This window comes from Kutzneria sp. NPDC051319 (genome assembly GCF_040682195.1).
Taxonomy (GTDB): Bacteria; Actinomycetota; Actinomycetes; order Mycobacteriales; family Pseudonocardiaceae; genus Kutzneria.
Window position 1 is genome coordinate 1 of record NZ_JBFBAM010000041.1, and the last position, 82,193, is coordinate 82,193.

At 69.4% G+C, this 82,193-nt stretch carries 87 protein-coding genes and 2 pseudogenes; 57 read left to right on the forward strand and 32 right to left on the reverse strand.

What is annotated here, in order from left to right:
• Nucleotides 1-112: 112 nt before the first annotated feature.
• The 3 genes from AB0M73_RS31440 to AB0M73_RS31450 form a co-directional block, all read right to left on the reverse strand.
• Nucleotides 113-4,351, reverse strand: a complete 4,239-nt coding sequence (locus AB0M73_RS31440; RefSeq protein WP_363898119.1) for a GH92 family glycosyl hydrolase — start codon at nt 4,349-4,351, stop codon at nt 113-115.
• Between the two features lie 94 nt (nt 4,352-4,445).
• The gene (locus AB0M73_RS31445) at nt 4,446-5,291 is read right to left on the reverse strand and encodes a hypothetical protein (protein ID WP_363898122.1); all 846 of its coding nucleotides are present in this window, start codon (nt 5,289-5,291) and stop codon (nt 4,446-4,448) included.
• A gap of 38 nt (nt 5,292-5,329) precedes the next feature.
• The gene (locus AB0M73_RS31450; protein ID WP_363898125.1) at nt 5,330-5,671 is read right to left on the reverse strand and encodes a metalloregulator ArsR/SmtB family transcription factor; all 342 of its coding nucleotides are present in this window, start codon (nt 5,669-5,671) and stop codon (nt 5,330-5,332) included.
• 307 nt (nt 5,672-5,978) lie between these two features.
• Here AB0M73_RS31450 and AB0M73_RS31455 point away from each other — a divergent pair, with 307 nt between their 5' ends.
• Entirely contained in the window at nt 5,979-7,598 is a 1,620-nt protein-coding gene (locus AB0M73_RS31455; protein WP_363898128.1) for a discoidin domain-containing protein, read from the forward strand.
• 112 nt (nt 7,599-7,710) lie between these two features.
• Nucleotides 7,711-9,438: a lipoxygenase family protein gene (locus AB0M73_RS31460; protein ID WP_363898131.1), complete on the forward strand. Its 1,728-nt coding sequence runs from the start codon at nt 7,711-7,713 to the stop codon at nt 9,436-9,438.
• A gap of 333 nt (nt 9,439-9,771) precedes the next feature.
• Here AB0M73_RS31460 and AB0M73_RS31465 read toward each other — a convergent pair whose 3' ends face one another.
• Complete coding sequence (locus tag AB0M73_RS31465; RefSeq protein WP_363898134.1) at nt 9,772-10,122, reverse strand: YchJ family metal-binding protein; 351 nt, start codon at nt 10,120-10,122, stop codon at nt 9,772-9,774.
• On the opposite strand from AB0M73_RS31465, the gene AB0M73_RS31470 reads away from it, so the two are divergent.
• Nucleotides 10,110-10,460, forward strand: coding sequence for an SRPBCC domain-containing protein (locus tag AB0M73_RS31470; RefSeq protein ID WP_363898137.1), 351 nt, complete (start codon nt 10,110-10,112; stop codon nt 10,458-10,460). The two genes, AB0M73_RS31465 and AB0M73_RS31470, sit on opposite strands and share 13 nt — an antisense overlap.
• Here the strand turns inward: AB0M73_RS31470 and sigI are convergent.
• Nucleotides 10,423-11,271, reverse strand: a complete 849-nt coding sequence (gene sigI / locus AB0M73_RS31475) for an RNA polymerase sigma factor SigI (RefSeq protein WP_363898140.1) — start codon at nt 11,269-11,271, stop codon at nt 10,423-10,425. The genes AB0M73_RS31470 and sigI overlap by 38 nt on opposite strands.
• An 85-nt stretch (nt 11,272-11,356) precedes the next feature.
• On the opposite strand from sigI, the gene AB0M73_RS31480 reads away from it, so the two are divergent.
• Nucleotides 11,357-12,181, forward strand: coding sequence for a nucleoside-diphosphate sugar epimerase (locus AB0M73_RS31480; protein ID WP_363898143.1), 825 nt, complete (start codon nt 11,357-11,359; stop codon nt 12,179-12,181).
• The gene (locus tag AB0M73_RS31485; RefSeq protein ID WP_363898146.1) at nt 12,178-12,843 is read left to right on the forward strand and encodes an NAD(P)H-binding protein; all 666 of its coding nucleotides are present in this window, start codon (nt 12,178-12,180) and stop codon (nt 12,841-12,843) included. Before AB0M73_RS31480 ends, AB0M73_RS31485 begins: the two co-directional genes overlap by 4 nt.
• A gap of 22 nt (nt 12,844-12,865) precedes the next feature.
• Here AB0M73_RS31485 and AB0M73_RS31490 read toward each other — a convergent pair whose 3' ends face one another.
• Both AB0M73_RS31490 and AB0M73_RS31495 read right to left on the reverse strand, forming a co-directional pair.
• Complete coding sequence (locus tag AB0M73_RS31490; RefSeq protein WP_363898149.1) at nt 12,866-15,118, reverse strand: glycoside hydrolase family 3 N-terminal domain-containing protein; 2,253 nt, start codon at nt 15,116-15,118, stop codon at nt 12,866-12,868.
• Entirely contained in the window at nt 15,103-16,110 is a 1,008-nt protein-coding gene (locus AB0M73_RS31495) for a LacI family DNA-binding transcriptional regulator (protein ID WP_363898152.1), read from the reverse strand. The genes AB0M73_RS31490 and AB0M73_RS31495 overlap by 16 nt, the downstream gene beginning before the upstream one ends.
• A 133-nt stretch (nt 16,111-16,243) precedes the next feature.
• Here AB0M73_RS31495 and AB0M73_RS31500 point away from each other — a divergent pair, with 133 nt between their 5' ends.
• From AB0M73_RS31500 to AB0M73_RS31525, 6 genes are all read left to right on the forward strand, one after another.
• On the forward strand, nt 16,244-17,506 hold the full coding sequence (locus tag AB0M73_RS31500) for an extracellular solute-binding protein (protein WP_363898361.1): 1,263 nt from the start codon (nt 16,244-16,246) through the stop codon (nt 17,504-17,506).
• A gap of 245 nt (nt 17,507-17,751) precedes the next feature.
• Complete coding sequence (locus tag AB0M73_RS31505; RefSeq protein WP_363898365.1) at nt 17,752-18,381, forward strand: sugar ABC transporter permease; 630 nt, start codon at nt 17,752-17,754, stop codon at nt 18,379-18,381.
• Complete coding sequence (locus tag AB0M73_RS31510; protein WP_363898155.1) at nt 18,378-19,226, forward strand: carbohydrate ABC transporter permease; 849 nt, start codon at nt 18,378-18,380, stop codon at nt 19,224-19,226. The genes AB0M73_RS31505 and AB0M73_RS31510 overlap by 4 nt, the downstream gene beginning before the upstream one ends.
• A 78-nt stretch (nt 19,227-19,304) precedes the next feature.
• A complete protein-coding gene (locus AB0M73_RS31515) occupies nt 19,305-19,700 on the forward strand; it encodes a hypothetical protein (protein WP_363898158.1) in 396 nt (131 codons plus the stop codon).
• 81 nt (nt 19,701-19,781) lie between these two features.
• On the forward strand, nt 19,782-20,462 hold the full coding sequence (locus tag AB0M73_RS31520) for an alpha/beta hydrolase (RefSeq protein ID WP_363898161.1): 681 nt from the start codon (nt 19,782-19,784) through the stop codon (nt 20,460-20,462).
• 88 nt (nt 20,463-20,550) lie between these two features.
• A complete protein-coding gene (locus tag AB0M73_RS31525) occupies nt 20,551-21,216 on the forward strand; it encodes an alpha/beta hydrolase (protein ID WP_363898165.1) in 666 nt (221 codons plus the stop codon).
• Here AB0M73_RS31525 and AB0M73_RS31530 read toward each other — a convergent pair.
• Together AB0M73_RS31530 and AB0M73_RS31535 are read right to left on the reverse strand one after the other, a co-directional pair.
• Nucleotides 21,196-21,840, reverse strand: coding sequence for a response regulator transcription factor (locus AB0M73_RS31530; RefSeq protein WP_363898167.1), 645 nt, complete (start codon nt 21,838-21,840; stop codon nt 21,196-21,198). The two genes, AB0M73_RS31525 and AB0M73_RS31530, sit on opposite strands and share 21 nt — an antisense overlap.
• Nucleotide 21,841: 1 nt before the next feature.
• Nucleotides 21,842-22,960, reverse strand: coding sequence for a histidine kinase (locus tag AB0M73_RS31535; RefSeq protein WP_363898169.1), 1,119 nt, complete (start codon nt 22,958-22,960; stop codon nt 21,842-21,844).
• A 108-nt stretch (nt 22,961-23,068) separates the two neighbouring features.
• Here AB0M73_RS31535 and AB0M73_RS31540 point away from each other — a divergent pair, with 108 nt between their 5' ends.
• Nucleotides 23,069-23,737 (forward strand): ABC transporter ATP-binding protein, encoded by a 669-nt coding sequence (locus AB0M73_RS31540; protein ID WP_363898172.1) that lies wholly within the window; start codon nt 23,069-23,071, stop codon nt 23,735-23,737.
• On the forward strand, nt 23,734-26,055 hold the full coding sequence (locus tag AB0M73_RS31545; protein WP_363898175.1) for an ABC transporter permease: 2,322 nt from the start codon (nt 23,734-23,736) through the stop codon (nt 26,053-26,055). The genes AB0M73_RS31540 and AB0M73_RS31545 overlap by 4 nt, the downstream gene beginning before the upstream one ends.
• Before the next feature lie 9 nt (nt 26,056-26,064).
• Here the strand turns inward: AB0M73_RS31545 and AB0M73_RS31550 are convergent, their stop codons facing one another.
• Both AB0M73_RS31550 and AB0M73_RS31555 read right to left on the reverse strand, forming a co-directional pair.
• A complete protein-coding gene (locus tag AB0M73_RS31550; RefSeq protein WP_363898178.1) occupies nt 26,065-26,742 on the reverse strand; it encodes a hypothetical protein in 678 nt (225 codons plus the stop codon).
• 507 nt (nt 26,743-27,249) lie between these two features.
• On the reverse strand, nt 27,250-27,615 hold the full coding sequence (locus AB0M73_RS31555; protein ID WP_363898181.1) for a hypothetical protein: 366 nt from the start codon (nt 27,613-27,615) through the stop codon (nt 27,250-27,252).
• Nucleotides 27,616-27,649: 34 nt separating this feature from the next.
• On the opposite strand from AB0M73_RS31555, the gene AB0M73_RS31560 reads away from it, so the two are divergent.
• Complete coding sequence (locus AB0M73_RS31560; protein WP_363898184.1) at nt 27,650-28,072, forward strand: VOC family protein; 423 nt, start codon at nt 27,650-27,652, stop codon at nt 28,070-28,072.
• 3 nt (nt 28,073-28,075) lie between these two features.
• On the opposite strand, the gene AB0M73_RS31565 is transcribed toward AB0M73_RS31560, so the two are convergent.
• The 5 genes from AB0M73_RS31565 to AB0M73_RS31585 form a co-directional block, all read right to left on the reverse strand.
• Nucleotides 28,076-29,626 carry a hypothetical protein gene (locus AB0M73_RS31565; RefSeq protein ID WP_363898186.1) on the reverse strand — a complete coding sequence of 517 codons (1,551 nt, stop codon included), beginning with the start codon at nt 29,624-29,626 and terminating at the stop codon, nt 28,076-28,078.
• A gap of 4 nt (nt 29,627-29,630) precedes the next feature.
• Entirely contained in the window at nt 29,631-29,903 is a 273-nt protein-coding gene (locus AB0M73_RS31570) for a hypothetical protein (protein WP_363898189.1), read from the reverse strand.
• A gap of 442 nt (nt 29,904-30,345) precedes the next feature.
• Complete coding sequence (locus AB0M73_RS31575) at nt 30,346-31,833, reverse strand: PLP-dependent aminotransferase family protein (RefSeq protein WP_363898192.1); 1,488 nt, start codon at nt 31,831-31,833, stop codon at nt 30,346-30,348.
• 25 nt (nt 31,834-31,858) lie between these two features.
• Complete coding sequence (locus AB0M73_RS31580) at nt 31,859-32,953, reverse strand: AMP-binding protein (protein ID WP_363898195.1); 1,095 nt, start codon at nt 32,951-32,953, stop codon at nt 31,859-31,861.
• A 277-nt stretch (nt 32,954-33,230) separates the two neighbouring features.
• Nucleotides 33,231-33,860 carry a helix-turn-helix domain-containing protein gene (locus AB0M73_RS31585; RefSeq protein ID WP_363898198.1) on the reverse strand — a complete coding sequence of 210 codons (630 nt, stop codon included), beginning with the start codon at nt 33,858-33,860 and terminating at the stop codon, nt 33,231-33,233.
• Between the two features lie 105 nt (nt 33,861-33,965).
• On the opposite strand from AB0M73_RS31585, the gene AB0M73_RS31590 reads away from it, so the two are divergent.
• From AB0M73_RS31590 to AB0M73_RS31645, 12 genes are all read left to right on the forward strand, one after another.
• Nucleotides 33,966-34,946 (forward strand): DMT family transporter, encoded by a 981-nt coding sequence (locus AB0M73_RS31590; protein WP_363898201.1) that lies wholly within the window; start codon nt 33,966-33,968, stop codon nt 34,944-34,946.
• Nucleotides 34,947-34,968: 22 nt separating this feature from the next.
• On the forward strand, nt 34,969-35,790 hold the full coding sequence (locus tag AB0M73_RS31595) for an MBL fold metallo-hydrolase (RefSeq protein WP_043723978.1): 822 nt from the start codon (nt 34,969-34,971) through the stop codon (nt 35,788-35,790).
• Between the two features lie 39 nt (nt 35,791-35,829).
• Nucleotides 35,830-36,504 (forward strand): DsbA family protein, encoded by a 675-nt coding sequence (locus AB0M73_RS31600; protein ID WP_043723980.1) that lies wholly within the window; start codon nt 35,830-35,832, stop codon nt 36,502-36,504.
• A 306-nt stretch (nt 36,505-36,810) separates the two neighbouring features.
• Entirely contained in the window at nt 36,811-38,013 is a 1,203-nt protein-coding gene (locus AB0M73_RS31605) for an aminotransferase class I/II-fold pyridoxal phosphate-dependent enzyme (protein WP_363898205.1), read from the forward strand.
• Nucleotides 38,006-38,500 (forward strand): DUF6190 family protein, encoded by a 495-nt coding sequence (locus AB0M73_RS31610; RefSeq protein ID WP_363898208.1) that lies wholly within the window; start codon nt 38,006-38,008, stop codon nt 38,498-38,500. The genes AB0M73_RS31605 and AB0M73_RS31610 overlap by 8 nt, the downstream gene beginning before the upstream one ends.
• The gene (locus tag AB0M73_RS31615) at nt 38,500-39,276 is read left to right on the forward strand and encodes a dihydrodipicolinate synthase family protein (RefSeq protein ID WP_363898211.1); all 777 of its coding nucleotides are present in this window, start codon (nt 38,500-38,502) and stop codon (nt 39,274-39,276) included. Before AB0M73_RS31610 ends, AB0M73_RS31615 begins: the two co-directional genes overlap by 1 nt.
• Nucleotides 39,273-40,085, forward strand: a complete 813-nt coding sequence (locus AB0M73_RS31620; RefSeq protein ID WP_363898213.1) for an iron-containing redox enzyme family protein — start codon at nt 39,273-39,275, stop codon at nt 40,083-40,085. The genes AB0M73_RS31615 and AB0M73_RS31620 overlap by 4 nt, the downstream gene beginning before the upstream one ends.
• A complete protein-coding gene (locus AB0M73_RS31625; protein ID WP_232241190.1) occupies nt 40,082-40,336 on the forward strand; it encodes a Rieske 2Fe-2S domain-containing protein in 255 nt (84 codons plus the stop codon). The genes AB0M73_RS31620 and AB0M73_RS31625 overlap by 4 nt, the downstream gene beginning before the upstream one ends.
• Complete coding sequence (locus AB0M73_RS31630) at nt 40,333-41,769, forward strand: cytosine permease (RefSeq protein ID WP_363898217.1); 1,437 nt, start codon at nt 40,333-40,335, stop codon at nt 41,767-41,769. The genes AB0M73_RS31625 and AB0M73_RS31630 overlap by 4 nt, the downstream gene beginning before the upstream one ends.
• 1 nt (nt 41,770) lies before the next feature.
• Entirely contained in the window at nt 41,771-42,469 is a 699-nt protein-coding gene (locus AB0M73_RS31635; protein WP_363898220.1) for a DsbA family protein, read from the forward strand.
• Nucleotides 42,470-42,534: 65 nt separating this feature from the next.
• Nucleotides 42,535-42,684 carry an FAD-dependent oxidoreductase gene (locus AB0M73_RS31640; RefSeq protein ID WP_363898224.1) on the forward strand — a complete coding sequence of 50 codons (150 nt, stop codon included), beginning with the start codon at nt 42,535-42,537 and terminating at the stop codon, nt 42,682-42,684.
• A 169-nt stretch (nt 42,685-42,853) separates the two neighbouring features.
• A complete protein-coding gene (locus tag AB0M73_RS31645) occupies nt 42,854-43,570 on the forward strand; it encodes a helix-turn-helix domain-containing protein (RefSeq protein WP_363898227.1) in 717 nt (238 codons plus the stop codon).
• A gap of 84 nt (nt 43,571-43,654) precedes the next feature.
• Here AB0M73_RS31645 and AB0M73_RS31650 read toward each other — a convergent pair whose 3' ends face one another.
• Nucleotides 43,655-44,479 carry an SGNH/GDSL hydrolase family protein gene (locus AB0M73_RS31650; protein ID WP_363898231.1) on the reverse strand — a complete coding sequence of 275 codons (825 nt, stop codon included), beginning with the start codon at nt 44,477-44,479 and terminating at the stop codon, nt 43,655-43,657.
• A gap of 183 nt (nt 44,480-44,662) precedes the next feature.
• Here AB0M73_RS31650 and AB0M73_RS31655 point away from each other — a divergent pair, with 183 nt between their 5' ends.
• Nucleotides 44,663-45,952, forward strand: a complete 1,290-nt coding sequence (locus AB0M73_RS31655; protein WP_363898234.1) for a carboxylesterase family protein — start codon at nt 44,663-44,665, stop codon at nt 45,950-45,952.
• Between the two features lie 130 nt (nt 45,953-46,082).
• Here AB0M73_RS31655 and AB0M73_RS31660 read toward each other — a convergent pair whose 3' ends face one another.
• Nucleotides 46,083-46,745, reverse strand: a complete 663-nt coding sequence (locus AB0M73_RS31660; protein WP_363898237.1) for a DUF998 domain-containing protein — start codon at nt 46,743-46,745, stop codon at nt 46,083-46,085.
• 79 nt (nt 46,746-46,824) lie between these two features.
• Here AB0M73_RS31660 and AB0M73_RS31665 point away from each other — a divergent pair, with 79 nt between their 5' ends.
• The gene (locus AB0M73_RS31665) at nt 46,825-47,046 is read left to right on the forward strand and encodes a serine hydrolase (RefSeq protein WP_363898240.1); all 222 of its coding nucleotides are present in this window, start codon (nt 46,825-46,827) and stop codon (nt 47,044-47,046) included.
• Nucleotides 47,047-47,158: 112 nt separating this feature from the next.
• On the forward strand, nt 47,159-48,625 hold the full coding sequence (locus AB0M73_RS31670) for a catalase (RefSeq protein WP_363898243.1): 1,467 nt from the start codon (nt 47,159-47,161) through the stop codon (nt 48,623-48,625).
• 111 nt (nt 48,626-48,736) lie between these two features.
• On the opposite strand, the gene AB0M73_RS31675 is transcribed toward AB0M73_RS31670, so the two are convergent.
• Both AB0M73_RS31675 and AB0M73_RS31680 read right to left on the reverse strand, forming a co-directional pair.
• Nucleotides 48,737-49,660, reverse strand: a complete 924-nt coding sequence (locus AB0M73_RS31675) for a 2-dehydropantoate 2-reductase (RefSeq protein ID WP_363898246.1) — start codon at nt 49,658-49,660, stop codon at nt 48,737-48,739.
• 17 nt (nt 49,661-49,677) lie between these two features.
• On the reverse strand, nt 49,678-50,277 hold the full coding sequence (locus AB0M73_RS31680) for a response regulator transcription factor (RefSeq protein WP_363898249.1): 600 nt from the start codon (nt 50,275-50,277) through the stop codon (nt 49,678-49,680).
• A gap of 74 nt (nt 50,278-50,351) precedes the next feature.
• Between AB0M73_RS31680 and AB0M73_RS31685 the strand changes: the two genes are divergently transcribed.
• The 3 genes from AB0M73_RS31685 (at nt 50,352) to AB0M73_RS31695 (ending at nt 52,694) form a co-directional block, all read left to right on the forward strand.
• Nucleotides 50,352-51,464 carry an MFS transporter gene (locus AB0M73_RS31685; RefSeq protein WP_363898252.1) on the forward strand — a complete coding sequence of 371 codons (1,113 nt, stop codon included), beginning with the start codon at nt 50,352-50,354 and terminating at the stop codon, nt 51,462-51,464.
• Nucleotides 51,465-51,479: 15 nt separating this feature from the next.
• Nucleotides 51,480-52,043 carry a CGNR zinc finger domain-containing protein gene (locus tag AB0M73_RS31690; protein WP_363898255.1) on the forward strand — a complete coding sequence of 188 codons (564 nt, stop codon included), beginning with the start codon at nt 51,480-51,482 and terminating at the stop codon, nt 52,041-52,043.
• Nucleotides 52,044-52,118: 75 nt separating this feature from the next.
• Nucleotides 52,119-52,694, forward strand: a complete 576-nt coding sequence (locus tag AB0M73_RS31695; protein ID WP_363898258.1) for a LuxR C-terminal-related transcriptional regulator — start codon at nt 52,119-52,121, stop codon at nt 52,692-52,694.
• Between the two features lies 1 nt (nt 52,695).
• Here AB0M73_RS31695 and AB0M73_RS31700 read toward each other — a convergent pair whose 3' ends face one another.
• Nucleotides 52,696-53,397, reverse strand: coding sequence for an SDR family oxidoreductase (locus AB0M73_RS31700; protein ID WP_363898261.1), 702 nt, complete (start codon nt 53,395-53,397; stop codon nt 52,696-52,698).
• Between the two features lie 49 nt (nt 53,398-53,446).
• On the opposite strand from AB0M73_RS31700, the gene AB0M73_RS31705 reads away from it, so the two are divergent.
• Nucleotides 53,447-54,475 carry a class II aldolase/adducin family protein gene (locus AB0M73_RS31705; protein WP_363898264.1) on the forward strand — a complete coding sequence of 343 codons (1,029 nt, stop codon included), beginning with the start codon at nt 53,447-53,449 and terminating at the stop codon, nt 54,473-54,475.
• Here the strand turns inward: AB0M73_RS31705 and AB0M73_RS31710 are convergent.
• Nucleotides 54,472-54,948, reverse strand: coding sequence for a DM13 domain-containing protein (locus tag AB0M73_RS31710; RefSeq protein WP_363898267.1), 477 nt, complete (start codon nt 54,946-54,948; stop codon nt 54,472-54,474). The genes AB0M73_RS31705 and AB0M73_RS31710 overlap by 4 nt on opposite strands.
• A 271-nt stretch (nt 54,949-55,219) precedes the next feature.
• Here AB0M73_RS31710 and AB0M73_RS31715 point away from each other — a divergent pair, with 271 nt between their 5' ends.
• The 7 genes from AB0M73_RS31715 to AB0M73_RS31745 all read left to right on the forward strand — a co-directional run bounded on the left by AB0M73_RS31715 (nt 55,220) and on the right by AB0M73_RS31745 (nt 60,274).
• Complete coding sequence (locus AB0M73_RS31715) at nt 55,220-56,092, forward strand: ABC transporter ATP-binding protein (protein ID WP_363898271.1); 873 nt, start codon at nt 55,220-55,222, stop codon at nt 56,090-56,092.
• Nucleotides 56,089-57,066 carry a hypothetical protein gene (locus AB0M73_RS31720; protein WP_363898274.1) on the forward strand — a complete coding sequence of 326 codons (978 nt, stop codon included), beginning with the start codon at nt 56,089-56,091 and terminating at the stop codon, nt 57,064-57,066. Before AB0M73_RS31715 ends, AB0M73_RS31720 begins: the two co-directional genes overlap by 4 nt.
• 36 nt (nt 57,067-57,102) lie before the next feature.
• Complete coding sequence (locus tag AB0M73_RS31725; RefSeq protein ID WP_043724037.1) at nt 57,103-57,501, forward strand: GntR family transcriptional regulator; 399 nt, start codon at nt 57,103-57,105, stop codon at nt 57,499-57,501.
• Nucleotides 57,498-58,364: an ABC transporter ATP-binding protein gene (locus tag AB0M73_RS31730; protein WP_363898278.1), complete on the forward strand. Its 867-nt coding sequence runs from the start codon at nt 57,498-57,500 to the stop codon at nt 58,362-58,364. The genes AB0M73_RS31725 and AB0M73_RS31730 overlap by 4 nt, the downstream gene beginning before the upstream one ends.
• Nucleotides 58,365-58,484: 120 nt before the next feature.
• Nucleotides 58,485-59,057: an HhH-GPD-type base excision DNA repair protein gene (locus AB0M73_RS31735; protein ID WP_363898281.1), complete on the forward strand. Its 573-nt coding sequence runs from the start codon at nt 58,485-58,487 to the stop codon at nt 59,055-59,057.
• A gap of 63 nt (nt 59,058-59,120) precedes the next feature.
• Nucleotides 59,121-59,258 carry a hypothetical protein gene (locus tag AB0M73_RS31740; RefSeq protein ID WP_363898284.1) on the forward strand — a complete coding sequence of 46 codons (138 nt, stop codon included), beginning with the start codon at nt 59,121-59,123 and terminating at the stop codon, nt 59,256-59,258.
• A 155-nt stretch (nt 59,259-59,413) separates the two neighbouring features.
• Complete coding sequence (locus AB0M73_RS31745) at nt 59,414-60,274, forward strand: DMT family transporter (RefSeq protein ID WP_363898287.1); 861 nt, start codon at nt 59,414-59,416, stop codon at nt 60,272-60,274.
• Nucleotides 60,275-60,325: 51 nt separating this feature from the next.
• On the opposite strand, the gene AB0M73_RS31750 is transcribed toward AB0M73_RS31745, so the two are convergent.
• Nucleotides 60,326-61,216, reverse strand: a complete 891-nt coding sequence (locus AB0M73_RS31750; protein ID WP_363898290.1) for a LysR family transcriptional regulator — start codon at nt 61,214-61,216, stop codon at nt 60,326-60,328.
• 89 nt (nt 61,217-61,305) lie between these two features.
• Here AB0M73_RS31750 and AB0M73_RS31755 point away from each other — a divergent pair, with 89 nt between their 5' ends.
• Nucleotides 61,306-62,064, forward strand: coding sequence for an alpha/beta hydrolase (locus AB0M73_RS31755; protein WP_363898293.1), 759 nt, complete (start codon nt 61,306-61,308; stop codon nt 62,062-62,064).
• A gap of 11 nt (nt 62,065-62,075) precedes the next feature.
• Nucleotides 62,076-62,876 carry an alpha/beta hydrolase gene (locus AB0M73_RS31760; protein WP_363898296.1) on the forward strand — a complete coding sequence of 267 codons (801 nt, stop codon included), beginning with the start codon at nt 62,076-62,078 and terminating at the stop codon, nt 62,874-62,876.
• On the opposite strand, the gene rnhA is transcribed toward AB0M73_RS31760, so the two are convergent.
• Nucleotides 62,873-63,337 (reverse strand): ribonuclease HI, encoded by a 465-nt coding sequence (gene rnhA, locus AB0M73_RS31765; protein WP_363898299.1) that lies wholly within the window; start codon nt 63,335-63,337, stop codon nt 62,873-62,875. The genes AB0M73_RS31760 and rnhA overlap by 4 nt on opposite strands.
• Nucleotides 63,338-63,370: 33 nt before the next feature.
• On the opposite strand from rnhA, the gene AB0M73_RS31770 reads away from it, so the two are divergent.
• Nucleotides 63,371-63,937 (forward strand): hypothetical protein, encoded by a 567-nt coding sequence (locus AB0M73_RS31770; RefSeq protein WP_363898302.1) that lies wholly within the window; start codon nt 63,371-63,373, stop codon nt 63,935-63,937.
• Nucleotides 63,938-64,024: 87 nt separating this feature from the next.
• Here the strand turns inward: AB0M73_RS31770 and AB0M73_RS31775 are convergent, their stop codons facing one another.
• Complete coding sequence (locus tag AB0M73_RS31775; RefSeq protein ID WP_363898305.1) at nt 64,025-64,648, reverse strand: helix-turn-helix domain-containing protein; 624 nt, start codon at nt 64,646-64,648, stop codon at nt 64,025-64,027.
• 92 nt (nt 64,649-64,740) lie between these two features.
• Between AB0M73_RS31775 and AB0M73_RS31780 the strand changes: the two genes are divergently transcribed.
• From AB0M73_RS31780 to AB0M73_RS31795, 4 genes are all read left to right on the forward strand, one after another.
• Entirely contained in the window at nt 64,741-65,667 is a 927-nt protein-coding gene (locus AB0M73_RS31780; protein ID WP_363898308.1) for an MBL fold metallo-hydrolase, read from the forward strand.
• Nucleotides 65,664-67,181: an MFS transporter gene (locus tag AB0M73_RS31785; RefSeq protein ID WP_363898311.1), complete on the forward strand. Its 1,518-nt coding sequence runs from the start codon at nt 65,664-65,666 to the stop codon at nt 67,179-67,181. The genes AB0M73_RS31780 and AB0M73_RS31785 overlap by 4 nt, the downstream gene beginning before the upstream one ends.
• Nucleotides 67,181-68,128, forward strand: coding sequence for a fumarylacetoacetate hydrolase family protein (locus tag AB0M73_RS31790; RefSeq protein ID WP_363898314.1), 948 nt, complete (start codon nt 67,181-67,183; stop codon nt 68,126-68,128). Before AB0M73_RS31785 ends, AB0M73_RS31790 begins: the two co-directional genes overlap by 1 nt.
• A gap of 114 nt (nt 68,129-68,242) precedes the next feature.
• The gene (locus AB0M73_RS31795) at nt 68,243-68,611 is read left to right on the forward strand and encodes a hypothetical protein (protein WP_363898317.1); all 369 of its coding nucleotides are present in this window, start codon (nt 68,243-68,245) and stop codon (nt 68,609-68,611) included.
• A gap of 441 nt (nt 68,612-69,052) precedes the next feature.
• Here the strand turns inward: AB0M73_RS31795 and AB0M73_RS31800 are convergent.
• Nucleotides 69,053-69,229, reverse strand: a pseudogene (locus AB0M73_RS31800) (MBL fold metallo-hydrolase); the annotation flags it as partial.
• Between the two features lie 70 nt (nt 69,230-69,299).
• Here AB0M73_RS31800 and AB0M73_RS31805 point away from each other — a divergent pair.
• Entirely contained in the window at nt 69,300-69,578 is a 279-nt protein-coding gene (locus tag AB0M73_RS31805; RefSeq protein WP_363898320.1) for a type II toxin-antitoxin system prevent-host-death family antitoxin, read from the forward strand.
• Nucleotides 69,579-69,594: 16 nt separating this feature from the next.
• Nucleotides 69,595-69,975 carry a type II toxin-antitoxin system VapC family toxin gene (locus AB0M73_RS31810; protein WP_363898323.1) on the forward strand — a complete coding sequence of 127 codons (381 nt, stop codon included), beginning with the start codon at nt 69,595-69,597 and terminating at the stop codon, nt 69,973-69,975.
• Between the two features lies 1 nt (nt 69,976).
• On the opposite strand, the gene AB0M73_RS31815 is transcribed toward AB0M73_RS31810, so the two are convergent.
• Complete coding sequence (locus tag AB0M73_RS31815) at nt 69,977-70,414, reverse strand: hypothetical protein (RefSeq protein WP_363898326.1); 438 nt, start codon at nt 70,412-70,414, stop codon at nt 69,977-69,979.
• Nucleotides 70,415-70,532: 118 nt separating this feature from the next.
• Nucleotides 70,533-70,711 (reverse strand): annotated as a pseudogene (locus AB0M73_RS31820) (MBL fold metallo-hydrolase); the annotation flags it as partial.
• A 131-nt stretch (nt 70,712-70,842) separates the two neighbouring features.
• Between AB0M73_RS31820 and AB0M73_RS31825 the strand changes: the two are divergent.
• The 4 genes from AB0M73_RS31825 (at nt 70,843) to AB0M73_RS31840 (ending at nt 72,962) form a co-directional block, all read left to right on the forward strand.
• Nucleotides 70,843-71,892 (forward strand): AAA family ATPase, encoded by a 1,050-nt coding sequence (locus tag AB0M73_RS31825; protein WP_363898329.1) that lies wholly within the window; start codon nt 70,843-70,845, stop codon nt 71,890-71,892.
• On the forward strand, nt 71,784-72,110 hold the full coding sequence (locus AB0M73_RS31830) for a DUF4143 domain-containing protein (RefSeq protein ID WP_363898332.1): 327 nt from the start codon (nt 71,784-71,786) through the stop codon (nt 72,108-72,110). The genes AB0M73_RS31825 and AB0M73_RS31830 overlap by 109 nt, the downstream gene beginning before the upstream one ends.
• A gap of 73 nt (nt 72,111-72,183) precedes the next feature.
• Nucleotides 72,184-72,378 carry a hypothetical protein gene (locus AB0M73_RS31835; protein ID WP_363898335.1) on the forward strand — a complete coding sequence of 65 codons (195 nt, stop codon included), beginning with the start codon at nt 72,184-72,186 and terminating at the stop codon, nt 72,376-72,378.
• A gap of 134 nt (nt 72,379-72,512) precedes the next feature.
• Nucleotides 72,513-72,962 carry a hypothetical protein gene (locus AB0M73_RS31840; protein WP_363898338.1) on the forward strand — a complete coding sequence of 150 codons (450 nt, stop codon included), beginning with the start codon at nt 72,513-72,515 and terminating at the stop codon, nt 72,960-72,962.
• A 241-nt stretch (nt 72,963-73,203) separates the two neighbouring features.
• On the opposite strand, the gene AB0M73_RS31845 is transcribed toward AB0M73_RS31840, so the two are convergent.
• Together AB0M73_RS31845 and AB0M73_RS31850 are read right to left on the reverse strand one after the other, a co-directional pair.
• Complete coding sequence (locus tag AB0M73_RS31845; protein WP_363898341.1) at nt 73,204-73,881, reverse strand: MBL fold metallo-hydrolase; 678 nt, start codon at nt 73,879-73,881, stop codon at nt 73,204-73,206.
• Between the two features lie 69 nt (nt 73,882-73,950).
• Nucleotides 73,951-74,730: a maleylpyruvate isomerase family mycothiol-dependent enzyme gene (locus AB0M73_RS31850; protein ID WP_363898344.1), complete on the reverse strand. Its 780-nt coding sequence runs from the start codon at nt 74,728-74,730 to the stop codon at nt 73,951-73,953.
• Nucleotides 74,731-74,918: 188 nt separating this feature from the next.
• Here AB0M73_RS31850 and uvrA point away from each other — a divergent pair, with 188 nt between their 5' ends.
• A complete protein-coding gene (gene uvrA / locus AB0M73_RS31855) occupies nt 74,919-77,780 on the forward strand; it encodes an excinuclease ABC subunit UvrA (RefSeq protein ID WP_363898347.1) in 2,862 nt (953 codons plus the stop codon).
• Between the two features lie 75 nt (nt 77,781-77,855).
• Here uvrA and AB0M73_RS31860 read toward each other — a convergent pair whose 3' ends face one another.
• Both AB0M73_RS31860 and AB0M73_RS31865 read right to left on the reverse strand, forming a co-directional pair.
• Nucleotides 77,856-78,701: a C1 family peptidase gene (locus AB0M73_RS31860; RefSeq protein ID WP_363898350.1), complete on the reverse strand. Its 846-nt coding sequence runs from the start codon at nt 78,699-78,701 to the stop codon at nt 77,856-77,858.
• A gap of 94 nt (nt 78,702-78,795) precedes the next feature.
• Entirely contained in the window at nt 78,796-79,992 is a 1,197-nt protein-coding gene (locus AB0M73_RS31865) for a hypothetical protein (RefSeq protein WP_363898353.1), read from the reverse strand.
• A gap of 108 nt (nt 79,993-80,100) precedes the next feature.
• Between AB0M73_RS31865 and AB0M73_RS31870 the strand changes: the two genes are divergently transcribed.
• From AB0M73_RS31870 to AB0M73_RS31880, 3 genes are all read left to right on the forward strand, one after another.
• Entirely contained in the window at nt 80,101-80,685 is a 585-nt protein-coding gene (locus AB0M73_RS31870; RefSeq protein WP_363898355.1) for a hypothetical protein, read from the forward strand.
• A gap of 164 nt (nt 80,686-80,849) precedes the next feature.
• Complete coding sequence (locus AB0M73_RS31875) at nt 80,850-81,395, forward strand: sigma-70 family RNA polymerase sigma factor (RefSeq protein WP_043732106.1); 546 nt, start codon at nt 80,850-80,852, stop codon at nt 81,393-81,395.
• Entirely contained in the window at nt 81,392-82,102 is a 711-nt protein-coding gene (locus AB0M73_RS31880; protein WP_363898358.1) for a zf-HC2 domain-containing protein, read from the forward strand. Before AB0M73_RS31875 ends, AB0M73_RS31880 begins: the two co-directional genes overlap by 4 nt.
• The last annotated feature ends 91 nt before the right edge of the window (nt 82,103-82,193 follow it).

Genomic DNA, 82,193 nt, shown 5'->3' on the forward strand with positions numbered 1-82,193 from the left:
TTTGTCTTCTATTTTTTTTTTATTAAATTAACCCTTCTTTGTGGACTCCCCCTAAAAAAACGGCGGCCCCCCCCCGGGCGCGGCGGCGCCCGCCACTCGTGGGGGAGAGCGGTCAGGTGGTCAGGGTGCCGCACTGGCCGGCGGCCGGGCCGCCGACCGTGTCGGGCAGGCCGTTGTTGGACGGCGCCGGGGTGTTCCCGGTGCACGCCAGCGGCCCGCCGACGGAGGTGGAGGTGACGACCGCGCCGGCGTTGTTGGTCAGCGACACGGGACCGTCGACGCGGGCGGTCTCGATGCTGGTCTCACCGGTGGTGCCGACGATGCTGACCGGACCCGACACGTGGGTGCCGAGCAGGACCACGGCCCCGGCGTTGGCCGCCGACACCGGACCGCCGATGGCGCCGCCGAAGGCGTACAGCGAAGCGCCGGGCGACACGGTGACGGGCCCGTTGACGGCGCCGGTCAGGCAGGTGACGCCCTTGACGGTCAGCGGCCCGTTCACCGTGCCGTCGATGGTGGTGGCGCACACCGGGTTCGGCTTGCCGAGAAGCTCCACTTCGGACAGTGTGCCGGTCAGCTCCAGCCGGTAGTAGTTGTACCGGCCGGCCCTAGGCACGCTGAACGCCTTGGTCTGGCGGGCGTCGGTGAACTTCACGCCGGACCGCTGGTCGACGGTGGTCCACGTCTTGCCATCGTACGAGCCCTTCAACGCCCAGCTCGTGGGTGCGGAAGCGGCCTGCGAGCCCGAGGTCAGCGTGTACATCTGCACCGGCTGCTTCGGGTCGGACGGCTGGACCTGAATCGGGGCATCCACAGTGGACTGTGTGTTCGAGGTGTTGTCGAACAGCGCGCCCTGCGTGGGGTCGGTCAGGTCGTGCAGCGGCTGCGCCACGGCGTCGCCCTTGGTGATGGACACCGGCGCGTCGCCGTTGCCGCTGCCCCACTTCGACGCGGTGGGGCCCATGTCGAAGTCGAGCGTGCCGCCGGCGGCCAGCAGGCTGCTGGGCAGGGCCGTCTTGCCGTACGCCTTGCCGTTGACCTTCAGGCCCTGCACGTAGACGTTCTTGGCGTTGTTCTTCGGGGCGTTGACCACCAGGGACTTGCCGTTCTCCAGGTGGACGGTCGCCTTGGTGAACAGCGGGGAGCCCACGGCGTAGTCGCCGCTGCCCATGGTCAGCGGGTAGAAGCCCAGCGCGCTGAAGATGTACCACGCGGACATCTCGCCGTTGTCCTCGTCGCCCGGGTAGCCTTGGCCGTCCTCGCTGCCGATGTAGAGCCGCGACAGCGCCTCGCGCGCCAACTGCTGGGTCTTGGACGGCTGGCCGGCGGCGTCGTACATGTAGATGATGCCGTGCGACGGCTGGTTGCTGCCGCCGTACTGGCCCATCCGCACGTCACGGGCCTCCAGCATCTCGTGGATGATGCCGCCGTAGCTGCCGACGAACTTGGCCGTCTCCGGCGTGGAGAAGAACGTGTCGAGCTTGGCGGCCAGCTTGTCCTTGCCGCCGTACAGGTTGGCGAGGCCCTGGGCGTCCTGCGGCACCGAGAACGCCATGTTCCAGCCGTCGGTCTCGGTGTAGTCGCCGCCCCACACCCGCGGGTCGTAGCTGGCGGTCGGGGTGTGCTCGCTGCCGTCGGGGTTGCGGCCCTGGAAGAAGCCCACCGACGGGTCGAACAGGTTCACGTAGTTCTGGGCCCGGTTCAGGAAGTACGTGTAGTTGTCCGAGTACTCCTGGCGGCGCGGGTCGTTCGGCTTGGCCTTGTCCAGCAACGCCTTGGACATCTGCGCGATGCCGTAGTCGTTGACGTAGCCCTCCATCGCCCACGAGAAGCCCTCGCCGGTGGCGGTCGAGGTGTAGCCGAGGAAGTTGGACGTGTCCAGGCCCTTGCGGCCGACACCGGAGCTGGTCGGCGCGACGGTGGCGTTCTTCACCGCGGCGTCGTAGGCCGCCTGCACGTCGAAGTTGTTGATGCCCTTGACGAACGCGTCGGCGAAGGCGACATCCGAGCTGGTGCCGGTCATCAGGTCGGCGTAGCCCGGGGAGGACCAGCGCGAGGTCCAGCCGCCGTCCTTGTACTGGTTCACGAAGCCGTCGATCATCTTGCCCTCCATGCTCTGCGAGAGCAGGGAGTAGGCGGGCCAGGTGGTGCGGGCGGTGTCCCAGAAGCCGTTGTTCACGTACATGGTGCCGTCGGAGATCTTCGCGCCGGTCTGCGTCGGCGTGTCCGCGGCCACGGGCGGCGCCACCGGGCTCGCGTACTGGTACTTCGGTGCGGCGACCGTGCCGGTGTTCTCGTGCGCCTCGTTGGGGTACAGGAACAGCCGGTACAGGTTGGAGTACAGCGTCACCAACTGGTCGTGGCTGGCGCCGTCGACGGTGATCACGCCGAGCTGCTTGTCCCACGCCTGCTGGGCCCGGGCCCGCACCGAGTCGAACGTGTCGGTGCCGGAGACCTCCTGCTCCAGGTTCTTCCTGGCCTGGTCGACCGACAGCAGCGAGGTGGCGATCCGCATGGTGACGGTCTTGTCCGAGCCGGTGTCGAACTGGAAGTAGCCGGTCACGTTGTCCCGGCCGGTGCCGGTGATCTTCGCGCCGGCGGTGACCGGCTTGTCGAACGTGGCGTAAACGAACATCCGGGTCGCCCCGGTGGACAGGCCGCTCTTGACGTCGGAGTAGCCGGTGGCGACGCCGCTGGCCGGGTCGAGGGTGAGCCCGCCGGAGTTGTTCACGTTGTCGAAGTCCACAACGGACTGGTTGCCGGTGAAGGTGAACCGGAACAGCGCGGCGTGGTCGGTCGGCGTGATCTCGGTGCGCATCCCGTTCTGGAACTTGACCGAGTAGTAGTCCGGCTGTGCGACCTCGTCGTCGTGGCTGAAGGGCAGTGCGCGGGCGTTGCGGTCGGCCGTCGGGGCGCCGTTCTCCGGCATCACCTGGAACGTCTGGCGGTCACCCATCCACGGGCTGGGCTCGTGGCTGACGGCAAAGGCCTGCAGCGTCGGCAGGTTCTGCGCGTTGTTGGCCTTCGCGTACTGGTACAGCCAGTCCTGGGAGCCGGCGTTGGTCATCGGCGTCCAGAAGTTGAAGCCGTGCGGCACCGCGGTGGCCGGGTAGTTGTTGCCCCGCGAGAAGGAGCCGCTGGCGTTGGTGCCGCGCACCGTGCTGACGTAGTCGCTCAGGTGCGCGTAGGTCGGCTGCGCCGGGTTGCCGGCGATCGCGATGTCGTCCACCCAGCCGCTGAACGAGCCCGGCCCGGTCGGCTTGTCGTAGCCGATCAGGATCCGCTTGATCGTCTTGCCGGCGGCGACCGTGCCGATGGTGGACGCGATGTGGTTCCACTGGTTGGTGTACAACGACTTCGACGTGCCCTGGCCCTGCGGCGACAGGGTGAAGCCGTGCTGGTCGAGCGCGCCGAGCTGGCTCAGGTAGGTGCCGTCGGAGAAGGCCAGGTCGACCGCCGCGTAGGTGCTGGTGTAGTCGGGGTCGTCGCCGATCAGCTCGGGGAAGATCTGGTACGACAACTGGGTGTTCTTCGTGACCGCGAGGTCGACGTCGAAGATCTTGTTGTACGAGTAGGCGTGCCCGGCGACGAGGTGGCTGCCGGCGTAGCGGAACGACTTCACGCCGGTGAAGCCCGCGTTGGCCTTGGAGTTGTAGCCGCCGCTGGGGCCCTTGCCCTCGAAGCTGCGCATGGAGGGCGGCGGCGGGTTGTCGCCGACCTGCTGGATCAGCTGCACCTCGGCCAGCTGCACGATCGGGTCGCCGTGGTTCTGCGTGATGTCCAGGCGGTAGTACAGGTACGCGGTGGTGTTGCCGGCCAGGTCGTAGGACTTGGTCTGCTGCCGGTTCTCGAAGCTCTGGCCGTTCTGGGTGTCCAGCGCCGTCCAGTGCTGGCCGTCCTGCGAGCCGGACAGCGTCCACTGCTGCGGGTCGCGGCCGGGCGCGTCATTGGCCGAGGTCAGCGCGTAGGAGATGACGGCGATCGGCTCGGACAGCTGGAACTGGGCCCAACCGGTGCTGGTGAAGGTCAGCCACTTCGTGTTGACGTTGCCGTCGACGAGGTTCTCCTTGACCTCGCCGCCGCCGTCGTTCTGCGAGTTGGCCTGGACGTCGACAACCTTGTCATCGACGTTGCCGGGAATGGTGGAGGCGTCGGCCCCGTTCACACCGGCCGACTTCGCCGCCCCGCTCGCGTCGGTCTCGACCGTGTCCGTCCAGGTCGGCTGGGGTTGGCCGGCCTCAAACGAGGAGGAGAAATCGGTGGCGCCCGCCGCGGACGCCACCGCCGGGACAGTTGCTGTGAGCCCTGCTATCAATGCCGTGCTGAGCAGCAGTAACCACAGTCGTCTCATGACGTCGAACCCTCCCGGAGCGCCGTTGCCTGGGCGTCAGCGAAACCGGGTGTGACATCGATGTCAAGAATCTGTCCTGTTTCCTGTCCGGACGTTACTTCTTCTTGAGATAGGGCAGCAGCCCGGCCTCGATCACCGCGTCCGACAACGGTTTGCCCACCTCGGCCAGCCGGTCGACGCCGTCCTCGCCGAGCGCCTCGTAGGCCGGCTCGGCCAGCCGGTCGGTCAGGTCCTCGACCCGTTGCCGCATCGCGCGGCCCTCTTCGGTCAGCGTGAGTTCCTCGCCCCGCTCCACGATCTTGCGCTCCTGCAGCCCGGCCACGGCCTCGGCCCACTGCTCCTCGCTCCACTTGCGGGAGCCGCGCAGCACCTTCGCCGCGAGGTAACCGGTCGCCGCGTGCACCACCAGCGCCTCAAGGCCGGTCAGCTCCGCTGTCACCAGCGCCGCGATGTGGCCGTCGCCGCGGAACTCCCGCAGCAGCGTCTGGGCGTGGAACAGCTGGAGATGCGGCTCCGTCGGCCAGGGCAGCGCGGCGTGTGCGGCGAACAGCGGCCGACCCTCCAGCCGTTCGCACGCCGCCTCGGCCGCCTTACGGGTCAGCGCCGCGGTGTCCTTCACCGCGTCGCTGTCGATCAGGTCGCCCAGGCCCCGCCGCAGCGCCGCGTCGGCCGCCTCCAGGCGGGCCTTGAGCACCTGCTCGGGCGTGACCTTGTCCCACACCCCGGTCATGCTCTCGCGCACGAAGGCCGGGTTGAAGTTGAAGAAGGTGGCGATGACGGTCTCGGCCGAGGCCGTCCCGAACGCCGCCGACCGGGAAGCGAAGTAGCCCGCGCCGTAGCCCAGCCCCAGGGCCTCGAAGCGCTCCTGCGCCTCCGGCACGAAGTAGATGAAGCCGTGCAACGGCTCGACCGCCTGCCACGCCCTGCGCCCCAGCGTCATTGATCAGGCCCCTTTGGGTAGATACCGACCGGTCGGTCTCACTGTATAGGAGGCTGATGTTTCTGTCGTTTGCCCCGGGCGATCTCGGTGGACAGGGCGTCCAGGGGTTGCCGCCAGAACCGGCGGTAGCGGTCCAGCCAGCCGTCGATCTCCTGGAGCGGGGTGGGGTCCACGGCGTAGAGGCGGCGGGCGCCGTCGGCCCGGACCGTGGTGAAGCCGTTCTCGCGCAGCACCCGCAGATGCTGCGAGACGCCGGGCTGCGAGATGCCGAACTCCTCCCGGATCACGGCCGTGACCTCGCCGGAGGCCAGCTCCCCGTCGGCCAGCAGCTCCAGGATGCGCCGGCGGACCGGATCGCCGAGTACGTCGAACGCGTGCACCCCTCGACCTTGCACCGGCGGCTTATATAACGCAACACCGATACTCGGCCCCACGTGAGTGGCTCACTTCGCATCAGGGGCCACCTAAGCCACTCACGTGGGGCGGCTGCTGTCACGTGAGTGGCTTAGGTGGCGTTGGGGGCGAAGTAAGCCACTCACGTGCAGGAGGGGCGGCAACCCGCTACTCCGTTCGAGTGATGCGGGGCTAATTGTTAGAGAACTTTCCTAACCATATTGACTCCGCGGGGCCGCCGGGCGGAATCTTCGTGCACCCCGCCGCCGCGTCCGCCCTGACCCCGGAGGCACCATGAGTCGGCGCAGGCTCGCCACGTCCGTGGCGACCGCCATCCTCGTCGTCTTGTCCGCACTGGCCGCGCTGTTCAGCAGCGCGGCGGCGGAGGCGGCGACGACCGATCAGACGTTCCTGACCTTCTACGGCTGGTGGGACAACACCCCGCCGGGCGGCGACATCTCGTACCCGCAGATCCACGACACCGCCGGCGGTGTCGGCAGCTTCGACGACCCGATCACCTTCGCCACCGACAACGGCGAGTACAAGGCCGGCACCAAGGTGTGGGTGCCGCGGGTGCGCAAGTACTTCATCATGGAGGACAGCTGCGAGGAGTGCAGCGCCGACTGGAACGGCAAGGGCCCCAACGGCGGCCCCAAGCTGCACCACATCGACCTGTGGCTGGGCGGCAAGGGCGGCAACGCGATGGACGCCATCGACTGTGAAGACGCCCTGACGCACTACAACTCCGACAACACGCCGACGTTGGAGCCGGTGGTGGTCAACCCGCCGTCGAACGAGGACTACGACGCGACGCCGGTCTTCGACATCAAGACCGGGGCCTGTTACGGCGGTGCGCAGCCCAACCAGACCATCGGCTCGTACAAGAACAACTCGACCGGCCTGTGCATCGACGACCCGGGCAACAGCTCCACGTCCGGCACGGCGCTGAAGATGGCCGCCTGCAACGGCTCGGCCGAGCAGACCTTCCTGTTCCACGGCGCGTTCCTGGTCATCAACAACCTGTGCGCGACGATCTCCGGCAGCACGGTGAAGCTGGGCAAGTGTGACGGCGGGCCGAACAGTCAGCTGTCGATCAACCCCGACCTCACCATCAACGACATCCAGACCGGCAAGAAATGCTTCCGCGACAGCGGCGGATCGCTGGGCACCGGCAGCTGCTCGGGCACGGTGAGCAAGTGGACCTTCAGTCCGGCCGGGCAGGCCGGCCTGAACGTCGCCGTGAACCCGGCTTCGGCCTCGGTCAAGCCCGGCGCCTCGACGACCGCCACGGTGGCGGTCAGCGGGGGCACGGGCGCCGTGGCGTTGACGGCGACCGGCGTCCCGGCCGGCGTCACCGTGACGTTTGACCCCGCCTCGGTTTCCGGCAGCGGCAACTCGACGGTGACGGTGGCGGCTTCGGACACCGCAAAGTCCGGCACGTTCACCGTCGTCGGCACGGACAGCTCGGGCAGCAAGTCGGCCTCGTTCGCGTTGACGGTGAGCACGGGTGGCGGCACGTCCACGTTGTTGTCGCAGGGAAAGACCGCAACGGCGTCCTCTGTGGAGTCCACGACGTACGCGGCGGCCAAGGCCTTCGACGGCAACCTGACCTCGACCCGCTGGGCCAGCAAGGAAGGCGCGGATCCGCAGTGGCTCCAGGTCGACCTGGGCGCCACGCACAGCGTCACCGAGGTGAAACTGGCCTGGGAGGCGGCGTACGGCAAGTCGTACACCATCCAGACCTCCGACGACGGCAAGGCGTGGACGACGATCTACACCACCACGACCGGCAACGGCGGATCCGACGATCTCACGGGTTTGGCGGGATCCGGCCGGTACGTGCGGATGAACGGCACGGCCCGTGGCACCAGCTACGGCTACTCGCTCTACGAGTTGCAGGTCTACGGTTCCTGACCGGAAGCTCCAAAGTGCACAGTTGAGTGCCTGTTGGTCCTGCTCAGGCTCGCGTACGCGGCTACCCTGATTTGGTGGGGGTAGCCGCTGCGCCAGCCTAGGAGTAACCGCGTTGCCCGAGTACCTCATCTCCCAGCACGACCCGCGCGGTGAGCGGGCCGACCAGCTCGCCGCCGTGCGCGGCGAGTACCGCTACACCATGGACCTCGGCTTCCCGGTGTCCTCGACGCTCGGCGCGGACCACGAGCCGGGCCCGGGCTGGCAGCTCAAGGCGCTGGCCAAGCAGGAGGAGCTGCGGCTGAACCTGCTGCGGCTCAAGCGCCAGGGCAAGTGGAACTTCGTCAACGACCTGCAGCCGCTGGCCCCGCACAAGCTGGCCACGATGGTGCGCGCGGGCGACATGGGCGGCATCGTCGAGTACTTCATGCCGCTGCCCGGCGGCGTCACCGGCGACCACGTCGACAAGACCGTCAAGGCGTTCCAGGACGTGTTCGCCCGCGTCGAGCAGCCGCCGGCGACCGCGGACTTCCGGTCCGACGAGTACTTCGCCGAGGTCATGGTGGCCGGCCCGGACCCGACGCGGCTGGTGCGGATGGACCGTGTGCCGGGCAAGTTCCCGCTCACGTCCACGCATCTGGGCGAGGACCTGGACCACGCCATCGCGGCCGGCCGGGTGTACTGGATCGACTACGAGGCCATGTCCGCTTTGGACAATGGCACCCACCCGCAGTCGCCGAAGTACATGTACTCGCCGATGGTCGCGTTCGTCGTGCCCCGCGGCGGCGGCCCGCTGAAGCCGTTCGCGATCCAATGTGGACAGGACCCGGCCGGCCGGGACATCTACACGCCACGGGACGGCTACTCGTGGATGCTGGCCCGCAACTGCGTGCTGACCGCGCACAATACGTACCACGAAGTGTTGACGCACCTGGGTTTCACGCACCTGATGAGCGAGCCGGTGCTGATCGCCGCCGTGCGCAACCTGGCGGTCAACCACCCGGTGGCGGTGCTGCTGCGGCGGCACTTCGAGGGCACCATGTCGATCAACAAGCTGGCCGTGGAGCTGCTGATCCAGCCCGGCCGGGCCGTGGAGTACCTGATCGGCTCCGACCTGAAGAGCACCTATCCGTGGCTGGCCGAGCACCGGGCCAAGCGCTCGTTCCGTGACAACTACCTGCCGACCAAGCTGGCGTCCTCACGCGTCGACAGCGTCTCGGCGCTGCCGCACCACCCGTACCGGGACGACGGCCTGCTGGTGTGGAACGCGATCTACCGCTGGGTCAGCGACTTCGTCGGCGCCTACTACAAGTCCGATGTGGACGTCGTCGGCGACCACGAGCTCCAGGCCTGGGCGGCCGAGGTCGCGTCGGCCGAGGGTGGGCAGGTGCGGGACTTCGGGGCCACGCCGGGGCAGATCCTCGACCGCAACGACCTGGTCGAGATCCTGACCATGGTGGTGTGGACGGCCGGGCCGCAGCACGCCGCCGTCAACTTCACGCAGGCGGACCACATGGCGTTCCTGCCGGCCAACCCGCTCGCCGGCTACACCGAGGAGCCGAAGGGGCTCGGGCACGGCGAGGCCGACTGGCTGGCCAACCTGCCGCCGCTGGACGTCGCCGTGCAGCAGTTCTGCGTGATGACCTTCCTCGGCTCGGTGCACCACGGCGTCCTCGGCGACTACGGCGCCGACTTCGCCGACAGCGCCGTTTCCTTGTCGCACAGGCGTTTCCGGGGAGAGCTGGCCGCCGTAGAGGACGAGATCGTCGCCCGCAACCGCCGTCGGTCCCGGGCCTACACCTACCTTCAGCCCTCGCTCATTCCCAACAGCACCAACATCTAGCTGTGTTTGTTTGCCGCGCGTTCCGCGCGGGGCTCGGCCCCCCTTAAGCCCCTGCCTCGCCCTTGCTGGATTTTTCGAGGCCCGCAGCGGCTTGGTGGTGGGGCGAGTTGAGTGGCGGACCTCGAAAAATCCAGCAACCGGGCGAAGCAGGGGCGGGGCCGAGCGCTCTCCGGTGTTGGAGGGGCAGAGCGTTATGTGCGGGCGGGGGCTGAGCGCTCTGTGGGGTTGGAGGGTCAGGGTTAGGTGTGGGCGGGGCGAGCGCTCTGTGGGGTTGGAGGGTCAGAGTTAGGTGTGGGTGGGGGCGAGCGGTCTCTGGGGTGGCGGCGGAGGGGGCTAGACGGCGTCCAGGTAGAACCACTTGCCGTTCTCGCGTACGAACCGGCTGCGCTCGTGCAGGGAGCCGCCGGTGTAGTGGGCGTCGAACTCCACGACGCCTTCCTTGTCGAACAAGCCGCCCTTGTCGCGGTCGACGATCGACAGCCCCGTCCACTCTGTGTCGTCCAGCGTGAGTCGACGGGGCTTCGTCGTGCTGTGCCACGTCCGCAGCAGATACGCCCGGTCGCCGACGGCGAAGGCCGCGTAGCGGGACCGCATCAGTAGCTCCGCCGTCGGGGCGTTCCCGCCCTGGTGGAAGCGCCCGCAGCAGTCCTCGTACCGGCCGCCCAGGCCACATGGACACGTCATGGGGTGATTCTCGCAGCCGCGACGCCGGAGGCGGCGCCAACAAGCACGACAAGTACGGCTTCCGCTGCGTCAGCGAGTACGAGCTCAAGGTCGGCGGCAAGTTCCGGGCCCTGGCCAGCAAGGAGATGGCCGCGCACGGCGCCCCCGAGGTCATCATCGACGGCGAGGTGCTGGAGTGCGACCCGCCCCGCCGCCTGGTCCAGACCTGGCACGCCATGTTCAGCCCCGAGATCGGCGCCGAGCCGGTGACCACGCTGACCTGGGAGCTGGAGGAGCAGTACGGCTCCACCCGCCTCACCGTCACCCACGAGACCACCGACGCCCCGATGGGTGGCTGAGGCCGTCGTCAGACCCCGGGCGGCCGAAGTCCTGACCCGGGGCGGCGACGATCTTGATCACCTGGTCGCCGCTGACGGTGAGGCGCAGCACGGCGAACTCGCGGCGGTTGATGAAGGCGATGAGCTGGGGCGGCGCCGAGACGAGGGTGGCGTGGCCGAGGAAGCGGAGCAGGCCGGCGGCGACGTCGGCGCTGCCGTGACGCTCACGGTCGGCGCCGGCGAAGGTGCCGGTGCCCCAGACCTCGGGGTGCAGGACCCGGAGCAGGGCGTCGAGGTCGCCGGTGGAGCAGGCGGTGATGAAGCGCTCGGTGACGAGCTGGTGCTCGGCGTCGTCGACCGGATAGCTGCGCTCCAGGGCGATGTGCTGGCGGGCGCGGCGGGCCAGCTGACGGCAGGTGGCGACCGGCCGGCCGAGGGATTCGGCGACGGACTCGAAAGGCGTGCCGAACACGTCGTGCAGGATGAAGGCGACCCGTTCGGCCGGGGGAAGCCGTTGCAGCACAACCAGAAGCGCCAGCCGGACCTCGTCGTCGAGCGTGACGCGGTCGGCCGGGTCGACGGTCGCCGGCTGCTCGGGCACGTCGCCGGGCAGCTCGCGCCGGGAATGCGCGGACTTCAGCTGGTCCAGGCACAGCCGGCTGGTCACGACGGTGAGCCAGCCCCGGTCGTCGTCCACGTCCACGGCGGCCGACCAGCGGACAAAGGCCTCCTGCACGACGTCCTCGGCCGCGCCGATGTCGCCGAGCATGCGGTACGCCAGGTTCACCAGGTACGGGCGGTTGGCCCGCCACACCTCACCGAAGCCAGTCACAAGGGTTACGACGATACGGCCCGCCGGAACGTGACATCACTTTCGGGACATGTCACTTTCTCGAAGGCCGCGTCGTCCTGAAGACATGATCCTGGTAACCGGGGCGTCCGGCACGGTCGGCCGCCCACTCGTGGAACTACTGGTGTCCGCCGGGCTGAAGGTGCGCGCGGTGGCACGGAACCCGTCGGCGCTGCCGCGCAGCGTGGAGGTGGTGGATCGGCCGGTGCTGGAGGGAGTCACCGGGCTGTTCGTCAACCCCCGGGCGGTCGGCGACGACATCGACGGGCTGCTGGCTGAGGGCGAAGGCGTGCTGAAGCGGGTCGTCGTGCTGTCGGCGGTGAATGTCGACGACGCCCTCGACACGCAGCCGTCACGGTGGCGAGGCGACCGCAACACCGAGGTGGAGCGGGCGGTCACGGCCAGCGGCCTGGACTGGGTGGCGCTGCGGCCGACGACTTTCGCGGCCAACTCCTTCGGGCTGTGGGCGGAGCAGATCCAGCACGGGGACACGGTGCGTGGCTCGTACGCGGAGGCCACCTGGTCGCCGATCCATGAGCTGGACCTGGCCGAGGTGGCGCTCCATGCGTTCCTGGACGACGGCCTGCTCGGCACCCGGCCGGTGCTGACCGGACCCGAGTCGCTCACGCAGAGGGAAATGGTCAGCGCCATCGGCCACGCCATGGGCCGCGAGCTCACCTACCTGGAGATGGCCCCAGAGGTGGCCCGGGCGGCGCTGGTCGGCCGCGGTTTCCCGGCCGGATTCGCGGCCGGCCTGCTGTCCTTGCAGGCACGTTCGGTCGGCGTGCCGGCGCTGATCACCAACGAGGTGCGCCGGGTGCTGGGCCGTCCGGCGCTGACCTTCGCCCGCTGGGCGTCGGACAATGCTCACGTCTTCGGGAGGGCGGCATGAGGATCACGGTTTTCGCGGCTACGGGCGGCATCGGCCGCTGCGTGGTGGACCAGGCCGTCGCGGCCGGTCACGAGGTCACCGCCGTGGTGCGGGACCCGAGCAAGGTGGCGCCGGGCATCCGCGCCGTGCGGGCCGATCTGTCCGATGTGGACACTGTGCAGCTGGAGAAGGCCGTTGATGGGGCCGATGCCGTGCTGTCGGGCCTGGGCCCGCGCAACGCCCGCGTGGCCGGCATCGCCTCCGCCGGCACGCAGGCGATCGCCGAGGCCATGAAGGCCACCGGAACACGGCGTTTGCTGGTGGTCAGCGCCGCGCCCGTGTCGACCACGCCGTCGCCCGACCGCCCCAATCCGCCGCGCCATGACCCCGCCGAGGGCATCATCATGCGTACCGTGCTGACGCCCATCGTGCGCAAGGTGTTGGAGGCGCACTATCGCGACCTGGCCATCATGGAGGACATGCTCCGGGCCAGCGGCCTGGACTGGACCTCGGTTCGGCCGCCGCGCCTTACCGACAAGCCCATGACCGGCCACTACCGCACTGCCATCGAGCAGAACATCCACCGCGGCGCTTTGATCCCACGGGCGGACGTCGCCCACTTCATGCTGGCCGCGATCACCGACCCGCGCACGTATGGTCACGCGATCGGTATCGCCACCTGACCCGCCGCCGCACTGCTCGCGGTCATGCCATCGGCGTCACGACATGACTCGGCTGCATCACCCGATCGAAGCCGACAAACCGGCGGGGGCCGGTCAGCTCCAACGTCAACGTCGACTCCATGTCCACACTGGACCGTCCGATGCGGAGCTCCACCGCGCCGGGATCAACCTGCCGCTGACCGGAAAGACCGGTGTAGCAGGTGAGATCGGCGTGCAGGGTGAAGTCAACCCGGGTGGTGCCGCCGGGCGGCAGGGTGATGCGGGAGAAGGCGATGAGCTGCTGCACGGGGCGAACGACCTCGGCGACGGGGTCGTGCAGGTACACCTGGACGATCTCGGTCGCCGGCACGGCGTTGTCATTGCGCAGGGTCACGGACAGGCGGCACTCGCCGTCGGTCGGCCAGTCCCGGTCGGAATCGGCGTCGAGCCAGGTCACGGGGGCGTAGCTGAGGCCGTGCCCGAAAGGGAACAGCGGCGTGGGGTCGACGCTGCTGAGCTCGGTCCGACGGCCCAAAATCGGGGCCAGATAAGTGGAAGGGTGGCCGGCGCCGGTCCGCGGGAAGCTGACCGGCAGCCGGCCGGAGGGATCGACCCGCCCGCTGAGCACGTCGGCGAGCGCGGTCGACCCCTCCTCCCCGGGCAGGAAACCACACAGGATGGCGGCCAGGCGGTCCACCTGCCGGGAGATCTCGTAGGGCCGGCCGACCAGCAGCACCAGCACGACCGGCGTGCCGGTGTCCAGCACGGCCTCCAGCAACTCCTCCTGCCGCCCGGGCAGCCGCAGGTCGGCGACGTCGCAGCCCTCGCCGGACGTGCCGGTGCCGAACATGCCGGTCCGGTCACCGAGCACGACCACGCAGAAGTCGGCTTCCCGGGCCACCGCAACGGCTTCGGCGATGCCGGCGTCGTCGCCGCCGAGCACGGGACAGCCCAGGGCGTAGCTGACGTCGTAGTCCTTGCGCAACGCGTCGAGCACGGTCGGCACCTCGATGCCAACAGGCACATCGGGATGGTGCACGCCGACATGCACGGGGAAGGAGTAGCAGCCCATGACCGCGTGCTGGTCATCGGCCCGGGGACCGATCACGGCCACGCGCGCGCCGGCCGGCAGCGGCAGCGTGTCCCTGTTGTGCAGCAACACAATGGACCGGCGGGCCAGGTCGAGAGCCAGCGTTCGGGACGACTCCGGATCGAGATCGAAGGGGCCGGCCGGTTCGGGGGAGTAGTCGTCGTCGAGCAGGCCCAGCTGCCACTTCTGTTCCAGCACGCGGGAAACAGCGCGATCGACCAGCGTCGGGTCGACGTCGCCGGCCGCCAAGGCCGCCAGCAGCGCGTCGCCGTAACAGGTCACGGTCGGCAGCTCGACGTCGATGCCCGCCCGCAGCGCGAGACCGGCTGCTTTCCCTGGTGTGTCGGCAAGTCCGTGCAGCGTCTGGAGGAAGGACACGGCGTGGTAATCGGCGACGACCGTGCCGGTGAAGCCGTACACCTCACGAAGGCGCTGCGTGAGAAGGGATTCGTCGGCGGCGGCCGGGATGCCGTCGTTGTCGGTGTAGGCGTTCATCACCGACCGGGCCCCGGCCCGCAACGCCATCTCGAACGGCGGCAACAACACATCGGCCAGCTCGCGCGGACCGATCGACACCGGCCCGAAGTTGCGGCCGGCGCGGGACGACGAGTAGCCGGCGAAGTGCTTCAGCGTGGCCACGACTCCGGCCGACTCCAGGCCACGCACGTACGCGCTGCCGATCAGCCCGACCAGGAACGGATCCTCGCCGATCGTCTCCTCGACCCGGCCCCACCGCAGGTCACGCGTCACGTCCAGCACCGGCGCGAGCCCTTGGTGCACGCCGAGCGCCCTCATGCTGCCGCCGATCGCGGCCCCCATCCGCGCCACGAGGTCCGGATCGAAGGCGGCGCCCCAGCACAGCGGCGACGGGAAGATCGTCGCCTGCCACACCGTCAGCCCGGTCAGGCACTCCTCGTGCGCGATCGCCGGAATGCCGAACCGGTTGGCCGCCATGATCCGGCGCTGGCTGCGCGCCAACCCCCGCGCGCCGAGCTCCGGATCCACCGGCAACGTGCCGAAAGTCCTGGTCAGCTGGCCGAGCCCGTGCCGGACGGCGGCGTCGAAGTCGACCGCGGCCAGGTCCGAGTCATCCTGCGTCGGCGCGACGACGCCGCCCTCGTCCTGGTTGAGCCAGACGCTCTGCAGCTGGGCGACCTTCTCCTCGACGGTCATCCGCGCCAGCAGGTCCGCTACCTCGGGGCGCATGTCGACCCCCGTACGACGAGGTGGGTGTCCAGGGTGACGTGCGTCTTCTCGATCTCCTCGCCCCGCATCAGCTGCACCAGCATCTCGACCGCCCGCCGGCCCATGACCTTGATCGGCTGGTCCACGGTGGTCAGCGGCGGCGAGTTCAGCGCCGACTCGGGGATGTTGTCGAAGCCGACCACGGACAGGTCCTCCGGCACCCGCAGCCCCAGCGACCGGGCCGTCTCGACGGTGGCGATGGCCGAGGCGTCGTTGGACGCGAAAACCGCAGTTGGTGGCGTCGGCGCAAGCAAGGCCCGTTCTGCCGCCGCGGCCGACACCACGGGGTCGTAGTCGCCGGGCAGCATCAGAGCCTCGTCCACCGGCATCCCCGCTTCGGCCATCGCCTCCCGGAAGCCCCGCTCGCGCAGCCGTGCCGACTGGAGGTCCTCGCGCCCGGTCAACATGGCGATTCGCCGGTGCCCCAAGGAAAGCAGGTGCTCCACGGCCAGTCGGGCGCCGCGCAGGTTGTCGGAGTCGATGGTCGGCAGCCCGGACGGGCCGGTGTGCGGGTCGACGGCCACCACCGGGGCGGCGAAGCGCACGTCGAGCACGCTGGGCGTGACCAGGACGGCCCCGTCGATGAGCGTGCCGGACAACCGGGACAGGTAGCGCCGCTCCCAGCCGAGCTTGGCCCCGGTGCGGCCGCCGGCCGAGTACACGACCAGCTCGTAGCCGGTGTCCCGGATGGCGTCGGCCGCGCCCCGCAGCAGCTCGGTGCTGAACGGCTCGATGTCGGCGACCAGGATGCCGATCACGTTGGTCTTGTGGTTGCGCAGGCTCTGCGCCACCAGGCTGGCCTCGTAGCCCAGGTCGGCGATGACCGCCCGGACCCGGGCCATGGTGTCGGCCGACACCCCGTAACGGTCGTTGATGACCTTGGAGACGGTCGCCACCGACACGCCGGCGACCGCCGCGACGTCCCGGATGGTCACCCGTGAGCTTGGCTGCACCCGCCCGACGGTACCCGTGTAAAACGTTATCGACAACGATTGACACGCGGTCCGGACGGCCCCAGACTCAGGCACCAATTCGGGCCGTGGAGCCCGGTCCAGCTCGGCCGACGTCGTCAGGAGTGGACCAGTGATGCGAAGCATCCGGCTGTGCGCCGCCGTGGTCGCGGCGCTGCTCGTCGCCGCGTGCGGCTCGTCGGGAACCACCGGTTCCGGCGCGCTCACCTGGTGGCACAACGGAACGTCAGACCCGCTCAAGAGCCTGTGGCAATCGGTCGCCGACGGCTACCACGCGGCACATCCGGACGTCACCGTCACCGTCGACCCGATCCAGAACGAGCAGTTCCAGACCAAGGTGCCGCTGGCCCTGCAGTCCGACTCGCCGCCCGGGGCCTACCAGCAGTGGGGCGGCGGCCAGCTGACCAGCCAGATCAAGTCCGGCAAGGTGCTGGACCTGACCTCGGCGGTGTCGGGCTGGATCGGCAAGCTCGGCAAGGCGGCCGAGGGCTGGCAGTCGGGTGGCAAGCAGTACGGCGTGCCCTACGACCGCCACGTGGTCGGCTTCTGGTACCGCAAGGACCTGTTCGCCAAGGCCGACATCACCACGCCGCCCGCCACCATGGCGGACTTCGACGCGGCCATCGACAAGCTGCGCGCCGCCGGCGTCACGCCGGTCGCGATCGGCAGCAAGGACCGCTGGCCGGACGCCTTCTACTGGGACTACTTCGCGGTCCGCGAGTGCTCGACGAACGTGGTCAAGCAGTCGATCGAGGCGCAGAAGCTGGACGACCCGTGCTGGCGCAAGGCCGGCGACGACCTCACCGCGCTACTGGCCAAGAAGCCGTTCCAGGAGGGCTTCCTCGGCACCCCGGCGCAGCAGGGCGCCGGCAGCTCGGCCGGCATGGTGGCCAACGGGCAGGCCGCGATGGAGCTGCAGGGCGACTGGGAGCCCGGCACCATGGCCGCGCTGACCGAGGACAAGGACTTCGCCAGCAAGCTCGGCTGGTTCCCGTTCCCGTCGGTCGACGGCGGCGCCGGCGACCCGGACGTCACGCTCGGCGGTGGGGACGGCTTCTCCTGCACCACCGCGGCCCCGCCGGCCTGCCCGGACTTCCTGAAGTACATCAGCAGCACCGAGGTGCAGAGCAAGCTGGCCGCCGCCGGCATCGGCCTGCCGGTCAACCCGGACGCCGCGAGTGCCCTGAAGGATGCGACGCTGCGACAGGTGTTCGACTTCAGCCAGAAGGCGACCTACATCCAGACCTACTTCGACGTCGCCCTGCCCACCGCCGTCGGTCAGGCGCTCGACGACGCCATCGCCAACTTCGTGGCGGGCAAGGGCACCTCGGCGAGCGTCGCGCAATCGGTCGGCCAGGCGGCGACGGGGGACCGGTGACCCGCAGGCTCGAACTGGCGCTGCTGCTCGGCCCGGCACTGGTGCTGTTCGTCGGCTTCGTGCTGGCGCCGATCGGCGTCGCCGCGTACTACAGCCTCTACGACTGGCAGGGTTTCGGCTCGCTGACCGACTTCGTCGGGCTCGGCAACTACTGGGACGTGTTGGGCGGCGCGGTGTTCCAGAGCGCCGTCCAGCACAACCTGGTGATCGTCGTGTTGTCGCTGGTCGTTCAGCTGCCGATCAGCGTGGGCATCGCGTTGCTGCTCAACCGAAAGCTCCGTGGCCGCTCCGCGCTGCGGTTGGTGGTGTTCGCGCCGTACGTGCTGTCCGAGGCCACCACCGCCGTGATCTGGCTGCTCATCCTGCAACCCGGCGGCTTCGTGGACCAGGCGCTGTCGTCCTTCGGCCTGCACGGCCTGATCCGCCAGTGGCTGGCCGACCCGAAGGTGGTGCTGCTGACCCTGTTCGTGGTGATCACGTGGAAGTACATCGGCTTCGGCATCATCCTGCTGCTGGCCGGCCTCCAGGGCATCCCCACCGAGCTCCGCGAGGCCGCCGCCCTCGACGGCGCCTCGGCCTGGCAGGCCACCCGGCGGGTCGTGCTTCCCCTGCTGGGCCCCACCATCCGCATCTGGATCTTCCTCAGCGTGATCGGCTCGCTCCAGGTCTTCGACGTCGTCTGGATCATGACGCTGGGCGGTCCGGCCAACGCCTCCACCACCATGGCCACCTACCTCATCGACCACGGCTTCAAACGCTACGAGTTCGGCTACGGCAGCGCGGTGGCGGTGGTGCTGTTCATCATCTGCTTCGCGTTCGCCTTGCTGTACCAGCGATTCGCGCTACGCAGGGACACGGAAGGCGCACTGAGGTGAGTACCACCGCCCCGGACATCATCAGGCGGCGCAACTCGCTGCGACCACTGGGCTATCTCGCCGCCCTGCTCGTCGTCGGCGTCACCGTCGTCCCCCTGCTGTTCGTCGTGATCGGCGGCTTCCGGACCACGGCCCAGGTCAACGCCGCCCCGGTCGGCTGGCCCAGCCCCTGGGTGGTCGACAACTACCTCGCCATCCTCGGCGCGTCGACGTTCTGGCGGTTTCTGTGGAACAGCGCCGTGATCGCGGTGATCGCCACGGCGCTGGCGGTCGGCTGCGGCGCGATGGCGGGATTTGCCTTGTCGCGCTACAGGTTCCGCGGCCGCGAGGCGTTGTACGGGCTGTTCACCGTGGGTCTGCTGTTCCCGCTGGCCGTGGCATCGTTGCCGCTCTACCTCCAGCTCAGGCAGATCGGCTTGTTGGAGAACCCGTTGGGGGTGGCGATTCCCGAGGCGGCGTTCTCGTTGCCGGTCACCATCCTCATCCTGCGGCCGTTCATGCTGGAGATACCGCAGGAGGTGGAGGACGCGGCCACTCTGGACGGAGCGTCGCGGCTCGGGTTCTTCTGGCGGATCCTGCTGCCGCTGTCGATGCCGGCGCTGAGCACCGTCACGGTGCTGGCCTTCGTGACCAGCTGGAACGCCTACCTGCTGCCGCTGCTGGTGTTCAACGACCAGTCGCACTTCACGCTGCCGCTGGGCGTGGCGACGTTCCAGTCGCAGTACTCCCAGGACACGGCCCGGATCCTGGCCTTCACCACGCTGTCCATGGTGCCGGCGCTGGGGGTGTTCGTGCTGGCCGAGCGGCGGATCGTCGGCGGGCTGAGCGGCTCGGTCAAGGGCTGAGCATCGGCCGAAAGTCAGAGCCCGGAATCCGTCCCCGGACAGAGGCGGCCCCACGTCCCGGCACGCGATGATACGGGCATGACGATGAGCCGCCTGATTCCGATGGTCACTCTGGTCGCGGTGGGCGGTGCCCTGCTGGCCGGATGCGGCACCAAGAGCTACACCTACGAGGTCAAGCTCCAGGTCACCGGCGAGGGCTCGGGCGAGGTCACGGTCGAATACCCGACCCAGCCCGGCACCACCGACAACAAGAGCCCCAAGAGCACGCCCAAGAAGAGCACCACCACCGAGACCCTGCCCTTCCACGAGACGCTGCTGGCCGCCGGCCTCGGCCACGTGTCCGTGTCGGTCAAGACCACCGACGGCAAGCCGGTCACGTGCGCCGTGACGCTGGAGAAGGACAGCCCGATTACCAAGGAGGGCAAGGGCACGGTGCAGTGCGACGCGGACATCACCGAGAGCACCGACAACTGACCGAGCCAGTTTTCGGTCGAATCCGGACACGTGTCCCCACGGAATTGGGACCGCGTGGCGGATTCGCCTAGCGTGAACGGCATGTCACAAGTGGAGATCGTGCTGGTGCACGGGGCCTGGCACGGTTCGTGGTGCTGGGAACCGCTGCGCGTCGAACTGGCCGCCCTCGGCCGACGGTCGCACGCCGTCGACCTGCCCAGCGCGTCCGGGCCCGCCTTCGGCGTGGACGCCGACGCCAAGGTCGTCCGTGAGGCGGTGGACTCGGTCAGCGGCTCGGTGCTGCTGCTGGGCCACTCCTACGGCGGGATTCCGGTGTCGCAGGCGGCGGCCGGCGCCCAGAACATCGCGCGCCTGGTCTACCTCGCCGCGTTCCAGCTCGACGAGGGCTCGAGCCTGCTGTCCTCGGTCGGTGCGGAACTGCCGGCCGACCAGGAGTCCGTGCCGCTCGGGGACGACACGATCGACCGGTTCTACGCGGACGTGCCGGCGGACCTGGCGCGGGACGCCGTGTCCCGGCTGCGCCCGCACAGCGCGCAGTCCTGGCGGGACAAGCAGTCCACCGCCGGCTGGCGCGACATCCCGTCCACGTACGTGCTGTGTGAGCAGGACAAGGCGATCAGGGCGGAGTTCCAGGCTGAGCTGGCGCGGAGGGCGGACGAGGTCCGGCGGCTCGACGCCAGCCACTCGCCGTTCCTGTCCATGCCCGCCGAGCTGGCCGCGATGCTGGACGAGATCGCGTCGGCGGCCGACGACGCTTCGTGAGGGATATCCCTGATCCGGGCCCGAGCCGTGGCTCGCGGGCCTAGCGTGATTGTCCTGTGTCGGCGGGTAGACCTGATGGGGGACACGCATGTCCGGAGCGGAGATCGTGCTGGTGCACGGCTCCTGGCACGGTTCGTGGTGCTGGGCGCTGCTGAGTGACGAGCTGGGCGCGCTGGGCCGGGTGACGCACGCGGTCGACCTGCCCAGCATGGACGGCCCGGGTTACGGCGTCGAGGCGGACACCAAGGTCGTGCGGGAGAAGGTGGACTCGATCGGCGCGCCGGTGGTGCTCCTCGGCCATTCCTACGGCGGCGTCGTGATCTCACAGGCTTCCGCCGGCGACCGGCTCGTCTACCTCGCCGCGTTCATGCTGGACGAGGGTCAGTCCCCGCTGTCCACGGTCGGCCAGGAACTGCCGCCCGGGTTGGACATGCTGCCGCCGCCCGCCGACCCGATCGACATGTCCTACGCGGACGTGCCGGCTGACCTGGCGCGGGACGCGGTGTCCCGGCTGCGGTCGCAGAGCGCGCAGGCGGCCCGGGACCGGCAGATCGGGGCCGGCTGGCGGGACATTCCGTCCACCTACGTCCTGTGCGAGCAGGACAGGGCGGTGCCGCCGGCATTGCAGGAGCAGATGTCCCAGCGGGCCAACGAGATCTGGCGGCTCGACGCCGGCCACTCGCCGTTCCTGTCCATGCCGAGGGAACTGGCCGTGCTGCTGGACGAGATCGCGTCAGCGGTCGACGACGCCTGACTGCCAGGCCCACATCGCGATCTCCACGCGGTTGCGGGCGGTCAGCTTGGCCTGCACGTTGCCGAGGTGGGTCTTCACCGTGCCGACCGAGATGAACAGCCGCTCGGCGATCTCGGTGTTGGTGAGTCCCTTGGCCACCAGGCGAACCACGTCCAGCTCGCGGGCGGACAGGTCGGCCGTGGGCGACAGGGTCGACGGGGAACTGAGCTGCCGCAACAGTTTCACGGTGATCGCCGGGCTGACCAGCGCCTCGCCGGCGGCGGCCGCTCGGACGGCCTCGACCAGCAGCGCGGAGCCGGAGTCCTTGAGCAGGAAGCCGTATGCCCCGCCGCGCAGGGCCTGGTAGACGTACTCGTCGTCGTCGAAGGTGGTCACCACGACCACCCGCGGCGCGGATATCCGTCCGGGCTTGGTCAGCTGCCGCAACGCCTGGAGACCGTCCATCTTGGGCATTCGGATGTCCATCAGCACCACGTCCGGCGCCAGCCGGTCGGCCAGCTCCACCGCCTGCAGGCCGTCGACGGCCTCGCCGACCACCTCGATGTCGTCCTCGGCGGCCAGGATCATGGCGAGGCCGGCCCGGATCATCGCCTGGTCGTCGGCGATCAGAACCTTGATCGGCACCTCAGTTCCCTCCCACGGGCAGGCTCGCCTCGACCACCCAGCCGCCGTCGGCGCCCGGTCCGGCCTTGATGCTGCCACCCACCGCCGACACGCGTTCGCCCAGCCCCCGCAACCCGAATCCGCCGCGGCCGGCGTGCTTGGCCCGGCCGTCGTCGGACACCAGCACCCGCACCCATTGCCCGGACCGGGAAATCCGCACCGTGGTCTCGTGTGCGCCGTCGGAATGCTTGCGCACGTTGGTCAACGCCTCCATCACGACTCTGTGCACAGTGGACTGGAGCTCGGCCGGCAGTCCCTCGAACTCGCCGTCCAGCTCCAGGGTCGCGGGCGGCCCGAACTCGTCCACCAGCCGTGAGACGTCGGCGACCGTCGCGGGTGGACTGAATTCGGCGCCGGCATCGGCCTCGCGCAGCAGCCCGACCATGCGCCGCATGGTGGCCATGGCCTCGGTGCCGGCCTGCTCGATCCGTTCCAGCGCGGGCAGCACCAGTTCCGGCTTCTTCTCGGCCATCGCCCGTGCGCCCTGGGCCAGCAGCACGATGCCGGTGACGTGATGACCAACGTAATCATGCAGGTCACGGGCGAATTCGGCGCGTTGGGCCAGCCTGATCGTGTCAGCCTGCCGCTCCCGGCTGATCCCCACCAACCGCGCCGCCAGCCCGACGCCGATCGACACCACCAGCAACAGGGCCAGCGCCAGCGCGGCGACGGCGGCGATGCCGCTGCTGTTCACCAGGATCGGCTGCGTCACGACCGCGGCCGAGATGATCGGCAGCGTGATGGCCGCCAGCACGGGCTTGCCGCGCCAGGCGATCAACGCGATCAGCCAGCACAACGCGACCGTGGCGGCGAACGTGAACGGGGCCCGCCGACCGGTCAGGGCGGCCGTCAGCAGCGTGCCGGCCATCGTGGACATGGCCGGCAGCAGGCTGACGAGCGGCAACGCGATCCGCCCCAACCCGGGGCCGGCCAGCGCGATCATGCAGGCCAGCAGGCCCGATCCGAGCTGGAACACGCCGAGCGGATCGTCGCGGATCGTGCCGGCCTCGTAGTCCACGGCGCCCAGCGTGAGCAGCAGCGCGGCGCCGGCCAGCCAGCACAGTGCCCACAGATAGCGCATGTGGGCAGCGTAGTCACTCCGGCCGGGGCCGCAGGTCGGCCGAAAGTCATAGCCGGACCGGTCCTTGGGCAGAGGCGTCGTCCGGGTGCCAGCGGCGAGGCTGTGGGCATGGCAGCAGCGATCACCGCGACGGACCTGGTCAAGGTCTACGGACGCGGAGTGGCGCAGGTGCGCGCGTTGGACGGGGTGAGCGTCGCGTTCGGACGGGCCCGGCTGACGGCGATCGTCGGCCCCTCCGGCTCCGGCAAGTCCACCCTGATGCAGTGCCTGGCCGGCCTCGACACGCCCACTTCGGGGCGAGTGCTGCTCGGCGACGTCGACGTCACGGCGCTGTCCGACCGCCGCCTGACCCGGTTGCGGCTGGACCGCGTCGGCTTCGTGTTCCAGTCGTTCAACCTGCTGCCGCAACTGACCGCGCGGGAGAACATTTTGCTGCCGGCCGCCCTGGCCGGCCGGTCGGTGGACAAGGCACGGTTCCGCGACCTGGTGGACATGCTCGGCATCGGGGACCGGCTGCGGCACCTGCCGTCCGAGCTGTCCGGCGGCCAGCAGCAGCGCGTCGCCATCGCGCGGGCCATGCTCGGCCGGCCCGAGGTGATCTTCGCCGACGAGCCGACCGGCAACCTGGACTCGGCCTCCAGCGACCAGGTTCTGGAGCTGCTGCGCACGGCGGTGCGGGACCTCGGGCAGACCACCGTCATGGTGACGCACGACCAGACCGCTGCGTCCTTCGCCGATCAGGTGATCACGATGGCCGATGGGCGGGTGGCCGCGTGAACTTCGTCGCCACTCACCTTCGGGGCGTGCTGCGCAAGCCGGCCCGGCTGGCCCTGACGGGCATCGCCATCACCGTCGCCGCCTTCTTCGCCACGGCGGCCATGCTGACGCACGACATTGCCAAGGCCACGGCACTGTCCACATTGACCACCATTCCGTCCGGTGTGGACCAGGTGCTGTACTCCGACGGCAGCGAGCCCTTGTCGCAGCTGGACAAGGTTCGGCACGCGCCCGGCGTCGTCGACGCGACCGGCCGCATGGTGGCGTCGTTGAACGTCAACGGCAAGCACTACCAGCTCACCGCCGATCCCGGCTCCGGCCCGCTGAGCCGGATCCATGTGATCGAGGGCGCCTATCCCCATGGCCCCAACGAGATCGCCGCTTCGGCGACGTCCGGACTGGCCATCGGGTCGGTGCTGAAGTCGTTGAAGGTGACGGCGATCGTCGACGCTCCCTCGGGCGACGGGGCGGCCGTCTACATGGCGGACACTGCGTTGTTGGCTGTGGCCCCGGCGCAGCTGAGCCGGATCGACATTGTCGGGTCCTCCTCGCTGCCTGGCGTCCAAAACGCCGACGAGGCACGGGACGAGGCCTTGGCGGCGGCCGACAGCAAGATCGAATCGCTGCTGGCGGTGCTGACGGCCTTCGTGATCGTCGCCGTCATCGCCGCGCTGCTGGTCGCCACCTCGACGTTCCGAATCGTGTTCGCGCAACGGATCCGGCAGACCGCGCTGTTGCGGGCGGTCGGTGCGCCGCGCCGGAAGCTGGTGCGGGCCTTCCTGGCCGAGGGCGCCCTAGTCGGTCTGGTCGCCGGTGTCATCGGCGCCGGGACGGCCATCGGCGTCGGTTACCTGGTGGCATTTCTGCTCGGCGTCAGCGGCCCGGGGCCGGCGTTGCCGTTCACTCCACTCGTGGTTGTCGTGTCGATTCTGGTCACGATGCTCGCCGCCCTCGCGCCGGCTCGCTCGGCCAGCCGGGTTTCGCCGTTGGAGGCGCTGCGGGTCACCGACGCCGACCGCGACTCGTCCACGGCGAGTTGGCTGCGCGTGGCCATCGGGGTCGTGCTGCTGGCCGCGGCGGGATTGGTGACGTACAAGGCATTCGGTGATGGCATCGTCGCCACCTCGCGGCCCGGCGGCGCGGTCCTGCACTTCCTGCTGCTGACCATCGCCAGCGGCACGCTGACGTTCTGCGCCCTGCTGGCCCTCGGGCCCGTGTTGTTGCGACCCGTGCTGCGTGGGATTGGTGCGGTGGTTGCCCCGCTCGGGCCGACGGTTCGCCTTGCCGTGCAAGGGGTTGGCGGTGCTCCTCGCCGTGCCGCCGCAGTGTCCGCCGTCGTCGCGCTGGGCACCGGTTTGCTGACCGGCGTGCTCGTCGGTGGCGAGAGCGTGCGTGCCTTCAACGACGCCGAGGTCGCCGCCGCGTTCCCGGCCGACGTCGAGGTGACCGCGGCCAAGGAAGATCAGCCCATCCCCGACGCAGTGCTGGCCAAGCTCGACGGCCTGAAGTTCCGGATCGCCCGTGAGGCCCTGATCGTCAACGGCGCGCCTGCCAGCCTGAATGTGTCCGATGTGGACATTGCCAAGCTGCCGCTGGTCGGCGACATCCGGACCACCGGTGGCTCGCTCGACGACCTCGGCCCCGGCCGCGCCGCGGTCTCCACCGGCTACGCCGAGATCCTTCACGTCAAGCTCGGTGACACCCTGTCGTTCGGCGAGCTGCACATCAAGGTCGCGGCGATCGTCGTCGGGGAGAGCATCGCCGGCGTCGGCGTGGCCATCAACCATGCCGACCTCAGCCACCTCGGCGTTCCCGAGCGGCCGACCAACGCCTTGCTCACCACCGATTCCCCGCCCAGCTTCGGCGACGCCGCCCAGGTCACCGTGCTCTCCCAGTACCGCGACGAACGCCGTGACCTCGTTGCCTCGTTGGAGATCCTGGCCCTGGCCGTGCTCGCGCTGACCCTCTTGATCGCCGTTGTCGGCGTCGGCACCACCGCCGCCCTCTCCGTGGTCGAGCGCCGTCGCGAATCCGGCATGCTCCGGGCCATCGGCCTCACCCGCCTGGCCCTCGGCGGCATCACCGTCTCCGAGGCCGCCCTGCACGGAGTCGTCGGTGTCCTTTTCGGACTGATCATCGGCATTCCCCACGCCTGGCTGGCTGTGCTGTCCCTCGGCCTCGGCGCCCCGCTCACCGTGCCCGTGCCCCTGCTCCTGGGCACCTCCGCCGGCCTCATCGTGCTGACCATGATCGCCGGCCTCCTCCCCGCGCGCCGCGCCGCCCGCGAAACCCCCGTAACCGCCATGCGCGTCGACTGACCCCGGGCGTCAGTTCTGCGCGATCGGCCAGGCCGCCGCCGGGTCGCAGTGCTCCGGGCAGGCCACGATGTAGACCTCGTTGCCCAGGAACAGGCCGTACTGATCGTCGTGGAAGGTGTACGGCTGGGACGGCCGTTCGGGCCGCTTGTCGAAGCCGAAGTCCTCCGGCACCTGGCAGACCTGGGCCAGCGCCGCTCCGCACCGGCAGATGTAGTGCTCCGGATCCTGCGCCCAGGCCGGGACTCCGCCGAGCTTGAACCCCGGACGCCCACGCCCGTGCTCGTCGATCCGCTCCTCCGCCCTCGTGAGAATCAGCCGATGCGGCTGGAGGTAGGCATCCGCCTCCGCCGCCCGGGTGTTTCCCTTGTGCAGCAGGATTTGCCAGAACCGCATGTCGTTGTCCGGCGGCGCATCCCAGAACCCCTCGGGAAGCCGCCGGCTCGACGGCGGGAAGCAGGCGTCGTTGTGCTTGGGGCACTGGAACACCAGCAGGTGGTCACCGCCGAACACCGCGATGTCCGCGGGCACGTCCACCTGGAAGAACAGCACCATCCGCTCGCCGCAGTCACACACCGGCCACGCCCGCCCCGCATCCAGGACCGGCCACCCGCCCACAGTGTTCCGCTCGCCCTCGCCCGCCTGCTCGGAGCCGACCTCGACCAGGTAGATGGTGTCCGCGCCACTCACCGGGCCAGGCTAGCGGGTCCCCGCCGCGTTCAATCGCGGAACGGTCAAGATCAACAAGGCGTGAGCAGCCCCCGTTTTCCATTGTACCCGGTGAAACTGGCAGATCCGGGCTACGCGATCACGGTCGGCCTCGGTGGGCCGGGCTTCCCATGTTGATCTGGTTGGGTTGATTCGGGGGCTGCTCGATCCGGCTCTGTCTGCTCCGGCCGGGCGGGGCTGGATGGCGGGTTCGGGTCGGTGGTCGGTTCTTTTCCCGGGGCGGGCTGTGTCCCGGCTGGTTAAGCGGGCAGGCCGGGGGTTTCAGAGCGATGGCCTGTTCCCCTCCCGGGCGGGCCGCGTCCCGGCCCGTCAAGCGGGCAGACCGAGTCCTGGATCCCGGTGGCCTAGTTCTGACCCAGCGACCAGGGGCCAGCGACCGAGGGCCTAACGACCGGAGTCCGGCGACCAGGGGCCAGCGACCGGGGGCCCGACGACCGTAGCCCGGCGACCAGGGCCGGCGACCGTGGTTCAGAGGTCGGGGAGGGGGTCCGGGGGGAGGAGGTCGCGGGCGCCGCGTTCGAGGTCGGCGGCGTTGACGACGGCGATGTACTCCTCGTCCAGCTCGAAGCTGAGGCCGCCGAGGGTGAAGCGGGCGCCGACGTGGTCCTCGACGGGGCCGAGGCGGGTCTGGCGGGGGAACTCGGCCTCCAGGGTCCTGGGCACGGTGCGGCTCCAGTGGCCGGTGGACAGGACCTTGACGGCCTTGTTGCTGACCACGATGAGGACACAGGGACGGGCGCTCATGAGCAGGACCGCGGGGAAGATGTAGCGGATCTCGTCGTCGGGGTCGAGGAACGTGCGGGCGGCGGCACGGGCCTTCTCGGAGACGGGCATGCCGGCAGCGTAAAGGCGTGCCAGGGTGGCTGGTGTGGAAACGACACCGAAGTTCCGACAGGTGGTACTGGACACGACGGACGCGCGGGGGCTGGCGGAGTTCTACCGGCAGCTGCTCGGGCTGGAGTATCGGAAGGGGGACGAGCGGCCGGCGGAGGGGGAGCCGGACCCGCTGGGCCAGGACTGGCTGGTGCTGCGCAACCCGGGCGGTTCACAGCTGGCGTTTCAGCACGTGGACGAGCTGCCGGAGGCCGCGTGGCCGGCGCCGGACCGGCCGCAGCAGCTGCACCTGGACCTGACGGTGCCGGACGTGGAGGCCCTGGACGCGGCGCACGACAAGGCGCTGGGCCTCGGGGCGCGGATGCTGCTCGACCGGTCGGCGGACCCGCAGGAGCCGCTGCGTGTGTACGCGGATCCGTCGGGTCATCCGTTCTGTGTCTTCGTGTCGCCGAACTAGCCGTCAGCCCTTCTGACCGCCGGAGCCGCCGGAGCCACGGGACTGGGTGGCACGGTTGAAGGTGCGGGCGACGGCGTTGGCGCCGACAGCCAGGCTGTTGGCGTCGATCTTGCCCTGCCCGGAGACGTAGATGCCGTTGTTCATGATCATGGTCGTGCGCTCGACCAGCTCGCTGGTGTCGACGCCGTGATCCTCCAGGAACCGGGTGAGGGCGTCCATCACGCGCCGCTCGGCCAGCTTGCCGTACATCTCCCGGTCCAACTGCTGGAAATAGCGGTGATAGCGGGTGTCGGCGGCCTGCTCGCGCAGGCTCTGCCGGGCACCGTAGTTGAACGACCGGTCCTCGGTGATCTCCCGCGCCTCCCGCCGCAGCTTGCTGGCCCGGCCGAGCGCGGCCAGCGGCACGGCCACGGTACGGAAGAAGCCACCGAACAGGCCCGGCACCGTCTTGGCCAGGCTGGCGGAGGCGACCCGGCTGATCTGCCGCCACGTGGGACGAGCACGTAACCGGTCCACCGCCAGGTATTCGTGCCGCATGGGCGGCAGCAGGCAGTAGTTGGCCTCCACGAACAGCATGTCCTTCTGCGGCAGCAGGGCGAAGCGCAGGAACTGGGTCACCACCAGCTGCCCGCTCCAGCCGCCGATACGCACCACCAGATACGGCCGGGCCCGGCTCTTGGGGTCGTCCTGGAGGCGATCGAACATGTCATCGTCCACACGGGACACTGGAGCCGCCAACTCGTTGGGCAGCACGGCCTTCTCCACCTCGGGTTCGAAGCCGTGCAACAGATCCAGCCCGTTGACGAACAGCCGGTCCTCGACCGCGACGCCGGGCAGGCCGAGGTTTCCCACGTCAGCGGCGACGAAGTCGTGCAACTCCTGCACCGTGAACGGCGTGACCTCCCGATCCTCGGCAGCCTTGGCCACATTGAGCGAGAACGACCACTGCTCGGCGGTGCGCCCGTAGCCGACGAACGGGGCGTAGTTGGCGAACACCGTGACATTGCCCCGATCCCGCGCCCCGATCTCGGCCAGCCGTTGCCGGTCACGCTGGTTGTCGGGCTGGGGTGCCTTGGCCGGATCGAAGGCGGCGTGTGTGAGCTGGATCGCGACCACGCTGTAGTGGGCGACCATCGACTCCACGAACACCGTTCCCCACGCGCAGATCCCCAGCGGTATGAGCCACGCGAACGCTTGCGGCGGCGACCCCAGGAACAGGATGATGAAGATGAACAGGATCAGGCCGAGCAGGCCGTCACGTAACAGTTGTCGTTGCCGCGCGGCCAATCCGTACTTGAGCACGGTGACGAGATCGACGCCCGGCGACGAGGCGACGGCCCGGTGCTCCTCGTGCAGGATGCCGCGCAGCGCCGAGTCGTTGAGCCCGGGATCGAGCTGCACCGCCGCGCACAGGTAGCGAGTGGCGTCCCGCGCGAAACCGACGGAGTCGGCGGCCCCGGTCGAAGAAGCCGGGTCGAGCACCCGCTTGGCGCCGCAGCGTTCGCAGTAGGCGTGCTCGCCCGGATCGTCCCAGCCGCACTGCTGGCACGTCATCTTGTCACCTCTTCCCGGTCGGCCGCGACATCCGTTCGTTCAACGGCGGCGGCGGTTCCGGGACCGGTGGGGGTTCCGGCACGGGGTCGGGGATCGGCGCCGGCTCCGGTTCCTCGCGCACGCTCCAGAGCACGATGCCGCCCAGGACCGCGGCGATCAGGCCGAAGACCCCGACCGTGAGTCGGGTCAGCGAGGCGGACGGGGGGAAGAACAGCTCGAGGACCGCCACCACGACGACCAGAGCGGCCCACCACACGCGGGCAGGTGCCAGGAACACGAATGCACGATAACCATCGAAAACGGATGTGGCGGCGAGGTTCAACCGATTGGGCGCAGGTGGTCCGGGCCGCCGTTAACACGGAAATCCGCCCGGTTCTCCCGGAAACCAGGGACAACACCGTGACCGTCGGCCGGCCGGACGTGGGGTTCAGCCGCTTCTTGTTTCGCGGGCGCGCGGCGGTCACGTGTTCGGCCGGCGACCGCCGCCGACCGCCATCGAGCGTGTTTCCCTCAGGTGAGCCGATCTCAAGGAGGAAAGACGAGGTTTCGGCGGATAGCCGCCGCCTTGGTCGTGGCCTGCGTGGCCGGCCGCAGGCGTCGAACGTGAACCGGTGAGGGCAGTTGTCTCCACCGGCACACGGGCCCGTGGCGTCCGCGTCGACGCACCGGTGATGACGGCCTACCGGGCAGCCGCCGGACAGGCCGTCATCCACAGTGGACTACGCGAGCGCCGGCTCCTTGATCTCGCCCAGCACCGAGCACAGGCGGTGCACGCCGGCGCGGAGCTCGTCCGGTGGCGTGGCGCCGTAGCCGAGGACCAGGCGCGGCGGCACGCCGTCGGGGTTGGCGTAGAACTGGGACAGGGCATAGGCCCGGACCCGGCTGCGGCGTCCGGCGGCGACGATCTCGTCGGCCGAGACGCCCGGGGGCAGGCCGAGGATGAGGTGCGTGCCGCGGGCGGAGGACTGGATGGGCAGGGAGTCGCCGAGGCACGAGCGCAGCTCCTGCGCGCAGACCTCGCGGCGTTCCCCGTAGGCGTCGGAAACCCGCCGCAGGTGGCGCATGAAGTGGCTGGTGGACATGAGATCGGCCAACGCCGCCTGTTCAAGCATGGGCAGCAGCCCGACGGCGGCCCGCTGCGCGGTGGTGACGACGTCGGCGAGCTCCTCGGGCACGACGGCGTAGGCGATGCGCAGGCCGGGGAACAGCACCTGGCCGAACTCGCCGATGTGGATGACCCGGCCGTTGTCGAACTGGCACGGCGTCGGCGCGGACGGCTCGGTCCAGCTGCCGGGATCGTCGTGGTCCTCGATCACCCAGCCGTCGACCCGCTCCGTCCAGGCCAGCAGTTCGGCCATCCGCTGCCGGGACATGGCGTGCCCCAGCGGGAACTGGCTGTGCGGGGTGACCAGGGCCATCCGGGCCCCGGGGAAGCGGGTCACGCCGGCGTCGACCACGAGCCCGTTCTCGTCGACGGGCGTGGGGCAGGCCGGAAAGCCGGCGGCCATGAAGGCCGCCCGGATCGACGGCCGGCACGGCTCCTCGACCAGCACGGGGGTTCCCGCGGCCAGCAACAACTTGGCCAGCAGGCCGGCGGTGGCGCAGGCGCTGGACGTGACGATCACCTGATCCGGCGCGCACCGGATCCGGTGCCGCAGGCCCAGGTACGCGGCGATCTCCTGCCGCAGCGGCCAGAACCCGGCCGGCGACTGCTGGGCCATCAGGGAATCCACCCGCCCGGCCCTGGCCGCCAGCAGCCGGCCCCACACCTTCGTCGGGAACAGGTCGACCGCCGGCACGTCCAGCGTGAACGGGCGGGTCGGGTCTCGGCGGGCCTCGGACAGGTCCCGGAACTCGTGCTCGGCCCGCAACACGGCGCGACCGGCGGCGGAAAGCCGTTGGACCAGCGGCTTTCGCCGCTCGACCCGCAACCGGGTGTGCTCGGCGTCCTCGCCGCGGGCGGCGACGCGGGTGCCGGAGCCGACCCGGCCCTCGGCGTAGCCGTCGGCCAGCAGGTGCTCGTAGGCGACGAGCACGGTGTTGCGGGACACGCCCAACCGCTCGGCCATGGCCCGCGAGGCCGGTAGTCGGCTGCCCACCGGCAGCTGTCCGGTCTCTATGTCCTTGCGCAGCCAGTCGTAGAGCTGGCGGTAGAGCGGTGTCTCGGAATCCTTGTTCAGAATTGCCTGCGATGGTAAGCCGGACATCTCTTCTCCCCCACGAGAAATGGTGTCACGCGATGTGGATGCGGCCCGTCGGATCGACGTCCCCCTGAATGCCGAGCCGGAGCCAACCGTCCTCGGCCGGCCGCCACGGAATGATCAGTTTCGACTTGCTCTTGACCATCAGCTCCCCGTTCTCGCCCACCTTCAACCAGATATGGCTCAGCGGTTCCCCGACGCCGGGCCCGGGTGCCCCTTGCGCCGCAAGGGTGAGCGGGTAGACGCCGTCCACGGCGAATCCCCGGTGCACGGGGACGCCGCGCGCGGCGAGCTCGGCGGTCGGCGCCAGCGGGTCGAAGCACACCAGGTACGGCGCGGTCGGCGCGCCGAACAGCACTTGGCACAGATCCTCGCCGTCCAGCTCGGGACGCCGCGTCAGCACCGCCTCCAGCGCCTCGGCCACCGGCGCGGTCAGCTGGGCGGCGGTCGCCTCGGCATTGGCCAGGTTCACGGTGGCGGACGAGTTCAGGCGCACGGTTCCCCGGTGCTGCAACGTCAGGTAGACGAAGACCTGCTCGGTGAGCGTGTGCAGCGGTGTCAGGCAGAGGTAGCGCCGCCAAACGCCGGTCGGGGCGCGCAGCCGGACGGCGCGCAGCACCTCGTCGATCGCCCCGCAGGGCAGGGCGAGCTCCCCCTCGGCGTTCGGGCAGACCACCAGCTTGCGGGCGTCGTCGGAATCCCCGGCCAGCTCGGGCGCGTCCCCGGCCGGCCGCCCGGCGCAGTCGACCGTCCTGATCGGACGGTCGAGGCCCAGCCGGTTCACCGTGACCATTCCGTCGGGGTCGCACAGCACGACGTCGACGCCGGCCGCCGTGTGCCGCATTTCTGCCTCGTCAGAGCCCGGCGACAGGGCCGTGGTGACGGCGCCGGCGATGGTCGTGGCGAGATCGGCGACGATGTGCTCGGGGCTGTTCGCGGCGACGATCAGGACCCGCAGCTGGTGGTGGGAAACGATTGCCGTCAGGTCGGCGGCCAGCCCGGCGGCGGCCGCCAGCAGGTCGGCGTAGCTCAGCGTGCGGGCGACCACGCCGGCCGCGGTGAGCACCTCGACGGCGGGCCGGTGGCTGTGCCAGCCCCGGCGCAGCACGTCCTCCAGCCACTGCATCAGCGCGCCCCGCTCGAAGGCTCGGTGAGCAGAGATAATCGCCCGCCGCCGTTCGGTCTTCGGGCGCGTGACGACCGGCGCTCACGGAATGTGTTCACGGTTTTCCTCATCCCCAGAAAAAGGTACCGCGAATAGCGGAAACGTGTTACGGCGATGCTAAGCAGCGTATCTGTGAGGTGTCAAGGACACGGGCATAACGTGCGAACTGCGTCATGTCAGTTCCCGATGGGGTGTGACCATTTGTCGATGTCCGCCGAAAGATGGCAGGGGCGATAGGTCAGTGCGCGGTGACGCGGGCGGCCAGCAGGCGCAATGCGGTCACGATTTCGTCGACCGAATGGCCCCGGGTGTGCCGCTGGAACCAGTAGACCTCCGGCGCCAGGCCGGCCAGCACGGTGTCGCACAGGACGTCCGCGTCGCGGACCTCGGCCGCGGTGAGCAGCAGCCGGACGTGCGAACGCCAGAACGCGTAGGCCCCCGTGGTGTACCGGGCGTGCCCGGTCTCCGCGCCCAGCGCCAAATGCAGGTGGGCCTCCAGCAGATGCACCATCGCCGTCAGGAACGCCGCCAGCCGATCGGCCGGGTGCGCCCCGGGGCCCAGCGGCGGCGCGCCCAGGATGATCTTCGCCTGCAGCGCCCGCTCGTGCTCGTCCAGCAGCGCGACCGCGATCGACCGGGTGTCCGGGTAGCGGCGGTAGAGCGTGGCCCGGCCGATGCCGGCGGCCTTGGCGATCTCGTCCATGGTGACGCTGTCGGTGCCGGCTTCCGCGAACAGCCGCTCGGCCGCGGCCAGCACCTTCGCGCGGTTGCGGGCCGCGTCCGCCCGCTCGACCGGACGGGCCGGCAACCCGCTGGAACCCACGATCGGCAGGTCGAACGGCTGACCGTCGTGAGTCCTGCTCGGCATGTCGCCACCTTAACCCAGTCGCCGGTAACTGGACATCGTGTCCGCTTCTAGTCTATCGTCCGAACCGTAACCGGTCACAGTGTCCACTTAGCGGTGAGGTAGGGGATGGACGCCATCTTCGTGATCTCGGCACTGCTCATCGGCGGCCTGCTAGCCATCCAGGCCTCGGTGAACGTGCAGCTCAACAAGGCGGTCGGCACGCCGTACGGCGCGTCGACGCTGCAACTGGGGGTCGCCGCCGGCGTCCTCGTGCTGGCCACCGCGGCGGTCGGCGGCTTCGGCGGGCTGGCCCAGATCTCGCACGCCCAGCCGTGGCAACTGCTCGGCGGCCTGGCCAGCCCGCTCTACATCACCAGCGGCATCCTGCTGTTCCCGAGACTGGGGGCACTGGCCGCCGGCGGCCTGTTCGTGACCGGCCAGATGATCTCGTCGCTGAGCATCGACCTGCTGGGGCTGTTCGACATCCCGCGCAAGCCGGTCAGCCTCGGCATCGCGCTGGGCGTGCTCGCCCTGCTGGCCGGCATCGTCGTGATCATCCGCGGCCAGGGCAAGGCGGCCAGGCCGGCGGCGCCCGTGCCGGCCAAGTCGGTCGGCGCGGCCGGGGCGCCGGCCGCCACCCGCACCGGCGCCGGCCAGATCCCGTGGATCCTGCTCGGCATCGTCGGCGGCGGCGTGCTGCCCATCCAGGCCGGCATCAACGCCTCGCTGCGCGAGGTCGTCGGCAACCCGGTGACCGTCGACATGATCAGCTTCCTGGTGGCCGTGCTGGCCATCTTCATCGTGCTGGTCGTGCTGCGCTCGCTCAACAAGACGCCCGCGCCGAAGTTCGCGCCGCTGCGGGAGATGCCGTGGTGGGGCTGGCTCGGCGGCATCTGCGCGTCGATCTACGTGTTGGTCACGTTCCTGGCCATTCCCGCCATCGGCGCCGCCGGCACCGTCGCGCTGACCGTCACCGGGCAGCAGATCGCCTCGGCCACCGTGGATAGCCGCGGGCTGTTCCGGATGGCCCAGCGCAAGCTCACCGCGCCCCGCATCACGGGCCTCGGCCTGCTGGTCGTCGGCTCGGTGCTGATCCAGTTCACCTGATCTCCAGTGGGGGAGACCACCCATGCGTGAGGCCTATGTCGCGGCCAAGGACGTGCACGTCCTGCCGTCGCAGTTACCCATTCCCGGCGCCGGCCTGCTCCCGGTCAACTGCTACCTGGTCAGGGGCAGCGAACCGGTGCTCGTCGACACCGGGATGCCCATCGACGCCGTCGACTTCGCCGAGACCCTGTGGTCGGTGGTGGACCCCGCCGACCTGAAGTGGCTGGTGCTCACCCACGACGACCGGGATCACTCCGGCAACATCGTGCAGATCATGGCGGAGGCGCCCAACGCCGTACTCGTCACCAGCCAGCTGTCGGTCGTGCGCCTGTCCGAGGAGTGGGACCTGCCGCGCGACCGCATGCTGCTGGTGAACCCCGGCAGCTCGTTCACGGCCGGCGACCGCGAGTTCAGCATCCTGCGCCCGCCCGCCTTCGACTCGCCGGCCACCCTGGCCGCCTTCGACCACGGCTCGCGCACGCTGTTCAGCGCCGACAGCTTCGGCTCCGTGCTGCCGACCGTCGCCAATGACGTCGACGACGTCAAGGAGTCGGACTTCTTCGAGGGTTTCTCCCTGTTCAACCGGTCCAACCACCCGTGGGTCGCGCTCACCGACCCGGCCAAGTTCGAGGTGGTGCTGCACCAGATCCGGGCCCTGGGGCCGGACCGCATCCTCAGTTCGCACGGGCCGGCGGTGGAGGGCCGGGTGGACCGGCTGCTCGACGCCATGGCCGAGATCCCGACCCTGCCCATGGTGCTGCCCCCGGACCAGCTCGACCCCGAGGCCGTGCTGGGCCGGCTCGAGTTCAACGACCAGCCGCCCGTCGTCGCCGCCGGCGACTGAGCCGCCCGTGTCTTCACGTTCTTCGCTGAGGAGTGACCCATGGACCTGACGCCGCCCAAGGGTGTCGTGATCGTCTTCTCCGACATCTGGTGCTCGTTCGCGCACATCACGATCCACCGCCTGCACGAGTCCAGGAAGCGGCTCGGGCTGGAGGAGCAGATCCGGTTCGACCACCGGGCCTTCCCGCTGGAGCTGCTGAACAACGCGCCGAGCCCGCGCACCGGCACGGACAGCGAGGTCGGGCGGATGGCCAGCGTCGAGCCGGGGGCGGGCTGGCAGCTGTGGCAGGACAAGGACTGGCTGTACCCGTCCTCGACGCTGCCCGCGCTGGAGGCGATCCAGGCGGCCAAGGAACAGAGCCTCGACGCCTCGGAGCGGCTGGATCTGGGGCTGCGCAAGGCTTTCTGGGCGCAGTCGCGGTGCATCACCAACCAGCGGGTGATCCTGGACGTCGCGGCCGAGGTCGGCATCGACGCCGCGCACATCGAGGCGTCGCTGAACGACGGCCGGGCCCGGTCGGAGCTGTCGGCGCAGGCGGCGGTGTCGGCGACCGAGGTCGTCAACTGCAGCCCGCACCTGTTCCTGCCGGACGGCAGCGACCATGCCAATCCCGGCATCAAGGTCGGCTGGGAGGGCGACTACGGCGTGGGCTGGCCGGTGATCGGCGGGGACGACCCGTCGGTGGTCGACGAGCTGCTCAAGCGCTCGCTGTGAGGTCGTAACCAGCGCGTTCGGACCTGGTCCGTTCGGCACAAGGGGCGCCACCGTGACCGGTGGCGCCCCTTTTCGCGTGCTCGGGGGATCGGCGAATTGGCCCCCATAAATCGTCGTGAATTGGCCCCGAAAGGGCCTGAATCCTGGGCATCGTTACCGTCCTGTTATCAAGACTGCGTGGTGTTCGGTCTAGGCTTTCGTTGTCTCCGGTGAACGCGATCGGAGTTCCATTTCACGAACTGTTGTCAGTTCGTTTCTCTCGGTGTTCGTCCGAATTATTTTGGGATACCCGATCGAGGGGGAGTAATGGCGGACAATGCGCTCACCGTTGTTGTCGACGAGGAATTCGCCGCCGCGTCCGGCCGGCTCGTCGACCTGACCCAGCACGAGATCCAGGCGCTCAAGACCCGGTTCAACCTGGCCGACGCGCACACCCACCAGCACCAGTCCGGCAGCCAGGAGGACATCGTCGCCCGGCTGCCCAAGCTGTGGTACGAGTCCGAGGACAACCAGCAGTCCTTCATGGAGCAGAAGTTCATCGACGCCTTCTTCCGGCTGCACAAGCAGCCGACGGCGGCCCGCCTCGGCAAGACGATGCTGTCCTACGCGGCCAGCGTGTCCACCATGGTGGCGGCGATGTTCCTGCGCCGGCGGGGCATGTCGGTGTCGCTGATCGAGCCGTGCTTCGACAACCTGGTGGACCTGCTCAAGAACATGGACGTGCCGCTGGCCGCGGTCGACGAGTCGGTGTTCGCCGAGCTGGACGGCATCTACGACGGCCTGCGCCGCACGGTCACCACCGACGCGCTGTTCATCGTGGACCCGAACAACCCCACCGGTTTCAGCCTGCTCAAGGACGGCAGCTCCGGCTTCGAGCAGGTGGTCCGCTACTGCGTCGACCACAACAAGACGCTGCTGATCGACCAGTGCTTCGCCTCCTTCGCGCTGGCCGACAAGAACGTGGACCGCTTCGACGTGTACCGGCTGCTGGAGGAGTCCGGCGTCACGTACCTGATCATCGAGGACACCGGCAAGACCTGGCCCATCCAGGACGCCAAGTGCGCCATGCTGACCACCAGCGACGACATCTACCCCGACGTCTACAACCTGCACACCAGTGTGCTGCTCAACGTGTCCCCGTTCGTGCTGAACTTCGTCAGCCACTACATCGAGGACTCCATCGACGACTCGCTGGCCTCGGTCGGCGACGTGATCGCCCGCAACCGCGAGGTGGTCCGCACGGGCCTGGCCGGCACGGTGCTGGAGTACATCGAGCCGGTGGTCAACGTCAGCGTCGCCTGGTTCCACATCACCGACCCGAACCTGACCGCCACGCGGCTCCAGCAGATCCTGCAGGAGGCCGAGGTGTACGTGCTGCCCGGCACCTACTTCTACTGGAACCGGCCCGAGCGCGGCGAGCGCTACGTGCGGCTGGCCCTGGCCCGCGACCCCGGCCTGTTCGCACAGGCGATCCGGGTCATGAGCGAGACGCTGCGTGCCCATGCGTGAAGTCATCGATGCCGCCACGTTCATGGGCATGCACTGTGCCGACGAGCGGATCCGGTTGGCGTGCAAGGCGTTCTTTGTTGAACGGCTCGACGGCTCGGTGCTGATGAGCCAGGAGCAGGTCGGCCGCTGCGACGCGCTGGTGTGGACCTACGGCCGCGCCGACCAGGACGCCTACTACCCGTTCATGGACAACCTGCACACGGTGGTCCGCATCGAGCGGCCGGCCTACACCGAGGAAGACGTGCGGACGGCGCTGGACGAGCCGGCGCTGAAGGAACTGCCGATGCACGAGCGCCTGCTGATGGGCATGGTGATCGCCACCGGCTCGGTGCTGCGGACCCCGAACCCGCGGCTGGCGGCCCGCGCCGACCTGCCGGTGCGGCCGCTACCGGCGGCCGTGAACACCGCGTTTCCCGGGCCGCTGGAACGGATGTATGCCGAGTCGCTCGCGCTGAGCGTGCCGACCGAATTCCTCGAGGAGCGTTGATGTACCAGGGAACCATCGTCCCGTTGATCACGCCGCTCGACGGCGGCGCGGTGGCGGAGAAGGGCGTGCAGCGGCTGATCGAGTCGGTGCGCGGCGAGGTCACCGGCCTGATGCCCACGCTCAGCTCGGGTGAGGGCTGGGCCCTGTCCGAGCAGCAGTGGCTGGACATGGTGTCGTACACCATTCGACACGCCAACGGGTTGCCGGTGCTGTCCGGCATCCAGCTGCCCGACACCAAGTCCGTGATCGAGCGGTCGCTGGTGGCCGAGGACCTCGGCGTGTCGGCGGTGGTCGTCACGACGCCGTTCGGGGCGGACGTCAGCCAGGACGCGATCCTGGCGCACTACCGGGAGCTGCGGGCCGCGGTGCAGGTGCCGATCTTCCTCTACAACGAGCAGGCCTTGTCCGGCAACCACATCGCCGTCGAGACGCTGTTGCGGATCTGCCAGCTGCCGGGCATCGCCGGTATCAAGGAGTCCAGCGGCGACGCGGCGCTGACCAGCCGGATCGCCGCCGAGCTGACCATCCCGGTGTTCGAGGGCTGGGAGAACCTGCTGTCCGAGGTGACCGGCGTCGCCGGCCTCATCGGGCCGCTGGCCAACCTGGAACCCGGGCTGTGCAACGCGATGCTGGCCGAGCCGTCGGCCGACCGGCAGGCGGCGATCAACGCGGCGTGCGAGAAGTTCGGCGTGTTCAAGGACGACTGGTACCGCTGGGTGAAGCAGGAGCTGCGGAGCCGGGGCGTGATCGACAGCGACGAGGTGGTCGCGACATGATGCGCCGGCTCTACCAGCTCAACCGGTCGGTGCCGACCGCGCAGGAGTACGCCGAGATCCTGGACATCGAGGAGAAGTGGCTGGGGCAGCGCATCTGCGAGCTCACCGCCTCGGCGCCGCACTTCGCCAGCCGCACCGCGCTGTTCACCGCGATGTCGGAGCGATTACGGGACGAGGAAGCGGCCGGATCCGAGGCCGATGCGTACATCGCGGAGCACGCGACCCTGGAGCAGTTCAAGGTGATCGTGGGCGAGTTCGCGGTAGACGGACTCGTGGAGTCGTTGTCCCACTTGCCGATCGTGCCGCGGCTGCCCCACCGCGCCGGCATGTCCGTGTTCCGGGTGCTGATCGACGAGCTCGGCTGCGGCAACGTCGAGCAGGCGCACTCCCAGCTGTACCGGGATCTGCTGACCGAGCTGGACATGAGCACCGAACTGGAGTCCTATCTGGACGACGGGAACGAGGAGAGCTACGCCTACGTCAACCTGTTCCACTGGTTGGCCCGGCGGGCCCCGGCCCCGGAGACGTTCCTCGGCGCCTACGCGTACTTCGAGTCCAGCGTGCTGTTCGCCTTCAAGTGCTACGCGGTCGCGGCCAAGCGGCTCGGCATCAGCCACGACAAGTACTACACCGAGCACCTGTACATCGACGACTTCCACAGCAAGCAGATGCGCACCGCGCTGATGGAGCTCGACGCCGAGCGGGGGCTCGACCTGGCCAAGGTGTGGGCCGGGGTGGAGCTGACCAGCGAGGTCGCCGCCGCCGCGACCGTGGCCGCCGTGGCCAAGGCCCGAGAGGTGGCCCCGTGATCGGCCGACGGACCGGGTCGGACGTCCTCAGACCCCTCGGTGAGCACGAGGTCCTGGTGACCGCGGGCGGCCGGCACATCGTGGTGCCGGCCGCCTGCCCCCACCGCGGCGGACGGCTGCGCTACGGCTACGTGGACGAGAAGCGGCTGCGCATCACCTGCCCGCTGCACTTCGCGACCTTCGACCTGTGCACGGGGGAACGGGTGGCGGGTCCGGACTGCGCCGCCCTGCCGGTGAGGGAGGCCGAATGAGCGACACCGAGAAGGCCGGCAGGCTGGAAGCCCATGGCATTGACGTGATCCCGGAGGGGGAGCGCGTCTCGCGGCCGTCGGACTTCCTGTGGATCTGGCACTCCGCGCAGTTCTCCTTCGGCACGGTCGTGCTCGGCGCGCTGCCGGTGGTGTTCGGGCTGGGCTGGTGGGCCAGCGTCACGGCGATCACCGCCGGCCTGGTGCTGGGCGTGGCCCTGGTGGCGCCGGTGGTGTTGTTCGGGCTGCGGACCGGCACCAACGACGCCATCGCCAGCGGGGCGCACTTCGGGGTCAGGGGCCGGGTCGTTACCAACGTGATCACCATCGGCGTGGGGCTGGGGTTCTTCGCCATCACGGTGTGGACCGGCGGCACCGCGGTGATGGTGGCCGGCCACCGGATGTTCGGCACCCCAACGGGTTCGGCGGCGCTGGCGGCCACGATGCCGGTCGTGGCGGTGGCGGTGATCCTGGTCGCGGTGTACGGCCACGCCACGCTGATCGCGATGTACAAGATCACGGCGGTGGTGGGCGGCCTGGTCGTGCTGGGCATGGTTGCGGTGCTGGCGCCGCAGTTCTCCGCCGACTACGCCGGCGGCGACTACGCGCTGGGCGGCTTCTGGGCGACCTGGCTGCTGTCGGCGCTGGTGGCGACCTCGGTTCCGTTGTCCTACGCCACTTTCCAGGGCGACTACAGCCGCTACTTCCCGGCGAACACCAAGGCGTCCAAGCTGATGGTGTGGAACGGCGGGTCGCTGCTGCTCAGCTGCCTGCTGGCGTTGCTGGCCGGCGCCTACGTCACCACCGTGTTCCAGGACAAGACCCAGCCGTGGGTGCAGTCGCTGACCGACTCGGTGCCGGTCTGGTTCGCCGTGGTGGTGATCCTGTTCGGCTTCGTCGGCTCGTTCCCGCAAGGCTCGCTGTGCGTGTACGCCGCCGGCCTGTCGGCCAACTCGATCTTCTGGCGCAAGTCGCGGGCGTTCGCCACGATCCTGGTGTCGGTGCTCGGCTTTGTGTTGCTGTACGTGGGAACCATGGTATTCGACACCGTCGACTCGATGGCCGCCTTCGTCACCATGCTGCTGGTCGCGGTGTCGCCGTGGGCGGCAGTGATGATCATCGGCTACCGGCACCACCAGGGTTCCTACCATGCCGCCGATCTCGGCACCTTTGCCACCGGCGGCGGCGGAAGGTACTGGTACCGCAACGGATACAACCCCAGGGCGATCGCCGCGATGGCGCTGGGCGTGGTGGTCGGCGTGCTCTCGGTCGGCAACGCCGTCTACACGGGACCGATCGCGGAGCTGCTGGGCGGGCTGGACCTGAGCTGCCTCACGTCGTTCGCGGCCACGGCCGTGGCCTACGCCCTGCTACTGCGGGCCTACCCGGAGAAAACGGCCGCACAGCGGGAAAATCCGGTTCTGGCTGGGGTGTGAGATGGACCAGACGCGTTATCCCACGAGTCCGGAGACCATCGTCGTCTTCACCGATCTGAACTGCTCCTTCGCGCACCTGGCCGTGCACAAGCTGCACGAGGCCCGCTGCCGGCTGGGCCTGGAGGGGCGGATCTCCTTCGACCACAGGGCGTTTCCGCTGGAGCTGTTCAACCTCACGGTGAACGAGCGGCCCGGCGTGGACTCCGAGGTGGCGGTCGTCGGCGGCATCGAGCCGAATGCCGGCTGGCGGTTGTGGCAGGGCCCGGACTGGACGTACCCGGTGACGATGTTGCCGGCGCTGGAGGCCGTGCAGGCGGCCAAGCGGCAGGGCTGGCAGGCCAGCGAGCGACTGGATCTGGCCCTGCGCCAGGCTTTCTGGGCGCAGGGCCGGTGCATCAGCATGCGGCACGTGATTCTGGACGTCGCCGAGGGCACGAAGGCCGTCGACGTCAAGGAGTTGGCCGCCGATCTGGACACCGGCCGGGCCCGCGCCGACGTGATGGCGCAGTTCGAGGCGGCCCGGGAGGGGCGGGTGAACTGCAGCCCGCACGTGTTCCTCGCCGACGGCACCGACGAGGCCAATCCGGGCGTGCGGGTGGACTGGGTGAACGGCGGTTTCGGCATCGGCTACCCCGTGATCGAGGCCTACGACCCCACGGTGTTCGACCGCCTGCTCTGTCACGCCGCGTCGCTGCTGTGACGTGGTGGCCCGAACCACCGGCTGAACGGTTCGCCACACCGTTCAGCCGGTCCTGTGGTTGACACATGACAATTCACGACCGACGCCGCGCCCTGGTCGTCGGCCTGGGCATCAGCGGCCTGGCCACCGCGGAGCAGCTTTCCGAATCGGGGTGGCGAACTGTCGTCGTGGAACGGGTTCCGGCCCGCCGCGGCGACAGTTACTTCCCGACCTGACCACGCACGACGGCGCGTTCGAGCCGCCGCCCGGACTCGCCCCGGAGGACGGCGAGTTCCGCCGGCCGCCGGCGGTCCACATGCGCAAAGCCCGCGGGCCCGAGCGCGGCTTCGCCATGAAGGACTACGGCATCGTCGCCGCCCGAGCGGCCACAGTGGACGGAGAAGGATGAGGCACGATCCCGCCAAGACCGAGCGGATTCTCGCGGTGTCACGGGAACTCGTGCTGAGTCGGGGCGTGCGCAACGTCAGCGTCTCCGACATCGCCGCCCGGGCCCACATCGGGCGGGGCACGCTGTACCTGTACTGGAAGACCAAGGAAGACCTGTTCATCGAGCTGGTCGCCCGCGACTACGTGACCGCCACCGACGAGTACATCGACGCGCTGGCCGAGGATCCCGGCATCGTCGGTCCACATCGGATGCTGCCCGCGATGGTCGAGTCCGGACTGCGGCACGCCTTCGTGCGGGCGGTGCAGACCGCCGACCTGGACACTTTGGGCCTGCTTGGACAGCACGAGAAAACCCGGGCGCTGCTCGGCGTGCTGGGTCCCGGCCGGATGTCCGCCGCCCTGCTGCCGATCTGGCGCCGGCACGGCTTCGCCCGCACGGACTGGACCGTGGCCGAACAGGAATACGTGATCCGGGCCGTGAACGCCGGGTTCTACTCCCTCGCCGTCAACACCGATGCCGTGCTGCACCCTGACGGTTTCGACACCGGAGCCGTGTTCGCCAGTTCGGTGCACGCCGTTCTCGACGCGCCGGGTGTGACGCCGGCTGTCGAATCGGCCGCCGCCGAGGCCCGGGAACTGCTGATCGGGCACCGCAACGCCGTCGTCGAATCGCTTTCGCTCGCCCACCACGCGAGCCGATCCCTGGAGCGGTGAAACGCGGCGCCCCGATGGACCACGACCTCGACGGCCGATCAGGCGCCACAGGATCCGTGGTGCTCGCGATGGTCGACGGCGAGATCACCAGCGGGTGACGAGCTTGTCCAGGACCGCCCCGGCCATCAGGCAGTAGCCGGCCGGGTCGGGGTGGATGTTCGGGCCGACCGGGGGCGGCTGGCACATGAACGTGTCCTGGCAGATGGTGGCCACGTTCAAGGGAATCCCGTCCGCGCCGGGCGTGAAGTCCGTGGTGTGGAAAGCGGATTCCACGTCGGCCACCGGCACGTTGTGCTGGCCGTAGGCGGCGGCGAGAATGCCGTTGACCTGCTGCGTCAGCGGCACCGACTGCCGGGCCAGTTGCTGTCCGGCGTCACCCTGGAGGAACGCGGCGAGGAACGGGTCGTACAGGTTGAGGCCGACGAACTTGGCGTAGGGGGCGGCGGCCTTGAGCCGGTCGAGGATAACCGGCAGGTTGGCCTGGATCGCGCCGACGCCCTGGGCGAGGCAGGCCATGTCGATCCCGGTCGCCGTCGCGCAGTTCTCCACGTCGGTGGCGCCGATGACGATGGTGATCAATGCGACCCGATTGCGGTGCGCGGTCAGGAAGTTGACGGCGGCGTCGAGTTGAGACTTCGCGCCGGGATAGGCGCAGACGCCGCCGCCGATCATGCTGGTGGTGGTCTCGGCCGGACAGCCGAGCTCGGTCAGCCGCAGCCCGCGGGCGAGGTCGTGGTCGAAGCCCTGGGCGGTGGGGTGGCCGACCCCCTGGGCGTCGGGCTGGAAGCCGACCGACAGAGAATCGCCCAGCGACAGGTAGACCGGGGCGGGGGAGGCCGACGCGGCCGTCCCGGTGGCGAGCACCAGCGCGGCGGCCGTCGCCGTCGCCAGCAGCCATTTCTTGAGCATGGAATCTCCGTTCAGGACAGGTGACGGCGACGCTATGTGCGGCTCGGACGGCCGGCAAGGGAACGGACGCGGATGCCGGTCGTGACTGCACGGGCGGCCGGACTGTGTTCGTACGGGTAGTTTTGACTGATCGGAGGACGGGGAAATGGTTCCCGTCCGGTCACGGCTGATAGAAAAGCGGCCATGCGCGATGCTGTGGTCCATACCTTGGCCGGCGACGTCCGAGGCCGGTGGACGGACGAGGTGGCGAGCTTTCTCGGCATTCCCTACGCCGCCGCGCCCTTCGGACCTCACCGCTTCCGCGCCCCTGCTGCGGTCACGCCGTGGACCGGCGTCCGCGACGCGCTGGAGTTCGGGCCGACCCCGCCCGGCGCGGGCCTGATCCCGGGCGGCGACCCGTTCCCGGATCCCAAGATTCCCGGTGAGGACTGCCTCAACCTCAACGTGTGGACGCCGGCGCTGACCGGCAAGCGACCGGTGCTGGTGTGGATTCCCGGCGGCGGCAACGTGATGGGATCGGCCGCGCAGTCCGTGTACGGCGGGGCCGCGTTCGCCCGTGACGGCGTGGTGCTGGTGTCGATCAACCACCGGCTCGGCGCGGAGGGTTTCGCCCACCTGCCGGACGCCCCGGCCAACCGGGGCCTGCGCGACCAGATCGCCGCCCTGGAATGGGTGCGGGACAACATCTCGGCCTTCGGTGGCGACCCGGCCAACGTCACAGTGGCTGGGCTGTCGGCCGGGGCCGGATCCGTGATGTCCTTGCTGTCGTTGGACACCGGGCTGTTCCGGCGGGCGATCATCCAAAGTGGCCTGTTGCGTGGTGCGCACGCTCCCGAGGACGCCGCCCTGGTCACCGCGCGGATCGCCCAGCACGCCGGGGTCGAGGCGACGGCCCAGGCGTTGAGCGCCATTGAGCCGGAGACTCTGGCCGGTATCGCCCTTGCCGTGTACGGAGAGTTGCAAGCCGACCCGGATCCGGCGGTGTGGGGCACCACGACGACGGGCTCCGCCCTGGCCTTCAGCACGGTCGTCGATGGCTCGTTGGTGACAGTTGACCCGTGGCAACGCGTTCTCGACGGATCGGGCCAGGAGACGGACCTGATGGTCGGCTGCGCCTCGGACGAGCTGCTCCGCATGCTGCCCGGCGCCGCCGATGTCGCCACCACGTTGACCCAGGCCCTGTTCCGCGGGCCCATCAACGAGCTGGCCGAGCACCGTCCCGGTCGGACCTTCGTCTACGAGTTCGCCTGGCGCTCACCGCTTCCCGGCGTCGGCGCGGCCCACGGCCTGGACATCGGCTTCGTCTTCGACACCCTCGGCCACTCCGCGCTGGAGGGTGACGCGCCGCCGCAGGATCTCGCCGACACCATGCACCAGGCCTGGATCTCGTTCGCCCGCGACGGGGCGCCGGGTTGGTCGGAGTACCCGTCGGTGATGCGCTTCGACACCCCCGCCGAAATCGTGGCCCGGTAAGGAAACGGAAACATCCGTGGTGCCCTCGCGTTGTTGGGCTCGCAACGAGAGGCGAAGGGAGTGCACCGGGTGGCCGCTGGCGTTGGCCGTCACCGTCGGGCGGGAGCCATCAGCCCCGACCTACGTTCCATCACCCCGTGACTGCCAGCTCCGGTGTCCGGGTCACCACCCGAGTCACGGGCACCGCCAGCGCCACCAGGGCGATCACCTCCGTGAACGCCATGCCCCGTTCCATCAGCCCCAGCGGGATGATCTCCCACCACGCCACGACACCCATCGCCGCCCCGACCGGCAACGCCGCCAAGATCGCCACGAACCAGCCCAGCGAGGCGTAGCCCAGCAACCGGGCCAACGCCCGCCGCCTCGGCGCGTCCGGAAAGGCCTGCGCCGCGGCCAGCAGCACGGCGATCGGCAGGGCCACGAAGGCCACCACGCTGGCGTACCGGTGCAGGAGGCCGCCGAGAGTGCCGGCCGCGTTCACGGCCCAGTTGTTCTTGGGGAACGCCACGATCACCAGCAGCCCCACCACCCACAGCCCGCCCAACACCACCGACGCCGTCGGCAGCCGACGCTGTGACCGCAGCACGCCGACGATCGCCGCGGACCCGGCCGCGACCAGCAGGACGGCGAGGTTGAAGATCCAGCTGTTGTCGGTGAGGCCGTACTGGCTGATGGTCTGCCGCAGCACGCTGACCGGCTCGGACGACGGCAGCACGGACAGCAGAACGATCAATGCGGCGCCCACGGCCAGGGCCGCGATGCCGAGCCGGGTGAAGGCGGTCGAAACGGTCATGCCTCCACCATCGCCACCGATCATCGGCGTTTGCTCGGCGCAACCTGTCGGAAGGCTGTCGGCGTGGGGATCACACCCAATGCCGCTGACCGCCGAGGACCTGCTGGACCGGCCGAAGATGGTCGAACTGCTGGCGGCGCAGGGTCCGCTGTTCGAGCCGGGCTCGAACAGCGGCTACCAGGCCATCTCGCACGGCTACCTGGTCGGCGAGGTGATCCGCCGTGTCACGGGCCAGACCTCGGGCAGTTCTTCCTGGCCAACGTGGCCGGCCTGCGGGACGACCCGCGCAAGATGGCGCTGATCGAGGCCCTGGACGAGGCCACCGATCCGGACACGATGATGTCTGGATCAGATCGTTTTCTTGACTGACTCCAGACAGGGTGGTGGGCTGGCCGAGACCCCGAGGAGGCGTGATGGCTTTCGAAGAGAACACCAAGCCGCTGACCACTGCGGCCGGCGCTCCCGTCGCCGACAACCAGAACAGCCTGACGGCCGGCCCGCGCGGGCCGATGCTGCTGCAGGACCTGTGGTTCCTGGAGAAACTCGCGCACTTCGACCGCGAGGTGATCCCCGAGCGGCGCATGCACGCCAAGGGCTCCGGCGCGTTCGGCACGTTCCGGGTCACCGGCGACATCAGCCGCTACACCCGCGCCGCGCTGTTCAACAGGATCGGCAACGAGTGCGAGGTGTTCCAGCGCTTCTCCACGGTGGCCGGCGAGCGCGGCGCCGCCGACGCCGAACGGGACATCCGCGGCTTCGCGCTGCGCTTCTACACCGAGGAAGGCAACTGGGACGTCGTCGGCAACAACACGCCGGTGTTCTTCTTCCGCGACCCGCTGAAGTTCCCGGACCTCAACCGGGCCGTGAAGCGGGACCCGCGCACCAATCTCCGCGACCCCGAGAACAACTGGGGCTTCTGGGTCAACCTGCCCGAGGCGCTGCACCAGGTCACCATCGTGATGAGCGAGCGGGGCATCCCGCGCTCCTACCGGCACATGCACGGCTTCGGCTCGCACACCTTCAGCCTCATCAACGCCGAGGGCGAGCGGCACTGGGTGAAGTTCCACTTCCGTACCCAGCAGGGCATCGAGAACCTCACCGACGCCGAGGCCGCGCAGGTCGTCGCCGGCGACCGCGAGTCGCACCAGCGTGACCTGTACGAGTCGATCGAGCGTGGTGACCATCCCAAGTGGACGCTGTGCGTGCAGGTCATGCCCGAGGCCGACGCCGCCGACTACCGCTTCCACCCGTTCGACCTGACCAAGGTGTGGAGCAAGAAGGACTATCCGCTGATCGAGGTGGGCGAGGTGACCCTCAACCGCAACCCCGACAACTACTTCGCCGACGTCGAGCAGGCCGCGTTCACCCCGGCCAACCTGGTGCCGGGCATCTCGTTCAGCCCCGACCGGATGCTGCAGGGCCGGTTGTTCTCCTACGGCGACGCCGCGCGGTACCGGCTGGGCGTGAACCACCACCAGATCCCGGTCAACCACCCGCGGGCCGCCGCGCTGGTCAACACGTACCACCGTGACGGCGGCATGCGGGTCGACGGCAACCAGGGCGGCGTGCCCGGCATCGAGCCCAACAACTTCGGGCGCTGGGCCGAGCAGCCCGCCTACGCCGACCCGGCCCAGGCCGTCGGCGCCACCGCCGACCGCTTCGACTTCCGGGCCGACGACGACAACTACTTCCAGCAGCCCGGCGACCTGTTCCGCCTGATGACCGGCGAGCAGCAGCAGGTCCTGTTCGACAACACCGCCCGGGCCATCAAGGGCGCCCGCCGGGAGACGATCGAGAAGCACATCGCGAACTGCGCCCAGGCCGACCCGGCCTACGGCGACGGCGTCCGCAAAGCCTGCGAAGCCCACTCCGCCCTCTGACCCCTCCACCCCCGCGAGTCCCGCTCAGCGTCACACCGAAAGTACAAAACGGATTCATACAGTTCGGTGTGACTGTGGGCGGGACTCGCGGGGGTGTGAAGTCGGCCCAAGTCAGGGCTGCGCACCGTCGGCGTGCACGGACAGGACGTCGGCGATTGCCCGGTTCGCCGGCGTCGGCACCCCGAGGGCCCGGGCCCGGTCGACGACGTCGCCGCTGAGCCAGGCCACTTCCAGCCGGTTTCCGCGCTCCAGGTCGTGGTGCATCGAGGAGGCCATGGCCTGGTCGACAGTGTCCACAAAGGCCATTCGGTCGTCGGCGTAGTCGGCCGGCAGTTCGACGCCCGAGGCCCGTGCGACCTCGACGACCTCGTCCATGACGTCGTGCAGGAACGCCCGGGAACGCGGGTTGGCCCGGATCGGGCCGATCGCCGTGCGGGCCAGGCTGGTGACGCCGGACAGGCCGACCAGGAACACGAACTTCTCCCAGATCGTGCGCGCGATGTCCGGGCTCACCTCGGCGTCGAGCCCGCTTTCCCGACAGGCCTGGAGAAACGCCTCGACCCTCGGCGTGGACACGCCGTCGTACTCGCCGAAGACCAAGCGCTGCAACGTGTTCGCGTGGTTGATGACGCACGGTTCGGCGATCGTCGCCGCGATGTAGCAGACGCCGCCCAGCACGTGCTCGGGGCCGAGGATGCGGCGCAGGATGTCGTCCTTCACCACGCCGTTCTGGAACGACACCACCGCCGTGTCAGGCCGCAACAACGGTCGGATCTGGGCGGCGGCGGACTCGGTGTCCCACAGCTTCACGCCGAACAGCACCAGGTCGACGGGCTCCAGCTCGGCCGGATCGTCGGTGGCCACGAGCTCGGTCAGGTGCAGGTCGCCCAGCGGGCTCCGCACCTGGAGTCCGTTCTCCTGCAAGGCTTTCAGGTGGGTGCCGCGAGCGACGAACGCCACCTCGTGACCACCCGCGGCCAGCCTGGCCCCGAAGTAGCCACCGACCCCGCCCGTGCCCATCACCGCGATCCGCATGTGTCCTCCCGGGTTGTTCATAGCACGCCGGCCCGGATGGCGAAGGCGACCGCCTGGGTGCGGTTGCGCAGCCGGAACCGGGTGATCAGCTCGTGCAGGTCCTTCTTCACCGTGCTCTCGGAGTACGACAGCGCGTCGGCGATCTCCTTGGTCTCGCGGCCTTCGGCCAGCAGCCGCAGGATCTCCACCTCGCGCGTCGAGAGACCGACGCCGGTGTAGCCGAGCGGGTGCAGGATCGTGCGCTGAAGGTCGCGGACCTGTCGCAGCAGCGGGCCCATCAGCTCCGGCGACACGATCCCCGCGCCCCGGGCGGCCGCGTCGATCGCCTCGACGAGCTGGGCGCCGCTGGTCGAGGCGCTGTCCAACACCGCGACGACGCCGTGGCCGATCAGCGTCAACAGCGAGCCGGCCTGGAGTTGGCGGGTCAGCAGCACGATCGGGACGCCCAGTGCGGCGGTGTCCTGGACCCGACCCATGGTCGAGGGCAGGAAGACGTCGTCCACCACCAGGGCCACGTCGATCGGCGGCGTGCAGGCCAGGGTGAACTGGCCGTCCAGCAGCGCGGCGACGGCCTTGCCGGTGATCACGTCCGGGGCCACCACGTGGACTCTGCGCACGCGCCTTCCCTTCTCCTGTTGCCTTCGCCAGGTTACCCGAGTAACCATAGTTTCGGTTATTAAGGAGGTCTCACGTGAAGCCTTGGCTGCGGGCCGCCTCGGCCGTGCTGGCCGTCGGCTGGGGCGCCAACCAGTTCTCGCCGCTGCTGATCGTCTACCGCGACCTCGACCACCTCTCGTCCTCGCTGGTCGCGGCCGTGTTCGGGGCGTACGTGATCGGCCTGATCCCGGCCCTGCTGGTCGGGGCCCCGCTGTCGGCCCGGCTCGGCCGGCGGGGCGTGATGCGGCCGGTGTTGGTCCTGTCGGCCCTGGCTTCGGTGATCTTGATCTTCGGCGCGGACAACCTCTGGCTGTTGGGCCTCGGACGGCTGGTCGCCGGCGTGGCCTCCGGCGCCGCTTTCGGCCCGGGCAGCGCGTGGATCAAGGAGTTGTCTCCGAGCGGGGGAGCGCGGCGGTCCGCCGGCGCCCTGTCGGCCGGCTTCGGTGGCGGCCCGCTCGTCGCCGGCATTTTGGCTCAGTGGCTGCCCATGCCGGCGGTCGTGCCGTATCTGGCGCATCTGGTTGTCGTGGCTGTGGCCGCCGCGTTGTGTTGGCACGCCCCGGAGACCAGTCCCGTCTCTGGCCGCCGGGTCCGGCTGCGCAACGCCTTGCGGCACCCCGAGTTCCTGCGCCGGGTCGTGCCCAGCGCCCCGCTGGTCTTCGGCGCCGCCACCACGAGTTTCGCCGTGCTGCCGACGATCCTGCCCGTGCCCGGCGTGCCCATCGCCAGCAGCGGCGCGATCGCCGGCCTCACGCTCGGCAGCGGGCTCCTCGTCCAGCCATTGGCTCGTCGCCTGGAGGCTCGCCGCGCCGGTTCCGTACTGACCTTCGGACTCGCTTCGGCCGTTCTGGGCTTTCTGCTCGCCGCCCTGTCCGTCGGCCTGGGCCAGGTGTTTCTCCTGGTTCCGACCGCCATCGTGTTGGGTTGCGGCTACGGCATGCTCCTGGTCGGCGGCCTCAGCCGGGTCGAGGCGCTGGCCTCGGCCGAGGAGCTCGCCGGCGTCACCGCGGTGTTCTATTGCCTGGCCTACGTCGGCTTCGTCGCGCCCTACCTGTTCACCGCCGTCAACACCATCGCCCCGGCCGCCCTGGTGTTCGTGGCGGCGGCGGTCGTGGTCGCGCTTCTCGTCCCAGTAACCGTCAAATAGGTTACTATTGGTGATGTGGACGACACGCTGCCCAAGGTTCGGGTGACCGCCCAGCTGCGGGAGCTCCGGTACGACGCGGGCTCGCCGTCGCTGAACCTGTTGGCCACCATCGGCCGCCGCCCCAGCGCCGGCATCGAGCGTCTCACCGACGTGACGCGGCTCCGGACCTGGGCCGACGGCATCGGCTTCCCGTTGGCCGAGGGAGAGGCCGGCGCCGACACCTTGGCCGGTCTGCGCCGCCTACGGGAGGAGATCTTCGCCGTCGTCACCGACGCCATGGCCGGCCGCCCGGTTTCTCCCGCCGCGGTCAATGCCGCCGCGTCGATCTCCCCGCCCCGCCTTGTGCCGGCCCTCCACGACCTCCGTTGGTCCGCCGACGATCTGACCGCTGTGTTGGCCCGGGACGCCATCGACGTGCTCCTCGATCCCAACCGCCGCTCCCGGCTACGGGCGTGCGATTCCCCGGTCTGCCGCATGATCTTTCTCGACTCTCCCGGCGGCCGCCCGCGCCGGTGGTGCTCCATGAGCCGTTGCGGCAACACCAGCAAGGCCGCCGCGTACCGGGACCGCGCCCACTAGTTCACGCTCCGTGGTCAAGAATCCGCCAATGATCGCCGGTCATGCTCGCGTTCCGCCACGAGCAAGGGGAGTGTCATGGATCAGGTCGCCGTGCATGTCGTCGCTCCGGACGTCATCGCCTCGGCCGGGCTCGGCTCGCTCCTGCGCCGCCATCCCCGCATCGTCGAGTCGTCACCGCCCGACGTCGTCGTCTTTTCCGTCCCCCGCCTCGACTTCGCCGCCGTCACCCGCCTCCGCCAGCTTCCGCCCGTGCCCCTCGTCCTGCTCGCCGGCTCCGTCGACGAGGGCGTCCCGTTGACCGAGTGCCGTGTCGTCGCTGTCGTCGATCGCTCCCGGGCCAGCGGCCCCGAGCTCACCGACGCCGTCCTCGCCGCTTTCTCAGCCCCACAGCCATTGTCGCCCCGGGACCTGGCCGCGCAGCTTGTTCCCTTGACCTCGCCCCGCCGGCCTTCGCCGCCCACCGGCTTCACCACCCGTGAGGTCGAGGTGCTCCGGCTCCTGGCCGACGGCGCCGAGACCGCCGAGATCGCCAGGCGGCTCACCTATTCCGAGAGCACCATCAAACACGTCCTGCACACGCTCTCCACCCGCCACAAGTTCCGCAACCGCGTCCAGGCCGTCGCCTTCGCCCTGCGCTCCGGCGTCCTCTGACTCACGTCAGCGGCTCCCCGCCATCCACCCGCAGCGTCACACCCGTCAAGAACCGGTTGGTCATGGCGAAAACCACCGCCTGCGCGATGTCCTCCACCGTCCCGATCCGCCGCGCCGGGTTGTGCGTGCGGAAGTGCTCGAAGTACTCCGCCTTTCCCGGTTCCCCCAACGCATCCCAGATGCCCGTGTCGATGACGCCGGGGGAGATGGCGTTGACCCGCACCGGCGCCATCTCCAACGACAGCGAGCGGGTCAGGAAGTCCGCCGCCCCGTTGGTGATCGCCACGCCGAGGTAGCCGACCGCGGGCTTGAACGCCGCCACGCCGCTGAACAGCGTGAAGGACTCGGTGATGCTGAGGTGCTTGGCCAGCATCGCCGGCCCGATCACCTTGGTGTTGAAGGACTGCAGCAACGACTCGCGGTCCAGGTCGCCGAGCAGACCGCGGGCGCGGGCGGAGGCAGTGGTGACGACGTGGTCCACGGGCCCGAGCCGGGCGGCCAAGGCCTGGATGGAGGCGTCGTCCGTGACGTCGACGGTCTCGGCTCGAACGGCGTCGCCGTAGCCGTCGCGCAGCTTCTGAGCGTCACGGCCGGCGGCGACGACCTCCGCGCCCTCGGCGAGGGCGGCCTCGACGACGGCGCGGGCGATACCGCTGGGGCGGCCGATGACCAGCGCGGACTTGTCCTGAAACGAAGTTCCCATGCCTTGAAGTTTGCCACGTAGGCGCTACAGTTGCCTAGGAGGCAAAACCTTGCGAGGAGGTTGTCGTGACCACTTCGGACATGCAGCTCGATCTGGACGAGCTGCCGACGACACGGGGAACGGTCGAGGCCCGGACCGGTTCTGGGTCAGCCCGTACGCGGTGCACTTCTCCCGGATCAAGGTCAGCGACCTGCTGTTGATCGACGAGCAGGGCCGAGTGGCGGAAGGCAGCCGCCGCACGAACAAGGCGGCGTTCTGGATCCACTCGTCTGTCCACAGTGCACGGCCGGACGTGGTCGCCGTCGCCCATGCGCACAGCATCCACGGGCGAGCGTTCGCGGCGCTGGGCAAGACCCTGGACCCGATCATCCAGGAGTCATGCGCCTTCTACAGCGATCACGTGCTGTTTGACGAGTACAAGGGCCCGGCACAGCTTCCAGATCCTGGCCGACCTGGTCCTGGCCACCGAGCCGGACGTGCTGGACTAGTAGGGTTTTGCCTCATGGGCGAGGACATCGACCGGCTGGTGGCCGACCGGCTGCGGCAGGTGCGGCTGGACCGCGGGCTCACGCTGACCCAGCTCGGGCAGCTAACCGGCATCTCCATCACGCACCTTTCCCGCATCGAGAAGGGTGAGCGGCAGCCGTCCATCGGCAGCCTGCTCCAGCTCGCCCGGGCCTACGGCGTGTCGATCGGGACCCTGGTCGAGGACCTGCCCGAGCAGGAGTACCACCTCGTCCGGGCAGGCGAGGCCACCGTGCACGAGAGCGGCGACGCCCGCTACGAGGTCCTCAGCGGCCCCCATGCCGGCGTCGCCGTCGTCACGGTCGAGCTCCCCGCCGGCGCCAGCACCGCGGAGGCCAACCACACCGGCGAAGAATGGCTGCACGCCCTCGCCGGCTCCGTGCTGGTTCGCTTGGGGGACAACGAGATCGTCCTCAAGCCCGGCGATTCCCTCCAGTTCGACTCGGCCGTCGCGCACTCGCTGCACAACACGTCGAAGCGGGCCGTGCGGGCGCTGATCGCTTCTTCCTCAACGCCCGCACGGCATCCCGTCAGCGGAATTCCCCGGCACTAGGCCCCGAGGCCGGCCACCCCGAAGCCCACCGAGAACCGTTCGCACCACACCAGCACGCTCTTGTACTGCGCGATGTCCGTGCCCGCCGGCACCGCGTAGACCTCGTTGCCGTTGGTGGCCTTCAGATTCCCCAGATCCAGGTGGCCGTCCCCGCCGAAGGCGGCGTCGCCGGCATCCTGCGCCTTGTCGGTCAGCCACACGTGCACCGCGGGGCCGTCGCTCGTGCTGAAGTCCCGCAGCTGCACCGTGTACGAGCCGTCCGCGCCCTTCACGATCTCCGCCTGGCCGCTCGTCGGGTGGGCCAGCGTTCGGAACGTCCCCTTCTGCACGGCCCCGTCCGTCAGCTTCTCGTTCACCGTGCTGCTGGTGAACAGCTTCCACGGCTGGAACGCCCACAGCCCCACGCCGACCAGGACGATCACCGCCACCGCCACCGGAACCACGATCTTGCGCCGTGCCAGGAGCGCCCGCATCGAACCACCTCGTCCATCGGCGGCCGACCCTGCCGGTCGGCCCTACTGCTGTCTGTAACGAGGCCTGCACGCGCCGATGATCCCGTTGCGTCCTTACGGAGCGGTGACGTCCGTTGTGGACGATGCCTTGACCGCCGGCGGTCGTCGGCCCGTGTCACGTCACGCTCCGTAGCCGGATTGGGTCATTGCAGGCTTTCACTACTTAAGTAGTTAAAGGTGGTAGGGTCGGATCAACACGGCGTTGAGCTGGGAGAACGTGGGGAGAACGGGCATGGTGGACGGGCAGGCCCCGGTACTGACCGAGGGGCTGGGCAAGAAGTACCGGCGGGGATGGGCGCTGCGTGACTGCACGCTGCGTGTCCCGGAGAACCGGGTGGTGGCCCTGGTGGGGCCGAACGGGGCGGGCAAGAGCACGCTGATGGGCCTGGTCACGGGCCTGGTGAAGCCGACGGCGGGGGAGATCGCGGTGTTCGGGGACGTGCCGAACGGGCGGGGCCTGCACCCGGCGGTGGCTTTCCTGGCGCAGCAGAAGCCGCTGTACCCGCAGTTCACGGTGGCGGAGACGCTGCGGTTCGGGCAGCGGACCAATCCGACGTGGGACCAGGAATACGCGGAGGGCCTGGTTCGACGGGCGCAGGTGCCGCTGACGGCGAAGGTCGGGACGCTGTCCGGTGGCCAGCGGACGCGGGTGGCGCTGGCGTTGGCCCTGGGCAAGCGGCCGAGGTTGCTGCTGCTGGACGAGCCGCTGGCCGACCTGGACCCACTGGCCCGCGAGTCGGTGCTGCGCAACCTGGTCGAGGAGAGCCGCCGGCAGGGGATCACGGTTTTGCTGTCCTCGCACGTGCTGGCCGAGCTGGAAGGCGTGTGCGATCACCTGGTGCTGCTGGCCAACGGCCAGGTCCGGGTCGCCGGCGACGTCGACACCCTGTTGGATGGGCACGTGCTGCTCGTAGGACCGCCCGAAGGCCCGTTGCCGTTGCCGGCGAGCTCCGTGATCGACGCCCGCCGCACGGCCGAGGGGCAGGAGGTGCTGGTGCCCGCGTCTCTGGCCGGTGGAGTGCGGGGTTGGCGGCAACTGCGCCCCAGGCTGGGGCACCTGGCCCTGGGCTACATGCGCGACGCTTCCCGTGAGGTGGCGGCATGATCCGGGTCGTGTGGCGTCAGCAGCGCGCCCAGTTGATCACCCTGCTGGCCGTGTTCGTGGTCGGGGCGGCGGCGTTGCTGGCCGTCCGCGCGTCGATGGTGTCCTATCTGGACGGACATGCGCTCGGGAACTGCGTGGCCATCGGCATTCGGGCCGACGGCGGCTGCGGGAACGACGTCGTCCAGTCCTTTCAGGACACCTGGTTCGACCGGATGAAGATCGGGCAGCTGTTCGTGCTCGCGCTGCCCGTGCTGGTCGGCCTGTTCGGCGGGGCGCCGCTGTTCGCCCGTGAGCTGGAACAGGGCACGCACGTGTTGGCGTTCACCCAGTCGGTGAGCCGGATCCGGTGGATGTCCAGCAAGATCGCGGTGGCCGCGGCGCCCGCGCTGGTCGTGGTGGTTGCCCTGCAGCTGCTGGTCGAGTGGTGGGTCGGCGCGGCGGGGAAGATCGGCCCGCTGGCCAGCGGACCGTACTTCTACGCCACGTTCGGCACCAGCGGCCTCGCGCCCGTGGCCTACACGCTGTTCGCCTTCTCGCTGGGCATGTTCGTCGGCGCGGCGTCCCGGCGGACGCTGGTGGCGATGACCGTGACCCTCGCCGTGACGGTTGTCCTGCGCTACGCGCTGTCCAGCCTGCAGAAGTTCCTCGTGCCGGCGCAGCGAATCGTCTCCGACGACCCGTCGGTGTCCAAGGTCGAACCGGGCTCGCTGACCGTCTTCGGCGGCTACCTCGACGCCAACGGCACTGTGGTGCCCAACGCCACGAACGCCGTCATGAACTGCGGGTCGAAGGGCGACGCGCCGGTCACCGACACCGCCACCTGCTACCGCGACCACGGCCTGGTGAAGTGGTTCGCCGACGTCGTCCCGGCCGAGGCCGCGGGCACCGTGCACCTGGTGGAGGCCGCGATCTACCTCGGCCTGGCCGTGGTGCTCGTGCTCGCCACCGGCTGGGCCGTGCGCCGGCAGGCATGAGCCGTGGCGACCGACCCCGGGGCCTATGCTGGCGGCGTGATCGAGTTCCGGATCGACCGACGCTCCGGGGTCGCCACCTACATCCAGATCGTCCACCAGGCCAAGCAGGCGATGCGGCTGGGGTTGCTCAACCCCGGCGACCGGCTGCCCACCGCGCGCGAGGTCGTCGAGGCCACCGCGGTCAATCCGAACACGGTTCTCAAGGCATATCGGGAACTTGAGCGGGAGGGACTGGTCGAGGCCCGGCGTGGCCTGGGTACCTTCGTGACCAAGTCCCTGGCCAACGACGCCACCAACCGCGGCGCCCCGCTGCGCCAGGAACTCGCCGACTGGATGGGCCGAGCCGTGCACGCCGGGCTCGGTGTCGACGACGTCGACGCCCTCTACGTCGACGTCCGCGAGGAGCGTTACCCGATCGGAGAACCACGGTCATGAGCACCCCCGCCCTGAGCGCCGCGGGCTTGTCCAAGCACTTCGGCCGGGTCCGCGCCCTGGACGACTGCACGTTCGACCTGCCCGAGGGCCGGGTCATCGCCCTGGTCGGCCCCAACGGCGCCGGCAAGAGCACGCTGCTGTCGCTGGCGTCCGGGCTGATCCGGCCGACCGGCGGCTCGATCAGTGTGCACGGCACTCCCGTGCGCGGCCGGATGCACCCCGACGTGGCCTACCTGGCCCAGAATCGGCCGCTCTACCCGGATTTCACGGTGCGTGAGGTCATCCAGGCCGTCGGGGCGATGAACGAGCGGTGGTCCCAGCCCCGGGTCGAGGAGGTCCTCGACATGCTGGCCGGGGTCGACCGCGGCGCCAAGGTCCGTGCCCTGTCCGCCGGCGCCCGCACCCAGGTGGCCATCGCGCTGGCCCTGGGCCGGCTGCCCAAGGTGCTGCTGCTCGACGAGCCCCTGTCCGACCTGGACCCGCTGGCCCGCGACGAGACGCTGCGGATCGTCATGACCGAGGTCGCCGACCGGGGCACCACGGTGTTGATGTCCTCGCACCTGCTCAGCGACCTCAGCGAGGTCTGCGACCACCTGCTCCTCGTGGTCGAGGGGCAGGTCCGCCTCAACGGCGACGTCGAGGACGTCCTGGCCGAGCACCGGGTGCTCGTCGGCCCGCGCGACGACGAGTCGGCCGTGTCCGGCGTTGTCGTCTCGGCCTCCCGCACCGAACGCCAGGCCACGCTGTTGGTCCGCGGCGCCGATCCCGTCCCCGCCGGCTGGGTCGCCGACCAGCCGGACCTGGAGTCCTTGGTCGTCGGCTACCTCCGGGCCGCCCGCGAGCACGCCGCCGCTCGTCGTTAAGAGCTTGCCCGGCAAGGAAAGTCCGGCCACCAGCCCGACGGCGTCCACGGATTTCGACATGGCCGCGACGCAGAACCCCGTGATAACGCGCCCGCCCGCGCCGTGTGGGACACTCCAGCGGTGACCCGCAAGTTGTGTCTCGCCCAGGAACCCGAGGCTGACGCCCTCCTCGCCCGCGACTACCTCGCGCTCCTGTTCGGCATGTTGCTTGATCAACAAGTGCCGATGGAGAAGGCGTTCAAGGGCCCCAAGCTCATCCTGGACCGCATGGGTTCGTTCGACGTGCATGCCGTCGCCGAGGCCGACCCCGAAGAGTTCGCCGCGTTGGTCTCCACGCCGCCGGCCATCCACCGGTTCCCGGGCTCGATGGCAAAGCGCCTCCAGACCCTGGCCCAGTTCCTGGTGGAGAACTACGACGGCAAGGTGGAGTCCCTGTGGAAGCAGGGCAAGCCGGACGGCGCGGAGGTGCTCAAGCGCCTGACCGCGTTGCCGGGTTTCGGTGACCAGAAGGCGCGGATCTTCTTGGCCCTGCTGGGTAAGCAGATGGGCGTGAAGCCGACGGGCTGGCGTGAGGCGGCCGGGGCGTACGGCGAGGAAGGCTCGCGTCGTAGCGTTGCCGACGTCACCGATGCGAAGTCGCTGGGTGAGGTTCGGGCGTTCAAGAAGGCGGCGAAGGCCGCGGCCAAGGGCTGACCGCGGTCTGGCCGGGGCGATGCGGTAGCCCTCCCCGCGGATGGTGTGGATCATCTCCGGCTTGTGTCGATCACCAGGTCCCCGCAGGTCTGCACGCCGACCGGCGCCACCGGCATTGGTTCCTCGGACGCCCAACACCTGGCCGGCAGCGCCGGTCTGCCGCTCACCGCCTTCCTCGTGGCCAGCCCGAAGGGTGCCTGAGGTAGGGTGGACGGCGTAGTGCCTAGGGTTCCGCCGCCTCGCGGGTCTGGTCCGAGCGGCACCGTCAGCCACGAAGGGGTGTGGCTGTTCAGCTGACGGGACAAAAGCCTGGAGGCCTTCCCGGGTCCGCGCGGACCTCGGGGGAAGGCGCTTACGTGAACGGCTTCGCCCTCTCGCTCGTGCTCGTCGCCGCCGTCGTGCACGCCATCTGGAACCTGGCCGCCAAGCAGGTCGGCGACGGCGGCGCACGCTTCGTTTTCCTGTACTACACCGCGTCCGCGGTCGTCTTCGGCCCCTTGGCGGTGGCCCAGCTGATCCTCGAACGTCCACAATGGACCTGGTTGGCGGCCGCTCTCGGCACTGCCGTGCTGCACATCGTCTACGGCATCGTGTTGCAGCGTGGCTACGCCGTGGGCGACCTGTCCGTCGTGTACCCCTTGGCCCGTGGCACCGGGCCGCTGCTGTCCGTGCTGGTCGCCGTCCTGTTCCTCGGCGAACACCCCGGATGGCCGGGCCTGGTCGGCGCATTCCTGGTCATATCGGGTGTTCTGGTCATCAGCTCCGGCAAGGCCACCCACGCCGATCCCTCCCGCCGCCGCGCCGGCGTCTTCTACGGCGTCCTCACCGGCGTCGTCATCGCCGCGTACACCCTGTGGGACGCCCACTCCGTCACCGCTCTGGGCGTCCCGCCGCTGGCCTACTTCGGCGTCGGCACGATCTTCCAGAGCCTGCTCATGGCCCCGCAAGCCCTTAGCTCGCGGGCCCGCACGGTGATGATCTGGCGCCAGTACCGCCGCCAGATCCTCATCGTGGCCCTGCTCTCACCCCTGAGTTACCTGCTCGTTCTGTACGCGCTGCAGATGGCCCCGGTCAGCCTCGTCGCCCCCGCCCGCGAGCTCTCCATCGTCTTCGGCGGCCTCGCCGCCTGGCGCCTCCTCGGCGAGGCCCAGGCCGCCCGGCGGCTGATCGGCTCCCTGGTCGTGCTGGCCGGCATCGCCGCCATCGCCATCGCGTGACCACTGCTCCACCGTCACGTCGACCGTGGCGGCGTCACCTCGTGCGGTTCTTCATCTCGGCGCACCAGGTTTGGCGCAGGCCTCGATCAGCGCGCGTAGCCCGGCCCCGGGCGGATCCGGCCGTACGGCAAGGAAGGCGCGCATCACCGGCGTCGGATTGCGCAGCGGCCGGAACACCACGCCCGGCACCGGCAGCTGCTTTGCTTGCGGCGCATAGAACACCGTCCAGGACGGCTTGCCGAAGCCGATGGCCGCCAGCGTGTCCTGGTCGGTGGTGAACTCCGGGCCGAACTCGGGCTCGAACCCGGCCTCGCGACAGGACCGGGTGACGAGGTCGTGCAGCGTCGGATTTCGTTGCCGTGAAACCAATCGGAGCGGCAGACCGGCCAGGTCGGCCAGGTCGATCGCGCCTCGCACGGCAAGATCGTGCCGGGCCGGCAGGGCCACCATCAGCGGATCTTCCCACAGCGGCAACAACTCCAGCCCGGGCGCCGGCCGTTCGCCACGCAGCAGCGTCGCGTCCAGCTCGCCGGACCGCACCCGCCGCAGCCGCTCGTCCGTCTCCGCGGTCACGAGTTCGAGCGTGGCATTTCCGCTCAACCGCGCGAATTCCGCCAGGATGATCTCCAGTCGTGAGCCGAGGCCCGCGCTCGTGCCCAGCCGGACCGTCGTGGCGTGCTCGGCCCGCAGCTCGTCGATCGCCGTGCGGGCCTTGGCCGCCGTCGCCAGCATCTGGCGCGCGTGGGGGAGCAGCAGCTTGCCGGCCTCGGTCAGCCGCACGGTCCGCGTCGTGCGGTCGAACAGGTCCATGCCGAGATCCCGCTCCAGCCGCCGGATCTGCTGGCTGACCGCCGACTGCACGATGTGCAGCCGCTCCGCCGCCCGCCCGAAGTGCAGCTCCTCGGCCACCGTGAGGAAGTAGTGCAGCTGTCTGAGTTCCATGCCGTACGCCCCGATTGATCAGTTTCCGTGATGAGTGTATGCGCTGATCGCTGGTTGGTCCGGCCGTTTCGCGCGTGTTGGCTGGGCCCATGTTCGTGGACGTCGACAACACCAAGCTCTACTACGAGGACGAGGGCGCCGGCCCCGTCCTGCTGTTCCTGCACGGATGGGCCACCAGCGGCCGGGTCTGGGGCGCCCAGCTGCCCGAGTTCGTGGCAACCCACCGTGTGGTCACCCTCGACTGGCGGGGCTGCGGGCGTTCCGACCGCCCCGCCCACGGCAACACCCTCGACGGCGTGCTCGCCGACCTCGTCGCCGTCATCGAGCGGCTCGGCCTCGACCGCCCCATCGTCGTCGGGTCCTCCATCGGCGGCAGCTTCGCCACCGAGCTCGCCGTCTGCCACCCGGAGTTGATCTCCGCCGCGGTCTCCGTCGACGGGCCGGCCTTCTGGCCTTCGACGGGCATGCCCTTGGCGCAGCTGCGTTCCGACCTCCGTGACGACCGGGCCGGCACCTTCGCCGGCTGGGTTCCCCGATGGTTCGCCCCCGGTGTCGAGCCGGCCCTGGTCGACTGGACCGTGCGGCAGATGCTCGACTCCGGCGTCTACATCGACGAGCACTTCGACGGGTGCCTGACCTACGACCCTCGCCCCGTGCTGCCCGGCCTCATGGCGCCCATCCACTACATCCACGGCGAGCTCGACACCGAGATTCCCGTTGCCGTGGCCGAGGAATGCGCCGCCCTCACGCCCGGAGCCTCCGTCGCCGTGATCCCCGGTGCCGGACACATGCCCCATCAGGAAGACCCCGCCGCCTTCAACGCCGCACTGCGCAAGTTCTTGTCCTGAAAGGAAATTCCATGCCGCACGTCCCTGTTCGCCTCAGCGGTGGCGACGCCGTCGTCGAGTACGACCTCAGCGGCTCCGGTCCCGGCGTTGTGCTCGTGCATGGCACCGCCACCTCCCGTTTGCAGTGGGAGGGCTTGACTTCCGCCTTGAACGACCGCTTCACCGTTGTCGCGCCCGACTACTCAGGCTCCGGCGGCACCACCGACCACGGCGGGCCGCTCACCCTCGCCGACCTGTCCGCCGAGGTCCTCGCCGCCGCCGACCATGCCGGGCTCGGCTCGTTCCACCTCGTCGGCCACTCCCTGGGCGCCGCCGTCGCCACCCACCTTGCCGGCACCAGCCCCGACCGCGTGCTTTCCCTTGCCCTGCATGCCGGTTGGGTTCGCACTACCCCACGCATGGCCGCCGAATTCCTGTACTGGAAGGAAGTGCTGGCCGCCGACGTGGCTTTGTTCGCCCGCATGCTTCCCTTGATGGCCTTCGGCCCGCGCTACTGGTCCTCCGCCCCCGACAACGAGGCCCTGGTGCGCGATCTGGCCTCGATGATCAGTCCCGGCGCTCTCCGTCAGATCGATGTCGATCTGTCCGTCGACCTCGCTTCGGTGCTGAGCTCCATCTCCGCGCCTACCCTCGTCCTGGCGAGCACGCACGACCGGGTCATCGAGTCCGCCCAGCAGGAGGCCCTGCTCGCCGGCATCCCCACCGCCCGCTACGCCGAGATCGACGCCGGCCACGGCGCGCCCGCCGAAGACCCTTCGGGCTTCATCGCCCGGATCGCCGGGTTCCTGGATGAGCTGGTGCTCGCTCGCTAGTCATTTCCCTTGGCGGCCATGGCTTCCTGCGCTCCCTTGACCGCCAGCCGGTCCGCCCGCTCGTTCTCCGGATGCCCCGCGTGGCCCTTCACCCAGTGCCATTCCACCTGGTGCGGGGCCATCGCGGTGTCCAGCCGCTGCCACAGGTCCGCGTTCTTCACCGGCTCGCGGTTGCTGGTCTTCCAGCCGTTGACCTTCCAACGCGGCATCCAGCTCATCACGCCGTTGCGGACATACGTGCTGTCCGTGTACACCGCCACCGTCGACGGCCTGGTCAGCGTCTCCAGCGCACTGATCGGCGCCATCAGCTCCATGCGGTTGTTCGTGGTCGGGCCCGGGTCGCTGCCGTAGAGATCCCGCTCGTGACGGCCGTAGCGCAGCACCGCGCCCCAGCCACCCGGCCCCGGGTTTCCGCTGCACGCGCCGTCCGTGTAGATCTCCACCGCCCGCTCGTCCGCCACGCCCGTGACCTTACTTGTGCGAGGATCGCCGCCGTGAAATGGAGCCGCGGTGTCCACCACCTCGAGGAACTCGCCCGTCGATGCGCCACGCCCTCGCCCGTGCCGATGATGCCGGTCACCGGGCTCTGGGTGTTCGGCGATCTCCTCGGCGAGCCCCGCGACCTCGAATGGGTCCAGGTGGCCGTCGTCGTCGACCTCCCCGCCGACGACGTGCCGTGGCTCTCGCTGCCCGCCGGCGCCCAGCACTGGGCCCAGGCCATGCGCGTCCGTGAGCCCCTCGTCGCCTACTACCGCCCGGCCGACCGTCCAGTGTGGAACCACCGCATCTCCCGGCCCGCCCTCATCTGGGACGCCGACGGCGTTCGCGAGGCCACCCTCGCCGCCCTCCACGACGGCCGCGGCGGCGACGTCCGCCTCGACGCCCCCACCCCCGCCGAGCTTCGGGGCCAGCTGGAGACCGACCTCGCCACCAGCCTCCGCTCCCTACGCCGCCAGCACCGCTCGTACGACGACAAGCGCTGGAGCCCCGGCAAGCTCGAACCCCACGCCGACTCCCTCTGGCGCGCCACCGACGGCTACCTCGACCTCCTGGACACCTGAGGTGACAGCCGTCTCGGCGGTTTCGGGGGAGGAGGCGTTGGTCATCTCACCGAACCGTCCGCTCTCCCAGACCTTGGCCGACGCCCTTCAGCCTTCCCGTGATCGCGCCACCGCGGCAGGCGCGTTGACCAGTCCGTGCAGCACAAGGGAAACCATGTCGTCGAGCTGCTCGACGAGGTCGAAGGGTGCGGGATCGTCGTGCACCCAGCGCAACACCGTGGCGAAGTACCCGGCGGCGAGCAACCGGCCCGCCACCGCGGCATCGACGTGACGCTCCAACTCGCCGATCTGCTGGCCGTGTTCGACGGTCTTCGTCAGGTCGGTCTCCAACGCGGGCCCGCGCAACGGGTCGCCGTGCCGCATCGCGGCGTCCATGAGGGCGGCGGTCTCGGGGCGGGATTCGACGTTGAGCCGCGCGAGTTCGCGTAGGTAGTGCCGGATCTGGTCGGACGGGCCGAGGTCGTCGGCCTGCCCGGCGGACAGCGCGGCAGCGACCTTGATCCGGCGCTGACGCCCCCACTCCTCGAGGAACGCGGCTTTCGACTTGTAGTGGTTGAAGACCGTGGCCCGCGCGACGTCGGCCTCGGCGGCGATGTCGTCCATGGTCGTGGCTTCGAAGCCGCGAGCCACGAACAGGGCGCGGGCGGCCTGGTACAGACGGTCGCTGACGTCCTGGCGTTTCCGGTCACGCCGCATCGGTGCTGAGGCCATGGCCTCAGTAGAACACGAACCTTGACTCTTGGTGTACTCAGGTTCAAGCTTGGACTCAAGTCCAATAGCGGACCTGAGTCCAGGAGATTGTGGTGGCCGGTGGGCATGTCGATATCGGACGCGGTTGCCATGTCTGGCTGCCCGCGAGCGGCGGCTGGGGCCACAGCAACTCCGGCCTGGTCGAAGGCGTCGGCGAGTCGCTGCTCGTCGACACCTTGTTCGACGTCGTGTCGACGATGCGCATGCTCGCCGCGATGCGGGACGTCGTGGCCAGGGCTCCCATCGAGCGGGTGGTCAACACCCACGGCAACGGCGACCACTGGTTCGGCAACCAGGTCCTGTCCGATCGGGAGATCATCGCGGCAGTGCCGACGGCGACGGAGATGCGAGCCGTCGGTCCGGCCGAGGTGCGGGCGCTCCTGGCGCGGCGAGGGCAGGCGGGCGCCTTCGCGCGGCGTGCCTTCCGCGGGTTCGACCTGTCCGATGTGGAGCCGGCCTATCCGACGACGCTGTTCGAGGCCGAACTCGACCTCGTCGTCGGCGGCCTGGACGTTCGTCTGGTCGACGTCGGACCCGCCCACACGGCCGGCGACACGATCGTCCACGTCCCGTCCGCGGGTGTGGTTTACGCGGGCGACGTTGTTTTCGCCGGTGTCACACCGATCGTCTGGGCCGGCCCGATCGACAACTGGCTGCGCGCCTGTGACCTGATCTGCGAGCTCGGTGTCTCCACGGTGGTGCCCGGCCACGGGCCGGTCACGACCGTGCGGGCCGTCCGAGCCCAGGCTTCCTATCTGCGATTCGTCCAGGAGGAAGCCACCGCGCGGCACGAGAAGGGCATGACCTTCGACGAGGCGGCCCGGGACATCGACCTCCGCGAACACGGCGAGCTGCCGGAACGCGAACGGCTGGTCGTCAACGTGCACGCGGTCTACCGCGAGCTCGACCCCGACATCCCGGCACTGGAAGGCCCGTCGGCGTTCGCGTGCATGGGCCAATTCATGGAGGAGTTGGTGTGATCCCCGACGTTGTGGACGAACAACCGGCCCGCCTCGCGACCGGAACCCTGGTGGCCGGCTGCTTCGCGGTGTTCCTCGCCCAGACCGGACTCGTGCTGCCGGCCGCGATCAACGGCGTCATCCAGCGGACCCTGCAGCTGTCCGGCGCGGAGCTGACATGGGTGAGCGACGCCTTCCTGGTGCCCATCGCCATGTTCAGCCTCACCTTCGGCGTGCTGGGCGACCGGTACGGACGCAAGAAGGTGCTGCTGGCCGGATTTCTGTTGACTTTGCTCGGCGCAGCGATCGCCGCCGTGGGGAGCACTGCCCCCACGCTCTGGATCGGTCAGGCGGCGGCCGGCGTCGGCGCAGCCGCGCTGTTCCCGTCCTCGCTCGCCGTCATCACGGCAGTGACGCCGAGTCCCGGCGCCCGTGCCCGAGGCCTGGCGGCCTGGACCACCGCGCTTTCGGCCGGTGCGCTCGTCGCGCCGCCGCTGTCGGGCGTGGCCGTCGAACTGGGCTCCTTCCACTGGGCGTTCGGCGCCGTCGCGATACTCGCCGGCATCGGCACGGTCGCGATCTTCTTGCTCGTGAAGGAGTCCAGCCGACCGAACGGCCGATCGTTCGACTGGCCCGGCCAGATCGCCATCGCGGCCGCGCTGCTGGCCTTGCTGTTCGGGGTGATCGAAGGACAGGAGCTGGGCTGGACCTCACCGCTGGTGGTCGGCGCGTTCGTGCTCTTCATCGTGTTCCTGACGGCGTTCATCGTCATCGAGAACCGTGGCCCGCAACCGATGCTTCGGTTGTCGCTGTTCCGCATCCCGGCGTTCAGCGGCGCCGCGGTCGTCGCTGTGGTCGGCATGCTCGGGTTTCTGGGCGGCGCCTACGCGTTGAGCATCAGACTCGGTGTCATCCAACACCAGACGCCGTTGCAGGCGGCAGTGCCGTTCCTGGTGATCCAGGGCGTCACGCCGTTCATCTGGCCACTGCTGGTCCGGCTGCTGCGCCGGGTCGGCCCGAGGATCATGCTCGTCTGCGGGCTGCTCGCGATCGCCGCCGGCTGGGGCTGGCTCGGCGCGTTGCCGGTCGCGGACTCCACCATCGTGACCATGCTGCCGGCGCTACTGGCCGTGGGGCTGGGATTCGGCCTGCTCGTCTCCGCGATCACCGCCGCCGCCGTCAATGTCGTGCCGATCCAGCTCACGGGCATGGCCAGCGCGACCACGAGCGTGGTGCGCGACCTCGGGCAGACGTTCGGTCCAGCCCTCATCGGCGCCATCGTGCTGAGCCAAGCGGCCGCCGCGCTGGCGCCACGACTGGCAGGTCAGCCCGGGCCAGCGAATGCCGTGTTCGAGGCAGGCGGTCCGCTTGCTGTCGCCACGGCCGATCTCGGCCCCGCGTCCGATCTCGCCCGAGCGGCACTGGAGCACGGCTACGCCGTCGGCTCCTTCGTCAGCGCGGCCGTGTGCGTGTGCGCCGCGTTCGTGGCCCTCGTGATGGTCCGGGCTGGAGCAGGCCGGGAGGTGCGCCACTGATGAAGCTCGCGACATTCGACCAGGGCGGTGCCTGCCGCGTCGGGTTGGTGAGCGACGAGGGCATTCACCCGGTGCCCTGGGCCATCACCCTGCTCGAACTGATCGAGCGAGAAGCGCTTGCGCACGCCGCTGACGCCGCACTGGGAGAACACCCGATTCCACTGGAGTCGGTGCGGCTGCGGCCGCCGCTGCAGCCACCGGCCATCCGCGACTTCGTCACGTTCGAACGCCACGTCGAAGGCATCGCGCGACGGTTCGGCGACGAGGTGGGGCCGGAATGGCACGAGGCGCCCGCGTTCTACTTCACCAACCCGCGCTCGCTGATCGGCGCGTTCGACGACGTGCGGATTCCACCGGGAAGCCAGGTGTTCGACTTCGAACTGGAGGTGGCAGCCGTCGTCGGGCGTGCCGGCAGCGACCTCACCCCGGAGACGGCGCGTGAGCACATCATCGGCTACACCGTGCTCAACGACTGGTCGGCCCGAGACCTCCAGGCCAGGGAGATGCGGGTCAAGCTCGGGCCGGCCAAGGGCAAGGACAGCGCGAGCACACTCGGCCCGTGGCTGGTCACCGCGGACGAGCTGGAACCCCGGCGTGACGCGGAGGGATTTCTCGACCTCACCATGGTCGTGACCCGCAACGGCATCGAGGTCGGCCGGGACTCACTGGCCAACATGGCGTGGACGTTCGAGGAAATGCTCGCCTACGCCTCCCGCGGCACCACCGTGTGGCCCGGCGATGTTCTCGGCTCCGGCACCTGCGGTTCCGGCTGCCTCGCCGAACTGTGGGGGCGCCACGGCACGGCGGGCCTGCCACCGCTGGCACCCGGCGACGTGGTCACCATGACCGTCGACGGACTGGGAACCATCAGCAACAAGGTCGTGCCGGGCCCCGATCCGGTCCACATCCCGGCCGCGCGGGCCAAGTGCCGAGGTCCACGCCGCTGACGACCATGCGCGCATGAGGCAGGAGACTGACGAGTTCTTCTTCGGCACTGAGGATCAGGGTGGTGACGACGATGTGTGGGAGCGTGGTCATGGCTGAGCGAGGCTCGCCAGCTCATGGCCGAGCAGCATGACCTGTTCGTCGAGCTGTTCGGCGCCGATCTCATCGTCGTGGCCGGCTCCGAGGTGTCCGACCAGGTTCGCGAGTTCTACCGTCATGTCGCCCTCCAGGTCAGGTCGGACGCCGAACCCGATCTCGCTTCGCTCGACCTGGACGACACGAACTGGCTCGACAGCGAGCGTGTCGCGATCCACTTCGTGCCCGGCGAGGGGCTCAGCTTCTACCCCGATTTTCACCTGGTCGAGGAAGCGTTCACCAATCCCGCGCTGCTCTCCCGCCGCCGCTACCGAGAGGCACTCACCGACCTGTTGCGTGACCCCGACACCTCCCCGGAACCACTGCGGCAGCTCGCGGCCCGTGACTGAGCAAGGCGAACGCGGTGTTCGAGAAACTCCTCAGGCGCAAGCGCGGTTCCACTGGGACGCTGAAGGCGAGGCACTCCTGCGCCAGCACAAGCCCAGCTATTTCGATGGATCACAGCTGCCCCGAACCGTCCCCCTCTCCAAGACCCTTTCCGACGCCGTCCAGCGTTCCCGCGCGTGACCGGGCCCTGAGCAACGGCGGCAAACCGACAGAGACCGGGCTCGGTGGCCACCGTCTGTCCTCACCGGGAGCGATTCACTCCGGTAGCGGCGAGCAAGACAACCGCGATCCGTGTCCAGCTGTCCACAACCCGTCGTCAACGACGCGTTGTGCGGAGCCTGCGACATCGCACTGGGTGGTCAGAGGGTGCTCGATCAATGCGAAGGTCGGCTCCGTTGCGGGCGGGTTGCCCGATGTTCGTACAGCCCCGCCCGGCAGTCGACTCACCAGCCTCGGGCGCGCCATTCTTCGACGTGGGGCTTCTGCTCGCCGAGCGTCGAGTCGTCGCCGCGGCCGGCGTAGAACCAGGTGCCGTCGGGCAGTGCGTCGAACAGCCGCTCCGAGACGTCGTTGAACAGCGACGTGAAGTTCTCCGGGGACGAGGTGTTCCGCAGGCCGCCGAGGGACAGCGTGATCACCACAGCGGTGAACTCTGTAGCCCCTTGAGCTACATGGGGCTACACTGTGCTCGTGAAGGTGATCACCCAGCGGGAGTTCCGCAACAACTCCGCCGCCGTCATGGATGCGGTGGAGGCGGGCGAGACGTACCACGTCACCCGCAATGGCGTTGAAGTCGCGGAGTTGCGTCCTGTCGCGCGCAGGCGGCGGCTGACCGCCGAGGAGTTGGTCGAGCGGCACCGGAAGCTGCCGAGGGTCGACTACGTCCGAATGCGGCAGGAGGCTGACGAGTTCTTCGGCACTGAGGACCGTCTCGGCGATGACGATGTGTGGGAGCGCGGCCGTGGCTGACCGTCCAGAGTCCGGTGTGCTGGACACGTGCGCCTATATCGACCTGGCCGTGCTCGATCCCGCGACTCTGCCGGCGATTCCGGAGATCACCGCGATCACGATGGCCGAATTGCACCAGGGCGTTGTGATGGCCAGGGACGCTTCGACGCGTGCCGCACGGACCGAGGTCCTGGGCGCGGCGCTCGTAGAGTTCGAACCGCTGCCATTCGACGCCGAGGCGGCGACTCGGTACGGCACCCTGGTCGCGCTGACCCTTGAGGCGAAGCGCAACCCGAGGCCGCGCCGGCTCGACCTGATGATCGCCGCCATCGCGTCCGCCCGAGGCCTGCCGCTCTACACACGCAACGAAGCCGATTTCAAGGGCCTGGAAGACATGGTCGAGGTCGTAGCCGTGTGAGTCAGTGGCCGACACGCCGGGCATCGCGCCGCTGTTGGCGCCGGACGGCTTTCATGGTGCCTGGCGGCACCTGGGAAAGAATCTGGTTGGGCGCGACGTAGAAGACGTTCGGGTCGCGGTTGTGCGGTCCCCAGCCGGTATTGCCGCGTATCAGGACGATACTGCCTTGTCGTGGTCGGTTGCCGGCGAACCAGGTGTCCTGTTTACGCCCTGTGGTGAGCCATACGATTTTCGCTTTCGTGCCTCGTCGCGCCCGCTGGTACACGTTGACGACCCGGGCGAGTCCGGCATCTGGCATGGTGCGCGCTTTGGACTGGATCCGGGTCCAGCGGTGAGACAGCACGAGGTCCCGCCGTCGTCGCCGCCGGATTCGGCTCCGCGCCGCTAGCACGGCGATCGCCAGCAGGGCGAGAACGAGCACGATGGAACCGAGGCCCACTGCGACTCCCCCAGTTGAAGTCAAGCGACGTGGCTGACTCGACACCGTAGACCCGTTCTGGCGCAGGACAAACGAACGGGGGCCGCCTGATGGCCCAGGCGGCCCACGAGTCACCAGCTCACCAGCCGCGGCCGCGCCATTCGTGGAGGTGGGGCTTCTGCTCGCCGAGGGTCGAGTCGTCGCCGTGGCCGGGGTAGAACCACGTGTCGTCCGCAGCGCGTCGAACAGCCGCGATGAGACGTCGTCCAGCAACGAGGTGAAATTTTCCAGGGACGACGTTTCCCCACGCCACCCGGGAACAGTGAATCACGATGACGGTGAACACGTCAGCATCTCGAGCACTTGTCGGGTGCGTCGCGATCTGAAGACTCGCAGCGCCGCGTTCTGTCGGCTAGAGGTCCCGCGTTCTGTCGGCTAGGGTGGGTGCTGTGACGGGTCTGGTACAGCGCAATGCGGCGTCCAGGGTGACCGAGCTGCTTTCGTCGTTCCGTGTCGTACTGCTAGGCGGGGCGCGGCAGACGGGGAAGACCACGCTGGTACGCGACCTGCTCGACCTGCCAGGGCATGCGTGGTTCAGCTTCGACGACGAGGCCGTGCTGGCTCGGGCGTCGGATGACCCCGTGGGGTTCGTCGAAGCTTTGCCGCGGCCGGCTGCGGTCGACGAGTTCCAGCGCGCGGGACGAGGGTTTCTGCTTGCTGTGAAGCAGGCGGCCGATCGGGACCGGACCCGAGGACAGCTGCTGTTGACCGGATCGACCAACTACTTGGCTGACCGGGGACTGTCGGAGACACTTGCCGGCCGTGCCGGGCGGTTGCTGCTCTGGCCGCTCTCGATGGGTGAACGGCTCGGAGTGCGGGAGACATTCCTGGACCAACTGTTCGAGCCGACCAGTTGGCCCGGGAAGACCGAAGCCTTGCCCCGTGCGGACTTGGTGCGGACGCTGCTGGAAGGTGGCTACCCCGAGATCGTCACCGAGGGCTTGTCCGGACGGCAGCGTCGGAACTGGTTCGAGGCCTATGTGCACGACGTCGTGTCGCGAGAGGCACTCCGTCCCATCGCCGAGGTCCGCCTGGAGGCGGAATTGCGCCGACTGCTCCGGCTTCTCGCTGCTCGCACCGGTCAGGAACTTGTCGTCTCGGGCGTCGCGGGTGATGCCGAACTCGGTCGCGAGACCGCATCGAACTACGTCACTCTGCTCGAAGCCCTCCACCTGGTGACGTTGCTGCCCGCGTGGTCGACCAACATCACCAACAGGGCGAAGCGACGTCCCAAGATCGTGGTGGTGGATACTGGGCTCGCGGCTGACCTCTGCGGGCTCGGCGAGCAGACGTTCGCTCTCCGGCGGCGGACGGCACTGCGGCAGGTGCGTTGTTCGAGACCTTCGTCATCACCGAGGTCCTCAAGCAGGCGACGTGGAGCGAACGGAGCGTGGACCTGTCCTACTTCCGCGATCGCGACGGTGCCGAGGTGGACTTGATCGCGGAAGACCGGCGGACCGGTGAGCTGGCTGGGCTGGAGATCAAGTTGACCAGCACGCCGACAGTCCGTCATGCCAAGCACCTGATGATGCTGCGGGACAAGCTGGGGAGTCGGTTCACGACAGGTCTGGTCGTTCATGCCGGTTCCCAGACCTTGCCTTTGGGCGACCGGATCTGGGCGGTGCCCGTCTCCGCCCTATGGCGATCGGACAACTGACAACGTCATGGTCGGCGCGGATGGCTAGCTCTGTGTGCTGGGCGCCGGGGTTGTTGAGTGGCTCCCTGAATGTGTGAGGTTGGTTGCCGGCCCGGTCGACCGCGGGCCGGCCGGCGTTGTGTCGGCCACCGTCACCAGCGTTGACGAGCTAAAGCTTGCCGTGCCGATCGTCGACGCGCTGAACCGGATTTCCGCCTGCGCCACCGTGCCGGTCAGGTGTACGACGACCGGGATGACCGGTTCGCTCACTATCCGGACGCGCATCTAGCTGCTTTGTCTAATCGAAATGTGCGGCCGAGTCTCCTCGAAGGGGCGCACAGCCTGTGGTACGAGCACGCCATGGGCCTTCTCCGCTGGGCTCTGATGGATTTGGACACTGCGGTCGCGGAAGTGTCAGTGCCTGTGAGAACAGCGATCAACGCGGAGTTGGAAGTAGAAGCCCATGGGCTCCGGGACGAGCCGGCCGAGTATGTCGAGAATATTGAACCGCAGAAGCCGGAGAAGCGACGCCTTTGGAATTTCAGGTCTCCTTTAGTGGGCCTGAATGGGGTAGAGTTCGAGCTGAGTCAGGTGAGCCGTAACACGCTAAATGGGGTAGAGCTTGGGCTAGACCATGTCGAAATTGCGCAATCCGCTGCCAACCTGCGGTTGCTACTTGCCGCGCAACTGCCGTGTGCTGGCAACTGGGTGGAGTTGTTGGCCGATGGAATTGAGATTAGCGAAGACCCGCATGATGAGGATGAAGATCGATATTACCTCAACGTTCAGGCGCCGATGCCAAGAGGCAAGTGGGGGCGGAACAAGCTGGAGCGTCGAGCTTGGTCGACGGGTTCCAGATGGTGCTCAGCCTGAGGACGGTAGCAATCTCAAGGGCGAGCCGGTGCTCAGTGTGGTCGTACTGAACCGCCTGCGCTTTCGGAAATCCTCGAACTGTTCAAGCGTAGTGATGGGCGATCGGAGGTGCTGGCGGCCTGGGCGAAAACTCCAGTGGGAGAGCCGCTCGCCGGCACAGCCTTCGTCGTGACCAAGCGATACGAAGACTGATGGCCGAGTGGGGCCGCCCGATGGTCAGGCGGCCCCACAGGCCGACGGCTCACCAGCCCCGGGCGCGCCATTCGTCGAGGTGGGGCTTCTGCTCGCCCAGCGTGGAGTCGTCGCCGTGGCCCGGGTAGAACCACGTGTCGTCCGGCAGCACGTCGAACAGCCGCGCCTGAACGTCGTCCAGCAACGAGTTGAAGTTCTCTGGAGAAGACGTTTTCCCCACGCCACCCGGGAAGAGGGAGTCGCCGGTGAAGAGGTGAGCGTGGCCGGCGGGGTCGCGGTAGAGGATGGCGATGGAGCCGGGGGTGTGGCCGCGGAGGTGGATGACCGAGAGTGTGGAGTCGCCGACCTCGAGGGTGTCGCCGTGCTCGACGAGGAAGTCGGGGGGCACGGGGAGGGGAGGGGCGTCGAGGGGGTGGGCGGCGGTGTTGGAGCCGTTGGCACCGGCGACGGCCCCCAAGGCCTGCCAGTGGTCGGGGTGCTGGTGGGTGGTGACGACGGTTTTGAGCCGGGGGCGCTCGGCGTCGTGGCCGAGCAGGTCGGCCAGGCGCTCGGGGTCGGCGGCGGCGTCGATCAGCAGGGCGTCGCCGGTGCGGCGACAGACCAGCAGATAGGCGTTGTTGTCCATGGGCCCGACCGAGATCTTGGTGATGGTCAGGGCGTCCAAGGTCCGCCGCGCGGCCGGCCCGTTGGGGTCGACATGTCCCGTGTACTCCTCGACAACGTCCACGCCACCGAACTTAGTCGCTCGGCCACCGTCCCTCCATGGCGGCCGAGCGTTCACACGATGGGGTGGATCTCACAGCCAGGCGGGGAGCGTGGGGACGTCGCCGGTGACACCGGAGGGGTCGCGGCCGGTCACCCAGGCGAGTGCTCCGGCGGGGCTGGCGGTGACGTGGTGCACGTCGCCGTCGCCGTCGACGTCCCAGCTGCGGGCGCCGACGGTGAGGGTGAAGGCGGGGCGGGAGGGCAGCGCCCGATAGAAGACGAGGGCGTCGCCGATGATGCGTTCGGCCAGGTCGACGGGCACGTCCGAGAAGGAGACGCCGGCGGCGAGGTCGACCATGTGCACCCAGAGCTCGCTGACCCGCTTCCACGGTACCTGGTAGGCCCGCACGGGCCGCCCGCCGGTCATGACGACCTCGGCCTGCCAGGCGGTGTCACCCAGACCGGTGGCAGCGGCGGCGAACCGGCCACAGGCGGCGACGATGTCCTGCTCCAGCAGCCACAGCGACCGAGGGGCGCCCTCGTCGATGTCGATGTCCCGGTCGGACCGGCTGGCGTACATGGGGTGCTCGACGCCGGTCCTGGCCCAGGTCAGGAGGTTGACCAGGCCGTCGGCGTTGCGGGCGAGGTGGGTCAGCACGTGTCCCCGCGTCCACCCGGGCAGGGCGCTCGCGCCCCGGGCGGAGGCGTCGTCCATGGCCGCGACGACCTGGAGCAGTCTGGCGGTCGCCTGTTCCACCGCGGCCAGGCCGGCGGCGGCCTCGCGGACGGCCTCGGACTGGCGCAACCGCTGCGGCGGCACGGTGACCCCGGCGGTTTCGGACGTGTGCGTGGCGGAGGTATTACTGACCATCAGCTCATCCCGACGTCGCGGCGTGATCAGATACCTAACCCAGCGTACGGCCACACATCGCTCACCGGTAGTGCCCTGGACCTGCGGATCCCGCCCCTCGACGCACATTGTCGGACCCTCGGCATAACATGGTTGCTCGACCACACTTTCGATCTTTCCGTCCGCCAGTCCTGCGTGAAGGGGAACCAGTGGCAGACCGCCTCGTCGTTCGCGGCGCCCGGGAGCACAACCTGCGCGGCGTCGACCTCGACCTGCCCCGCGACAGCATGATCGTGTTCACCGGCCTGTCCGGCTCGGGCAAGTCGAGCCTGGCCTTCGACACGATCTTCGCCGAGGGCCAGCGGCGCTACGTCGAGTCGCTGTCGGCCTACGCCCGGCAGTTCCTGGGCCAGATGGACAAGCCCGACGTCGACTTCATCGAGGGGCTGTCGCCCGCGGTCTCCATCGACCAGAAGTCCACCAACCGCAACCCGCGGTCGACCGTCGGCACCATCACCGAGGTCTACGACTACCTCCGCCTGCTCTACGCCCGCGCCGGCAAGCCCCACTGCCCGGTCTGCGGCGAGGCGATCACCAAGCAGACGCCGCAGCAGATCGTCGACCAGGTGCTGGCCATGCCGGCCAACACCAAGTTCCAGGTGCTGGCCCCGATCGTGCGCGGCCGCAAGGGCGAGTTCCTCGACCTGTTCTCCAACCTCCAGTCCCAGGGCTACGCCCGGGCGCTGGTGGACGGCGCGGTGCACCTGCTGTCCGACGAGCCGCCGAAGCTGAAGAAGCAGGAGAAGCACCACATCTCCGTGGTGATCGACCGGCTCGCGGTGAAGGCCTCGTCCAAGCAGCGCCTGACCGACTCGGTGGAGACCGCGCTGCGCCTGGCCGACGGCCTGGTGGTGCTGGACTTCGTCGACCTGCCGGAGGACGACCCGGAGCGCGAGCGCCGCTTCTCCGAGCGGCTGGCCTGCCCGAACGCGCACCCGCTGGCCATCGAGGACCTGGAGCCCCGCTCCTTCTCCTTCAACTCGCCCTACGGCGCCTGCCAGGTATGCACGGGTCTGGGCACCCGCAAGGAGGTCGACCCGGAGCTGGTCGTCCCGGACGACGAGCTGTCGCTGGGCGAGGGCGCGATCGCGCCGTGGCAGGGCGGCCAGTCCGCGGACTACTTCATCCGCCTGCTGGAGTCGCTGTCCACCACGATCGGCTTCCGCATGGACACGCCGTGGCGGCAGCTGCCGGCCAAGGTGCAGAAGGCGGTGCTGCACGGCGTCGACGAGCAGGTGCACGTCCGCTACCGCAACCGCTACGGACGTGAGCGTTCCTACTACGCGAACTTCGAGGGGGTCATCCCGTTCCTGGAGCGCCGCCAGGAGCAGACCGAGTCGGAGTTCATGCGGGAGAAGTACGAGGGCTACATGCGGGAGGTGCCCTGCCCCGCCTGCCAGGGCACGCGCCTCAAGCCGGAGATCCTCGCCGTCACGCTGGCCCACAAGACGCAGGGCGACCGCTCCATCGCCGAGGTGTGCGCGCTCAGCGTGGCCGAGTGCTCGAAGTTCCTCGACGGCCTGACGCTGGGCAAGCGCGAGAAGATGATCGCCGGCGCGGTGCTCAAGGAGGTGCAGGCCCGCCTGCGCTTCCTGCTCGATGTGGGCCTGGACTACCTGTCGCTGGACCGGGCCGCGGGCACGCTGTCCGGCGGCGAGGCGCAGCGCATCCGGCTGGCCACGCAGATCGGCTCGGGCCTGGTGGGCGTGCTGTACGTGCTGGACGAGCCGTCGATCGGCCTGCACCAGCGGGACAACCACCGCCTGATCGAGACCCTGACCCGCCTGCGCAACCTGGGCAACACGCTGATCGTCGTCGAGCACGACGAGGACACCATCCGGCACGCGGACTGGATCGTGGACATCGGCCCGGGCGCGGGCGAGCACGGCGGCCAGGTGGTGCACAGCGGCACGTACAAGCAGCTGCTGACCAACAAGCAGTCGATCACCGGCGCGTATCTGGCCGGGCGCAAGGAGATCGCCACGCCGGCGATCCGCCGCCCGATCGACCGGAAGCGGCAGCTGACCGTGGTCGGCGCCCGCGAGCACAACCTGCGCGGCATCGACGTGTCGTTCCCGCTGGGCTGCCTGGTCTCGGTCACGGGCGTGTCCGGCTCCGGGAAGTCCACGCTGGTCAACGACATCCTGGCGACGGTGCTGGCCAACAAGCTCAACGGCGCCCGCCAGGTGCCGGGCCGGCACACCCGTATCAAGGGCCTCGACCAGGTGGACAAGCTGGTGCAGGTCGACCAGTCGCCGATCGGCCGCACCCCGCGGTCCAACCCGGCCACCTACACCGGTGTGTTCGACAACATCCGCAAGCTGTTCGCCTCCACCACCGAGGCCAAGGTGCGCGGCTACCAGCCGGGGCGGTTCTCGTTCAACGTCAAGGGCGGCCGCTGCGAGGCGTGCGCCGGCGACGGCACCATCAAGATCGAGATGAACTTCCTGCCGGACGTCTATGTGCCGTGCGAGGTGTGCAAGGGGGCCCGGTACAACCGGGAGACTCTGGAGGTGCACTACAAGGGCAAGACCATCGCCGAGGTGCTGGACATGCCGATCGAGGAGGGGGCCGAGTTCTTCGAGCCGATCACCGCGATCCACCGCCACCTCAAGACGCTGGTAGACGTCGGCCTCGGCTACGTGCGGCTGGGCCAGCCCGCGCCGACGCTGTCCGGCGGCGAGGCGCAGCGGGTGAAGCTGGCCAGCGAGCTGCAGAAGCGCTCCACCGGCAAGACCGTGTACATCCTGGACGAGCCGACCACGGGCCTGCACTTCGAGGACATCCGCAAGCTGCTGGGCGTCATCTCGGGCCTGGTGGACAAGGGCAACACGGTGATCGTGATCGAGCACAACTTCGACGTGATCAAGACGTCGGACTGGATCATCGACATGGGCCCGGAGGGCGGCTCGGGCGGCGGCACGGTGATCGCCGAGGGCACGCCCGAGGAGATCGCCGAGGTCAAGAACAGCTACACCGCGGAATTCCTGCGGGACGCCCTGAAGAACTGAGCCCCTTGATGCAGGGAAGGACGCCTTACCCTCGTTCAACGCGGGTAAGGCGTCCTTCACTGCATGGTCAGGGGGTTACTGGACGAGCTTGCCGACCGCGTTGGCCTCCTCGACCTGGTTGGCCAGGTAGTTCCACGACAGGTTGATGAAACCGCCGTCGCCCCAGCTGGTGCCCCACGAGTTCTGCACGCGGACGCCGTTGCTGTCGTAGCCGATGATGGTGATCTCGTGCCCGCCCATGTAGGGGTCGCCCGAGGTCGGGTAGTAGCTGTAGTCGGTCGCCTGCTGGCGGGAGATCCGCTCGAAGCTCTGGTACACGGGAATGGAGATGGCCACCGGCAGGCCCTGCGAGATGGCCTGCTGCACGCCCGCCTTGATGCCGCTGCCGGTGCTGATCGGCGTGTAGCCGGACAGCTTCCAGTTGGCGGCGTTGGAGCGTTCGCTGGAGTCGGGCTGGGTGGTGTAGTCGAAGTTGCCCTGCCAGTAGTCGTCCATGGTGTCGACGCCCTGCGAGGTCAGGATGTCGAACGTGTCCGAGGGCGTGCTGCCCTGGTCGTTGCCGCGGGCCAGCTGCGCGTAGGTGTACATCGGGGCCTGCGGGTGGCCGCTGATGCCCTGTTCGTTCTCCAGGATGCTCATCGCCGTGTAGTCGATGGCCCACGACACGCAGGAGCCGACCTGGCCCTGGTCGCCGGGGGTGACCGCGTACTGGGCGAGCGAGGCGCTGGCCGGGACGCGCGGGGTGGCCCGCACGGCGAGGGCGTCGCGGTGCGGGGCGCGGTGCTGGGAGGGCAGCGCGCCGTTGGCCCGGTGGTGCGTCGTCGAGAGCAGGGGAGCGGCGACGGCGATCGGGGCCGCCATGGCGCCGACCGTGCCGGCGACGGCGAGCGCGATGGCCACGCGTGAGAGCGTGTTGCTCATGGACTGTCCTTTTCAGATCAGGTGCAGGGAGATCTGGAAAGGCAAAACTAAGTGTGAGCAACACTCGTGAAGTAGGTACTTTAGTCTGGTTGGGTTAACTGTTAATCGTTCGGCGTTCAACGATTCCCAGCGCACCGGCCAGCACCGCCGCCGCGCACAACAGAGGGACCGTCACGCGTCCGTCCCCGAAAAGTACCCCACCCCGCTGGCCGCCAAACGTGACGGATGACCAGAGAATGATTTCCGCGCCGGCCGTGACCGACACGGCGAGCAACGGTCCGAATACGGCGGGTGTCGATAGGCGGGCGGTGAGGGCCGGAAGTGCCGACGCCGCAACGCAGGCGAGGGCCGCGAACACCAGCCCCGGCACCGATCCGCCCACAAAGGCCGATACCAGGCACAACGCGGCGGCGATGAACGCCCGATACGGCAGCAGCGACAACGCGCAGCCCGCGACCACGCCGAGGATCGCGAACGGCCAGGTGATGTCGGTGGGCACGCCGATGCCCAGAGTGACCACTGTGGTCGCCGCCAGCCAGGCCAGCGGGCGCCAGCCGAACAGGAGGGTCAGCACGATGGCGGCCGCGGCGAAGGAGAAGCCGATCACGCCGAGGGTCTCCTGGGGCGAAATGCCCTGGAAGAGAAGGGGAAGCAGGGAAAGAAGCGAGGCGAGCACGCTGATCGTCAGGGGGCGAAGGGCCACAGTGGACAGGAAAGGAGAGGCGGCGCCGGGTTCTGGGGGAAGCGGGGCGTCGGTTGGGAGCGAGCGCGGGGCCGGAGCGGGCCTAGGGGTCGGCCGTCCGCTGGACCTGGGCCGCCGCACGGTTGCCGCCAACAACCCGCCCGCCGCGCCGACGGCGAGCAGCCAGTGCGCCCCGGGTAGGTGCCCGCCCACCACGTACCCGCCGACGGCGAAGCCGGCCAGCGCGGGCAGCCCGACGTCCTGGGCCCCGGCCAGCACGGCCAGCAGCGTCAGGATCCGCACGGCAGTGGCCGCGACCACCAGGGCCAGCCGGAGATCGGCCGGCGGGTCGAGGGCGGCGACGAGCAGGGCGATGTCCACCGGGGCGGTGACCAGCAGCACATCCGGCCAGCGGTGGCCGAATCCGAGGCCGGCTCCGGTGGCGCCGACCACGGCGACCAACACGAGCACGGCGTCCAGCCAGGTCACGCCGGCGCCTAATCGCCCGCCGGCGTACACGACCAGTTCGCTCTGCTGGCCCCCGTCGGCCGCGGCCCCGGCCGTGGCCAACACGAGCGCGGCGATCGGGAGCACGTTCTGCCTCGTCACGAGGTGCACCGTAGGGGGTCGGCGAAAAAACTTCGTCCGCCACCTGAACCAGTCAGCCATGGCTGCCGTGTTCTGGGGTGTCCACGTCGAATCGAAGGAGCCCCTGCCATGAACCGGACCCGCGCTCTCGTGCTGGCGACGTCGGCGGCCTTCGGTCTGACGACGGTCGCCGCGTGCGGCGGCACCGCGCCGCAGCAGGCCGCGCCCCCGCCCGCGCCCCAGCAGCAGACCGATCCCAACCAGGTGAAGCTGACGGCCACCACGGTGGGCCAGCTGGGTCAGGTGGTGACCGACGCCAGTGGCATGACGCTGTACCGCTACGACGGCGACTCGGCGAACCCGCCGGCCTCCAACTGCGACGGCCCGTGCTCGCAGATGTGGCCGCCGGCGCTGGCCACGTCCAGCACGGCCACGCTGGACGGCATCGACCAGTCGGCAGTGGGCGTCATCCTGCGCAAGGACGGCACCAAGCAGATCACGATCAACGGCTGGGCGGTGTACCGCTTCATCAAGGATGCGGCCCCGGGCGACGCCAAGGGCCAGGGCGCGCAGCAGAAGTGGTACGCGGTCACCCCGCAGGGCAAGAAGGCCGCCGGCGCCCCGGCGACCGGCGGCGGAGCCCCGGCCAGCAGTGCCAAGAAGGAGACGCCGACCACCAGCATCGATCCCGGCGCAGGCGGCTATGGCTACTGAGTCCACCCACCGCCTCTGTTCGAAAGTGCAATGAGATGCAGCTGCTCGCAGTCTCGTCGACGCCCGGGTGGTTCACCGGCCCCACCCGGGCAATCACCGGTCCGATCGATCTGATACCCAATACCGCGAATCGTCGGCAGCAACGTGGAGGTACGCGGGTGGGGATCGCAGAACGCTGGTCGCGCAGGGGAGGGAGGTCTGCCGGCGACGAGGCGCTGATCCGATCCCTGTACGAGGAACACGGACGGAGTCTGCTCGCTTACGCGACGCGACTGACCGGGGACCGGGCCGCGGCCGAGGACGTCGTGCAGGAGACCCTGGTGCGGGCGTGGAAGCACGCCGACGACATGGTCAACAACAAGGGCTCGGTGCGGGGCTGGCTGCTCACCGTGGCCCGCAACATCATCACCGACCGGGCCCGGGCCCGCGCGGTCCGGCCGACGGAGGTCGCGGAGACGCCGACCACGCCGCCGATCCAGCGCGACCACGCCCAGGGCGTGGTGGACTCGATGGCCGTCCTGTCGGCGCTGAACACTCTTTCGGCCGAGCACAGGGACGTGCTGGTTGAGATCTACTACCGTGGTAAGTCGGTGACCGAGGCGGCGTCCACCCTGGGCCTGCCGCCGGGCACCGTGAAGTCAAGATCGCACTACGCGTTGAAGGCACTGCGGACGGCAATGGCCGAGCAGCCGGCGGAGGTGACCCGATGACCGCTCCCGAGCACGACAAGGCGCTTGTCGGCGCGTACGTCCTTGGCGTTCTGTCGCCCGAGGAGAACACCGCCGCCGAGGCGCACCTGGACAGCTGCCCGGAGTGCCGGCGCGAGCTGGACGAGCTGCGGATGCTGCACGACGAGCTGGGCGAGGTGCCGCCGGAGGCGTTCCTCGACGGCCCGCCCGACGGCGGCGACCTGCTGTTGCAGCGCACGCTGCGTGAGGTCCGGGGCATCTCGTCCCGCCAGCGCGTGTGGGGCGGCTCGCTGGCCGCCGCCGGCTTGGTCGCGGTGGTGGCGCTCAGCGTCGGCGCCGGGGTTTTTGTCGGCAACCAGACCGCTTCCGGCCCCGGCAACGGCGTCGCGGCCCCCACGGCCAGCCCGCTGCCGCCCGGCACCAAGCACGCCTCGAACGTCGACGCGACCACCGGGGCGCGCCTCGCGGCGACCGTGATCCCGGCCAACAACGGCTGGGTCAAGCTCCAGGTGCAGGCCGGGGACATCGCGCCCGGGCAGCGCTGCAAGCTCTTCGTCACGTCCAAGACCGGCAAGCAGGAGCAGTTCGGCGGCTGGCTGGTCGGGGCCAACGCCACACCCGGCAAGTCGATCACCCTGGACGGCACCGCGCTGATGTCGATCAACGACGTGGCCTCGGTGTCGGTGGTCAACGACCAGGGCCAGGTCCTGGTCAACACCCCGGTCTAGCCGCGGCCCCACCTGATGCAGGGAAGGACGCCTTACCCTCGTTGAACGCGGGTAAGGCGTCCTTCCCTGCATCAGCGGCTAGGGGGTTGAC

Bases quoted from the DNA above. Each gene is read 5' to 3' on its own strand.
- AB0M73_RS31755 (WP_363898293.1), top strand. From the start codon at position 61,306: ATGTTCGTGGACGTCGACAACACCAAGCTCTACTACGAGGACGAGGGC.
- AB0M73_RS31660 (WP_363898237.1), bottom strand. From the start codon at position 46,745: ATGACCGTTTCGACCGCCTTCACCCGGCTCGGCATCGCGGCCCTGGCC.
- AB0M73_RS31465 (WP_363898134.1), bottom strand. From the start codon at position 10,122: ATGACGTGTCCATGTGGCCTGGGCGGCCGGTACGAGGACTGCTGCGGG.
- AB0M73_RS31575 (WP_363898192.1), bottom strand. From the start codon at position 31,833: ATGTCCGGCTTACCATCGCAGGCAATTCTGAACAAGGATTCCGAGACA.
- AB0M73_RS31595 (WP_043723978.1), top strand. From the start codon at position 34,969: ATGCGTGAGGCCTATGTCGCGGCCAAGGACGTGCACGTCCTGCCGTCG.
- AB0M73_RS31645 (WP_363898227.1), top strand. From the start codon at position 42,854: ATGAGGCACGATCCCGCCAAGACCGAGCGGATTCTCGCGGTGTCACGG.
- AB0M73_RS31615 (WP_363898211.1), top strand. From the start codon at position 38,500: ATGTACCAGGGAACCATCGTCCCGTTGATCACGCCGCTCGACGGCGGC.
- AB0M73_RS31635 (WP_363898220.1), top strand. From the start codon at position 41,771: ATGGACCAGACGCGTTATCCCACGAGTCCGGAGACCATCGTCGTCTTC.
- AB0M73_RS31585 (WP_363898198.1), bottom strand. From the start codon at position 33,860: ATGCCGAGCAGGACTCACGACGGTCAGCCGTTCGACCTGCCGATCGTG.
- AB0M73_RS31580 (WP_363898195.1), bottom strand. From the start codon at position 32,953: ATGCAGTGGCTGGAGGACGTGCTGCGCCGGGGCTGGCACAGCCACCGG.
- AB0M73_RS31870 (WP_363898355.1), top strand. From the start codon at position 80,101: ATGAACCGGACCCGCGCTCTCGTGCTGGCGACGTCGGCGGCCTTCGGT.
- AB0M73_RS31710 (WP_363898267.1), bottom strand. From the start codon at position 54,948: ATGCGGGCGCTCCTGGCACGGCGCAAGATCGTGGTTCCGGTGGCGGTG.
- AB0M73_RS31760 (WP_363898296.1), top strand. From the start codon at position 62,076: ATGCCGCACGTCCCTGTTCGCCTCAGCGGTGGCGACGCCGTCGTCGAG.
- AB0M73_RS31610 (WP_363898208.1), top strand. From the start codon at position 38,006: ATGCGTGAAGTCATCGATGCCGCCACGTTCATGGGCATGCACTGTGCC.
- AB0M73_RS31750 (WP_363898290.1), bottom strand. From the start codon at position 61,216: ATGGAACTCAGACAGCTGCACTACTTCCTCACGGTGGCCGAGGAGCTG.
- AB0M73_RS31620 (WP_363898213.1), top strand. From the start codon at position 39,273: ATGATGCGCCGGCTCTACCAGCTCAACCGGTCGGTGCCGACCGCGCAG.
- AB0M73_RS31655 (WP_363898234.1), top strand. From the start codon at position 44,663: ATGCGCGATGCTGTGGTCCATACCTTGGCCGGCGACGTCCGAGGCCGG.
- AB0M73_RS31700 (WP_363898261.1), bottom strand. From the start codon at position 53,397: ATGGGAACTTCGTTTCAGGACAAGTCCGCGCTGGTCATCGGCCGCCCC.
- AB0M73_RS31880 (WP_363898358.1), top strand. From the start codon at position 81,392: ATGACCGCTCCCGAGCACGACAAGGCGCTTGTCGGCGCGTACGTCCTT.
- AB0M73_RS31490 (WP_363898149.1), bottom strand. From the start codon at position 15,118: ATGCGCCCCGAGGTAGCGGACCTGCTGGCGCGGATGACCGTCGAGGAG.
- AB0M73_RS31860 (WP_363898350.1), bottom strand. From the start codon at position 78,701: ATGAGCAACACGCTCTCACGCGTGGCCATCGCGCTCGCCGTCGCCGGC.
- AB0M73_RS31590 (WP_363898201.1), top strand. From the start codon at position 33,966: ATGGACGCCATCTTCGTGATCTCGGCACTGCTCATCGGCGGCCTGCTA.
- AB0M73_RS31775 (WP_363898305.1), bottom strand. From the start codon at position 64,648: ATGGCCTCAGCACCGATGCGGCGTGACCGGAAACGCCAGGACGTCAGC.
- AB0M73_RS31500 (WP_363898361.1), top strand. From the start codon at position 16,244: ATGCGAAGCATCCGGCTGTGCGCCGCCGTGGTCGCGGCGCTGCTCGTC.
- AB0M73_RS31565 (WP_363898186.1), bottom strand. From the start codon at position 29,626: ATGACGTGCCAGCAGTGCGGCTGGGACGATCCGGGCGAGCACGCCTAC.
- AB0M73_RS31455 (WP_363898128.1), top strand. From the start codon at position 5,979: ATGAGTCGGCGCAGGCTCGCCACGTCCGTGGCGACCGCCATCCTCGTC.
- AB0M73_RS31630 (WP_363898217.1), top strand. From the start codon at position 40,333: ATGAGCGACACCGAGAAGGCCGGCAGGCTGGAAGCCCATGGCATTGAC.
- AB0M73_RS31790 (WP_363898314.1), top strand. From the start codon at position 67,181: ATGAAGCTCGCGACATTCGACCAGGGCGGTGCCTGCCGCGTCGGGTTG.
- AB0M73_RS31665 (WP_363898240.1), top strand. From the start codon at position 46,825: ATGCCGCTGACCGCCGAGGACCTGCTGGACCGGCCGAAGATGGTCGAA.
- AB0M73_RS31485 (WP_363898146.1), top strand. From the start codon at position 12,178: ATGAGGATCACGGTTTTCGCGGCTACGGGCGGCATCGGCCGCTGCGTG.
- AB0M73_RS31605 (WP_363898205.1), top strand. From the start codon at position 36,811: ATGGCGGACAATGCGCTCACCGTTGTTGTCGACGAGGAATTCGCCGCC.
- AB0M73_RS31720 (WP_363898274.1), top strand. From the start codon at position 56,089: ATGATCCGGGTCGTGTGGCGTCAGCAGCGCGCCCAGTTGATCACCCTG.
- AB0M73_RS31445 (WP_363898122.1), bottom strand. From the start codon at position 5,291: ATGACGCTGGGGCGCAGGGCGTGGCAGGCGGTCGAGCCGTTGCACGGC.
- AB0M73_RS31515 (WP_363898158.1), top strand. From the start codon at position 19,305: ATGACGATGAGCCGCCTGATTCCGATGGTCACTCTGGTCGCGGTGGGC.
- AB0M73_RS31650 (WP_363898231.1), bottom strand. From the start codon at position 44,479: ATGCTCAAGAAATGGCTGCTGGCGACGGCGACGGCCGCCGCGCTGGTG.
- AB0M73_RS31670 (WP_363898243.1), top strand. From the start codon at position 47,159: ATGGCTTTCGAAGAGAACACCAAGCCGCTGACCACTGCGGCCGGCGCT.
- AB0M73_RS31640 (WP_363898224.1), top strand. From the start codon at position 42,535: ATGACAATTCACGACCGACGCCGCGCCCTGGTCGTCGGCCTGGGCATC.
- AB0M73_RS31525 (WP_363898165.1), top strand. From the start codon at position 20,551: ATGTCCGGAGCGGAGATCGTGCTGGTGCACGGCTCCTGGCACGGTTCG.
- AB0M73_RS31520 (WP_363898161.1), top strand. From the start codon at position 19,782: ATGTCACAAGTGGAGATCGTGCTGGTGCACGGGGCCTGGCACGGTTCG.
- AB0M73_RS31600 (WP_043723980.1), top strand. From the start codon at position 35,830: ATGGACCTGACGCCGCCCAAGGGTGTCGTGATCGTCTTCTCCGACATC.
- AB0M73_RS31480 (WP_363898143.1), top strand. From the start codon at position 11,357: ATGATCCTGGTAACCGGGGCGTCCGGCACGGTCGGCCGCCCACTCGTG.
- AB0M73_RS31555 (WP_363898181.1), bottom strand. From the start codon at position 27,615: ATGCCCGTCTCCGAGAAGGCCCGTGCCGCCGCCCGCACGTTCCTCGAC.
- AB0M73_RS31715 (WP_363898271.1), top strand. From the start codon at position 55,220: ATGGTGGACGGGCAGGCCCCGGTACTGACCGAGGGGCTGGGCAAGAAG.
- AB0M73_RS31540 (WP_363898172.1), top strand. From the start codon at position 23,069: ATGGCAGCAGCGATCACCGCGACGGACCTGGTCAAGGTCTACGGACGC.
- AB0M73_RS31695 (WP_363898258.1), top strand. From the start codon at position 52,119: ATGGATCAGGTCGCCGTGCATGTCGTCGCTCCGGACGTCATCGCCTCG.
- AB0M73_RS31850 (WP_363898344.1), bottom strand. From the start codon at position 74,730: ATGGTCAGTAATACCTCCGCCACGCACACGTCCGAAACCGCCGGGGTC.
- AB0M73_RS31795 (WP_363898317.1), top strand. From the start codon at position 68,243: ATGGCCGAGCAGCATGACCTGTTCGTCGAGCTGTTCGGCGCCGATCTC.
- AB0M73_RS31730 (WP_363898278.1), top strand. From the start codon at position 57,498: ATGAGCACCCCCGCCCTGAGCGCCGCGGGCTTGTCCAAGCACTTCGGC.
- AB0M73_RS31535 (WP_363898169.1), bottom strand. From the start codon at position 22,960: ATGCGCTATCTGTGGGCACTGTGCTGGCTGGCCGGCGCCGCGCTGCTG.
- AB0M73_RS31470 (WP_363898137.1), top strand. From the start codon at position 10,110: ATGGACACGTCATGGGGTGATTCTCGCAGCCGCGACGCCGGAGGCGGC.
- AB0M73_RS31440 (WP_363898119.1), bottom strand. From the start codon at position 4,351: ATGAGACGACTGTGGTTACTGCTGCTCAGCACGGCATTGATAGCAGGG.
- AB0M73_RS31675 (WP_363898246.1), bottom strand. From the start codon at position 49,660: ATGCGGATCGCGGTGATGGGCACGGGCGGGGTCGGTGGCTACTTCGGG.